Below are 113552 nucleotides of genomic sequence, written 5' to 3'. Positions count from 1 at the left end.
TCTCCACCTCCGAAGCCAACCTGAAGCGCGATGCCGAGGCCACGGCCTATTTCTTCAACGCCGACGGTACGCCCAAGGCGCTGGGCACGAAGCTCAAGAACCCGGCCTACGCCCAGACGCTGGCCACCCTCGCCACTCAGGGTGCCAATGCTTTCTACACCGGGCCGATCGCGCAGGCCATCGTCGACAAGATCGCAGTCACGGCGGCTGTCGACGGCTCCGTCATTACGCCCGGCAAGACGACCATGGCCGACATGGCCAACTACGTGGCCAAGCGCCGCGACCCGGTCTGCGGCACCTACCGCGACTATTACGTGTGCAGCATGGCGCCACCGTCCTCGGGCGGCATCGCGGTGGTGCAGGCGCTGGGCATTCTGGAAACGTTCAACATGGGCCTGTACAAGCCCACAGCCATCGACATCGAAGGCGGCAAGCCGACGGTGATGGGCGTGCACCTGGTGAGCGAGGCGGAGCGCTTGGCCTACGCCGACCGCGACAAATACGTGGCCGACACCGACTTCATCCCCCTGCCGGGCGGCTCCGTTGACACGATGCTCCACAAGCCCTACCTGCAGCAGCGCGCGAGCCTCATCAGCCTGTCCAAGAGCATGGGCACGGCAACGGCTGGCAACCTGGGCAATGTGCCGCTGGGCATCGACAAGACCGAGGAGCACGGCACCACGCACTTCACCGTGGTCGACAAACAAGGCAACGTGGTGACGATGACGACCACGGTCGAAAGCACGCTCGGCTCGTTTCACATGACGCAGGGCCTCATGCTGAACAACCAGCTGACCGACTTCTCAGCCGACCCGAACGACACCAAGGACCCGAGCATCAAGGTCGCCAACCGCGTCGCACCGGGCAAGCGTCCGCGCAGCACGATGGCGCCGACATTGGTGTTCAAGAAGAACGCCGACGGCAGCATGGGCGAGTTCGTAATGGGCACCGGTTCGCCGGGCGGCGGCACGATCATCCAGTACGTGGTGAAGACCGTGGTCGGCGCACTCGACTGGGGCCTCGATGCGCAGCAGGCCACCTCGCTGGTGGACTTCGGCGCGACCAACAGCCCCAACACCAACGTGGGCGGCGAACACCCGGCCATCGACACCTCGAACTCAGGCAACAACGATCCGCTGATCACAGGCCTGCGCGCGCTCGGCCACACGGTGAACTTCGGGCCGCAATCCAGCGGCATCAGCACCATCATCCGCACGAACGTGGGCGGCAAATCGGTGCTCACCGGCGGCGCGGACCCGCGGCGCGAAGGCATCGTGCTGGGCGATACCTTCACGCCCTGACCGAACCAGGGGCGCTGTGACCGCAGCGCCCTTTTTTCTGCTTACTTCGCGACCTCCGAAACGAGCCGGTACAGGAACTCGCGCCCGTCGTACAGCCGCTGAATCTCGATGCGTTCGTCCAGCCCGTGCGCCCGCGCATCAGCTGGCTCCAGGAACATGCCGGTCACGCCGTACATCGGGATGCCGGCATTGCGCAGGAAGCGGCTGTCGGTGGCGCCGGTGCTCATCGCGGGCACCACGGGCACGCCGGGCCACATCTGCTGCGTGAGCGATTCCACTGTCTTCACGAGGTCGCCGTTCAGCGGCGAAGCCGGGCTGCGCAGCGGCTTGCCCATGTTGCGCACCACGATCTTGTCGTTGCCCACGGCCTGGGTCAGCAAGCGCTCGATTTCCTCGGGATCGTCGTGCGGCAGGATGCGGCAGTTGACCGTCGCCTTGGCCGACTGCGGCAGCGCGTTCTCGGCGTGGCCGGCCTGCACCATCGTCGCCACGCAGGTGGTGCGCAGTTGCGCGTTGTAGGCGGGGTTGGCAGTCATGCGTTCGAGCACGCCGGCATCGGGATTGCCGGTGCCGATGGCGCGCATGTCGTCGGCGAGTTGGCCGGTGGCGAACGGGGCGCTGCGCGCGAAGTAGGTCTTGGTGACGTCCGCGAGCTTGATCGGGAAGGCGTAGTTGCCCAGCCGCTCCAGCCCGGCGGAGAGCGCGTAGATCGGATTGGTCTTCGTCGGCACCGAGCTGTGGCCGCCCACGTCGCGCGCCTCCAGCATGTAGGTCGTGTACATCTTCTCGGCCACCTGCATGCGGTGCAGGTTCGGCTTGCCGCCGCGCAGCTCGCCGCCGCCCCCTTCGTTGATACCAAACTCCGCTTGCAGCAGCTCGGGCTTGTTGCTGATGAGCCAGAAGGCGCCGTTGCTGAGCGCATCGCCGCGCTCTTCGTCGGCAGTCAGCGCCAGGATGATGTCGCGGCTGGGCTTGAAACCTTCCTGCTTGAGTTGCCCCAGCACCGACACCAGCGCCGAGGCCATGGCTTTGTCGTCGATGGAGCCGCGCGCGGTGAAGTAGCCGCCGGTTTCCTGCAGCTTGAACGGATCGGTCTTCCAGTCTTCGCGCCGCGCCTCGACCACGTCGATGTGGGCCAGCAGGAGCAGCGGCTTCTTGCTGCCGTTGCCCTTGAAGCGCAGCACCAGGTTGCCCTTCTTCGGGAAGGGTTCGAAGATCTGGATGTCGCCGGGCGCGAAGCCCGATTCGATCAGGCCCTTTTCCATGGCGCGCGCGGCCAGCGTGTTGTCACCCGTCGAGTGGGTGGTGTTGATCTCGATCAGCTCTTTATATATGTCGTGAAAGCGCTGCTGCTGCGGCGTGAGCGATGCCGGCGCGGTGCTCGTCTGGGCCGACGCACCGGTCATGCCGGCGACGCCGCACAAGGCCAGCGACAGGGCGAGCACGGTCCTGGCGGAACGAAGGGAAAACTGCGAACGGGTCTGCATCCTCATGGTCTTTCTCTCTCCGGGGTTGTTGTGGCGGCCAGCATAGCAAGCCGAGCCCCGAATGGCCTCCCGGCACAGGCACACTCGCGACCATGGGCACGCACATGCAATGGGACATCTTCTGCAAGGTCATCGACAACCACGGCGATCTCGGCGTCTGCTGGCGGCTGGCCAGGCAACTGGCTTCGCTGGGCGAACAGGTGCGGCTCTGGATCGACGACGGGACGGCGCTGAACTGGATGGCGCCCGCGGGTTGCGATGGCGTGAAAGTGATCGACTGGAGCGACCCCGTCGCGGTGCGAGCGGCCGTGGCCGGGCCGGTGCCGGATGTGCTCATCGAGGCCTTCGGCTGCGAGCCGGCGCCGGAACTCGTCGCACGCTTTGCCGCAGCGGCCGCTGCTGAAGGCGCGCATCGGGCGTGGATCAATCTCGAATACCTGTCGGCCGAGCCGTATGTCGAGCGTCTGCACGGCCTGCCCTCGCCGGTGTTCAAGGGGCCGGGCGCGGGGTTGACCAAGCGCTTTTTCTATCCCGGCTTCACGCCCGCAACAGGCGGACTGCTGCGCGAGCCCGATCTCGCGGAACGCCAGGCCGGTTTCGATCGCGCCTCCTGGCTCGCGGCGCAGCAGATTCCCTGGAAAGAAAACGAGCGCCTCGTCTCCCTGTTCTGCTACGAGCCGCCTGCGCTGTCGGCGCTGCTCGCGCATTTGGCGGAAGGCCCCGAGCCCACCCGGCTGCTGGTGACGGCGGGCCGCGCCGCCAACGCCGTGAAGGCGCACTTTTCGAATATTTCGCCTGAGAACCCCACGCTCCATGGGCATGGCGCGCTATCGATTTCATACCTCCCCTATCTCACGCAGCCGGACTTCGACCACCTGCTCTGGTCCTGCGACCTGAACTTCGTGCGGGGCGAGGACTCGCTCGTGCGCGCGCTCTGGGCCGGCGCACCGCTGGTCTGGCAGATCTATCCGCAAGACGATGACGCCCACCACGCCAAGCTGAACGCCTGGCTCGACTGGCTCGGCGCCCCGCCCTCGCTGAGGCGTTTTCACCACGTCTGGAACGGCTTCGACGACAAGCCCCTGCCGCCCCTGGAAACGCAGGATCCGTGGCGGGAAACGGCTCGGGCGGCGCGCGACAGGCTGTACGCACAGGACGATCTGGTCGTCCAACTGCGGCATCTGATCGCCCAAAAAAGCTAAAATAGCGGGCTTTGCGGATTTCGGCCCGGGCCCTCAGGACCCGAGATGCTCTCCGCCAAACCTGCAAAACCGCCGCAAGACCTGTACCTCGGGGCCCGCCACACCGGCAAGAACGTTTCGAACGTCGCCGGATGTCGCAGAAGGCCCCGTGCACCGAGCGGCCAACATCCAGAGAACCTGTTATGAAAATCGCTCAAGAAATCCGCGCCGGCAACGTCATCATGCACGGCAAGGACCCGATGGTCGTCCTCAAGACCGAATACAGCCGCGGCGGCCGCAACTCCGCCACCGTGCGCATGAAGATGAAGAGCCTGGTGGCCAACTTCAACACCGAAGTGGTCTTCAAGGCCGACGACAAGATCGACCAGATCGTGCTCGAGAAGAAGGACTGCACCTACTCCTACTTCGCCGATCCACTCTACGTCTGCATGGACGCCGAGTACAACCAGTACGAAGTCGAAGCCGAGAACATGGGCGACGCACTGAACTACCTGGAAGACGGCATGGCCGTCGAAGTGGTGTTCTACGACGGCAAGGCCATCTCGGTCGAACTGCCCACCAGCGTCGAGCGCGAAATCACCTGGACCGAGCCGGCCGTCAAGGGCGACACCTCGGGCAAGGTCATGAAGCCTGCCAAGATCGCGACCGGCTTCGAAGTCGGCGTTCCGCTTTTCGTGGCGCAAGGCGACAAGATCGAAATCGACACGCGCACCGGCGAATACCGCAAGCGCGTCTGAGCGTTCCCGGCCTTACGGCCGGTCACCGTCTCTCCGAAAAAAGGCTCCGCAAGGGGCCTTTTTCGTTGGTCGGGCACGGCGGTTGCAACGCTGCACAATCCCTCAGGTTCTTCTGTCCGAGTCCTTTCATGAACAACACGCACGATCTTCACGACAAACGCCTCGCCGATGCCTGGGCCACGCTCCAGTCCCATTCCGAAAAAGGCCTTCCGCTCGATCCCGATCCCTCGCGCATCGCCTTCGCCGATCCCGAGTTCCTGCTGCGCCGAGAAACCCGCGGCATCCGCATGCAGCTCGAATTGATGAAGCCAGATCTCGAGCAGCGCGCGCACGGCATCGAGAACACCGTGGTGGTTTTCGGCAGCGCCCGCTTTCGCAGCGAGGAAGACGCCGCCGCGCTGATCGCCCAGGCCGATGCCGCCGGCGACACGGTGGCCGCCGAGCGCTGGCGCCGCCTCGCACGCAGCTCGCACTACTACGAGAAGGCACGCACCTTCGGCAAGCTGGTTGCGCAGTACAGCAACGGCAAGGAGCCCCAGGACAAGCTCTTCGTCTGCACCGGCGGCGGCCCCGGCATCATGCAGGCAGCCAATCGCGGCGCGCACGAAGGCGGCGGCATCTCGGTCGGCCTCGCGATCGCGCTGCCGATGGAGGAAGAAGCCAACCCGTATGTCACGCCGGCGCTGAGCTTCAAGTTCCACTACTTCGCGATCCGCAAGATGCATTTCATGATGCGTGCGAAGGCGCTGGTGGCGTTCCCGGGCGGCTTCGGCACGCTGGACGAGCTGTTCGAAGTCATCACGCTGGTGCAGACGAAGAAGTCCAAGCCGGTGCCGATCGTGCTGTTCGGCTCGGACTACTGGAAGCGGATGATCGACTTCGACTTCCTGGTCGACGAGGGCGTGATCTCGCCGGGCGATGTGAAGCTCTTCGAGTACGTCGACGCGCCCGAAGACGCGTGGGACTACATCAAGCGCTTCTACAAGCTGTAGCCCGCCCCCAGGCTGCGCGCACTTCGTGTCGCTTCGCCAACCCCCTACCGGGGGCGACAACACCAGAGGCCCGGCAAAGCCGGTTCCTCGGTGTTCCACGAAGGAACACGGTCAATTCCTTCAGATGTCGGGATCAACGACGTCCGGGTGCAGCGCCTGCTCGAAGAAGCGCGTGAGCGCGCGAGCGCGGCGGCGACGGTCGGCCACCGGATCGCCGGCCGGCCCCATGGCCACCGCATCGTCGGCCACGCCGTGCAGCGCATTGAAGAGGATCACTGCCGTGAGCGTCGCGTCCTCCACCTCCCAAACACCCGCGGCATCGCCCTCCCTGAGCAAGCCGACGAGCTGCGTGATGACCGCGTTGTCGTTGCGCATGCGCCGGTCTTCGGGCCGGTATTCATGGAACACCACGTCGTGGAGGGCGACGTTGTCCAGGTAGGTTTCCAGACCCGTCCCCCTCCACCCAGGCCTTCAGGCGCGCATGGTGGTTGCCTGGGCGATGACGGTCCATGGCGTTCTGCAGGCGCTCGCAGAAGGTATCGACAAAGCGCTGCTGCAGCGCGCCGAGCATGGCTTCCTTCGACGGAAAGTAAAGGTAGAACGTGCCCTTGGCCACCTGCGCGCCGGCCGCGATGTCGTCGATGCTGGTGGCGGCAATGCCTTTCTCGATGAAGAGGCGCTCGGCGGCGTCCATCAGCGCGACGGCGCGGATCTCGGGCGCCTTGGTGCGCCGGCGCGGCGCGACTTCGGCCTCGCCTGCAGGGACGGAATCGGCGATCGGGTCACTTCGTGTCATGGCAAATCTCGGTGAACGGAGGGGGCGCGGTGTCGATGACCGTGTCGAGCTGCAGACCGCGTGGCACTGGCGCCTGCTCGCCGAGACCGGCGAACGCGTTGTCGGTGGCGGCGAAGGCGCCGAACGGCGGGCCGGAGCGCTTCTCGATTGTCAACTTGCGGAGTTTCTCGTATTGCTCGACGGACGACGTGCGCGCAGGGGGCACTGGAAGCACGTGATCGGTTGCCGATCGAATTTGTGTGCGCAAGCGCACGGGCACGAGGGCAGCGGGCATGGCGTTGTGCGGCCTAGGCCCGAACCGGCAACGCGGCGGCGCGTGGCCTGACGCGCACCAGCAATCCCGCAGCCAGCAAGCCCGCCACTCCGGCGCAGGCCATGGCGGCGTGGAACCCACCGGCGAGTGCGCCGGCCAACAGCGTCCGCGCCGTGTCCACGTCGAGCGAGGCCAGCGCGCTCAGGTCATGCCGCGAAACGGCCGCGACAGCCGCCTGTTGCGCATCGCGCAACCCGGCCTGTTCGAGCGCGGCGGCCAGCAGCGTGGTCGCCCGCGTGCTCATCAGCGTACCGAGCAGCGCGATGCCGATCAGCATGCCGGCTTGGCGCAGCGCGTTCATCGTGGCCGACGCCATGCCGGAGCGTTGCGCGGGTACGGACGCCATCACGGCCATGCTCGTGGACGGAACCGCGAGACCCGTGCCTGCGCCGAGGAACACGAACAGGAGCGCCAGCAGCACATAGGGCGTGTCGGCCGAGAACAGCGTCAGCAGCAGCATCGAACCGCCGATGAGCGCGTAGCCCGCGACCATGAGCGTGTGCACGTCGTAGCGCCGCGCCAGCCGGCCGAACTGCGAGGCGATGAGTCCGGTTGCGACGAACTGCGGCACGAGCCGCCAGCCGGTCTCGCTGGGCGACCAGCCCTGCACCTGCTGCAGGAAGAGCGAGAAGAAGAACAGGCTCGCGTACGACGAGAAGCCGAGCACGAACGAGGCGAAGTTGGTGGCCGAGAAGCGCGCATCGCGGAACAGCGCGAGCGGCAGCAGCGGCCGTGCCACGCGTGCTTCCACCATCAGAAACAGCGCGAGGCCGATGGTTGCCGCCACCAGCGCGGTCGCGGCGCGGCTGGAGCCCCAGCCGCATTCGCCGGCCGCGATCAACCCATAGGTCAGCGCGCCGAGCCACAGCACGCTGAGCACCTGCCCGAGCGGATCGAGCGCCGCATGCTCGGGGTGCGAACTCTCGCGAATACCCCAGAGCCCAAGCCCCACAGTCAGCACGCCGATCGGCAGGTTGATGAGGAAGATGCTCTGCCAGCCCGCGTGATCCACCAGCACCCCGCCCAGCATCGGCCCGAGGATCAGCGACAGCGCCGTGAACGACGACCAGCCGCCGATCACCCGCGCGCGGCTGGCCGGTTCGGGGAACGCGTGCGCCAGCAGCGAGAGCGCGCCGGGAATCATCAGCGCGCCGGCGACGCCCTGCACCGCCCGTCCGGCGAGCAGCATCAAGAGGTCGCCGGCCATCGCGCACATCGCCGAGCCCAGCGTGAACACGACCACACCGGCGAGCCAGGCGCGCTTGCGGCCGTAGCGGTCACCGACCGGTCCGGCCGAGAGGATGAAGGCCGAGAGGCACAGCGCATAGATGTCGATCACCCACTGCAGCCCGGCCAGGTCGGTGGACAACGCGCGCTGCAGCGTGGGCAGCGCGACATTGACGATGCTCACGTCGAGCGTGGCGATGAAGCTGCCGAGGTACACCGCCGCCACGAGCGCGATGCGGCGGCGCGGATCGGTTTGGGCGGGATTCGGGGAGTCCATGAACGCCTTCAAGTCGTTGAAGAAGGCGCCGATACTGACCATGAGTCAGTTAAATGTCAATTCAGATGAGAATTGATCTTATTTGGAGCGTGGATTTCGCACCTGCCGCTAGAGCTTCAACCCCCAGGTCGCCCGCGCCCCCAGCGCCAGCACGCCACCCACGACCCAGAACACGCCCGCAATCCCGATCAGCGCTCCGAGCGAGCCGAACAGCATCGGCATCGCCACGCTCGACGCATTGATGGTCATCAGCCGCAGCCCCAGCGCCTCGCCGTGCCGCGCGTGCGGGGTGATCTGGTGCAGCATGCTCATGACCATCGGCTGCACCGCGCCGAGCGCGAAACCGAGGATCACCGAGCACATGCCCATGGTCAAGGCCGAGTCGAGCAGCGGGTAGACCGCGAACATCGCCGCCGTGACGATGGTGGAGCTCAGGATCACGCTGCGCTCCGAGGCGCGCGAGGCGATGAGCGGCAGCACCACGCGAATCGCGGCCGCCGCGATGGCGAAGGCGCCGAGGATCGACCCGATCACCGACGCGCTGATGCCGCGGTCGTGCCCCAGCACGGGCAGCACGAAGGCGTGCACATCCCAACTCGACGACTGCAGCCAGTTCACGAAGAGCAGGCGGCGGAACATCGGCTCGCGCAGCAGGTCCCAGGCCCGCGTCGGCGCGGCGCCGGGAATGGGCGCTGCGCGCGGCGGCTCGTGCGCGCCGCGCGCCAGCAGCCAGCACAGGACCGGCAGGAAGGCCATGACCGCGAAACAGACGCGGAACGCCAGCATGTCCGCGGGCACGCGGCCGGCGTGGTCGATCAGCATGCCGGCGAGAAAAGGCCCGACGAAGTTGGCCGCCGCGGGCGCGATGGCCAGCCAGCTGAACACCCGCTTGAGCTGCGTTGCATTGGTGGCGGACCGCCCCACGTGCCGTTGCAAGGCGATGACGGTCGCACCGGTGGCGCCGCCGGTCAGCAGCGCCGCGATGCACATGGCCGGAAAGGTCGGAAAGACCAGCACCAGCGCCGCGCCGCCCGCGGCCGCGATCACCGAAAACCAGAGCGGCCGCTTGAACCCGTGCCGATCGGCAAAACGCCCGGCCGGCAAGGCCAGAAATACCTGAGTCAGGGCAAACAGCGCGATCAACACGCCGACCGCCGCTGCGCTGTAGCCCTGTTGCAGCGCCAGCAGCGGTGTGGCCAGGCGCATGCCGGCCATCGTGGCGTGCAGGCAGACCTGGGCGCCGATGACACGCAGCAGTTCGGAGCCTTTCACGGGGTGTCGTCGCCCTCGCTGTCGGCTGTCGGAGGCAGCAGCACCTGCGATTGCGCTTCGGGCAGCGCCTCTACCTTGCGCAATGCCAGACGCATCTGCTTGGCGCGCGTGTCTGCCTTGTCGAGCGTGTCAGACGCCTTGGCCACCTGCTCCTTGATGCGCGCGACCCACTCACCATAGCGCTCGAATTCGGTCTTGACCGCGCCCAGCACCTTCCACACCTCGGAGGCCTGCTGCTCCAGCGCGAGCGTGCGAAAGCCCATGTGCAGGCTGTTGAGCATCGCGAGCAAGGTGGTCGGGCCGGCGAGCGTCACGCGGTGCTGGCGCTGGATGGCGTCCATCAAGCCGGGACGGCGCAGCACCTCGGCGTAGAGGCTCTCGACCGGCAGGAAAAGAATCGCGAAATCGGTCGTGTGCGGCGCGGCGAGGTAGTTCTCGGCGATCGAGCGAGCCTCCAGGCGGATGCGCGCTTCGAGCGCCTTCGCCGCGAGTTCGGCGGCGGGTGCATCGGCGCGCTCGTGCGCGTCGATGAGGCGCTCGTAGTCGTCGCGTGGAAACTTGGCATCGATCGGCAGCCACACCGGCGCGCCGTCGTCGCCGCGGCCCGGGAAGCGGATCGCGAAATCGACGCGCTGGCCGCTGCGCGGCTTGGTCTCGATCTGCTTGGCGTACTGCTCGGGCGTGAGCACCTGCTCGAGCAGCGCTTCGAGCTGCACCTCGCCGAACACGCCGCGCGTCTTCACGTTGGTCAGCACGCGCTGCAGGCTGCCGACGCCGACGGCCAGCGTCTGCATTTCGCCGAGGCCCTTGTGTACCTGCTCGAGCCGGTCGGCCACCTGCTTGAAGCTCTCGCCCAGGCGCGCCTCGAGCGTGCTCTGCAGCTTTTCGTCGACCGTCTTGCGCATCTCGTCGAGCTTGGCGGTGTTGCTCTGCTGAAGTTGCGCGAGCTGCGTTTCCATCGTCGTGCGCACTTCGGCGAGGCGCCGCGCATTCGACTCGCTCAGGCCCTGCAGCTGGGTGTTGAGCGTGTCGGCCAGCGACTTCTGCAGTGAAGCGAGCTGCAGCGAGAAGGCGTCGAGTTGCGCGTTCTGCGTGCGCGTTGCTTCGGCGCCCTGCTGCACCAGCGACTGCTGGAAGGTCGCGAAGGCCTGCGCGGTTTCCTGCCGCGTACCGCGCGAGTTCTCGCCGATCTCGCGGCGCAACTCGCGCTCGGTGCGCTCGTTGGCCGCGCCCAGTGCGGCCAGCACGCCGAGCATTTCGCTGTGGTCCGGCCTGGGCTGCCGGCGCGCAAGCAGCCAGATCACCAGCACGAGCTGCACGACGGCGAGCGCAGCCAGCGCGAGAAGAATCAACTCAGTCAGTTCCAAGGAGAGTCGCTGCGTGTCGGTTAGTTACTTCGTGGCCGCTGGAACGGGTGTGACCGGCGTCAGCGGCCCCTTGCCGCTGAAGTACGCGATGAGGTTGTCGGCCGCGAGGTCGGCCATGGCGCGCCGCGTGGGCACGGTGGCACTCGCGATGTGCGGCGTGAGCACGACGTTCGGCACGGTCAGCAGGTCGGGGTGGACCTTGGGTTCGCCCTCGAACACGTCCAGGCCCGCCGCCGCGATGCGCTTCTCGCGCAGCGCCACGGCCAGCGCCGCGTCGTCGACGATGCCGCCGCGCGCGATGTTCACCAGCGTGGCCGTCGGCTTCATCAGCGCGATCTCGGCGGCGCCGATGGTGTGGTGCGAAGCGGGCGAGTAAGGCACGACCAGCACGACGTGGTCGGCGGTCTTGAGCAGATCTTCCTTGCTCACGTAGCTGGCCTTGCAGTCGGCTTCGAGCGTCGCATCGAGGCGCGAACGGTTGTGATAGATCACCTTCATGCCGAAGCCGTACGCGCCGCGCTTGGCAATGCCCTGCCCGATGCGGCCCATGCCGATGATGCCGAGCGTGGCGCCGTGGATGTCGGAGCCCGCGAACATGTCGTAGCTCCACTTCTCCCACTTGCCGGCGCGCAGGAAATGCTCGCTCTCGGTGATGCGGCGCGCGGTCGCCATGAGCAGCGCGAAGCCGAAGTCGGCGGTGGTCTCGGTCAGCACGTCGGGTGCGTTGGTGCCGAGCACGCCGTGCGCGGCCATCGCATCGACGTCGAAGTTGTTGTAGCCGACAGCCATGTTGGCGCAGATCTTCAGGTCGGGATTCGCGTCGAGCACGGCGGCATCGATGCGCTCGCTGCCGGTGGTGAAGGCGCCCTGCTTGCCCTTGAGCTTCGCAATCAGCTGGTCTTTGCTCCAGCTCTCGTCGGACTGGTTCGACTCGACCTCGAAATGCTGCGACAGGCGCTCGATGGTCTCGGGAAAGATCGCGCGGGCGACCAGGATCTTGGGCTTGCTCATGGTGTGTGCACTCAGCGAAAGAAGAGGAAGGTGGTGATGACGAACAGCGGAATCAGGATGGCCACGGACCAAGCCATGTAGCCGAAGAAGCTCGGCATGGGCACGCCGCGGCTCTCGGCGATGGCCTTGACCATCAGGTTGGGCGCGTTGCCGATGTAGGTGTTGGCGCCCATGAAGACGGCGCCGGCCGAAATGGCGGCCAGCGTGCTCGCGTAGGTGGTCATGAGCGCCGCCGGGTCGCCGCCGGCGGTGTTGAAGAACACGAGGTACGTCGGCGCGTTGTCCAGGAAGGAACTCAGCACGCCGGTGGCCCAGAAGTACATCGCGGGATCGGGCTGGCCGTCGGGGCGCGTCACAGCCGAGACGACGGCGCCGAACGGCCCTTGCGTGCCGGCCTTGAGCATCGCGATCACCGGGATGATCGTGAGGAAGATCCCCGCGAAGAGCTTGGCCACCTCGGCCATCGGGCCCCATTCGAACTGGTTGTCGGCGTGCACCTTCGGCGAGGTGAGCTTGAAGGACACCAGTGCGATCAGCAGCAGCCCGACATCGCGCACAAGCCCCGGCAGCCCGACCGGGGTGCCGAACACGTCGAAGCTGACCGGCGATTTCCAGAAGCCGCTGAGCAGCACGAGCGCGACCACGCCGCCCAGCAGCCAGAAGTTGGCGGCGCCGTCGAAGCCCAGGCGCGGCGTGTCGGGCGTCGGGTCGACCGGCAGCACGCCCTCCTTGCGGTAGTAATGGCGGTCGATGGCATAGAAGAGCGCCAGCAGCACGCCCACGATGAAGAGCGTGTCGGGCAGGATGTTCTGCATCGTCCAGAAGAAGCTCACCCCCTTCAGGAAGCCGAGGAACAAGGGCGGATCGCCCAGCGGCGTGAGCGAACCGCCCGCGTTCGAGACGATGAAGATGAAGAAGATGACCACGTGCGCCCGGTGCACGCGGTTGTCGTTGGCGCGGATCAGCGGACGGATCAGCAGCATCGATGCGCCGGTGGTTCCCATGAAGCTCGCGAGCACCGCGCCGATGGCGAGGATCGCCGTATTGAGCCCCGGCGCCCCGTGCAGGTTGCCCCGGATGTGGATGCCGCCCGCCACGGTGAAGAGCGCCGTCAGCAGGATGATGAACGGGATGTACTCGGCCACCAGCGCATGCACGAGTTGCGTGCCCGCCAGCCCCGCGCCATAGGTGGCGGCAAAAGGCAGCAGGAATGCCAGCGCCCAGGCGGCGGAAATCTTGCCGTAGTGGTGGTGCCAGAAAGAAGGCGCGAGCAGCGGCAGCAACGCGATCGACAGCAGGATCCCGGCGAACGGCACGCCCCACAGCGGCGAGAGCGCGGCGCCGTCGAAATCGGCGGCGCGGGCCAGGGCCGGAAAGAGCATGGGCAGCGCTGCGGCTGCGGTCAGTCGGAGTGTCTTTTTCATGGGTGCCGTACCGTACCAGACCGGGGTCGGGCAAAGGCCGGGCCGAGGTCAGGCGGCCGGCTGCTCGATCTCGAAAACCTGGCGCAGGTAGGCCAGGTATTTTTCGTCCTCGCACATGTTCTTGGACGGCGTGTCCGACAGCTTGGCCACCGGCTGGCCGTTGCAGTTGATCATCTTGATGACGATCTGCAGCGGCTCGTAGCCCAGGTCGTTGGTGAGGTTGGTGCCGATGCCGAAGGCCAGCTGGCAGCGGCCGCGGAACTGCTGGTAGAGCTCGATGGTGCGCGGCACCGTGAGGCCGTCGCTGAAGATGAGCGTCTTGGTGAGCGGATCGACCCGGTTCGCCACGTAGTGGGCCAGCATGCGCTCGCCCCACTGGAACGGGTCGCCGCTGTCGTGGCGGGCGCCGTCGAAGAGCTTGCAGAAGTACAGGTCGAAGTCGCGCAGGAACGCGCTCATGCCGTACACGTCGGACAGCGCGATACCCAGGTCGCCTCGGTATTCACGCGCCCAGCTCTCGAAGCCGAAGATCTGGCTGTCGCGCAGCCGCGGGCCGAGTGCCTGGCAGGCCTGCAGGTATTCGTGCGCCATGGTGCCCAGCGGGATGAGGCCGAGCTTCATCGCGTACAGCACGTTGCTCGTGCCCGCGAGCTGCGGCAGGCGGGCGCCGGGCTTGGCCTGCATCGGCGGCGGCGTGACGGCACCCAGGCGCGAGTTCAGGGTGCGCAGCACCTCTTCATGCCAGTCCTTCGAGAAGCGGCGGCGCGTGCCGTAGTCGGCGATCTTGAGGTCGGCGAGGCCCGCATCCTGCAGCTGGGTGATCTTGGTCTCGAGTCGGCGACGGCCCTCGTCGATGTCGGGCTTCTTCTGCGTGTTGCGGAAGTAGACCTCGTTGACGATGGCCAGCACCGGGATCTCGAACAGGATGGTGTGCAGCCACGGCCCCTGGATGCGGATCTCGAGCTCGCCCGAGGGCTGGGGAATGATGTTGATGTACTTCTCGTTGAGCCGGAAGAGCCCGAGGAAGTCGACGAAGTCGCTCTTGATGAAGCGCATGGACCGCAGATAGGCGAGCTCGGCGTCGCGGAACTGCAGCGAACAGAGGCTTCGCACCTCGTCGCGGATCTGGCCCGCGAACTGCGCCAGGTCGACCCCGGGGTTGCGGCACTTGAAGCGGTACTCGACCCGGGCGCCCGGGAAGTGATGCAGAACGACCTGCATCATCGTGAACTTGTAGAGGTCGGTGTCGAGCAGGCTGTGAATGATCATGGTCGTCGTCGGTGCGCGGTGTCTCAAACTTTTCGGCGTCCGTTCGATTATCACGGGCAGCGTCGGCCTCTGCCTACTTGGCCTGCACAGCACGTCCTACCGTCAGGGTGAATGGGCCACGAGACATTGATTTCACGGCGGCGACACAGCCCGCCGAATCAACCTCTCAAAGGAGATTCGCAATGAACAAGGACACCATCGAAGGCAACTGGAAGCAGCTCAAGGGCAAGGTCAAGGAGCAATGGGGCAAGCTGACCGACGACGACTTCGACGTCATCGCCGGCAAGCGCGACCAGTTGCTCGGCCGCATCCAGGAACGCCACGGCATCAGCCGCGATGAAGCCGAGAAACAGGTGAAGGACTGGGAGTCGCGCGATGGCCGCACCCCCGATGCCCTCTGGTACGAAAAGTACTGACCGGCACCCCCACCCACAAACACAAACGATTTCAACAACCTCGAAGGAAAACTCCAATGAAAAAACACCTGCTCATGCTCGCCCTCGCCTCCACCTGCTTCGTCGCCACGCAAGCCAGCGCGATGACCGGTGACGAACACAAGGTCGCGAAAGAAAAGATCGAGGCCGACTACAAGGTCGCCAAGGCGCAGTGCGACGCGATGAAGGACAACGCCAAGGACGTCTGCCAGAAGGAAGCCAAGGGCAAGGAAGACGTTGCGAAGGCTGAACTGGAACAGCAATACAAGCCGAGCGACAGCAATGCACGCAAGGTGGCCGAAGAGAAGGTGAAGGCCACCTACGAAGTCGCGAAGGAAAAGTGCGACGACCAGAGCGGCGACGCCAAGTCGGCTTGCGTGAAGCAGGCCAAGGCGGACGAGGAAAAGGGCAAGGCCGACATCAAGGCCATGAAGAAGGCGATGTAAGCCCTTGCGGCCAGAAGGCCGCATGACAAAAGACGACGGCGCCCTCGGGCGCCGTTCTTCATGGTGCGGCGGTCAGGCTTTCAGCGCATCGACCACGCGTTGCAGCGCTTCGGGCAACGGCATTGGCCGCTGCGTGGCCCGGTCGACGTACACATGAACGAAGTGGCCCTGCGCGGCGGCGATGTCGGCGCCCTCGGCGAACAGCGCGATCTCGTAGCGCACGCTCGATCGGCCGGCCTGCGCCACGCGGATGCCCGCCTCCACCGTCTGGGGGAACGCGATCGGCGCGAAGTAGTTGCATTGGGTCTCCACCACGAAGCCGATGGTCTGGCCGTGGTGGATGTCGAGCGCGCCGCGCTCGATGAGCAGCGCATTCACCGCCGTGTCGAACCAGCTGTAGTAGACGACGTTGTTGACGTGGCCGTACATGTCGTTGTCGGCCCAGCGCGTCGGGATGCTGCGGAACGCGCGGTAGCTGCTGCGGGAATTCGGCGTGGGTTTGGCGGCGGAGGAGGAGCTCATCGCGGGGCATTTTGCCAGCGCCGCCAGTAGTCGAAGGCCACCCGGAAGGTGCCCAGTTGCACCTGCACGGTCTCGGCGATGTCGCTGGCGTAGCCGCCGGCCATGGCGAAGGCCACGGGAATCCGGCGCTGCCAGGTCCAGTCGAAGACGCGACGGTCTCGCGCCTCCAGGCCGTCGAAACTGAGTTTCAGGCGGCCGAGGCGGTCGCGCTCGAAGGGGTCGGCGCCTGCGAGATAGATGACGAGGCCGGGAGAGAAGCGGCGGTCGAGTTCGTCCAGCGCGTGCTCCAGCGCGGTGAGGTAGTCGGCGTCGCCGCAGCCGTCGGGCAATTCGACGTCCAGATCGCTGGCTTCTTTCCGGAATGGGAAGTTCTTCTGGCCGTGCATCGACAGCGTGAAGACGCTCGGGTCGTTGCGGAAGATGCTGGCGGTGCCGTTGCCCTGGTGAACGTCGAGATCGATCACCGCCACCTTGAGCAGCCGGCCGCTGCGGCCGTGCTCCGCCTGCATCAGCCGGGCCGCGACGGCCGCGTCGTTGAAGACGCAGAAGCCGCCACCCTTGTCGGCATAGGCGTGGTGCGTGCCGCCCGCCATGTTGGCCGCAATGCCGTCGGCGAATGCGGCCCGACAGGCCGCGATGGTGGCGCCGGTGGAGCGGCGCGAGCGCTCGACCATCGCCTCGCTCCAGGGAAAGCCGATTTCGCGCATCGCCTGCGGGCTCACGCTGCCGTCGCTGATGGCGGCGATCCACTGGGGGGTGTGGGCCAGCGCCAGCTCGCCGTCGCTGGCGCGGGGCGCCTGGTCCATTTCGACGGCGGGCAGGTGCTGCTCCAGTCGATCGCGCAGCAAGGCGTAGCGCGACATGGGGAAACGATGCCCGGGCGGCAGGGGCAAAACGAACTGGCCGGAATAGAAGGCGCGCATGCCCGGCATTCTGCGATGCGGCCGATTTAGAAGGCGACCTCTAGATTGCTGCACAGCAGCAAAAACCCCTTGATCGCAGAACCCAGCTGCCTATACTTGAGGCCATGCTGCACCGCAACAAAGACGACGAGGCGCAGCGCAACGTGAATCGACCACCATCCCTTCTGGAGATCTCAAATGGCCCTGACCGCTGACCAAATCCTCGCCGCCCAAAAAGCAAACCTCGAAACCCTGTTCGGCCTGACCACCAAGGCTTTCGAAGGCGTGGAGAAGCTCGTCGAACTGAACGTGACCGCTTCGAAAGCTGCCCTGGCCGAAGCACAGAGCACCGCCCAGGCTGCCCTGAGCGTGAAGGACGCGCAAGAACTGCTGACGCTGCAAGCCAGCCTGTTCCAGCCCCTGGCCGAAAAGACCGCCGCCTACAGCCGTCACCTGTACGACATCGCCCAAGGCACCGGCTCGGAATTCTCCAAGGCTTTCGAAGCCAAGGCCTCTGAAGCCCAGCAAGCCTTCGTCGGCCTCGTCGACAGCGCTTCCAAGAACGCACCCGCCGGTTCGGAAACCGCCGTTGCCGTCCTGAAGAGCGCCGTGGCTGCCGCCAACAACGCATTCGAATCGGTCCAGAAGGCTGTCAAGCAAGCCTCCGACGTCGCCGAAGCCAACTTCAACGCCGTGTCGACGCAAGCCGTCGCCGCCGCCAAGACGGCCACCGCTTCGCGCAAGCGCTAAGCACCAGCCACACCAGTTGTCTCCTTGGGTCCTCACGGATCCAATTCAGGGCCTCATCTTCGGATGAGGCCTTTTTTTTGGAGCTTTGTTGCTCGCCCCCAGGCTTCGCGCACTTCGTGTCGCTCCTCCCTCCCCCTACCGGGGGCAACACCAGCGGCCCGGCAAAGCCGGTTCCGCGGTGTTTCTCGCCGTTCGGGTGTCTTCGATAATGCATGCCTCAATTCAGGAGACTCTTCATGCAGATCGACGGCAAGGTTTTTATCGTGACCGGGGGCGCTTCGGGCCTCGGCGAAGGTGCGGCGCGCATGCTGGCCGCGAACGGCGGCAAGGTGGTGATCGCCGACATGCAGGCTGACAAAGGCGAAGCCGTCGCCAAGGACATCGGCGGGGTTTTCGTCAAATGCGACGTGAGCCAGGAAGCCGATGGCCAAGCCGCCGTTGCGGCCGCCACGAAGCTCGGCAAGCTGGTCGGCCTCGTCAATTGCGCGGGCATCGCGCCGGCCGAGAAGACCGTTGGCAAGAACGGTCCGCACGCCTTGGCCGTCTTCAGCAAGACCGTCACGGTCAACCTGATCGGCAGCTTCAACATGATCCGCCTCGCGGCCGACGCGATGAGCAAGAACGAGCCCGAAGCGACCGGCGAACGCGGCGTGCTGATCTCGACCGCCTCGGTCGCGGCCTACGACGGCCAGATCGGCCAGGCCGCGTACAGCGCCTCCAAGGGCGGCGTGGTCGGCATGACGCTACCGATCGCCCGCGACCTTGCGCGCAATGGCATCCGCAACATGACCATCGCCCCCGGCATCTTCGGCACGCCCATGCTCTTCGGCATGCCGCAGGAAGTGCAGGACGCGCTGGCCGCCAGCGTGCCGTTTCCGTCGCGCCTCGGTACGCCCGAGGACTACGCCAAGCTCGCCAAGCACATCATCGAGAACGACATGCTCAACGGCGAGGTGATTCGTCTGGACGGAGCGATTCGACTCCCTCCCCGCTGACCGACGGTGGCTGGGCCGTGCTGCCGGTGCGGTCCAGCCGCTCGTACTGAGCGATCACCTGGGCGCCCAGCAGCACGAGCGTGGCGGCGATCTCCAGGCTCAGCAGCACCACGATCGCCGTGGTGAGCGAACCGTAGACCACGTTCACTTGCGAGAGCGTCGAGAAGTACCAGATCAGCACCCGCCGCGTCGCCTCCCAGAGCAGCGCGGCGGTCACGCCGCCCAGCAGCGCGTGGCGCAGCGACATCCGGCCGGCCGGCATCACGAGGTAGAGCGAGGTCAGCATGAAGATCTCGCCGCCCAGTCCCAGCAGGTACAGCAGCAGCCCCGACACGCCCGAGAGCGACCATTCGCGCCCGAACAGGTCCACGCTCTCCTGCCCCACCAGTTGCAGCGCGCCCGACACCAGCGTGACCAGGAGCAGCCCTACGCAGAGGCACAGGATGTAGATATATGGCATGGCCACCGAGACCAGGAAGTGGCGCTTGTGGTCGGCCTTGCGGTGGTGAAAGATCACCGCCATCGCGCTTTCGAGGATGCTGAAGGCGAGCGAGCTGAAGAAGATCATCGTCACCAGCAGCACCGGGCCCATCACGTCGCGGTGGTCGAGAAAGCTCGACAGCTCCGTCACGATCGCCTTCGACTGCCCCGGCAACAACCATTCGAGATACCGGCCGATGGTGCGCAGCAGTTCGGCCTGCTCGATCACGTGCGACATCACGATCACGCTCACGATCAGGAGCGGCACGATGGACAAGAGGGCGTAATACGCCACCGCCCCCGCGAGCAGCAACCCCTGGTTGGCGCGGAAGGCCTTCAGGGCGTCCCAGAAGAATCGGAGCGGGTGGCGCAGCAGCGGCGCGACGTGTTGCAATGGGTTGGGCGTCGTCATGCGTTGGAAATCAAGAGCGCATTCAGTATGCAGCCCGACCGCAGGAGGCCGGCCGCTTGCGTATGATTTGCCGCTCTTCGCCTACATGACCATCCCCGCTTCATTCATCCAGGAACTCATCGCGCGCGCCGATGTGGTCGAGATCGTCGGCCGCTATGTGCCGCTCAAGAAGGCCGGCGCCAACTTCATGGGGCTGTGCCCCTTTCACGGCGAGAAATCCCCCTCTTTTTCCGTCAGCCCGACCAAGCAGTTCTATCACTGCTTCGGCTGCGGGGTGCATGGCAACGCCATCGGTTTTCTCATGGAGCACGCGGGCATGGGCTTCGTCGAGGCGGTGCACGATCTGGCTGGCCAGTACGGCCTGCAGGTGCCCGAGGACGACGCCTCCCCCGCCGAGCGCGCCCGCGCCGCCAGCCAGCGCCAGAAGCAGGCCACGCTGACCGACGTGCTCGAAAAGGCTGGCGACGCGTACCGCAAGTCGCTGCGACAGGCGCCCGGCGCCATCGAATACCTCAAGGGCCGGGGCGTCTCCGGCGAAGTGGCCAAGCAGTTCGGCATCGGCTATGCGCCCGCGGGCTGGCGGGCGCTGGCCAGCGTTTTCCCCGACTACGACGATCCGCTGCTCGCCGAGAGCGGCTTGGTGATCGTCAACACCGAAGACGGCCAGCTCGAGGCGAGCGAGGCCAAGCGCTACGACCGCTTCCGTGACCGCGTGATGTTCCCCATCCGCAACGTCAAGGGCGAGTGCATCGGTTTCGGCGGACGTGTGCTCGGCGACGAAAAGCCAAAGTACCTGAATTCGCCCGAGACGCCCGTGTTCAGCAAGGGCCGGGAGCTCTATGGCCTCTACGAAGCGCGCGCCGCCTTCCGCGACCGCGGCTATGCGCTGGTCACCGAGGGCTACATGGACGTGGTTGCCCTCGCCCAGCTCGGATTTCCGAACGCGGTGGCCACGCTCGGCACCGCCTGCACGACCGAGCATGTGCAGAAGCTCTTCCGCTTCACCGAATCGGTGGTGTTCAGCTTCGACGGCGACGCCGCCGGCCGCCGCGCCGCGCGCAAGGCACTCGACGGCGCCCTGCCCTATGCCACCGACGTGCGCAGCATCAAGTTCCTGTTCCTTCCGGCCGAGCACGATCCCGACAGCTTCATCCGCGAACACGGTGCCGAGGTCTTCGCCCGCTTCGTCGCCGAGGCCACGCCGCTGTCGCGCTTCATGCTCGAAGCCGCCCGAGAAGGCTGCGACCTGACCACTGCCGAAGGCCGCGCCCACATGACCAGCAACGTGCGCCCGCTCTGGAGTGCGATGCCGGACGGCGCGCTCAAGCGGCAGTTGCTGAGCGAGATCGCCACGCTGGTGCAACTCGATGCGGCAGCGCTTTCGGACCTATGGGCCTCCACGCCCGGCCCGCGCAAGGTGGCGGCCCCGCCTTCACCTCGCTACAGCGAATCCAGCGGCGATGGCGGGGACTATCCGGACATGCCGCCGCCGATGGAATTTGAGGCGCCGCGCTATGAAACCGATAGCAAGCCACGCAAGTTCGTCAAGGGCAAGCGCTGGGGTGGCAAGTTCGAAGAACCCATCGAGCCCCTGCGCGGACGCGGCAAGCCGCCGAGCCGGCCCGACGTGGCGGTGCGGCTCCTGCTCTCGAACATGGCGCAGTGGGATGCGCTCTCGCACGAACTCCATCTGATGCTGTGCGACCTGCCCGGCGCGCATGGGGCGCTCTTCACCTGGCTCGACAGCCAGTTGCACGAGCACGGCGTGCAACCCTGGGCGGCGCTGCGCGAAGGCATGCGCGGGCTGGATTTCGAGGCGCTGGCCGAACGGCTCATGAACGTCGCCGATGCGGTGCCGGTGCCCGAGGGCGAGGAAGAACAGCACCTAGCCGACGCGGCGAAGGAGCTTTCCAGCGTGCTCGATTTCATGCTGGACGATCGGCTCAAGGCCCAGCAGAGCGAAGCCATCGCCGCAGTCGGAAAAGACCCGAAAGCGCTGGAGCGCTACAAGGCGCTCGAAGCACGGCGGTTGGAATTGCGCAACCGCCTGAGTCCGCGCGGTTCAGAAACTGCTTGAAATTTGTGCAATACGCTATAATGTAGGGCTTCGCAACTGGCGAAATCAGACAAGAGCGACAGCAGCACCTCCGGGCCGACCCCTAGCGCAACGCACTCCAACGGTAAATTCCGGCGGAAAGGGTCAATAACCGCAAGGACTGCACACCAAATGTTCGCCCGACATCTTGTCTGCTGAGGAATTAATTTCCTCTTTCCCAATTGTTTTATGTCCGTGCCTGTGCGCGGGCTCGGTGGCGCTGCCTGAATGGCGGTGCGCCTGTGATTTCCGCTTGTCCATTCTTGTCGTAACGAGGTCGTATGCCCAGTTCAAAGAAGCCTGCTATTTCACTCGCCAAAAGCGTCGCCAAAAAGCCTGTAGCAGAGAAACCGTTGAAAGCCGGCACGACGCCGGCATCTAAGACGGGTGCCGCCGCGTCCAAATCGGCATCCGCAACGAAAGTGAAAACCGTGCCCACGAAAACGACCACCCTCGACGATCCCAAGAAAGTCGCCGCTCCCGCCGCCAAAAAAGTCGGCCGTCCCCCCAAAGCTGCCGGTGCCGCCGCACCCGCCACCGGCGCCAAGCGCGGCCGCAAGCCCAAGGCCGGCAATGACGCGCCCGAGAGCGACGTCGACCTGTCGGACATCGAGGAAGACCTGGCCGGCGACGAGCCGGCGGTCGCCACGACCACCGAAGAAAAGGTCAAGCCGCTGCGCATGAAGATCAGCAAGGCGAAGGAACGCGCCTTGATGAAGGAGTTCGGCCTCGACGAGACCGTGCTCTCCGAAGAAGACCTCGCCAAGCGCCGCTCGCGCCTGAAGACCCTGATCACGCTGGGCAAGACCCGCGGCTACCTCACGCACGGCGAAATCTCCGATCACCTGCCCGACAAGCTGGTCGACGCCGAGACCATGGAAGTCGTGGTCACCATGCTCAACGACATGGGCGTGGCGGTGTACGAGCAGACGCCCGACGCCGAAACCCTGCTGCTGAACAACACCGCGCCCACCGCCACCACGGTGGAAGAAGCCGAGGAAGAAGCCGAAGCGGCCCTGTCCACGGTGGACAGCGAATTCGGCCGCACCACCGACCCGGTCCGCATGTACATGCGCGAAATGGGCACGGTCGAGCTGCTGACCCGCGAAGGCGAAATCGAAATCGCCAAGCGCATCGAAGGCGGCTTGATGGCCATGATGGAAGCCATCTCGGCCTCCCCCGCCACCATCGCCGAGATCCTGCGCCTGGCCAATGAAATCCGCGAAGGCAAGGTCGTCATCTCGACCATCGTGGACGGCTTCTCGAACCCCAACGAGGCCGACGACTACGTGGCCGAGGAAGACTTCGACGAATTCGACGAAGAAGACGACGACGACGGCAAGGGCGGCTCCAAGGCCCTCACCAAGAAGCTCGAAGAACTCAAGCGCGACGCGCTCGAGCGCTTCGACCGCATCGCCGGCATGTTCGAGAAGGTCCACAAGATCTACGACAAGGAAGGCTACGGCACGCCCGCGTACGTCAAGGCCCAGGAGGCCCTGTCCGAAGAGCTGATGACCATCCGCTTCACGGCCAAGACCATCGAGAAGCTGTGCGACCTGGTGCGCACGCAGGTGGACGACGTGCGCAAGAAGGAACGCGAACTGCGCCGCATCATCGTGGACAAGTGCGGCTTCCCGCAGGACGAGTTCATCCGCGACTTCAGCGGCTACGACAAGAACGGCAATCGCATCGCGTCGAACCTCCTGAACCTGAAGTGGGTCGAGAAGCAGGCCGCCGCCGGCAAGCCCTGGAGCGCCGTGCTCGCGCGCAACATTCCGCCGGTGCAGGAACTGCAGCAGCGCCTGGCCGACATCCAGTCGCGCGTGGTGGTGCCGCTCACGCAGCTCAAGGACATCAACAAGCGCATGAACGAAGGCGAATCGTCTTCGCGCGATGCCAAGAAGGAAATGATCGAGGCCAACCTGCGCCTCGTGATCTCCATCGCCAAGAAGTACACCAACCGCGGCCTGCAGTTCCTCGACTTGATCCAGGAAGGCAACATCGGCCTCATGAAGGCGGTCGACAAGTTCGAATACCGTCGCGGCTACAAATTCTCGACGTACGCGACGTGGTGGATCCGCCAGGCGATCACCCGCTCGATCGCCGACCAGGCGCGCACCATCCGCATCCCGGTGCACATGATCGAGACGATCAACAAAATGAACCGCATCTCGCGCCAGCACTTGCAGGAGTTCGGCTTCGAGCCCGACGCCGGCATCCTGGCCGCCAAGATGGAGATCCCGGAAGACAAGATCCGCAAGATCATGAAGATCGCGAAAGAGCCGATCTCGATGGAAACCCCCATCGGCGACGACGACGATTCGCATCTGGGCGACTTCATCGAGGACAGCAGCAACACGGCGCCCATCGAAGCCGCAATGCAGGCGGGCCTGCGCGATGTGGTCAAGGACATCCTCGACTCGCTGACGCCGCGCGAAGCCAAGGTGCTGCGCATGCGCTTCGGCATCGAGATGTCGACCGACCACACGCTGGAAGAAGTCGGCAAGCAGTTCGACGTGACCCGCGAGCGCATCCGCCAGATCGAAGCCAAGGCGCTGCGCAAGCTCAAGCACCCGTCGCGTTCGGACAAGCTGCGCAGCTTCATCGATACGCTCTGATGAGCCAACGGCTTTGTCCGGCAGCAATGCCGGACAGGCCCCGAAAAAGGCCCGGAACCGCACACGCGGTCCCGGGCCTTTTTCTTTGGCCGATGCGCCGTTCGTTCTCAGAGCGCCGCGAGCCCCTCCACCAGCGCTTCCCGGTTCAGCTTGCGCTGCTCGTCGCGCGACCAAGAGAAGATGTCGTAGCCGTTGCTGTAGAGCACCGTGCCGTCCGGCGCGAGATCGAAGTGCGCCACGTGCGAGGCGACCACGCGCGGGTTCGCGCGGCGGCCTTCCTGCGCGATCAACTGCCACGAGCCCGGCACGAGGTTGCCCGCGTACTGCGGGTCGTTGCGCACCTTCGACAGCTCGATCATCCGGCCGTGCAGCCAGAGCTGGCCCAGGTCCTGGTCGAGCTCTGGGGTGCGCGGCCCGCCTGCGGAACGCAGCGGCTCCTTGCCGTAGATCATCGAGAAGAAGTTGAGATACCCGAAGACCGCCTTGCCCAGGCGCAGCGGCATCATCAGCGTGTCTTTCACCGCGCCGCCAGCGCGCTCGTGGGCCGGCTTTTCGACCGGACGACGAATGGCGTAGAGCGTTCCGTCGGCCGCGATGCGCGGGGCGATGAAATCCCATTCGGGGTCGTCCAGCAGGCTGTCCATCTGCGCGCTTTTGTAGTCGAGCCAGTTCACGGTCGAATGCGCCATCGCGACGACGCCGCCGTGGGCTGGATGCCGCGCCACGCCGCACGACTGATAAACCAGCGTCGAGGCCGAGCCCGGCATCACGGCCGGCGCAGCGTCCAGGCTGTCGCCGCCGGTGATCGCGCCCTTGGCGTTGCCCTCTTCGTCGAACACCTCCAGTTGCGCGGTGCCGTCGGGCAGACCGACGGCCAGCACGAGGTGGCGGGTCTCGGGCACGTAGGTCAGGCCGAGCACCGGCGCTTGTTGCCGGTGGAAGAGCCGGATCTCGCGCTTGTCGTCGAGTTCGTAGCGGAAAAGACCGATGCTGCGTCCCACCGTCAGCACGTAATAGATGGTGCGCGGTCCGCCGCGGCAGACGTGCAGGAAGCGCGCTGGCGCCATCGCCCCGCCCGGTCCGCCGCGGCCCCAGAGCGATGCGCCCGAGAGCATGCCGGTGGACTCCTCGCGTTCCGCGTGCTTCCATGACGTGGTGCGGCGGCTGTCGGCCTCGCGCTGGAGCAATTCGCGCGCAAACGGCGATTCGATCTGCTCCGGCGGGGCATCGCCGCTGCGCAGCCAGAGTTCGCCGCGGGTGATCGACAGGAATTCCGAAATCATCTTTTCCCTCCTTCTTCTTCAACGCATGCAGGCGCGCAGTTTAGTGGCCGGCCGGCGCCAGCAGCCCTTCGGCACGTCTGCTACGCTCGCACTCTTTCGGTGCGCACCTCACGCGCCATTCTTCTTCTCTCCCATCACGACATGAATCCCGACGCCGACAAACTCTGGCAGGCCCCGCGTTGGGCGCTGGCCGTCCTGCTCGCGGTGCTCGGCATGCTCGGGCCGTTCTCCATCGACACCTACATCCCGGCCTTCTCGGGCATTGCGCGCTCCATCGGCGCGACGCCTGCCGAGATGCAGCAGACGCTCTCTGCCTACCTGTTCGGCTTCGCATTCATGAACCTGTTCCACGGCGCGCTGTCGGACAGTTTCGGCCGCCGGCCCGTGGTGCTGTGGGGCCTTGCGGTCTTCACCATCGCCTCGCTGGGCTGCGCGCTGTCGCAGACCATCACGCAGCTCGTGCTGTTCCGCGGGCTGCAGGGGTTGTCGACCGGCGCGGGCATCGTGGTCTCGCGCGCGGTGATCCGCGACATGTTCCCGCCCGCCGAGGCGCAGCGGGTGATGAGCCAGGTGACGATCTATTTCGGCGTGGCGCCGGCCATCGCGCCGATCATCGGCGGCTTCCTGTTCGTGCATGCGGGCTGGCACGCGGTGTTCTGGTTCCTGGTGGCTGTGGGCGTGGTGCTGTTCGTCGCCAACTACAAGCTGCTGCCCGAGACGCTGCACGCCTCGCACCGCCAGTCGTTCCATGTGCGCCACCTGATGCGCGGCTACTGGGACCTGTGCTCCGATCCGCGCTTCCTGCTGCTCGCGCTCGCGAGCGGCGTGCCTTTCAACGGCATGTTCCTCTACGTGCTGGCCGCGCCCGCCTTCCTCGGCGACCACCTCGCGCTGCAGCCGCAGCAGTTCTTCTGGTTCTTCCTTCTGACCATCGGCGGCATCATGCTCGGCGCGCGCGCGAGCGGCCGCATGGCCGGCAAGGTCACGCCCAAGCGGCAGATCCGCGACGGCTTCCTCATCATGCTGGTCACCTCGATGGTCAACGTGGTGGCCAACTTCTTCTTCGATGCGCACGTGGCCTGGGCACTGTGGCCGCTCGCGGTGTTCGCCTTCGGCTGGGCGCTGATGGTGCCGGTGGTCACGCTGCTCGTGCTCGACCTGCACCCCGAGCGCCGCGGCATGGCCTCGTCGCTGCAGGCGGTGATCGGCTCGACCGCCAACGGCCTCGTCGCCGGCGCGATCGCGCCGCTGGTGATGCACTCCACGCTGGCGCTTGCGGTCACCTCCACGCTGATGCTCGCCATCGGCCTCGTCGCCTGGGTCTGGCTGCACGGGCGTTGGCCCGAGATCGGGCGCAGCCTCGCCAACGAAACCTGAAAGGAACGTCTCGATGCGGCTTTCCGCAATCCTGACCTATGCGCGCGCCTGGCTGCCGGGCCGCACCAACGTCGACATGCGCGAACGGCTGCGCGCCGTGTGCGGCGCGGCCATCGGCCTCTTCGTCACCGCGGTGCTGTGCCGCTGGCTGGCCGGGCCGCTGGGCAGCGCGGTCTGGCTGATCGCGCCGCTGGGCGCGAGCGCCGTGCTGGTGTTCGCGGTGCCTGCGAGCCCGCTCGCGCAACCCTGGTCGGTGATCGGCGGCAACACGCTGTCGGCGGTGGTCGGCATCGCGAGCGTGAGCTTCATTCCCGACCCGGCCCTCGCCGCCGCCATCGCGGTGGCCGGCGCCATCGGCGTGATGTTCTTCGCGCGCTGCCTGCACCCACCGGGCGGCGCCGCGGCGCTGCTCGCGGTGCTCACGCACACCACGCATTTCTCGTCGGCGCTCTTTCCGTTCTTCACCAACTCGCTGCTGCTGGTGCTGGCCGGCGTGGCCTACAACTCGCTCACCGGCCGGCGCTATCCGCATGTGCAGGTGGCACAGCCGCCGCGCGCCGACGCCCGCTTCAGCCAGGCCGACATCGACGCGGTGCTGGCCCGCTACAACCAGGTGCTGGACATCAGCCGCGACGACCTCGAATCGCTGATCCAGCAGACCGAGCTCGAGTCGTACAAGCGGCGCCTGGGCACGCTCGATTGCGGCGACATCATGTCGCCCAACCCGATCTCGGTGGAGTTCGGCACGCCGCTGCAGGAGGCCTGGGCGCTGATGCACGAGAAGCGCATCAAGGCGCTGCCGGTGACCGACCGCACGCGCCGCGTGGTGGGCATCGTCACGCAGGCCGACTTCTTCCGGCAACTCGACCTGCAGCACCACGAGGGCATCGCGGGCCGCTTGCGCGACCTCATCCGCGCGACGCGCACGGTGGTCTCGAACAAGCCCGAGGTGGTCGGCCAGATCATGACGCGGCAGGTGCGCGTGGCCAGCGCCGAGCGGCCGGTGGTCGACCTCGTGCCGCTTTTTTCCGAAGGCGGCCACCACCATATCCCCATCATCGACGGTGAAAAGCGTCTCACCGGCATGATCACGCAGTCCGATTTCGTGCGCGCCCTCTACCGTGCCGTGCGGCCGGAGAACTGAACCCCTTTTTGTTTTCACCAAGGAGCGCGCATGGCCTGGGTCGTATTGCTGGTGGCTGGTCTGCTTGAAATGGGATGGGCCATCGGCCTCAAGTACACCGAAGGATTCACGAAGTTCTGGCCCTCGGTCGGTACTGCGATCTCGATGATTCTCAGCGTGGTGCTGCTGGGCTGGGCGATGCGCTCGCTGCCCGTGGGTACGGCCTATGCGGTGTGGACCGGCATCGGCGCCGTGGGCACGGTGATTCTGGGCATCGTGCTGTTCCACGAGCCGGCCAATGCGGCGCGGCTCGCGTGCGTGGGGTTGATCGTCGCGGGCATCCTCGGGCTCAAGCTCACGAGCCCCGCGTGAATCCGCTGGCTTATTCCAGTACCACGTTCGCCTTCTTCACGAGCGCCGCATAGCGCGCGGCCTCGCTGCGGAAGTAGCTCGCAGCCTCTTCGGCCGAGGTGGGCTTGATGACATTGCCCTGCTTGTCCATCGCCTCGCGCACCTCGGCGCTGGTGTAGGCCGCCACCACTGCGTCGTGCACGCGCTTGATGTCGGCCGCCTGCATCTTCGGCGGGCCGATCACCGCGAACCAGCCTTCGACCGCGTAGTTCGGCAGGCCCTGCTCCGCGATCGTCGGAATGTCCGGCGCGGCCGGCGAGCGCGACGGCCCGCACACGCCGATGGCACGCAGCGCGCCGCTCTTGATGTGCTGCTGCACCGCGGGCAGCGCGACCACGCCGATCTCGACCTGCCCCGCCATCATGTCGGTCACCATCGGGCCGGTGCCCTTGTACGGAATGTGCCGCGCCTTCACGCCGGCCTCGTCCATGAACATCTCGCCGGCCAGATGAATGATGGTGCCGTTGCCCGACGAGGCGTAGTTGTAGCCCTCGGGCTTGGCGCGCAGCAGCGCCACGAGCTCCTTCACGTTCTTGGCTGGCAGCTTCGGATTCACCATCAGCACCAGCGGCGTTGCGCCCACCACGCTGATCGGCGTGATGTCGTTGATCGCGTCGAACGGCATCTTCTTGAACACGCTCGGGTTGATCACATGGTTGTTCGACACCATGCCCAGCGTGAGCCCGTCGGGCGCCGCCTTGACGATGGCAGCGGTGCCGGTGATGCCGCCCGCGCCCGGCATGTTCTCGATCACCACCGGCTGACCGAAGGCCTTGCCGAGTGACACCGAGGCGGCGCGCACGATGTTGTCCACGCCCGAGCCCGCGCTGATCGGCAGGATGAAGCGGATCGGTTTGTCGGAGCCCTGCGCGAGCGCGGGGAATGCGGCCAGCGCCGCGGCGCCAGCGCCCAAGCCCAGCATCGCGCGGCGGTTCATCGGAAAAAGGTTCGGGGTCATGGTCTTGTCTCTCGTCTTGTTTTTGATGAAGCTCTCAGGCGATGGCCGCGTCGGCCTGCATCGCCGCGATCTGCGCGCCTTCGTAGCCCAGCTCGGCCAGCAGCTCGCGCGTGTGTTCACCCAGCGTCGGCGGATGCAGCCGCACGCCCAGGCGCTCGCCGCCGAGCGTGATCGGGAACAGCGTGGTCTGCGCCATTTCGCCGGCGCGCTCGCCGTCGGGCAGGCGGATGTCCGCAAGGCCGCCGGTGGCCTTCAGGTGCGGATCGGCATACAGGTCTTCGGGCCGCGTGATCGGCGCGAAGGGCAAACCCCGCGCCTCGAAGATCGCCGACAGCTCGGCCGCGGAACGGTCGGCGAGCCGGGCGCGCAGGTCGGCCAGCAGCGTGGGCCGCAGGCGCACGCGGTCGTTGTTCGTGCGCAGGGCCGGGTCGGCCTTCAGGTCGCCGAAGCCCAGCGCGTCGCAGAACACCGTCCACTGCGCGTCGCTCACCGCGGCCAGGAAGATCTGCTCGCCGTCCTTCACGGTGAACACGTCGTACAGCGCCCAGGCCGAGATGCGCTCGGGCATCGGCGCGGCGGCCTGCCCAGTGATCGCGTACTGCAGCATGTGCTGGCCGACCAGGAACACGTTGTTCTCGAAGAGCGCGGACTGCACCTCCTGCCCCTTGCCGGTCTCGGCGCGCTGCATCAGCGCGGCGATGGCACCGATGGCACCGAACATGCCGCCCATGATGTCGTTCACACTGGTGCCCGCGCGCAGCGGATCGCCGGGGCGCCCCGTCATGTAGGCAAGACCGCCCATCATCTGCACCACCTCGTCGAGCGCGGTGCGGTGCTCGTAGGGTCCGGGCAGGAAGCCCGTGTGGTTCACGTAAACGAGGCGTGGATTGAGCTTGCCGAGCGCGGCGTAGCCCAGGCCGTACTTGTCCATCGTGCCGGGCCGGAAGTTCTGCGCCACCACGTCGGCCGTGGCGCACAGCCGCAGCGCCGCCTCGAGCCCCTGCGGGTTGCGCAGGTCGAGCGCGATGCTCTTCTTGTTGCGGTTGAACATCGGAAAGAAGCCCGCGCCCGCGCCCAGCAGATGCCGCGTGCGGTCGCCGTCGATCGGCTCGACCTTGATCACTTCCGCGCCCAGGTCCGCGAGGACCATGCCGCAGGTCGGCCCCATCACCATGTGCGTGAACTCGACCACGCGGATGCCGGCGAGCGGCAGGCGTTTTTCTTCCGTGCTCATGCCGCGACGCCTTCCACCGGTGCAAAGGTCTTCGGGAAACCCGCGCGCCAGACGGTGCCCTGCAGCGTCTCGCCGTCGAGCCAGCCGGCCACGCGTTTCCTCAGGTCGAGCAGCTTCGGCAGATCGACGCCGGTGGCAACCCCCATGCTCTCCAGCATGAAGACGAGGTCTTCGGTATCGACGTTGCCGCTCGCGCCCGGCGCATGCGGGCAGCCGCCGATGCCGGCCAGGCAGGCATCGAAGCGCGTGATGCCGACCTCCAGCGCCGCGTAGACATTCGCGAGCCCGAGGCCGCGCGTGTCGTGGAAATGGCCGCACCAGAGGCGGTCGCCCGCGATGCGCAAAGCGCGCTCGAACAGGCTGCGGACCATCGCCGGATCGGCGTAGCCCACCGTGTCGGCGAGGCTCACGCGATCGGCGCCGGCGTCGAGCAGCGCCTGCATCAAACGCAGCACTTCGTCGGGGTCGACGTGGCCCTGGATCGTGCAGCCGAACGCGGTGCCCACGCCGCCATCGATCAGCGTCTTCGAGCCCGCTGCATCGCGCGCGGCGCGCATGCGGCCGACCTCGGCCACCACTTCGTCGGGCGTCTTGCGCAGGTTGGCGAGGCTGTGCGCGTGGCTCGCCGAGAGCGGCACCATCATCAGGTCGGCCTCGCCCGCGATGGCGCGCTCCGCGCCCTTGAGGTTGGGCACGAGCACCGAGGCGAAAAGGCCCGGCAGCGTCTTGGCATACGCCAGCAGCTCGGCCGTGTCCGCCAGTTGCGGCAGCAGGTGCGCGGGCACGAAGGAGCCCACTTCGATCTCGCGCTGGCCGGCCGCGTGCGCGTCGCGGATCCATTCGAGCTTGCGTGCGGTGGGCAGCACGCGGGCGATGCTCTGGAGCCCGTCGCGCAGGCCCGCTTCGCGGACGACCGCGCGAGGCGGCAGGAAGGCGTGAATCAAGTTTTGTCTCCGTCGTGAGGGGTACGGCGTGGATGTTAGAAGTTCCGATTCAGTCCAGAAGGTATATTTTGGAAGCCGACTGCTTCCAAAACGGAATACCAAAAACACCATGAGAGACCTCGACCTGACCACCCTGCGGCTCTTCGTCGCCGTCTGCGAAACCCGCAGCATCGCGCGCGCCGGCGAGCAGGCCAGCATCGTCGGCTCGGCGATCAGCAAGCGCCTCGCGCAACTGGAAGACACGGTCGGCACGCCCTTGCTGCTGCGCAAGCGACGCGGCGTGGTGCCCACGCCAGCCGGCGAAACCCTGCTCGAACACGCGCGCGCCATGCTCGGCAGCGCCCACCGCATCGAACGCGACATGGCCGCCTACGCCGGCGGCGCGCGCGGGCATGTGCGCATCCTGGCCTCGGCCTCGGTGATGGCCGAATCGTTGGCCGAGGACGTGGCCGGCTTCCTGCAGGACCCCGCGCACCGCAACATCCGGGTCGACATGGAAGAGCGCGTGAGCCCCGAGATCGTCCGCGGCATCCGCGAGGGCATCGCGTCCATTGGCCTCTGCTGGGACGCGGCCGATCTGGAGGGACTGGAGCGACGCGACTACCGCTCGGACCACCTGGCGATCGTTGCCCACCCGTCGCACCCCGTCGCCCGCCACGACGCGGTGCGCTTCGAGCAGGTGCTCGACCACGAATTCGTCGGCATGCCCGCGCTGAGCGCCGTGCAGCTGATGCTCGCGCGCGAGGCGGCCGTGGCCGGCAAGCCGCTCGTGTACCGGGTGCTCGTGTCCAACTTCGACGCGGCGCTGCGCGTGGTGCGCGCCGGGCTGGCCATCAGCGTGGTGCCGGCGGAAGTGGCGCGGCCTTTCGCCGATGCGTTCGGCCTGCGCCTGATGCCGCTCACCGACGACTGGGCGCGACGGCGCTTTGCGATCTGTTTCCGGGGCGAGGCGGCGCTGTCGCCTTCGGCGCAATTGCTGGTCGCGCACCTCGAACGGTGCGCGACGGACCGCAAGGCAGACGCCTGATCTGACCGATAACAGAAACGATCCATTGCGGCAGCGGTGGTTTTTGTTTCGTTTTCCGCAACCTAACATCCGGTCTGTTCGCTGTCACCCTCATTCCACCCGACCGAAGGACCTACATGTTCCGCAGAGCCCTGATTTCCGCCGCCGCCCTTTCCGCCACCTTGGCGCTCGCGCCGCTGGCGGCCAACGCCGCCGGGCCGCTCAAGCTCGATGTCTACAACCCCGGCGCCAAGTCGATGTTCCCGGTGTCGTCCGAGCTCGTCACCGGCCAGACCGATGCCGTGTTGATCGACGCCCAGTTCCAGCGCAACGACGCCGAGGCGCTGGTGCAGAAGATCAAGGCCAGCGGCAAGAAGCTGACCACGGTCTACATCAGCCACAGCGACCCCGACTACTACTTCGGCCTCGACGTGATCCAGGCCGCTTTTCCCGACGCGAAGATCGTCGCGACGCCGCAGACCGTGGCCGCGATCCAGGCCTCCAAGGACGGCAAGCTCGCGTACTGGAGCCCGATCCTGAAGGAGAACGCGCCCAAGGCGGTGGTCGTGCCCCAGCCGCTGGCAGGCGACAGCATCGAACTCGAAGGCCAGAAGATCCAGATCGTCGGCCTCGACGGTCCCACACCCGCGCGCACCTTCGCCTGGATTCCTTCGCTCAAGGCGGTGGCCGGCGGCATTCCGGTATCGGCCAACATCCACGTGTGGATCGCCGACACGCAGACGCCAGCTTCCCGCAGCGAGTGGCTCAAGACGCTCGGCCGCATCGAAGCCCTGCACCCCAAGACCGTGGTGCCCGGCCACTACCTGCTGAATGCGGATGGCAGCACGCCCTACTCGCTCGCTTCGGTGAAGTTCACCCGCGGCTACCTGCAGGCCTTCGAGACCGAAGCGAAGAAAGCCAAGGACTCGGCCGCGCTCATCGCCGCGATGAAGAAGCGCTACCCGAAGCTGGAAGACACCTCGTCGCTCGAACTGAGCGCCAAGGTCATCAAGGGAGAAATGAAATGGCCGCAGTGAACGACGCCCCGAACACGGCAGCCACGCTGCACTACATCTTCGATCCGATGTGCGGCTGGTGCTACGCGGTCGCGCCGCTGGTCGAGGCGGCGCGCGACGTGCCGGGCCTCCAGGTCGAAATCCACGGCGGCGGCATGATGACCGGCGCCAACCGGCGCCCGATCACCGCGCAGTGGCGGGAGTACGTCAAGCCGCACGACCTGCGCATTGCTCAACTCACCGGCCAGCCTTTTGGCGAGCGCTACCTCGAAGGGCTGCTGCGCGACACCGGCGCGACGATGGACTCCGAACCGCCGACCACGGCGATCCTCGCGGCCGAAGCGCTGCGTGCGGGCGGCGGGCTGGACATGGCGCACCGCGTGCAGCAGGCGCACTACGTGGAAGGCCGCCGCATCGCGGATGTCGATGTGCTCAATACGCTGGCGGTCGAACTCGGTTTCGATGCCGAGGCTTTCGCATCCGCGTTCGCGCGCTTGTCCGGCGAGGCGACTTCGCAGCACATCGCAGCGAGCCGCCAATTGCTCCAACGCTCGGGCGGTCAGGGATTTCCAACTTTCGTGCTGGCGCAGGCCGATGGCAGCGCGAGCCGTATCGACATCAGCCCGTGGTTCGGGCGCGCGGACGAATGGAAGGCGCAACTCGCCACCTTCGTCGCCCCGCCGCAGGCCGCAGGCGCAGCGCCCACCGTCTGCGGCCCAGACGGTTGCGCGATCTAGGCCTTCGCTACTTGGCGCACTGGAAGCTCGCCGCCTGCGACGCATCGCCGCTGACGTAACGCGGCCACAACGGCCATTCGCACAGCGGCCGCGCCCGAATGGTCTTGAACGGCGGCTGCACTTCCTGCTCGACGAGCTGCAGCCCGCCCGGCGCACGGCCGCGCTCGACCCAGTCGGCCAGCGCGCCGAGCATGTCGACATTGGCCGGCGCGCCGCTGCCCACGTGGTCCACACCGGGCGCGGTGTACAGGCGCATGAAGCGGTCCACGTTGTCGCGGCCCATGCGCGCCACCACCGACTCGTAGTAGCGGATGCCGGCGAACGGGCTCTGCGCGTAGTCGGCCATGTGCTCCAGCATCAGCAGCTTGCCGCCGCGTGCGTTGAAGGCGGCGAGGTCGGGGTTGGTCGAGTCCATCAGCTGCGACACGGTGGCGATGCGCGCGGCGAAGTCTTCGGCGCGGTAGTTGCGCACGTCGAGCGACGGATTGCGCGCATAGAAATGCTGCAACGCCCCGCTGCCGTAGAACCACGCGATGCCATTGCTCGGCTGCGGTGGCACGGTCGGAGCGGCAGTGCCGGTCCACCACGCGTTCCAGCCGCCCATCGAGGCGAAGGCCGGCGTGCCTTCGCCGCCGATGCCCCAGCCGGGATATTCGGTCACGCCGTTGGCCAGCGGCACGGGCGAGCGCCACGGCGAACGCAGCGTGCGCACGGCTTGCACCTGCGCATCGTTGAGGCAGTTGTCGCCGCTCGTGCCGGCCGCGCAACGCAGGCTGGCTGGGTCGAAGCGCTGCAGGCACGCGACCGGGTTCGACACGATGCGGTCGGCCACGCCGTCCGCCGCATCGCACGCTGCGAGCACCGCGTTGTGCACCAGCTGCACCTGCGCGGGCCGCAGCCACCCTTCGCCGAAGGTCGCGATGCCGTTGCGCGTGCCCGCATGCTGCAGCCCGGTCCAGTTGATGACGGGCACGCGGCTGAAGATGCCGTCGAAATCATTCGGATAGCGCTGCGCCATCGTGAGCGCCTCGCGCCCGCCTTCGGAGCTGCCCATGAAGTACAGCTTCTGCGGCGCCTGCCCGTAGGCGCGCTGCATCAGCGCCACCGCCACGTCGCGCACCTTCTTGTACGAGGCGTGCGCGAAGTTGGTGAGCGCCTCGTCGTTGAGCGCGAAGGCTTGCGGCGGCTGGCCCTGCACGTTCTGGTGGCCCGAGTCGGTGCCGTAGGTCACGTAGCCCTGTGCGAGCGGGGTGGGCTGGTCGAAGCGGCCCGCCGGCACCAGCGAGAGGCCGGTGATCAGCACGCCGTTGAAGCCACCGCCGCCGTACTGCACGCTGCGCCCGTTCCACGCGAGCGGCAGGTTGACCTGGAACAGGATCGGCGGCGCGCTCGCATCGAGCGGCGCGATGCGGCCGAGCACCTTGCAGTGCGCGGGCGTTACCGGCGTGATGCGCGACGCGGGGCTGGGCCCGCGCTCGGCGACCGCCAGCGGGGACGCGGCAACGAGCGTCGCCGAGTCGATGGTCGCGGCGCCGCTCGGCAGGCCGATCGCAGCAGGCGCGATCGGCGAAGCGAGGGCGGCGCAGGACGCCGCCGGCTCACCGCCGAGCGTGAGCGCCCTAGGCCCGGTGGGAGTGCCGCATGCGGCGAGCAACGCGGCGGCCGCCAGCATGGCGCCCCCGCAAAACACTGTCTTCGGGATCGCCATCTGTTGTCTCCTTCGTTGTTCGTTAAAGGCTGCTACCGTGCCACACCCAGCAGCCGTTCGAGCACCTGCGGCTGGCTGCGCAATGCGGCCGCGCTGTCGGTGTGAACGATGGTGCCGTGGTCGAGCACCACCGCATGATCGGAAATCGCGAGGATCGCCTGCGGGTGCTGCTCCACGATGATCGCGGCCAGCCCCTCGTCCTGCGTGATGCGGCGAATGGCGCGCAGCAGCTCTTCCACGATGATCGGCGCGAGGCCTTCGAGCGGTTCGTCGAGCAGCAGCAGCTTGGGGTTGAGCACCAGCGCGCGGCCGACGGCCAGCATCTGCTGTTCGCCGCCCGACAACTGCGTGCCTAGATTGGTCTTGCGTTCTGCAAGGCGCGGGAACATCTCGTACACGCGCTGCGGGTTCCACTTGCCGGGCCGCTCCACCGCCGTGAGGTTCTCGTGCACCGTGAGCGACTTGAAGATGTTGCGCTCCTGCGGCACCCAGCCGATGCCCGCTGCCGCGCGTTGATGCGGCGCGAGCTTGTGCAGCGCCTGCCCACCGAGCGCGATGGTGCCGCCGTGCTGTCGCGTGGCGCCGGCCAGCGTGTTGATGAGCGTCGTCTTGCCCGTGCCGTTGCGGCCCAGCAGCGCGAGGGTCTGCCCCTCGCCGAGCGCGAACGCCACGTCGTGCAGCACCACGGCCTCGCCGTAGCCCGCGCTCAGGTTCTCGATGCGCAGCAGCTCAGACATGGGCGCCCTCCGTTCCCGTTCCATGGCCCAGGTAGACCTCTTTCACCTTCGGATCGTTGGCGATGGTCTCGGGGTCGCCCTCGGTCAGGAGCGTGCCGTTGACCAGCACCGTCATGCGGTCGGCGAAGCTGAACACCAGGTCCATGTCGTGCTCGATCAGCAGCACCGACACGTCGGCCGGCAGCGCGGCCACGGTCTCGAGCAGCTCTTCGCGTTCACCGGCGGGCACGCCCGCCACGGGTTCGTCGAGCAGCAGCACGCGCGGCTCGCAGGCGAGTGCAATGGCGATCTCCAGCAGGCGGCGCTTGCCGTAGGCCATGAATTTCGTCTGCTGCTTGGCGACGTCCGCAAGGTGGAACTGTTCGAGCAGTTGCCCTGCCCGCTCCGCAATCCCCTTGGTGCCGCCGAGCGGCCGCCACCATTGCGCGGCGATGCCCTTCTGCTGCGACACCACGAGCGCCAACGTCTCCAGCGGCGTCATCGAGTCGAACAGCTGGTTGATCTGGAAGGTGCGCACCAGCCCGCGCGCCACGCGCTTGTGCGGCGCGAGCGTGGTGATGTCTTCGCCGAGCAGCGTGATGCGGCCTTCGGTCGGCACGAGCACGCCGGTCAGCAGGTTGATCAGCGTGGTCTTGCCGGCGCCGTTCGGGCCGATCAGCGCATGGCGTGCGCCGCGCTTCAATTCCATCGTGACGTTGTTGGTGGCCGTGATGCCGCCGAAGCGCATCACCAGCCCTTGCGTCGAGAGCACGGTATCGGTGGTGGTCATGCCACACCGCCCTTCTTCTTGCCCCTGCCAAACCACGTCCACGGCTTGAGCAACCGGTCGCGCCCCACGAGCACCAGCAGCACGAGGATGAGGCCGATCCAGAACATCCAGTACTGCGGCGTCACGGCCGAGAGCCAGTTCTGCAGCAGCTTGAAGACGATCGCGCCCGCCACGCCGCCATAGAGCCAGCCCACGCCGCCGATCACCAGCATCAGCAGCACATCGGCCGAGCGGTCGAAGGCCAGCACGTCGAGCGAGGCGAAGCCGGTGGTCTGCGCGAGCAGCGCACCCGCCGCGCCGGCAATGCCGGCTGCCACGGTGTAGATGACCGCGAGCCGCGAGACCACCGGAATGCCGATCGCCATCGCACGCAGCCGGTTGTCGCGGATCGCCTTCAACGTTGCGCCGAAGGGCGAATGCACCAGCCGGCGCATCACGAGGAACAGCACCAGCATCACCGCGAGCGAATACCAGGCGGCGGTGCGGCCGTACAGGTCGAACTCGAAGAGGCCGAGCACCGGTCCCATCACCACGCCCTGGAGGCCGTCGGCACCGCCGGTGAGCCAGTCGAGCTTGTTGGCCAGTTCGAGAAGAAGCAGCGCGGTGCCGAGCGTGACCATCAGCCGCGTGAGGTCGCTGCCGCGCAGGATCGTCACGCTGGCCACGAGGCCGAGCAGCGCCGAGAGCACGGTCGCGAACACCAGCCCGACGGTCGGGTCGGGCATCACGAGCTTGGCGAACAGCGCCGCCGCATACGCGCCGAAGCCGAAGAACGCGGCGTGGCCGAGCGACACGATGCCGGTGTAGCCGAGGATCAGGTCGAGCGACATCGCGAACAGCGCGACGATGGCGATCTCGTTGACCAGCAGCGAGTGCGAGGGCATGACGAGCGGCAGCGCGAAGGCGACCGCCCAGACCACGAACTCCCAAGGCCGCCAGCGCGCGGTGCGCAGCAAGGCCGACTCGTAGGTTGCGGTGTTGGTGGAAGAAGATGAAAAAGGCGCACTCATCTCAACGCCCTCCCTTGCGCGTGAACAGCCCTTGGGGTCGCCACATCAGGATCAGGATCATCAGCAGGTAGACGGTGAACGCGCCCATCTTCGGAATGAAGTACTTGCCCGCCACGTCGGCGATGCCGAGCAGCAGCGCGGCAGCGAGGGGCCCGGTGATCGACGAGGTGCCGCCCACCGACACCACGATCAGGAAATAGATCATGTACTTGAGCGGAAAGGTCGGATCGAGCCCCAGGATTTCCGCCCCCAGCGCGCCGCCCAGCCCCGCGAGGCCCGAACCCACGGCGAAGGTCATGAGGAACACGATGTTCACATTGATGCCCAGGCCCGCGGCCACGCGCGGATCGTCGACCGCGGCGCGCAGCCGGCTGCCGAAGCGCGTCTTCGAGAGGATGAGTTGCAGCACGACGGTGAGCACCGCGCACACGGCAATGATGAAGATGCGGTAGTGGCCCATGCCCAGAAGGAACGCACCGTCGCCGAACTCGCTGCGGCCGCGCAGCCATTCGGGCAGTTGCAGGTTCTGCTGCGACGAGCCGACGAAATAGTCGACCGCCGACACGGCCATGAAGGCAAGGCCGATGGAAAAGAGCACCTGGTCCAGGTGCGGCTTGCCGTACATCGGCCGGTAGAGCGTGCGCTCGAGCAGCGCGCCGGCCAGCGCGACGACGATGAATGCGAACGGCAGGCAGGCCAGGAACGGCATGCCGAGCTTCTGCATCGCGAACACAGTGAGGTAGCCGCCCGCCATGGCGAAGGCGCCGTGCGCGAGGTTGATGAAGTTCATCAGCCCGAGCGTCACGGCCAGGCCGACGGCGAGGACGAAGAGCAGCATGCCGTAGGCGATGCCGTCGAAAAGAATGGTCAGCATGTCTGTTGTCTGCGTCTGAGGTGCGTTCGTTCTGGATGCTGTTGTTCAGGGCGGGTGCGCAGGCCACCGGGTACTCCCCTCCGCGAATGTCCCCCGGGGCTTCGCCCCTCCTCCTTGATTTCGCTGCGGGGAGCACCCGATGCCCTGCGCACTTGGGCACTCTGCTGGCATATCGCTGATCAACGACTGCACTGAAAACCGAGCACGCCGATGGGGTGCCTTGCGCAGCGAAATCAAGGAGGAGCCGAAGGCGGGGGACATTCGCGGAGCAAGGTACCCCGTCGGCGTGATCGCAGCCCCGAACAGCAGCGCATCACATGACCCCGCCACGAAAACTTACTTGGCCTTGCCCGGGTCCTTCACACCCTTGATCACATCGAACTCGACGTTGTAGAGCTGCCCGTCCTTCTTCTCGACCTTGCGCAGGTACACGTCCTGCACGATGTCGCGGGTCTGCGCATCGATCAGCACCTGGCCGCGCGGGCTCTCGAAGACCTGGCCCTTCATGGCTGCCAGCAGCGCTTCGCCGCCGCCCTGGCCCTTGGTGGTCTTGAGCGCTTCGTAGATCACGCGCATGCCGTCATAGCCGCCCACGGCCATGAAGTTCGGGCGCATCTTGGGGTTGGCCTTCTGGAAAGCCTCGACAAACTTCTTGTTCATCGCGGAGGGGTGGGCGGCCGAGTAGTGGTGCGAGGTGACAACGCCCAGCGCGCCGTCGCCCATGTCGTTGAGCTGGTCGTCGTCGGTCACGTCACCGGTGGCGATCAGCTTGATGCCGGCCTTGTCCATGCCGCGTTCCAGGAACTGCTTCATCACCGCCGCGCCCGCGCCCGAGGGCACGAAGACGAACAACGCATCGGGCTTGGCATCGCGCACCTTCTGCAGGAACGGCGCGAAGTCGGGGTTGCGCAGCGGCACGCGGAGTTTCTCGATCACCTTGCCGCCGTTGAGCTGGAAGCGCTCGCTGAAGAACTTCTCGGCATCGTTGCCGGGGCCGTAGTCGGCCACCAGCGTCACCACCGTCTTCACGCCGTTCTTCGGCGCCCAGTCGCCCATGACGACTGACACCTGCGGCAGCGTGAAGCTGGAGCGCACGATGTAGGGCGAGGCCTCGGTGATGCTCGACGTGGCCGCGGCCATCACGACCTGCGGCGTCTTCGATTGCGTGGCCAGCGGCGCGGCGGCCAGCGCGGCCGGCGTGACGCCGAAGCCGGCGATCACGTTCACCTTGTCGTTGACGATGAGTTCCTGCGCGAGGCGCTTGGTGACATCGGGCGTGGCCACGTCGTCCTTGACGATCAGCTCGATCTTCTTGCCGGCCACGGTGTCGCCGTTCTGCGCCATGTACAGGCGCGCCGCGGCTTCGATCTGCCGGCCGGTGGAGGCCTGCTGTCCGGTCATCGGCAGGATGAGGCCGATCTTGAAGGTGTTGCTCTGCGCGCTGGCCAGCGGCAGGGCGAAGGCGGTGGCGAGCGCGATCGCCGAGAGGCCCGCGGTCTGGATGAGGTGGCGTCTTTGCATGAGGTTTTCCTAGGAGGGACGGAATGCGAAACCGGGGCTATTTTCAACACTTTGCAACATTCGGCGGAGCAGGCAATCACCTAGCCGGCCCCTCTCGCGGGCCTTTGTTGCGCGATCAATAAATGAACTGCGCGATGATCGCGCAGCGCTCCTGCCACCACCGTTGGGGCTGCTGTCGCCACCGTTCGGGCTGAGCCTGTCGAAGCCTTGCGCACGGCTTCGACAGGCTCAGCCCGAACGGTTGGGGGCGAACAGCCCGAACGGCCGGGGAACTCAACTGTCGGCGCGGTAGGCGGAATCGAGCGTGAGCGTACCCACGGCGCGTGACACGCAGGCGCAGATGCGGGTGGTGGCTGCTTTCTCGTGGGCGCTCAGGAACACGTCGCGGTGGTCGACTTCGCCTTCGACTGCGAGCACGTCCATGGCGCAGAGGCCGCATTCGCCGCGCTTGCAATCCGACAAGGTCTGCACGCCGGCGGCGTCGAGCGCGTCGAGCAGGGTGCAGTCGGCGGGCACGGTGATCGACAGGTCGTGCCGGGGGATGCGCACCGTGAAGGCCTGCGTGGCGAGGCGGCCGCTGCTGCCGAAGGTTTCGAAGCGCAGGTCCGCCGGGGCGCGGCCGGCCGCCTCCCAGGCGCGCTTGACGGCTTCGAGCATCGGCACCGGGCCGCAGGTGTAGAGCTGGCCGCCGGGCGGCAGCTCGGCGATGGCGGCGGCGAAGTCGATGGGGGCCGAGCCCTCGTGCGCGGCGACGTTCTCGCCCAATGCCTCCTGCAGACGCGAGAGGTAGCCAAACTCGCCGGCATGGCGGGCGCCGTAGAGCATCTTCACCGGCACGCCGCTGCGCTTCGCATGGGCGCCGAGGCGCTGCGCCATCAGCACCAGCGGCGTGATGCCGATACCGCCCGCCACCAGCAGGTAGCCGGGCGCGGAAAGGTCGAGCGCAAAGTGGTTCTGCGGCGCGCTCACCTGCAGCCGGTCGCCGGGCGCCAGTTGCCACATCGCGAGCGAGCCGCCGCGGCCATCGTCCAGGCGCTTGACCGCAATGCGCCAGCACTGGCCGTCGCCCTCGCCGACGAGCGAGTACGAGCGCGTCTGCAGCCTGCCCTGCGCCGTCATCACCTGCACCTGCAGGTGGGCGCCGGGTTCATACGACGCGGCAAAGCCCGACTCGGGCCGGAGCTCGAACTCGCGCACCGTGGGCGTGACGTCGCGCAGCGCAACCACCTGCGCCTGCATCCATTGAAGATCGCTTTTCATCGGGAACACCAAACGGGAAAAAGATGGAAGGTCAGCCGCGGCGGCGGATCAACTGCACGCCGGGCAGCGGGCGCTGCTCGGCGGTCGGCGTGCCGTGCAGCGCCTCGCGCAGGTTGCGCCGCGCGATGCGGCTGTGCTCGCGCATCAGCGCCTCGGCGCGCGAGCCCTCGCCGGATTCGATGGCGTCGAGCACCTGCAGGTGCTGGTCCTGCGCGATCACGAGCATGTCGCGCGCGGCCGGCGAATTGGCCTGCACGATGACGAAGCCCGAGGGCGAGGCGAACGGCAGGTTGACCACGCGCTCCAGTTGCTGCGCGATGACCGGGCTGCCGGCCATCTCGCACAGCAGCGCATGGAATTTCTCGTTGTGCGTCACGTAGCGGGAGAACGCCGCATCGTCGAGCGCGGGCTCGCGCAGCAGTTCGTCGATGCGGGTCAGACAGGCGCGTGCTTCGCGCAGCACCACCGGCGCCGCGCCGCGCTCGGCCGCAAGGCGGGCGACCAGCCCTTCGAGCGTGCCGCGCAGCTCGATGGCATCGGCCACGTCGCGCTCGGAAAACGTGCGCACCGCGTAGCCGCCGTTGGGCAGCGCTTCGAGCAGGCCTTCCTGTTCGAGCCGCATCAGCGCGCTGCGCACCGGGGTGCGCGAGACGCCGAGCTGCTCGGAGATGGCGACCTCGGCGATGCGCGCACCGCCAGGCAGTTCGCCCGCGAGGATCATTTCGCGCAGCCGCAACTGCGCCTTCACGGCCTGCGAACTGCCGGTGTCGCCGGGCTCGATGGGAGAAACCACGGCGGCCTTCATGCGGCCTGCTTCTGGTCGACGGGCCGGATCGGGATCGCGGCGCGCGCGGGCTTTTCCTTCTCGACCATGCGGTCGATCAGCCGGCGCGCCCACATCGAGCCGGCGTCGATGTTGAGGTTGTAGAACTGGTGGTCGGGGTGGTCGTCCATTGCCTTCTGCTGGGCTTCGAGCACGAGTTCGTCTTCGCGGAAGATGCCGGCCACGCCTTCGCGCAACTCGTGCGTGAGGCGTTGCTCGCCGAGGCAGTAGTTGCGCGCGAACGCCCAGAAGTAGAGGCAGGTCTTGTCGGTCTCGGGCGTGATGGTGTTGAGCACGTAGCCGTTGACGCCCTTGCTGCGGTCGCCGGGGTTGCCGTCCTTGGGTACCGCGCCGCTGCCGGCCTCGGCCACGCCCACGTCGATGTTCACCGTGCACGGGCCTTCGAAACGGATGATCTGCCAGCGGTCGACCTTGCCCGTGTAGCCGCGTGCATGGCGGATCTGGCCGCCCCAGAACGGCGGCGCGTCGATGCTTTCCATCCAGCGTGTGACGGTGGCCGAGCGGTCGCCATGCGTGGCGACGAAGGGCGCCTCGGCGACTTCGCGGTTGCCGATGGAGGAGCCGTGCACGAAGGTCTCGTGCGTGAGGTCCATGAGGTTGTCGACCACGAGCCGGTAGTCGCAGTTGACGCGGATCATCTTGCCGTCGCCGGCCCAGGCGGGGTCGTCGTTCCAGTGCATGTCGGGCACCAGCGCCGGGTCGGCCTTGGCCGGATCGCCGGGCCAGATCCAGACGAAGCGGTGCTTCTCGACCACCGGAAAGCTGCGCACGCAGGCCGAGGGATTGAGCGTCTCCTGGCTCGGCATGTGGGTGCAGCGGCCCTGGCTGTTGTAGACGAGGCCGTGATAACCGCAGACCAGTTCGTCGCCTTCGAGGCGGCCGAGCGAGAGCGGCATCAGGCGGTGCCAGCAGGCGTCTTCGAGCACGGCCACCTGGCCATCGGTGCGGCGGAACAGCACCACTTTCTGGTTGCAGATCGTGCGGGGCAGGAGCGCGTGGCGCACTTCGACGTCGTAGGCGGCGGCGTACCAGGCGTTCAGTGGAAAGGCGGTCGTGGGCGTTTTCATGAATACCCAATGTATACAGAAATCAGGAAACTTCTACCTCCAGACGCCTAAATCAAGGGTAAATACCAACATCAACGTATACAAACAAGCCGCTTTCCAAGGCGCTAGGATGCTCCGTTCGTTATCAGCCACGACGGAGTTCACCCCATGTCCCAGCACGCCGCCCTGCCCGCCCGCTACGACCACGTCGGCAGTTTCCTGCGCCCCAAATACCTGCTCGAAGCGCGCGAGCAGAAGGCCAAGGGCGAGATCACGCCCGAGCAACTGCGCACGGTCGAAGACAAGGCCATCACCGAGATCGTCCGCTTCCAGGAAGACATCGGCCTGAAAAGCATCACCGACGGCGAGTTCCGCCGCACGTATTTCCACATCGACTTTCTCGACCAGCTCGGCGGCGTGAAGACCGACATTCCGGTCACCATCCGCAAGCCCGACGGCACCGAGGAACTGGCGCCGCCCGCGATGCGCGTGATCGACAAGGTGCGCCACATCAAGAACATCCAGCTTGCCGATTTCCAGTACTTGAAAAGCCAGGTTTCCGCGGGCCGCACGCCCAAGGTGACGATCCCCTCGCCGACCATGCTGCACTTCCGCGGCGGCCGCGCCGGCATCAGCAAGGACGCCTACCCCGAGCTCGACCCGGTGTTCTACGACGACGTGGCCAAGGCCTACGGCGACGAACTGCGCTCGCTGGCGGCCGCCGGCTGCACCTACGTGCAGATGGACGACACCAACCTCGCCTATCTCTGCGACGAGCACATGCGCGAAGCCGCCCGCAAGCGTGGCGACGACCCGAACGAACTGCCGCATCGCTACGCGGCCTTCATCAACAAGGTGGTCGCGCAGAAGCCGCCAGGCATGCTGCTCGCGATGCACCTGTGCCGCGGCAACTTCAAGAGCACGCACGCCGCGGCCGGCAACTACGAGCCGGTGGCCGAGGCGCTGCTCAAGGAGATGGACCTGGACGCCTACTTCATGGAATACGACGACGCCCGCTCGGGCGACTTCAAGCCGCTGCGCTACCTGCCCAAGGGCAAGACGGTGGTACTGGGCCTCGTGACCACCAAGTTCGGCGAGATGGAAGACAAGGACGAGCTCAAGCGCCGCATCGAGGACGCCGCCAAGTACGCGCCGCTCGAGCAGCTCGCGCTGTCGCCGCAGTGCGGCTTCTCCAGCACGGTGCACGGCAACAACATCGCGGTGGAAGCGCAGCGCAACAAGCTGCGCCTGGTGGTCGAGACGGCGCAGGAGGTCTGGGGCTCGACCTGACGCGCCGTTTCTGGTGAAGTCGGGGGCATGACGACTCACATCTATTCCGGCCCCCTCAGCATGTTCGGCGCCAAGGTCGAGATCGCGGCACGCGAAAAAGGCATCGCCTTCGAACTGACCATGGTGCCGTTCACCAAGGACGACGCCTACGAGCCGAAACACCCCGAGGTGCTTCGGGTCAACGCCGTCAAGCAGCAGGTGCCCGTGCTGGTCGACGACGCGGTGGCGCTGTTCGACTCGACCCAGATCTTCGAATACCTCGAAGACCGCTACCCCACTCCCGCCCTGTGGCCCGAAGGCATCGCCGACCGGGCACGGGCGCGGCAGCTGGAGCAGAAGTCCGACGAGGTGTTCTTCCCGAACGTCATCAAGCTCTTCGGCCTGCAGAACGACATGCAGAGCGCGCCGGCCGTCGCCGCGTGCGCAGCCTGCGCGCGCTACTACGCCGAGATGGAAGGTCTGCTCGCCGGACGCGAATACCTCGCGGGCCCCTACTCCTTCGCGGACATCGCCTTCTACATGGCCTGCATCTTTGCCGACCGCAAGGGCGCCGGCATGACCGATGCGACGCCGCGCCTCATCGCCTGGCGCAACCGCGTGCGCGACCGGCCCGCGGTGCACGCGGTGGTCGATCCGATGATGAAGTTCCTCGCCTCCGAGGGCCGCGAGGTGCCCGCCTTCCTGCAGCGCTGATCCCGGGTGCGGGTGCACTGAGGCATCATCGGCCCCATGCCGAATACAGGGTTCGACTGGCTGCCCTCTCCCTCGCAGCACTTCCTCGTCGTCACTTTTGCGCTGCTCGTCTACGTACTGACCACGCGCGCGCGCCGCGAGCAGCGCGCCCCCACCACCGCCATCGCGTGGGTGATGGGGCTGGTGCTGATGCCCTACCTGATTCTCCCGATGTACCTGCTGTTCGGCCAGCGCAAGCTGCGCCCAGCCGGCTCGCCGCGACCGCCGCGCTCGGTGCCGCCGGGGCACTGGGCGGCCGACCTGATCGAGAGCTTCGGCCTTGCGCCGCCGGGGCGTTGCGCGGTGCGCCTGCATGCCGACGGCGAGCAGGCGCGGCTCGCGCTGTTCGAGGTGATCGACGGCGCGCGCGAGCGCATCGACGTGTGCACCTTCATCATCGGCGACGACCCGCTGGGCCATGCGGTACTGGCGCGGCTCGCGCAGCGGGCGCGCGACGGCATCAAGGTGCGGGTGCTGCTCGACGGCTTCGGCGCGCTGTCGCTGCCGCGCCATCACTTCGACCTGCTGCGCGCGGCGGGCGGCGAGGTGGCGGTGTTCCGCCCCTTCTTCAGCCTGCGCCGCACCGGGCCACGCAACCTGCGCAACCACCGCAAGTTCACCATCGCCGACGACGGCTGGCTCTGGTCGGGCGGGCGCAATCTTGCGGGCGAATATTTCACGGGCAACAACAAGCATCCCGAGGCCTGGCGCGATCTCTCGTTCGACCTGCGCGGCAGCGTGGCGGCAGCCGCGGCACGCCAGTTCGATCACGACTGGCGCTCGGTGCGCGTGCGCAAGGCGCGCGCCATCACCTGCGACAACCTGCCCGAAGCCCCCGGCACCGCAATGGCCCAGTTCCTGCCGAGCGGCCCCGACCAGACCGAGGACACGGCGCATGCGCTGCTGATCGACGCGTGCTTTCGCGCCGAGCACCGCATCCTCGCGATCACGCCGTACTTCGTGCCCGGCGACGGCCTGCGCGATGCGCTGCGGCTCGCGGCCCGGCGCGGCGTGCAGGTGACGATCGCGATGCCCGCGCAGTCGAACCATCGCCTGGCCGACTTCGTGCGCGCCCGCGCCATGCGCGACCTGGCGCGCGCGGGCGTGAGCTTTCGCATGCTGCCCTTCATGGCGCACGCCAAGGCGGTGGTGGTCGACAACGAGCTGGCGATGTGCGGCTCGATCAACCTCGACCTGCGCAGCCTGCTGCTGAACCACGAGGCGGCGGTCGTGTTCTACGGCGCGAACGAGATCGACTGGCTGGCCGAGTGGATCGACACCACCGCTTCGGCCGGCGAGCCTTACCGCGCGCGGCGCCCGGGCCTCGTGCGCGACGTGGCCGAGGGGCTGCTGCTTACCGTCGCTTTCCAGCTTTAGCCGGCGCTGCCACGGACTCGGCGGGCTCAGCGGCCTTGGCTTCCTTCGCCACCGCATCGAGACCGGCAAGCACATAGCGCATCAGGTCGTCGGCCAGGGCCTGGGTGTCCTTCAGCGCCGGCAGCACCTTGCTGCTCAGGTCCTTGGGCGCCACCATCATCACGATGCAGGGCAGCACGGTGAACAGCAGTGCGCGCTGCACCGCAGGATGGTCGTCGGGCAATCCCACGATGGCGCCGAGCAGGCCGCGCAGCAGCTTGGCCTTGGGCAGCACCGCGCGCTTGATCATCATCGGCAGCGCCGGCGACGGCGACAGGGCTTCCCGCAGCACCACGCGGAAACCCCAGGGGGCCTTGGGCTGGCTGCCCATCTCGATCAGGTGCGTGAGAAGCGCACGCAGCTTGAGCCGCGGATCGCTCGACGCGCTGGCGAGGCTGGCCAGCTCGTCGATGCTCACCACCTGCCGGTGCGCCTCGATCAGCACGGCCTCGTAGAGCCCGTCGCGGCCGTTGAAGTGGTAGTTGATCGCGGCCATGTTGGTGCCGGCGCGGGTGCAGATTTCCTTGCTCGTGGCATCGGCGAAACCGCGCTCGGCGAACAGCTGACCGGCGGTCTCCAGGATGTGCAGGCGCGTGGTGTTGCCGTCGGTGCGCTGCGTGCGCGCGGAAGTACTGGAAGAGCTGGTGGCCATGGCCAAGGTTAATCGAATTGAAAAATAACTTCAAATTCAAATTTGAATTTGATAACATCCGCCGCATCCGGGTCCGCAAACCGGCAGGAAACACGCCATGAACAAGAAACCTCTCATCGCCGTCGCGGTCGTCGCGCTGCTGCTCGCCGCGGCCGGCGGCTGGTGGTACGCCCATCGCTCGGCTGCGCCCTCCGACCGGCTCGTGCTCTACGGCAACGTCGATGTGCGCCAAGTCTCGCTCGCCTTCAACGCCAACGACCGCGTGGCCGAGCTCGCGGTGCGCGAAGGCGACCACGTCCGGGCCGGCCAGGTGCTCGGCAAGCTCGACACCCGCACGTTGGCGTTGCGCGTGGCGCAGTCGCAGGCGCGCATCGGCGTGCAGGAGCAGGCCCTGCTGCGCCTGAAGACCGGCAGCCGCCCCGAAGAAGTGGCGCAAGCCGGCGCGCAGGTGGCGGCCGCGCAGGCCGATGCCGACCTCGCGCAGCAACAGCTCGCGCGCCTGCAGGGAATCAGCCAGACCACCGCCGGCCGTGCGGTGAGCCAGCAGGACCTCGACAGCGCGCAGGCCAAGCGCAAGGTCGCGCTCGCGCAGCTGGACAACGCGCGCAAGGCGCAGCAGCTCGTCGTCACCGGCCCGCGCAAGGAAGACATCGCGCAGGCACAGGCCCAGCTCGAATCCGCGCGCGCCGACCTCGCGCTCATGAACCACCAGCTCGCCGAAGCCGAGCTGAAGACGCCCATCGACGCCGTGGTGCGCGCCCGCCTGCTCGAACCCGGCGACATGGCCTCGCCGCAGCGCCCGGCCTTCACGCTCGCGATCACCGATCCCAAGTGGGTGCGCGCCTATGTGGCCGAGTCTGATCTGGGCCGCGTGAAGCCGGGCCAGGCCGCCAACGTGAGCACCGACAGCCACCCCGGCGAAGCCATCGCCGGCAAGGTCGGCTACATCGCCTCGGTGGCGGAGTTCACGCCCAAGACCGTGCAGACCGAGGAGCTGCGCAGCAGCCTCGTCTACGAGATCCGCGTGATGGTCGAGGACAAGCAGGACCGCCTGCGCCTGGGCATGCCGGCCACCGTGCGGCTGCAGATTGCGCCGACTGCGAACGGCAAGCCCTGAATGACCACGCTCCATACAGCCGGCGTTCGTCGCGTCTTGCTCCCTCCCCCGCTGGGGGAGGGCTGGGGTGGGGGCAAGCGGCGGTCGATCAAGCACCAAAGCACAACCAGTGCCGTCGTGCCCCCATCCCCACCTTCCCCCAGAGGGGGAAGGAGCAAAACCCACGGGAGGCTGCCGAATGCCTGACGGCCGACCGGCGGTTGCCGGACGCTCCCTGCACAAGCGCTTCACGCTCAAGTCGTCGAAGCAGCCGGTGCACGCGCTCGACGGTGTGTCGCTGGAAATACCCACGGGCACGCTCACGGCGCTGGTCGGGCCGGACGGCGCGGGCAAGACCACGCTGCTGCGCCTGATGGCCGGCCTCATGCGCGCCGACGAGGGCGAACTGCGCGTGCTCGGCATCGATGTTTCGGCCGACCCGCAGGCAGTGCAGGACCGCATCAGCTACATGCCGCAGCGCTTCGGCCTCTACGACGACCTGAGCGTGCAGGAGAACCTCGACCTCTACGCCGACCTGCACGGCGTTTCTAAAGACAAGCGCCGCGAGCGCTACGCCCGGCTGATGGAAATGACCGACCTCGGCCGCTTCACCGATCGCCCTGCGGGCAAGCTCTCGGGCGGCATGAAGCAGAAGCTCGGCCTCGCCTGCACGCTGGTGCGCTCGCCCGACCTGCTGCTGCTGGACGAGCCGACCGTCGGCGTCGATCCGCTCTCGCGGCGCGAACTCTGGCAGATCGTGCAGCAATTGGTGGACGGCGAAAAACTGTCGGTGATCGTGAGCACCGCCTACCTCGACGAGGCCGAGCGCTGCAGCCATGTGTTCGTGCTGCGCGAGGGCAAGCTGCTGGCGCAAGGCGCGCCGGCCGAGATTCGCGACCATGCGGAGGGCCTGTGCTTCATCGCAGCGCCGCCAGAGGGCGAACCGCCGCGCCTGATGCAGGCCCGCCTGCTTGATGCAGAGCAGGACATCGTCGATGCCGTGCCGCAAGGCGGCGAAGTGCACTTCATCCGTCGCAAGGACACGGACGATGCGGCGCTCGCCATGCTGCTGGCCGGCGCGCACGCGGAGCCGGTGCCGCCGCGGCTCGAGGACGGTTTCATGACGCTGCTGCGCACGCAGCAAGCATCCGCGCCAATCACCACCGCAGCAGCAACGGCGAACCGCGCCAAGGGCAACTCCGACGAAGTCGTCGAAGTGAAAGACCTCGTGCGCCGCTTCGGCGATTTCGTCGCCGTCGCGAGCACCAGCTTCTCGGTGCGGCGCGGCGAGATCTTCGGCCTGCTCGGCCCCAATGGCGCGGGCAAGACCACCACCTTCCGCATGCTCTGCGGCCTCTTGCCCGCGAGCGGCGGCCAGTTGCGCGTGGCCGGCGTGGACCTGCGCCATGCGCGCGCAGAGGCGCGCCAGCGCATCGGCTACGTCTCGCAGAAGTTCGCGCTCTACGGCAACCTCACGGTGCGCGAAAATCTCTCGTTCTTCGGCGGCGCCTACGGCCTGCGTGGGCAGCGGCTGAAAGCGCGCATGGACACGGTGCTGCGCCAGTTCGACCTCGAACGCGAACTCGACACACCCAGCGGCCAACTCCCCGGCGGCTACCGGCAGCGCCTCGCGATGGCCACCGGCCTCCTGCACGAGCCCGAGATACTGTTCCTCGACGAACCCACGAGCGGCGCCGATCCGCTCGCGCGCCGCGAGTTCTGGCGCCGCATCACCGCGCTGGCCGAAGGCGGCACCACCGTCGTCATCACCACGCACTTCATGGAAGAGGCCGAGTACTGCGATCGCATCGTCATCCAGGACGCCGGCAAGGTGCTTGCCATCGGCACGCCGCAAGAGGTGCGCACGCAGGCGCTGGACGGCGACGACAGCGACAAGCGCATCGACATGGAGCAGGCCTTCATCGGCATCGTCGAGAAGGCACGGCGCAAGGGCAAGGAAGCCCCAGCGAAGGAACCTGAAGGAGCCACGGCATGAGCGGCTTCTGGTCACGCCTCATCTCACTCACGCGCAAGGAATTTCGGCAACTGCTGCGCGACCGCAGCAATCTTGCGATCGGCATCCTGCTGCCGATGGTGCTGATCCTGATCTTCGGCTACGGCATGTCGCTCGACGTGAAGAACGCGCCGGTGGCCGTGGTGATGGAAGACGCCTCGCCGACCGCGCACGAAGCCATCACCGGCCTGCAGCTCTCGCCCACCATCGCGCCGGTGCTGCTCGGTTCGATGCACGACGCCGAGGAACTGATGCGCGAGCGCAAGGTCGACGGCATCGTGCGCGTCCCGAGCGACTTCTCGCGCGCGCTGGCCGCGGGCAACGCGCGCGTGCAACTGATCGTGCATGGCGCGGACGCAGGCCGCGCGACCATCATCCAGGCCTACGTGAGCGGCGCCCTCGCCCAGACGGCCGTGCGGCGGGCCGACCGCCTCGGCAGCACCTCGGGGGCCGACGCGCCGCCCGTGGGCAGCGTCACCGTCGAGCAGCGCATGTGGTTCAACGCCGCGAACACCAGCACCTGGTACCTGGTGCCGGGACTCATCGTTCTCATCATGACGCTGGTCGGCGCCTTCCTCACCGCGCTGGTGATGGCGCGCGAATGGGAGCGCGGCACGCTCGAGGCGCTGTTCGTCACGCCGGTGCGGCCGGTCGAGATCTTGCTGGCCAAGATCATTCCCTACTTCGGCGTCGGCATGCTGGGCCTGGCGCTGTGCCTGCTGGCCGCGCGATTCCTGTTCGCGGTGCCGATGTACGGCTCGCTGTTCGTGGTGGTGTTCAGCTCGATGCTCTACCTGATCGTGGCCGTGACCCTGGGCCTCGTCATCTCGTCGGTCACGCGCAACCAGTTCCTTGCGAGCCAGATCGCGCTGATCGCGACCTTCATGCCCTCGATGATGCTGTCGGGCTTTCTCTTCGACCTGCGCAACGTGCCCACGGCCGTGCGCGTCATCGGCCATGCACTGCCGGCCACCTACTTTATGGACCTGATCAAGACGCTTTTCCTCGCGGGCGACGTCTGGCCGCTCATATGGCGCAACTGCGCGATCCTGCTTTGCTATGCGATCGGGCTGTTGCTGATCGCACGCGCCGTCACGCGCAAGAGCCTCGACTGAGGCGCGAAGGAAAAGAACAATGATCGACTTCCTGCTGCGCATCGCCAATCTCTGCAAGAAGGAGCTGCTCGCGATCCTGAAAGACCCAGCGACGCGCACCATCCTCTTCGCGCCCGCGCTGCTGCAGAGCCTGATCTTCGGCTACGGCGCCACCTACGACCTGGCGAACGTGCCCTATGCGCTGCTCGACCAGAGCCGCACCGGCGCGGCAACAGAACTCATTGCGCGCCTGGACAGCACCGGCGTCTTCCAACGCGTGGCCACGCTGCGCACGCAGGCCGACATCCGCGAGGTGATCGACACCGAGAAGGCGCTGCTGGTGATCCAGATCGCGCCCGACTTCGAGCGGCAACTGAGCGCGGGGCAGCCCGCCGCCATCCAGCTGATCCTCGACGCGCGCAACTCCAACACCGCGGGTTCTGCGGCCGGCTACGTGAGCGCGGTGGTCGAGCGCTACAACGCCGAGCTGCGCACGCGCGCGGGCGCACCGCCCGCGCCGCTGGTCATCGAATCGCGCGCCTGGTTCAACCCGAACCTGGAGACGCGCTGGAACCTCCTGCCCGGCATGATCGCCGCGCTCAGCATGCTGCAGACGCTGCTGCTCACCGCGCTCTCGGTGGCACGCGAGCGCGAGCAAGGCACCTTCGACCAGTTGCTGGTGACGCCGATGTCGCCGCTCGAAATCATGATCGGCAAGGCGCTGCCGCCGGTGCTGGTCGGCCTTGCGCAGTCGTCGCTGATCCTTGTGGTGGCGCTCTTCTGGTTCGGCATTCCGATGGCGGGCTCGCTGGTCACGCTCTACACCGGACTCATCTTCTTCACCGTGGCGAGCGTGGGCATCGGCCTGTCGATCTCGGCCGTGTCGGCCAACATGCAGCAAGCCATGCTCTACACCTTCGTGCTGCTGATGCCGATGATGCTGCTGTCGGGCCTGACCACGCCGGTGCGCAACATGCCGCATGTGCTGCAGGTGATCACGATGGCCAATCCGCTGCGCTTCGCCATCGAGCTGATGCAGCGCGTGTACCTGGAAGGCGTCGGGTTGGGCACGGTCTGGCACAACCTGATTCCGCTTTCCATCATCGCGGTCGTCACGCTGCCGCTGGCGGCGTGGCTCTTTCGCAATCGTCTCGTCTGATAACGGGAGCACTTCATGCCTCTCACTTTTGATTTCACATGCAATGCGGTGGCCGCTGCCGCGCTTGCGCTTCTCATCGGCGGTTGCGCGGTGGGCCCCGACCACAAGCCCTTCGAACCGCGCACGCCTGCGGACTGGTCGAGCTGGCACGGCGGCTCGCCCGCGCTGCTCGGCAAGGAGCGCGGCGGTGCGCCTGTGACGGCCTCCATCGCGCCCGGCGACTGGAAGGCGTTCAACGACCCGGTGCTCGACCGGCTGCAGGCGATGGTGCTCGCCGCCAACCCCGACCTGCAGACCGCCGCGCTGCGCTTCGCGCAGAGCCGCGTGCAGCGCGCCACCACAGCCGCCCAGCGCGGCCCGCAGGTCAATGCCACTGCGGGCGTCACGCGGCAACGGCAAAGCGAGAGCGGCGCGGCCACGCGGATGATCGATGCGCTGGGCTCGTCGGTCACCAACAAGGACCAGCTGATCCGCACGCTCAGCGAGCCCTACAACCTCTACCAGGCCGGCTTCGATGCCTCGTGGGAAATCGACCTCTGGGGCCGCGTGCGGCGCGCCGTGGAGGCTGCCGACGCGGATGCGGCCGCGTCAGCCGCGATGCTGGAGCAAGCCAAGCTCAGCGTGCAGGCCGAGCTCGCGCGCACCTACTTCGAACTGCGCGGCACGCAGCGCGAACTGCGCATCGCGCGCGCCGACATTGCGGCCGCCGCCGAGTCGCTCGAACTCGTGCAGGCGCGCGCCGATGGCGGGCTCGTCACCGACCTCGACCCGGTGCGCCAGCGCACCCTGCTGGCCGAACTGCGCGCGCGCATTCCATCGCTGCTGCAGCAGGAGGCCGATGCGATGAACCGCATCACGCTGCTGATCGGCGCGCCACCCGGCAGATTGAACACGGAACTTGCGGACGCCGCCACCGACAGCGTGGGCGATGCGCCACCTTTGCCCGACCTCGCGCTCGGCCTCCCCGCCGACCTCGCGCGTCGCCGCCCCGACATCGCAGCCGCCGAAGCGCAACTGCACGCCGCCACCGCGCGCGTCGGCATGGCGGTGGCCGATCTCTATCCGCGCGTCACGCTGGGCGCGGGCTTTGGTTACGAGTCGGTCGGCAGCGAACGCTTCGGCGACTGGGGCAGCCGGCAATGGCATGTCGGCCCGTCGCTCAGCCTGCCGATCTTCGACAATGGCCGCCGCCGCAGCACTGTCGACCTGCGCGAGTTGCAGCAGCAGGAGGCGGCCGTCGCCTTCCAGCAGACGGTGCTCAAGGCCTGGCACGAGATCGATACCGCGCTCAACGCCTACAGCGCCGAGCGCCAGCGCCATGCCGAACTCGTCGAACGCGAACACCAGAGCCGCGATGCGCTCACGCTCGCGCATGCGCGCTACGCCAATGGCCTCACTGATTTCAGCGTCGAGCTCGACGCTCGGCGCGCCCTGCTGCAGGCGCGCCGCGACCAGGCGCAGAGCACGAGCCGGCTGTCGGTGAACCTGGTGGGCGTTTACAAGGCGCTCGCGGGCGGCGTGCCGCCGATGAAGGAACTCAGCGCCGGTTCGTGAAGCTCGCGTTGCCGAGCCCGGTGCCGATGGTCAGCACGCCCCAGTGCTGCACGTCACGCATGAAGGGCAGCTCGCTCAGGCCCTGCACCACCGCGTCGTTGTGCATCAGCACGAGCGTGGGGCCCGAGCCGATCATCGGCATGCGGCGCCACAGTGCGCTCGGCAGATGGAAGGCGTGGCTTTCCCAGTCGCCCGGCAAGTTCTGCGCGCCGCGCGCGATCGAGCCGTCGGGGCGTATGAGCCCGGGGCAGCCGATGCCGATGAAGGGCGCCAGCCGGATCTTCTTGCGCTCGCTGTAGCGCACCATGTCCTCCAGCATGTCGGCGATGTGCTCGACCATGTTGCTGCGGTTCGGCTCGTCGTCCGCATGGCGCCATTTCTCTCGCCGCACCACCTTCGCCAGCGAGAAGTCGCGCGCCTTGCGGTGGCGTGTCTTGACGATGCCGCAGCGCACGTTGGTGCCGCCGATGTCCACCGCGAGGATGGCGTCGTGCCCCTTGAGCATCTCGCGCGGCGCCAGGTGCACCCAGCCGATCAGGCCGCCGTCGTCCACGTTGTGCGAGAGGCGCCCGAGTTGCACATGGACGCCCAGGTCTTCGAGGATGGCCCCGGTCTGCAGAACCGCCCGCTCGCCCACATGGCTCTCCGGAAAGCCGCCGCCGACGACGATCCGCTGCACGTTGTGCCACGAGGGCTGGCGCAGGAAGCGCTGGATCACCGAGGCGAGTTCTTCCGAAAATTCCGAGACGGCCGCGTGCATCACGTAGCCGGCATCGAACTCCTTTTTCTCCTGCAGCGCGAGGTCGAGTTCGCGCTTGCTGAGATCGCGCGAGTGCTGCCCGCCGAGCGGGTCCTTGCCCTTCTTGCGGCTGCGCTTGCGCCAGCGTTCGAGCAGTTCCCTGAAGGCCGTCTGGCTGGCCTGGTCGCCGACGAAGCCGTCCTTGTCGCGCAGCTGGAGGCTGTAGCCCTCGACCGTCAAACCGGGCAACTCGCGCAGTCCGTGAACGTCGGGGCCGGGCAGGTTCTCTTTCGAGGTGCGGGTCGATTTCTTCTTGGCGGTCTTGGGCTTCATGGCATTCACTATGGCCCGCGCGCGCCCTGGCATGCATCGGCTCCGCACACCACGGCGTGTAGGAGAGCGGCGGGTACGCCGAACGAGGTGTTCTCTATACACTGCCCCGATGCTGCACCTGCCCCGCCGCCTCTGGCGCGCCGCCCTGTTGTTCTCGATGGCCTGGATGGCCGCGGTCTCCGGCCCCGCACAGGCCGCGGACGAGGCGCTGCGCGTCGGCTCCAAGCGCTTCACCGAGTCGTACATCCTCGCCGAGCTGCTCGCGCAGATGGCCGCGCCGCACACCACGTCGCCGCCCATCGTGCGGCAGGGGCTGGGCAACACGGCCATCGTCTACGAAGCGCTGCGCTCGGGCGCCATCGATCTCTATGCCGAGTACACCGGCACCATCGCGCTCGAAATCCTCAAGGGCTCGCCCGCGGACACGCGCGAGGCGATGAACGCGGCGCTCGCGCCGATGGGCTTGGGCGTGGCGATTCCGCTGGGCTTCAACGACGGCTATGCGCTGGCCGTGCGTGCCGCCGATGCGGAGCGGCTCGGACTGCGCACGCTGAGCGATCTTGCGAAGCACACCGAACTCAAGCTCGGCCTCTCGAACGAATTCCTCGGCCGCGCCGACGGCTGGAAGGGCCTGGCCGCGCGCTACGGCTTCACGCAGACGCCGACCGGCCTCGACCATGGCTTGGCGTATGAAGCGGTGGCGGCCAAGCAGATCGATGCAATCGACATCTACACCACCGACGCGAAGATCGACCACCTGGGCCTTCGCGTGCTGGAGGACGACCGGAAGTACTTCCCACGCTACGACGCGGTGGTGCTTTACAAGCTCGATCTGCCCACGAGGCTGCCGAAAGCATGGGCCGCGCTGCAGACGCTCGAAGGCAAGGTCGACGAGCACGCGATGATCGCGATGAACGCGCGCGCCGAACTGCAGAGCGTGCCCTTCGACGTGATCGCGCGCGACTTCATCGCCAGCACCGGCAAGACAGGTGTGGCGCCCGCACAGGACACCCGCCGCGGTTTCACCGCCAAGCTCTTCGGCCCCGACCTCTGGAAACTCGCGCGCCAGCATCTGCTGCTGGTTGCGGTGTCGGTGGGCATCGCGATCCTGATCGGCGTGCCGATTGCGATCCTCGTGTTCTCGCATGTGCGGTTGCGCGCCGTGGTGCTCGGCATCGCGAGCCTGATGCAGACGGTGCCGTCGCTGGCGCTGCTGGCGGTGCTGATCTCGATGCTCGGCGCGATCGGTGCGCTGCCGGCTTTGATCGCGCTCACGCTCTACTCGCTGCTGCCGATCATGCGCAACACGGTGACGGGTCTGGCCGAAGTGCCGAACGGGCTGCGGCTCGCGGGCACCGCGCTCGGCATGACGCCGCCGCAGAGCCTTCAGCTTGTGCTGCTGCCGCTGGCGTTGCCCACGCTCCTGGCGGGGGTGCGGACGGCCACTGCGATCGCCATCGGTACGGCGACGATTGCGGCATTCATCGGCGCAGGTGGATTCGGCGAGCGCATCGTGACCGGCCTCGCACTGAATGACCGCGAACTGCTGCTGGCTGGCGCGCTGCCGGCCGCGGCGATGGCGCTGATCAGCGAAGGGATCTTCGAACTGATCGAGTGGACGATGCGCCGTCGCCGACGCGCACCGCCATCTTCGCTTCCGCCATGAGGCAGTCGCGCCGCCCCTAGCCGTTCACGCTGAGCCTGCCGAAGCGCCGCGCGAGGCTTCGACAGGCTCAGCCCGAACGGTTTTGCGGATCAGGCCAGCGTGTACGCCGTCTTCACCGTGGTGAAGAACTCCTGCGCGTACTTGCCCTGCTCGCGCGGGCCGTAGCTCGAACCCTTGCGGCCGCCGAACGGCACGTGATAGTCCACACCAGCCGTCGGCAGGTTGACCATCACCATGCCGGCCTGGCTGTGGCGCTTGAAGTGTGTCGCGTACTTGAGCGACGTGGTCGCGATGCCTGCCGAGAGGCCGAACTCGGTGTCGTTGGCCGTGGCCAGCGCTTCTTCGTAGTTCTTCACGCGGATCACGCTTGCGACCGGGCCGAAGATTTCTTCCTTGTTGATGCGCATCGTCGCGGCCGATTCGCTGAAGAGCGCGGGCGACATGTAGTAGCCGTCGGTCTCCAGCTTCAAGAGTTCGCCGCCGGCTGCCAGCGTGGCGCCTTCGCCCTTGCCGATGGCGATGTATTCCATGTCCTGGTTGAGCTGCGACTTCGAGGAGACCGGGCCCACGTCGGTGCCCTGCGCGAGCGCGTCGCCGACCTTGATCTTGGCCATGCGCGCCTTCATCGCCTCGATGAACTTCGGGTAGATGCCTTCGGTCACGATGAGGCGGCTCGATGCGGTGCAGCGCTGGCCGGTCGAGTAGAACGCGCTCTGCACGCTGAGCTCCACCGCCTGTGCGAGGTCGGCGTCGTCGAGGACGATTTGCGGGTTCTTGCCGCCCATCTCGAGCTGCACCTTCTTGTGGTTGGTGACGCACTGGATCGCGATGTTGCGGCCCACGCCCACCGAGCCGGTGAAGCTGATCGCATGGATTCCGGGGTGGCTGACGAGCGCCTCGCCGATCACGCTGCCGCGGCCCATCACGAGGTTGAACACGCCCGCCGGAATGCCCGAGCGGCTGATGATTTCAGACAGGGCCCAGGCGCTGCCCGGCACGAGGTCCGCGGGCTTCAGCACCACGCAGTTGCCGAAGGCCAGCGCGGGCGCGATCTTCCAGGCGGGAATGGCAATGGGAAAGTTCCACGGCGTGATGAGGCCGACCACGCCGACCGGCTCGCGGGTGATTTCCACGCCGATGTTCGGGCGCACCGAAGGCAGCAGCTCGCCCGAGAGGCGCAGGCACTCGCCCGCGAAGAACTTGAAGATCTGGCCCGCGCGCGTGGCCTCGCCGATGCCTTCGGCCTTGGTCTTGCCCTCTTCGCGCGCGAGCAGCGTGCCGAGCTCTTCCTTGCGCGCGAGGATTTCGGTGCCGATCTTGTCGAGCGCGTCCGAGCGTGCCTGGATGCTGCCCGTGGCCCATGCGGGGAAGGCGGCGGTGGCGGCTGCCACGGCGGCATCGACATGCGCCGCATCGCCCTGCGTGTACTGGCCCAGCACGTCGGCCAGGTTGCTGGGGTTGACGTTGGGGCTGTAGCTCTTGCCAGCCAGCCATTCGCCATTGATGAGGTTGTTGAATTCAGTCATCGTCGATGTCCTTTGTTTGTCTGTTGCGGTGATGGTTTTTCTGAAGTCCGGCGGCTAGGTGGCGCCTTCGGACTCCACGTAGAGGGCGTACAGCGAATGGCTGGCCGCCATGTAGAGGCGATTGTTCTTCGGGCCACCGAACGTGAGGTTAGCGCAGCGTTCGGGCAGGCGGATGAAACCGATGGGCAAGCCTCGCGAATTGAAGATCTTGACGCCATCGAGGTCTTCGGACTTCGCAAGCGGCTGATAGACCTTCATGCCGTTGCCGGCATCGGTGGGCTCGGACGCCAACGCGCCGTTCCAGCCCCAGCCCATCCAGATATTGCCGTCGCGGTCGACACGAAAACCGTCGAGCGCGGCCGCGCCCACGCCGTCGATCAGCTTGGCCTTGTTCGACACGCTGCCGTCGGCCGCCACGTCGTAGCTCCAGAGGCTGCGGTTGGGCGTGCCCTTCCATTCGATGACGTAGAGCTTTTTCTCGTCCGGCGAGAAGGCCAGGCCGTTCGGGTTCACCAGGTCGGTGATCACCGCCGAGAGCTGGCCGTCGGGCGTGAGCCGGTACACGTTGGTCGTCGCCTGCTCGGGCGTGGCCCGGTCGCCTTCCCAGGTGCCCGAGATGCCGAAGAGCGGATCGGTGAACCACACGGTGTCGTCCGACTTCACCACCACGTCGTTCGGCGCATTCAGCCGCTTGCCCTGGAAGCGGTCGGCCAGCACGGTCATGCGTCCGTCGTGCTCGGTGCGCACCACGCGCCGCGTCAGCGAATGCTCGCAACTGATCAGGCGTCCCTGGCGGTCGCGCGTATTGCCGTTGCAGTGATTGACGTTCGACTTGTGGACCTTGAACTCGCCGGTCTTTTCCTCGTAGCGCATCAGCCGGTTGTTCGGGATGTCGCTGCAGATCAGCCAGCCTTCGCGCGGCATGTACACAGGACCTTCGGCCCAGCGCATGCCCGTGCCGACCTGCTCGAGCGTGCTGCTGTAGAGGCGGTACTTGGCGAAGCTCGGGTCGAGGATCAGCACTGCCGGGTCGGGGTAGCGCTGCTGCGGCTTGTAGGGAAACGATTGGGCGCCCGCGGCGGCAGCCACCGCGCCGAGTGCCGAGCCGGCGGCCGCCTGGAGCAGGCGGCGGCGATCCATGTGGTTGTTCATGCAGTCTCCTTGACGATGTCTGTGCTTGCGGCGCGGGGTCGCATCCGTTCACGCTGGGCCACATCCGTTCACGCTGGGCCACATCCGTTCACGCTGAGCTTGTCGAAGCGCCGCGCGAGGCTTCGACAGGCTCAGCCCGAACGGTTGTCGTGAATCCGTTTCAGCGGACCATGCAGGGCCGCTTGTTGTCGAAGGTCCAGCCGGGAATCAGGTACTGCATCGCCTGCGCGTCGTTGCGCGCGCCCAGGCCGTGCTTCAGGTAGAGCTGGTGCGCCTTCTCGACTTCGGCCATGTCGAGTTCGATGCCGAGGCCACCGCGCGTCGGCACCTTCACGAAGCCCTCTTCGATCTGCAGCGGCGCCTTCGTCAGGCGCTGGCCGTCCTGCCAGATCCAGTGCGTGTCGATGGCCGTCACCTTGCCGGGTGCGGCAGCGGCCACGTGCGTGAACATCGCGAGCGACACGTCGAAGTGGTTGTTCGAATGCGAGCCCCATGTGAGGCCCCAGGCCTGGCACAGCTGCGCCACGCGCACCGAGCCCTGCATGGTCCAGAAGTGCGGATCGGCCAGCGGAATGTCGACCGACTGCAGCGAGAGGCTGTGCACCATCTCGCGCCAGTCGGTGGCGACCATGTTGGTCGCCGTCGGCAAGCCGGTGGCGCGGCGGAACTCGGCCATCACTTCGCGGCCCGAGAACACGCCTTCGGCGCCGCACGGGTCTTCGGCATAGGCCATCACGCCGTGCAGGTCACGGCACAGGCGGATCGCGTCGGCCAGCAGCCAGCCACCGTTCGGGTCGAGCGTGACGCGCGCCTTCGGAAAGCGCTCGTGCAGCGCGCGGATCGCTTCGACTTCTTCCTCGCCGCGCAGCACGCCGCCCTTCAGCTTGAAGTCGGTGAAGCCGTAGCGCGCGTGCGTGGCTTCGGCCAGGCGCACGATGGATTCGGGCGTCATCGCCTCTTCATGGCGAAGACGGAACCAGTCGTTGTCCGCGCCCGGATCGGTCTCGTACGCCAGGTCGGTCTTCGTGCGGTCGCCCACGTAGAAGAGATAGCCGAGCATCTGCACCGCGTCACGCTGCTGGCCTTCGCCGAGCAGGGCCGCAACGGGCACTTCGAGGAACTGGCCGAGCAGGTCGAGCAGCGCGGCCTCGACGGCGGTGACCGCATGGATGGTCACGCGCAGGTCGAAGGTCTGCTGGCCGCGGCCGCCGCTGTCGCGACCGGCGAAGGCGCTGCGCAAGCTGTTGAGCACCGCGTTGTGGCGGCCGATGGGCTGGCCGACGATGAGATCGCGCGCGTCTTCGAGCGTCTGGCGGATCTTCTCGCCGCCCGGCACTTCGCCCACGCCGGTGTGCCCGGCGCTGTCGGTGAGGATCAGCAGGTTGCGCGTGAAGAACGGGCCGTGCGCGCCGCTCAGGTTCATCAGCATGCTGTCGTGGCCCGCGACGGGCACCACGCGCATGCCGGTGACGACGGGCGCGCCCGACACGACTTTGGAAACGGATTCAGGACTTGTCATCTTCGGGCTGGAGCCTCAGTCGGCGGTGATGTGGCGGGTATCGATGAGCGTCTTCCATCGCGCCCATTCGCGCAACTGGAAGGCGGTGAAGTCTTCGGGCGTGCTCGCGACGATTTCGAGGCCCTGGTCGAGCATGCGCTTCTTCGTCTCGGGGTCCTGCATCGCGGCGATGACCGCATCGCTCAGCTTTTTCTTGAGCGCAGGCGGCAGGCCCTTCGGCGCGGCCATGCCCTGCCACGAATAGACCTCCGCGCCCTTCACGCCGGCCTCGGCCAGCGTGGGCACGTCAGGCAGAACGGGCGAGCGCTTGTCGCCGGTGACGGCAATCGCGCGCAGCTTGCCCGCGCGGATGTGAGGCAGCACGGCATTCACGTTCTGGAACGAGAAGTCGACCTGGTTGCCCAAGAGGTCGTTCACCGCCGGCGCGCCGCCCTTGTAGGGCACGTGCACGCCTTCGGTCTTGGTCTGCTGCCAGAAGAGTTCGGCCGACAGGTGATCGGACGAGCCGTTGCCCGAGCTCGCGAACGAGACCTTGCCCGGCGTCTTGCGCAGGAGCGCGAGCACGTCGGCCACAGTGTGCTCGGGCCGCGCGACATTCGCGACGAGCACGTTGGGCGCCTGGACCGGCACGCTGATGTAGTCGAAGTCTTTGGTCGCGTCGTAGGGAACGCTCTTCTGCAGGTGCGGCGTGACGACGAAGGCGCCGAGCGACGACACCAGCAGCGTGTAGCCGTCAGGCAGTGCGCGCTTGACGAAGCCCGTGCCGATGGTGCCCGTGGCGCCCGGGCGGTTGTCGACGACGAAGCTGCCGCCGAGCCTGGTCTGCAGTTGCAGCGCCAGTGCACGCGCCACCATGTCGGTGGAGCCGCCGGCGGGGAACGGCACGATGATGGTCACGGGTTTCTGCTGCGGCCATGCGTCGGCTTGCGCCGAGGCATGCAGGGGCAGCATCGCGGTGGCGGCGAGCACGAGGCCCGCCACAAGAAGCGCTCGTCTCTGCATCCGTGCTTCCGATCAGGAAGGAAGGCGAACAGCCTGGCGCGCGAGCAGCTTCCAGTTGCCGCCCTGCTTCTGCCAGACACCGAGGATCTTCAGCGCGACCTTGCCGGGCTTGCCCGAATCGTTGGTGTCGGCCGCGAGCGAGTGGCGCACGATGGCCGTGTTGGCATCGACCACCTTGATGGTCTGCTCGGTGATCGTGATGGTCACGAAGTCCGATTTGCCGTCGAGGAGGTCGCTGATGAAGCTGGCCTTGGTGTCGACCTTGCCGCCCGAGTGGCCGTAGCTCAGGTCGTCGGCCACCAGCGCGCCGAGCGCGGCGGCGGTCGGGTCGACCATGGCGATGCGCAGGCGCTCGGCGGCCGCGGCCACCGACGCCTGGTCCGACGCGCTACCGCCCGCGGGCATCATGGCGCAGCCGGTGAACACGACGGCCGAAGCGGCGATGAGGAAGAGTTTCTTGATGAGCATGTCGTTATCTCCTGTTGTTGTGAATTGGTGTCGTCGACGGCAAAGCGAAACTTCCGAGGCTTCTTACTGCGGGCCGAGCGTGGCGATCAGCGCCTTCAGCTCTTCCATCTCGCCCGGCTTCAGGTCGGTGAGCGGCGCGCGCACCGGGCCCGCGTCGTGGCCGACGATCTTGGCGCCGGCCTTGACGATGCTCACTGCGTAGCCCGGCGTGCGGTTGCGCAGCTCGAGGTAGGGCATGAAGAAGTTCTTCAGCAGGCGGTGCTGCGTGGGAAGGTCGTCGTTGGCGACCGCGTGATAGAAGTCCATCGCCGTCTTGGGGATGAAGTTGAAGACGGCCGACGAGTACACCGGCGTGCCCATGGCCTTGTAGGCCGCGGCATAGACCTCGGCGGTCGGCAGGCCGCCGAGGTACGCGAAGCGGTCGCCCATCTTCTGGTAGATCGCGACCATCGCCTCGATGTCCCCCACGCCGTCCTTGAAGCCGACGAGGTTCGGGTTGCGTTCGGCCAGGCCCGCGAGCGTGTCGGGCTTCAGGCGGCTCGACGCGCGGTTGTAGACGATCACGCCGAACTTCACGCTCTTGCACACGGCCTCGACGTGCGCGGCCAGGCCTTCCTGGCCGGCTTCGGTGAGATAGTGCGGCAGCAGCAGGATGCCGTGCGCGCCGGCCTTCTCGGCGGCTTGCGCGCACTGGATGGCAAAGCGCGTCGGGCCGCCGGCGCCGGCAATGATCGGCACCACGCCGCGGCAGGTGTCGACGGCCGTCTGGATGATGCCGGGGTACTCGTCGCCGGTCAGCGAGAAGAACTCGCCCGTGCCGCCCGCAGCGAACAGCGCGCTGGCACCGTACGGCGCCAGCCATTCGAGGCGCTCGACGTAGCCCTTCTTGTTGAAGTCGCCGTTGCTGTCGAAGTCGGTCAACGGGAACGAGAGCAGGCCGGAGCCCATGATGGTCTTGAGTTCTTGCGGGTTCATCGGGAAGAGTCCAGTGAAGATTGGGATGAGGAAAAGAGAGAGTGGATGGCCGGTCAGTCGAGCTTGACGTTGGCTTCCTTGATGACTTGCGCCCAGCGCGCGCGCTCCTTGGCGAAGAACTGGTCCTGCTCGGCGGCGGTCATGGTGACCACCTCGGCGCCCTGCCCTGCCAGGCGGGCACGGATGTCGGGGGTGCGGATGATGCGGACCAGTTCCTTGTTGAACCGGGCGACCACCGCATCGGGCGTGCCGCGCGCGGCGACCACACCCTGCCAGGTGCCCGACTCGTAGCCGGGCACGCCCTGCTCCGAGATGGTCGGCACGTTGCCGATCAACGGCATGCGGGTGGGCTTGGACACCGCGATCAGCTTGAGCTTGCCGCTCTGCACATGCGGGTAGGTGGCGAGCATGCCGTTCATCAGCACCTGCGTCTGGCCGGCGACGGTGTCGAGCACGGCCTGCACGCCACCCTTGTAGGGCACGTATTCCCACTTGGCGCCGCTCTTGCGCTGCAGCTCGACGCCTGCCAGGTGCGCGGTGCTGCCGCTGGCGGTCACGGCGAAGTTGAAATCGCTCTTCTTCGACAGTTCGACCAGTTCCTTCAGCGTATTGGCCTGCACCGAGGGATGCACCACCAAAAGGTGCGGCGAGTAGGCCAGCATGGCCACGCTGCGCAGGTCCTTGGTCGGGTCGAACGGAAGCTTGGGGTACAGCGACGGGCTGATGGCCAGCGCGCCGAGGTCGCACAACATGAGCGTGTGGCCGTCGGCCGGGGCCTTGGCGAGCATGTCGGCACCCAGGTTGCCGTTGGCGCCCGCGCGGTTCTCGATCACCACGGGCTGGCCCAGCGCGTCCGAGAGCGGCTGGCTGATCGAGCGCGCAATGATGTCGGACGAGCCGCCCGGCGGATACGGAACGATGAGCCGGATCGGCTTGGAAGGCCAGTTGCCGCCGCCGCTCTGCGCAAAGGTGCGCGCCGGCAGGCTGGCGGCCAGGGTCGTGGCGAGGGCGGCGCCCAGTGCGCCGCGTCGATTGATGGTCATGCGGATGCCTCCAGTTGTTCGATGTGTGCCATGGCTTCGCCCGAGATCAGAGCGTGAGATCAGTCATCGTACAACTACAAAAACAAGTTGTCCAGACTCGGACCCAAAAAATTCAGCGAAGGGGTTAGTTGTCGGACGAAGCGGCGTCGCCGACGCCCTTGCCTGCCGCGCCCGCACCTTCGGCTTTCGCCTTCTGCTGCTGCGCGGCCTCTTGCGCCATGCGCAGGCGCTCGCGGCTGTTGGTCAAATGAATGCGCATGGCGGCGCGGGCCGACTCGGGATCGCGGCGCGCGATGGCCGCATAGATTTCTTCGTGCTCGCGATTGACGCGGCTCAGGTACGCGCCGCCATCCTGGATGCGGATGGCGCTGATGCGCGTGCGCGGGATGATCGTGGTGCCCAGGTGCCGCATGATGTCGGCGAAATACGGGTTGCCGGTCGACTGCGCGATCTGCAGGTGAAAGCGGAAATCGGGCGCGACGGTGTCGCCGGCGATCGTCACGTTGTGTTCGAAATCGTCGAGCGCCTGGCGCATGGCGACCAGTTGCTCCTCGGTGCGCCGGCTCGCGGCGAGCCCGGCGGATTCCGTCTCGAGGCTGATGCGCAGCTCCAGCACGGCCAGCACGTCGACCGAAGCGGCAATTTCGCCCGGATCGAGACGAAACACCCCACCCGGCCGCGGCTGCAGAACGAAAGTGCCGACGCCGTGCAGCGTTTCGACCAGCCCGCCCGCCTGCAATTTGGAGAGCGCCTCGCGCACCACGGTGCGGCTGACACCGTAGGCCTGCATGATGGCCGACTCGGTCGGGAGCTTGTCGCCCGGGCGCAGCGACTGGCTGCGGATTTTCTCGCCCAGGTCTTCCACCAGCCCGTGCGCCAGACCGCGGGCACGCTGGCGCGGCCGCCCCACGAAGGGGGCGCCACCGGCGACTTCCGTCGCCGCATCGGTTACCAAGGGATTACCCGCAGTCGTCTGGACCATGGCCACGATAATAATCTCCAATTAGTTGTACGACAACAGATAACTCATCACCTGGACTGCTCTGACGGCCGTTTCGTGACGTATTGCGACCTGACTGCCCCGGCATCGTAACGGCGGCTCCGGCGAAAGCATTCCACCGCTTCACCCCTTCATCACACCCGAAAAAACGTCGATGTCCCAACAAGCTTCCAACAACAAGCTCGATCGGCTGCTGCTGACGGGCGCCGCCGGCGGCCTCGGCAAGGTGCTGCGCGAGCGGCTCAAGCCTTACGCGAAGGTGCTTCGCCTCTCGGACATCGCATCGCTGGCCGCTGCTGCCGATGCGAGCGAAGAAGTCGTGCCCTGCGATCTCTCGGACAAGGCCGCGGTGCATGCGCTGCTGGAAGGCTGCGACGCGATCGTGCACCTGGGCGGCGTGTCGGTCGAGCGGCCGTTCGAGGAAATCCTCGAAGCCAACATCAAGGGCATCTTCAACGTCTACGAAGCCGCGCGCCGCCACGGCGTCAAGCGCGTGGTGTTCGCGAGCTCCAATCACGTGATCGGCTTCTACAAGCAGAGCGAGCACATCGATGCGCATGCGGCGCGCCGCCCCGACGGCTACTACGGCCTGTCGAAATCCTTCGGCGAGGACATGGCGCAGTTCTACTTCGACCGCTGGGGCATCGAGACGGTGAGCATCCGCATCGGCTCGTCGTTCCCCGAGCCGCTCAACCGCCGGATGATGAGCACCTGGCTCAGCTACCGCGACCTGACGACGCTGATCGAGAAGTCGCTCTTCACGCCCGATGTGAAGCACACAGTCGTCTACGGCATGTCTGCCAACCGCGACGTGTGGTGGGACAACAGCGCCGCCGCGCACCTGGGCTTCGTGCCGCAAGACAGCTCCGAGGTCTTCCGCGACAAGGTCGAGGCGCAACCGCCGGTCGCGCCGACCGATCCGAACTCCATCTACCAGGGCGGCGCCTTCACCGCGCAAGGCCCGTTCGGCGATGAAGGCTGAGCTCGTTCTCGATGCGCGCAACGGCACCGGTGAAAGCCCGGTGTGGCATGCCGCGGAGCAGGCGCTCTACTGGGTGGACATCCCCGCGCGCGCACTGAACCGCTGGCATGCGAGCGAGGGCCACGCGCAGTGGCATGCGAATGAAATGATCGCCTGCATCGCGCCACGCGCCGATGCGCCCGGTGCGTGGATCGCCGGCATGGAAAGCGGCCTGTTCTCGCTGCAGCCGCAGGCCGACGGGACACTCGCCACGACATCGCTCGCGCCTGTCGCGCACGCCGCACCGGCCATGCGCTTCAACGACGGCCGCTGCGACCGCCAGGGCCGCTTCTGGGCCGGCACGATGCTGTTGGACATGGCCGCTGGCGCACGCGTCGGCCGCCTGTACAACTATGGCAAAGGCATCGACACCGCCACCCTGCAGCTGGACGACCTCATCGTGCCCAACGGCCTCGCCTTCAGCCCCGATGGCCGCACGATGTACCTCTCGGACTCGCACCCGAGCGTGCAGGCGATCTGGGTCTTCGACTACGACACCGACACAGGCACGCCGAGCAACCGCCGCCTCTTCGTCGACATGAAGCCCCTGCCCGGCCGCCCCGATGGCGCAGCCATCGACGTGGACGGCTGCTACTGGATCTGCGGCAACGACGCCGGCCTCGTGCACCGCTTCACGCCCGATGGCCGGCTCGACCGTTCGCTCGAAGTGCCGGTGAAGAAGCCCGCGATGTGCGCCTTCGGCGGCCCGGCGCTCGACACGCTCTTCGTCACCTCGATCCGCCCCGGTGGCATCGACTTGGCCGACCAGCCATTGGCCGGCGGCGTGTTTGCCCTCCGGCCCGGCGTGCAAGGCGTTCCCGAGCCGGCCTTCGGCGCTTGACCTTTTTTTGACAACCACCAAGCAAGAGGATGAGACAAATGAAATTCACCAAGACCCTGATCGCAATTTCCGCGTGCGCCGCAGCCGCGCTGACCACACTGGCTGCACACGCCACCGAATTCCGCTCGGCCGACATCCATCCCGACGACTACCCCACCGTGACCGCGGTGAAGTTCATGAGCGAGCGCCTGAAGGCGCTGTCGGGCGGCAAGCACACCATCAAGGTGTTCAACAACAGCTCGCTCGGCAGCGAGAAGGACACCATCGAGCAGACCAAGATCGGCGCGCTGCAGATGGTGCGCGTGAACATCGCCCCGATGAACAACATCTGCGCCGAGACGCAGGTGCCGACCATGCCCTTCCTGTTCCGCTCGGTCGATCACCTGCACAAGGTGCTGGACGGCCCCATCGGCGAGGAAATCCTGAAGTCGTGCGAGAAGCAGGGCTTCGTTGGCCTCGCCTACTACGACAGCGGCGCGCGCTCGATGTTCACCGCCAAGAAGCCGGTGCGCAGCTTTGCCGACATGAAGGGCCTGAAGGTCCGCGTGCAGCAGTCGGACCTGTGGGTGTCGATGCTCGAAGCCATGGGCGCCAACGCCACCCCGATGCCCATGGGCGAGGTCTACACGGGCCTGAAGACCGGCCTGATCGACGCCGCCGAGAACAACTACCCCACCTATGAAAGCGCCCGCGCCTTCGAAGTGGCCAAGTACTACAGCAAGACCGAGCACTCGATGGCGCCCGAGATGCTGCTGTTCTCCAAGCGCGTGTGGGACAAGCTCTCCGCCGAAGAGCAAGGCTGGATCCGCCAGGCCGCCAAGGAGTCGGTGCCCTATATGCGGAAGCAATGGGAAGAGCGCGAGATCAAGTCGCTCGCCACGGTGAAGGCCGGCGGCGCCGAGATCATCGAAGTCGACAAGGCCCCGTTCCAGGCCGCGATGAAGCCGGTGTACGACAAGTTCATCACCGACGCGAAGCTGAAGGACCTGGTCAAGCGCGTGCAGGACACGAAGTAAGCAAGTCAGTCGGTTGAATTGGCTCCTTCCCCCGCTGGGGGAAGGCCGGGATGGGGGCATGACAGCGCTGGCATCGAGACGCCGCTTGCCCCCACCCCCGCCCCCCCCCGGAAGGGGAGGGAGAAAGACAAAGAAGAACTCACATGTACACCAAACTTTGCCGCACCCTCGCCCGTGCCTGCATGTGGTTGGGCATCCTCGGTCTCGTCGCGGTGATCTGCGCGGTGAGCTGGCAGGTGTTCGGCCGCTATGTGCTCAACAACACCCCGACCTGGGCTGAAAGTCTCGCGCTGCTGCTGGTGATCTACGTCACGATGTTCGGCGTGGCCGTCGGCGTGCGCGACGCGGGCCACATCGGCCTCGAATCGTTCCTGGTGCTCGCGCCCGACTGGCTGCGCCTGAAGATGGAATACCTGATCCACGCGCTCATCCTCGTCTTCGGACTGGCCATGGCCTGGAATTGCGCCTCGCTCGCCGAATCGGTGTGGGACTACCGACTGCCCACGTTGTGGATTTCGGAAGGCTGGAAATACGTGCCCGCGTCAATTGCCGGCGTGCTCATCGTGATGTTCTCCATCGAACACATCATCGCTTTGGCCCAGGGCCGCGAAGTAGAACCCGCCTGGGGCTGAACCGAATCATGACGATCCCTCTCCTCATTCTTTGCCTCTCGTTCACGGTCTTCCTGCTGCTGGGCGTGCCGGTTGCTTTCTCCATCGGCCTCTCGGCCCTGGCCACGCTGCTGTATGAAGGCCTGCCGCTCGCGGTGGGCTTCCAGCAGATGACCTCGGGCATGGGCATCTTCTCGTTCCTTGCGATTCCGTTCTTCATCTTTGCCGGCGAGCTGATGCTCTATGGCGGCATCGCGGACCGCATCGTCAACTTCGCGCGCAACCTCGTGGGCCACGTGCGCGGCGGCCTCGGCATGTCGAACGTGGTGGCCTGCACGCTGTTCGGCGGCGTCTCGGGTTCGCCCGTGGCGGACGTCTCGGCCATGGGCGCCGTGATGATCCCGATGATGAAGAAGGAGGGCTATCACGCCGACTACGCGGTCAACGTGACGACCCACGCGGCGCTCGTCGGCGCGCTGATGCCGACCAGCCACAACCTGATCATCTATTCGCTCGCGGCGGGCGGCAAGGTGTCGATCGCGGCGCTGATCCTGGCGGCGCTGCTGCCGGCGGCCGTGCTCACCATCAGCAACCTCGCGGCCGCCTACCTGGTGGCGGTCAAGCGCGGCTATCCCGCCGGCAGCTTCCCGGGCTGGGCCATCGTGGCGCGTTCGTTCGCAGCGGCGCTGCCGGGCCTCTTCATCGTGGTGCTGATCCTCGGCGGCATCTTGTCGGGCATCTTCACGGCGACCGAATCGGCGGCGGTCGCGGTGCTCTATGCGCTGGGCCTCACGATCTTCGTGTACCGCACGCTGAAGTGGGAGCACTTCATCAAGGCGGCATCGAAAGCGGTGCGCACCACCGGCGTGATCCTGCTGCTGATCGGCATCTCGAGCACCTTCGGCTACCTCATCAGCCTGTACGGCGTGGCCGAGCTCACGGGCCAGATGCTCTCGCAGATCACGACCACGCCGTGGATGATCTTCCTGCTCATCAACATCATTCTGTTCGTGCTGGGCACCTTCCTGGACATGGCCGCGACGATCCTGCTGTGCACGCCGATCTTCCTGCCGATCGCCCAGCACTACGGCATGACGTCGGTGCAGTTCGGCGTCGTGATGCTGATCAACTGCGCGCTCGGCCTGAACACGCCGCCGGTGGGCACGACGCAGTTCGTCGGTTGCGCGATCGGCGGTGTGTCGGTGGGGACGGTGATGAAGACCATCTGGCCGTTCTACGGCGCGCTGATCTTCGCCCTCGGCGTGGTCACTTTTGTCCCCGCGTTCTCCACCTGGCTGCCCGGCCTCTTCATGGTGGTGAAGTAAGAAAAGAAAGGGCCCCACGATGGCCGAGACGAACACCCGCCCCCCGCTCTACATCCGCATCCACGCGGCCGACAACGTCGCCATCGTCGCGAACGACGGTGGCCTGAAGGCCGGCGCGACGTTCGCCGATGGCCTCGTGCTGGTGGACAACGTGCCGCAAGGCCACAAGGTGGCACTCGCCGACCTGGCCGAAGGCGATGCCATCGTTCGCTACAACGTGGTGATCGGCTACGCCCAGAAGGCGCTGCCGCGCGGCAGTTGGGTGCACGAACGCGTGATGCGCATGCCGACGGCGCCCGAGCTCGACGGCCTGCCCATCGCGACGGTCAAGCCCCCTGCCCTGCCGCCGCTGGAGGGCTACACCTTCGAGGGCTACCGCAACGCCGACGGCTCGGTGGGCTCGCGCAACATCCTGGCCATCACGCAGACCGTGCAGTGCGTGGCCGGCGTCACCGAGTTCGCGGTGCAGCGCATCAAGGCCGAGCTGCTGCCGAAGTTTCCGAACGTCGACGACGTGGTGGCGCTGGAACACAGCTACGGCTGCGGCGTCGCCATCGATGCGCCCGACGCGATCATTCCGATCCGCACGCTGCGCAACATCAGCCTCAACCCGAATTTCGGCGGCGAGGTGATGGTGGTGAGCCTGGGCTGCGAGAAGCTGCAGCCGGAGCGCCTGCTGCCGCCGGGCACCATTCCGATCGCCGACCAGCGCGGCGAGAACGTGGCTACCGCCGATGCGCCGCTCGATGTGGTGTGCCTGCAGGACGACGCGCACGTCGGCTTCATGTCGATGATCGATTCGGTGATGCGCCAGGCCGAGGTGCATCTCGCGCGCCTGAATGCACGCCGCCGCGAGACCGTGCCCGCGAGCGAACTCGTGGTGGGCGTGCAGTGCGGCGGCAGCGATGCCTTCTCGGGCGTGACCGCGAACCCGGCCGTGGGCTTTGCGACCGACCTCCTGGTGCGCGCGGGCGCCACCGTGATGTTCTCTGAAACCACCGAGGTGCGCGACGGCATCGACCAGCTCACCTCGCGCGCCTCGTCGCCCGAAGTGGCCGAGGCCATGATCCGCGAGATGGCCTGGTACGACGCCTACCTGCAGAAGGGGCGCGTCGACCGCAGCGCCAACACCACGCCGGGCAACAAGAAGGGTGGGCTCTCCAACATCGTCGAGAAGGCGATGGGCTCGATCGTGAAGTCGGGCTCCGCGCCGATCACCGGCGTGCTCTCGCCCGGCGAGAAGGCCAGGCAGAAGGGCCTGATCTACGCGGCGACGCCCGCCAGCGACTTCATCTGCGGCACGCTGCAACTGGCCGCGGGCATCAACCTGCACATCTTCACCACCGGCCGCGGCACGCCCTATGGCCTCGCCGAAGTGCCGGTCATCAAGGTCGCCACGCGCAGCGACCTCGCGCGCCGCTGGCACGACCTGATGGACGTGAACGCGGGCCGCATTGCCGACGGCGACGCCACCATCGAGGACGTGGGCTGGGAGCTGTTCCGGCTGATGCTCGACGTGGCCAGCGGCAAGAAGAAAACCTGGGCGGAGCACTGGAAGCTGCACAACGCGCTCGTGCTGTTCAACCCCGCACCCGTGACCTGACACATCGAAAGGAAGCATCCATGGAAGACCTCAAGGACAAGACCGCGCTCGTCACCGGCGCCAGCACCGGCATCGGTGCCGCGGTGGCCATCGCCTTCGCCGCGCGCGGCATGCGCGTGGCGGTGCACTACAACAGCTCGGCCGATGCCGCGAACCAGGTGGTGGAAACCATCCGCGCCGCCGGCGGCACCGCATTCACGGTGAAGGCCGACGTGCGCGACACCGCTGCGATCCGCGCCTGCGTGAAGGAAAGCGCGGCGCAGCTCGGCCGCATCGACGTGCTGGTGAACAACGCCGGCAGCCTGGTCAAGCGCGTGCCCATCGCCGAATTCGACGATGCGCTGTTCGACGAGGTGATGCACATCAACGCGCGCTCGGTGCTCGCGTTCTGCCGCGAGGTGGTGCCGCTGATGCGCACGCAGGGCGGCGGCAACATCATCAACGTGACCTCGGTCGCGGCGCGCACCGGCGGCGGGCCGGCCGCGTATCTGTATGCGGGATCGAAGGGCTTCGTGAGCACCGCGACGCACGGCCTCGCGAAGGAACTGGTGGGCGACCGCATCCGCGTGAACGCGGTCGCGCCGGGCGTGATCCAGACGCCCTTTCAAGACCGCTTCTCGACGCCTGCGATGCTGGAGAACTTCAGGGCGAGCATTCCGATGGGCCGCATCGGCGAGCCCGAGGAATGCGTGGGTGCCTTTCTCTATCTCGCCTCGGAGCAGCTCTCGGGCTATGTGACGGGCCAGGTCATCGAGGTGAATGGCGGGCAGTACATGCCCTGACATTGTTTGGAGAGACGGCCCTCGCCACGGGGCCGTTCGTGGATCAGATCAACAACGGAGACAAGAGACATCATGAAAAGAAGCACCCTCGTTCGCGGCCTTGCAGCCTTCTCGGCCACCGCCGCGCTCTCGCTCGGCCTGGCCCCGGCGGCCTTCGCGCAGGCCGCCAACGACTTCCCGAACCGCACCATCGAACTGCTCGTGCCCTATCAGCCGGGCGGCGGCACCGACGGCCTTGCGCGCGCTTTCTCGGAAGCGAGCCGCAAGCACATCTCGCAGAGCATCGTGATCGTCAACCGCCCAGGTGCGGGCGGCGCCATCGGCTGGACCGAGGTGATCAACGCCAAGCCCGACGGCTACAAGCTCGCGGTGCTCACGGTCGAGCTGCTCACGCTGCCGCATCTGGGCCTGGCCAAGTTCAATTACGACGACTTCCAGCCTATTGCGCAGCTCAATGCCGATCCGGCAGCGATCACCGTGAAGGCCGATGCGCCGTGGAACACCATCGAAGAATTCCTCGCCGCCGCGAAGAAGTCGCCCGAGAGCATCCGCGTGGGCAATTCGGGCAATGGCTCGATCTGGCACCTGGCGGCCGCGGCGCTCGAAGACAAGACCGGCACCAAGTTCGGCCACATCCCGTTCCAGGGTGCGGCGCCCGCGGTGCTCGCGCTGCTGGGCGGCCACATCGAAGCCGTGGCCGTGAGCCCGGCCGAAGTGACGACGCATGTGCAGGGCGGCAAGCTCAAGGTGCTGATGGTGATGGCCGACAAACGCGTGAAGGGCTTCGAGAAGGTGCCGACCGCCAAGGAGCGCGGCATCGATTTGTCGATCGGTACCTGGCGCGGCATCGGCGCGCCGAAGAACACACCGCCCGAAGTAATGGCCAAGCTGCGCGAGATCACCGCCAAGACGGCCGCCGAGCCGCTGATGCACGAGGTGATGGACAAGCAGAACCTGGGCTACGTCTACACCGACGGCGCCGTCTTCAAGGAGACGCTGGCCAAGGACAACGTGTATTTCAAGCAGCTGATCACCAAGCTCAACATCAAGCCCTGAGCACGCGGTCATGAAAAAAACCATCGCATCGCTGCTGTGGCTGGTCATGGCCGGCCAAGCTTCTGCCGCCACCTGGGTCTACGTGTCGAACGCCGACAGCCAGGAGATCTCGGTGCTCGCGCTCGACCGCGACAAGGGCACGCTCACGCCGGTGCAGACGCTCGCGGTCGGCGGCACGGTGATGCCGATGGTGGTGAGCCACGACAAGCGCGTGCTGTATGCCGCGCTGCGCTCGCAGCCGTTCCGCGTGGCGTCGATGTCGATCGACGCCGCCACCGGCAAGCTGCAGAAGCTCGGCGAGGCGCCGCTCGCCGACAGCATGGCCAACATCGACCTCGACGCGAGCGGCAAGTGGCTCTTCGCGGCCTCCTACCAGGGCGGCAAGATCTCGGTGAACGCCATCGGCAAGGACGGCACCGTCGGCGCCATCCAGCAACTGGTGCAGACTGGACCGAACGCGCACGCGATCCATGCGGATGCCGCCAATCGCTACGTGCTCGCGACCAGCCTGGGCGGCGACAACATTTCCAGCTGGCGCTTCGATGCCGAGAAGGGCCTGCTGTCGCCGAACGACCCGGCGCTGACGACGACCGCGGCAAAAGCCGGACCGCGCCACTTCGTCTGGGACAAGGCGCAGCGCCATGTCTACCTGCTCGATGAACTCGATGCGGCACTGCACGTGTTCGCGTGGGATGCCGCACGCGGCACGCTGAAGCTCGCGCAGAGCACGACCACGCTGCCCGCCGGATTCAGCGGCAAGCCCTGGGCGGCCGACCTGCACCTGACGCCGGACGGCCGCTACCTGTATGCGTCGGAACGCACGTCGAGCACGCTGTCGGCGTTCAAGGTCGACGCGGCCACCGGACAACTGCAGCCGCTGGGCCAGACGCCGACCGAGAAAGGTCCGCGCGGTTTCGCGATCGATCCAAGCGGCCGCTACCTGATCGCGGCGGGCCAGGAGTCGCACAGCATTTCGCTCTACGCCATCGATGCCGCGACCGGCGCACTCGGCAAGCCCGAGCGCCTGGCCGTGGGCAAGAACCCGAACTGGATCGAGATCGTGGACCTGCCCTGAACGGCTGAAGTCCGCCCATCGCCCCAACGCCGATCGCCCATCAACACACTGGAGACAAAGACATGCAACGCCGCACACTGATTCGAACCGCCCTCGCCTCTTCGCTCGCCACGGCACTGCCCGCGTTCGCGCAGAGCAGCAACACCTGGCCGACGGGCAAGGCCATCACCTACCTCGTGCCCTTTCCCGCGGGCGGCACCACCGACGTGCTGGGCCGGCTGATCGGGCAGAAGCTGGGCACCGTGCTGGGCACGAGCGTGATCATCGACAACAAGGGCGGCGCCGGCGGCAGCGTGGGCTCGGAGATCGGCGCGCGCGCGGCGCCCGATGGCTTCACGCTGGTGGGCGGCACGATCAGCTCGCACGCGATCAACGTGAGCCTGTATCCCAAGATCGGCTACGACCCGCAGAAGTCGTTCGCGCCGGTGACGCTGATCGGCACCAACCCGGTGGTGCTGGTGGTGAACCAGGCGAGCCCCTACAAGACGCTGAAGGACGTGCTGGACGCGAGCAAGGCGAAGTCGGGCGGGCTCTCGTCGGCCTCGGCGGGCACGGGCACGTCTCAGCACCTGTCGCTGGAACTGCTGGCCTTCAAGTCGGGCGTGAAGTTCACGCACATTCCCTACAAGGGCAGCGGCCCGGCCATCCAGGACGTCATAGGCGGCCAGGTCGACATGATGTTCGACACGACGGTGGTGGCGGGCCCGCACATCCAGAGCGGCAAGCTGCGCGCCATTGCGGTCACCTCCGCCAAGCGACTGGCCTCGATGCCCGACGTGCCGACGGTGGCCGAATCGGGCATCGCTGGGCTGAAGGATTTCGAAGTGGTGTCGTGGCAGGCGATCTTCGTGCCCGCAGGCACGCCGGCACCGGTCGTCGAGCGGCTGCACACGGAGATCCGCAAGATCCTCGCAACCCCCGAAATGCAGGACAAGCTCAAGGGCTTCGGCATGGAGCCGGCAGATCTCTCGACGGCGCAGATCGCGGCGTTCCAGAAGGCCGAGGTCGAGAAGTGGGCCGGGGTGATCAAGGCTGCCGGCATCAAGGCGGAGTAAGTCGTTCGCCGCCGGCCGGCACCCACGCACAACCGAGGGAAGCTTCCTACGCTTCTTGGGGAGGGCGCTTTATAGAATGCCCCTCCGATCCGCATTCGAGGCTTCCCACAACGTGTCCGACCGCTCCGCAGTTCTGCCCCAATACCTGTTCCCCAAGCAGGCCCTGACCAATTTCGCCGGCTGGGTCGCGGGGAAGGAACGCGGTGCCGTCACGACGTGGATCATTCGCCGCTTCGTCGCCAAGTACGGCGTCGACATGGGCGAGGCGCTCGAGTCCGACATCGAGCACTACAAAAGCTTTAACCAGTTCTTCACGCGCGCGCTCAAGCCCGGCATGCGCCCGCTCGCGCAGGCCGACCTCGTCAGCCCTGTGGACGGCGCCATCAGCCAGTTCGGCGCGATCGAAGGCGACCAGATCTTCCAGGCCAAGGGCCACAACTACACGACCACCGCGCTGGTCGGCGGCGACGCGGCGCTGGCAGCGAAGTTCGCGCACGGCAGCTTCGCCACGCTCTACCTGAGCCCCAAGGACTACCACCGCATCCACATGCCGTGCGACGGGCGCCTCGTGCGCATGATCCACGTGCCCGGCGACCTGTTCTCGGTGAACCCGACCACCGCGCGCGGCGTGCCCGGCCTCTTTGCGCGCAACGAGCGCGTGGTGTGCGTCTTCGAATCGGCGCGCGGCCCCTTCGTGCTGGTGCTCGTGGGCGCCACCATCGTCGGCAGCATGGCCACCGTGTGGCACGGCGTGGTCAATCCGCCGCGCGTGGGCGAGCTGCGCGAGTGGAGCTACAACGACCAGCAGATCGACATCAGGAAGGGCGACGAGATGGGCCGTTTCTTGCTCGGCTCGACCGTTGTCATGCTGTTCCCGGCGCCCGCGCTGGCGTTCAACCCCGACTGGTCGCCCACCCGCGCGATCCGTCTGGGCGAAGCCATGGCCAACTACACGAATTTGTGAGGCTTTGTCTCACAGCCCGCATGCAGCATGCCCTTACAGCTATAAAACTAGTAGCATCCACATCGTTTGCGCTATAGTCGCCGGCCAGCAGGACGGTCCATAACCAATCACAAACAAGAGCGCGCGGCATCGGCCAGCCAGAGGCCCGCAGCCCGCCCAGCTTCGAGGAGATGATGTCGATGAGTACCAAGGAAAACGCAGCCGTCAGCCAGTTGCTCGCACTGCTCGAAGCCCGCTATGCGCTGCGTGTGCTCTGGGCCCTGCGCGACGGCCATGCCCAGACCTTCCGCCTGCTGCAGGACAGCGTGGGCGGCATCACTCCCAACACCCTGAACACCCGCATCAAGGAACTGCGCGAGGCCGGCCTCGTGAGCCACGGCAGCGACGGCTATTGCCTCACCTTGAGCGGGCAGGACCTGCTCAAGCGGCTGTCCGACCTGCAGGCCTTTGCCGGCAAATGGCAGTTGGGGCAACTCAAGAAGGCGGCCGCACCGGCTGCTCCCACGGCCACTGCTGCGCCGGCGGTGCCCGTCACATCTCCGGCTCCTTCTTCCTCCTCGCCTTCTTCTGCTCCCCCTTCGCCGCCCGCCGACACGACGAGCTGAAGAGGCCGTCAGCCGGCATCGGTAAACTCCGCGCCTTCGATCCAATTCACCATTCATCGACGCAAGGAGCGTTTTCCCATGCCTACCACTCCCTCCGGCCTCCAGTACGAAGACACCGAAGTCGGCACCGGCGCCGAAGCCAAGGCTGGCCAGCACGTGCATGTGCACTACACCGGCTGGCTCTACAACGACGGCGTGCAAGGCGCCAAGTTCGATTCGAGCCGCGACCGCAACGACCCCTTCGCGTTCTCGCTCGGCGCCGGCCAGGTCATCAAGGGCTGGGACGAAGGCGTCGCCGGCATGAAGATCGGCGGCAAGCGCACGCTGATCATTCCCGCATCGCTGGGCTATGGCGCCCGCGGCGCCGGTGGCGTGATCCCGCCGAACGCCACCCTGAAGTTCGACGTCGAACTGCTCGACGCGCACTGATCGCTCCCTGCCACGGTTGGCGCACAGGCCCGATTTCGGGCCTTTTTCATGCCTCCACGGCCCCTTTTTCCGCATTTTTTCGCTTGAAATGCCTCTGGCCAGCCCCAAGTGGCTGGCTATCGTTTGTTTTCCCGGCGCACGCCGTTCTTTGAAAAATGTCTGACCCGCAACAATCCGCACAGAATTCGCAAATGCTGCAAGGCGAGCCCAGTCCCGAAGAACTGGAGGCCGCGCAGGCCGCCAATGAAGCCGACGCCTTGGCCGCGGCGCAAGGCGAGCTGGCTGCGCTGCAAGCCAAGAACGCCGAATTGGCCGATCAATACCTGCGCGCCCAGGCCGACGTTCAAAACGCCCGCCGCCGTGCCGACGACGAAATCACCAAGGCCCGCAAATTCGCGGTCGAGGCCTTTGCCGAAAGCCTGCTGCCGGTGACCGACAGCCTGGAAGCCGGCTTGGCCATCAAGGACGCCACCCCCGAGCAGATCCGCGAAGGCGCCGAAGCCACGCTGCGCCAGTTGAAGAGCGCGCTCGAGCGCAACAAGGTGATCGAAGTGGCGCCCGCCGCCGGCACCAGGTTCGATCCGCACCAGCACCAGGCCATCTCGGTGGTGCCCGCTCCCGAGCAGGAACCCAACACCGTGGTGAGCGTGCTCCAGAAGGGCTACACGATCAACGAGCGCGTGCTGCGCCCGGCGCTGGTCACGGTCAGCGCGCCGAAGTAAGTCATCCGCACACACGATTCCCACAGGAAATCCCCGCTCCATCCCCTTGAATCGAGCCGGGTTATCCACAAGTTCATAACAACATTTTTTTCAGGCTTTCAGGAGTAAAGAACATGGCAAAGATCATCGGCATCGACCTCGGCACCACCAACTCGTGCGTGTCGATCATGGAAGGCAACACCACGCGTGTGATCGAGAACTCGGAAGGTGCGCGCACCACGCCGTCGATCGTCGCGTACCAGGAAGACGGTGAAGTGCTGGTCGGTGCCTCGGCCAAGCGCCAGGCGGTCACCAACCCCAAGAACACGCTGTACGCGATCAAGCGTTTGATCGGCCGCAAGTTCGAGGAAAAGGAAGTGCAGAAGGACATCGACCTGATGCCCTACACCATCGCCAAGGCCGACAACGGCGACGCATGGGTCGAAGTGCGCGGCAAGAAGATGGCGCCGCAGCAGGTCAGCGCCGACATCCTGCGCAAGATGAAGAAGACCGCCGAAGACTATCTCGGCGAAACCATCACCGAAGCCGTGATCACGGTGCCGGCGTACTTCAACGACGCACAGCGCCAAGCCACGAAAGACGCTGGCCGCATCGCGGGCCTGGACGTCAAGCGCATCATCAACGAGCCCACCGCTGCGGCCCTGGCCTTTGGCCTGGACAAGCAGGACAAGGCCGATCGCAAGATCGCCGTGTATGACCTGGGCGGCGGCACCTTCGACGTGTCGATCATCGAAATTGCAGACGTGGACGGCGAGAAGCAGTTCGAAGTGCTGTCGACCAATGGCGACACCTTCCTCGGCGGCGAAGACTTCGACCAGCGCATCATCGACTACATCATTGCCGAGTTCAAAAAGGAACAGGGCGTCGACCTGAGCAAGGATGTGCTGGCACTGCAGCGCCTGAAGGAAGCCGCTGAAAAGGCCAAGATCGAACTGTCGAACAGCGCGCAGACCGACATCAACCTGCCCTACATCACGGCCGATGCCTCGGGTCCGAAGCACCTGAACATCAAGCTCACCCGCGCCAAGCTGGAGAGCCTGGTCGACGAGCTGGTCGAGCGCACCATCGCGCCGTGCCGCCTGGCCATCAAGGATGCAGGCATCAGCGTGAGCGACATCAACGACGTGATCCTGGTCGGCGGCATGACCCGCATGCCCAAGGTGCAGGAAAAGGTGAAGGCCTTCTTCGGCAAGGAACCGCGCAAGGACGTGAACCCCGACGAAGCCGTGGCCGTTGGCGCCGCCATCCAGGGCCAGGTGCTCTCGGGCGACCGCAAGGACGTGCTGCTGCTGGACGTGACCCCTCTGTCGCTCGGTATCGAGACCATGGGCGGCGTGATGACCAAGATGATCACGAAGAACACCACGATCCCGACGAAGTTCGCGCAGACCTTCTCGACCGCGGAAGACAACCAGCCGGCCGTGACGATCAAGGTGTTCCAGGGCGAACGCGAGATCGCCTCGGGCAACAAGGCACTGGGCGAGTTCAACCTCGAAGGCATTCCGCCGGCAGCGCGCGGCACGCCGCAGATCGAAGTGAGCTTCGACATCGACGCCAACGGCATCCTGCACGTCGGCGCGAAGGACAAGGGCACGGGCAAGGAAAACAAGATCACCATCAAGGCGAACTCGGGCTTGAGCGAAGACGAGATCCAGAAGATGGTGAAGGACGCCGAGCTCAACGCCGAAGACGACAAGAAGAAGCTCGAGATCGTGCAGGCCCGCAACCAGGGCGAAGCCATGGTTCACAGCGTGAAGAAGTCGCTGGGCGAGCATGGTGCGAGCCTCGAGGCCGCCGAGAAGGAAGCGATCGAAGCCGCGATCAAGGACGTCGAAGAAGCCCTCAAGGGTGAAGACAAGGCCGTGATCGAGGAAAAGACCAACACGCTGATGACGGCAAGCCAGAAGCTCGGCGAGAAGATGTACGCCGAGTCGCAAGCCGCGGCGGCGGGCGCCTCGGCAGCGAGCGGACCGGCTGGCGCGGAAGCTGCTGCGCATGCGCAGGCCGACGACAACGTGGTCGACGCCGAAGTCAAGGAAGTCAAGAAGGGCTGATCGCCAGCCGCTTGACCAAGGCTGGATCACCCCACGGGGTGCTCCAGCCTTTCTCGCTTCAAGCCACCCGAGTTCCCGCTGCCTCCCGAGCCCCCTGATCGACCTGCCATGGCCACCAAACGCGACTACTACGAAACCCTCGGCGTCCCCAAGAACGCGAACGACGACGAAATCAAGAAGGCTTATCGCAAGCTAGCGATGAAGCACCACCCCGACCGCAACCACGGCGACACCAGCAAGGACGCCGAGGCCAAGTTCAAGGAGGTGAAGGAAGCGTACGAAATGCTGTCCGACGGCCAGAAGCGCGCGGCCTACGACCAGTACGGCCACGCCGGCGTCGACCCCAACATGCGCGGCGGCCCCGGCGCGGAAGGCTTCGGCGGCTTCGCGGAAGCCTTCGGCGACATCTTCGGCGACGTGTTCGGCGGTGCGCGCGGCGGCCGCCAGAGCGGTGGGCGCCAGGTGTTCCGCGGCAGCGACCTGAGCTACGCGATGGAAGTCACGCTCGAGGAAGCGGCCGAGGGCAAGGAAGCACAGATCCGCATTCCCAGCTGGGACAACTGCGACACCTGCAAAGGCTCGGGCGCCAAGCCCGGCACCAAGCCGATCACCTGCACCACCTGCCACGGCGCGGGCGCGGTGCAGATGCGCCAGGGCTTCTTCAGCGTGCAGCAGACCTGCCCGACCTGCCACGGCAGCGGCAAGATCATTCCCGAGCCCTGCACCGTGTGCCATGGCCAGGGCAAGATCAAGAACAACAAGACGCTCGAGGTGAAGATCCCCGCCGGCATCGACGACGGCATGCGCATCCGCAGCACCGGCAACGGCGAACCGGGCACCAACGGCGGGCCTCCGGGCGACCTGTACATCGAAATTCGCCTGAAGAAGCACGAGCTCTTCGAGCGCGACGGCGACGATCTGCACTGCGTGGTGCCGGTCAGCGTGACCACCGCGGCGCTCGGGGGCGAGATCAGCGTGCCTACGCTCAAGGGCGCGGCGGCCATCGACATCCCCGACGGCACGCAGAGCGGCAAGCAGTTCCGCCTGCGCGGCAAGGGCATCAAGGGCGTGCGCTCGAGCTATCCGGGCGACCTGTACTGCCATGTGCGCGTCGAGACGCCGGTGAAGCTCACCGAGCACCAGCGCAAGCTGCTGAAGGAACTGGACGAGTCGCTCAAGAAGGGCGGCGACAAGCACAGCCCGACCGACAAGGGCTGGTTCGACAAGGCCAAGGAATTCTTCAGCTGACCTGAGAGAGAAAGACCCGTTACGCCGCCCGGCACCAAGGGTGTGCGGGAACGATCAGGCCTCGAGCCTCTGCGAGCACCGGTTGCTTCAGGGCCTCGGGGCTTTTCTTCGTCTGCGGGCTCTGCTTTGTCGTCTTTCCTTGCGACGTCCAGCCCCACTTCGTCAAGCCGGTGCATCCAAGCCCTTGCAAGCGCCGTAGAGCACAGAGCCGGTGCCCTCCGCACCGTGACGGTACGCACCGACCGGGCGCTGCGCTGCTTTCCCACGCCGGCATGCGCCAGCCGCTCATGAAAAAGTGGCGCGAGGATTGCTTTTAGATAATTTTCGGATGTGCAATAAACCAAACGACAGATCGCGCGTTATTGCAGGAGAGGATCTTTTTTATTGAGCTACTGCGCTCAATAGGAGTTGTGTTCTCGGGAAAACACCAATGTCGTTCGATATAGGCATTTCACCCGGAGAGAATTGCGCAAGCGAGCCTTTTAATTTATCTGAAATTTTGAAAACTAGTTTGTATTTTTTTGGAACTTTACTCAGGAGTGGGGTCCCCAATAAATAAAACATTTGCCGCTTTGAATGTTTGCTTTATCCTGATTGTTAGCAGAATGTTGTAGGGAGTTTTTTCACCGCATGCAGCGGGGGCGGGCACCTTTAAATGCGCGCATTGCCTTTGCTGCAGGCTCCGGGGCCAAAAGCCCCACTGACCTGATGGAGGCGTGACCATGGATGTGATCAGCAACTTTGCCGCCCGCTACGAGCGCACCCGCGAGGAGGTGATCTCCCTGCAGGAATATCTCGATATCTGCAAGCGCGATCCCACCGCTTACGCCACCGCCTCCGAGCGAATGCTCAAGGCCATCGGCGAGCCCGAGCTGGTCGATACCCGCAACGACCCCCGGCTTTCGCGGATCTTCGCCAACAAGGTCATCAAGATCTATCCGGCGTTCAAGGAGTTCTATGGCATGGAGGACGCCATCGAACAGGTGGTGTCCTATTTCCGCCACGCCGCGCAGGGGCTGGAGGAAAAGAAGCAAATCCTTTACCTGCTCGGGCCGGTCGGCGGCGGCAAGAGCTCCATCGCGGAGCGCCTGAAGCAGCTCATGGAGCATGTGCCCTTCTATGCGATCCATGGTTCGCCGGTGAACGAATCGCCGCTCGGCCTCTTCGATGCGCTCGAAGACGGCGAGATCCTTGAAAAGGAATACGGCATCCCGCGCCGTTACCTGAATCGAATTCTTTCTCCCTGGGCCGTCAAGCGCCTGGAGGAATACGGTGGCGACATCCGCCAGTTCAAGGTGGTCAAGCGCTTCCCCTCGGTGCTCCGGCAGATCGCGGTCGCCAAGACCGAGCCCGGCGACGAGAACAACCAGGACATCTCCTCGCTGGTCGGCAAGGTCGACATCCGCAAGCTGGAGACCTACGCCCAGGACGACCCCGACGCCTACGCCTACTCCGGCGGCCTGTGCCTGGCCAACCAGGGCCTCTTGGAGTTCGTGGAAATGTTCAAGGCGCCCATCAAGGTGCTGCACCCGCTGCTGACAGCCACGCAGGAGAGCAACTTCAAGGGCACCGAGGGTTTCGGCGCCATCCCGTTCGACGGCATCGTGCTCGCGCACAGCAATGAGAGCGAGTGGAAGGCCTTCCGCAACAACAAGAACAACGAGGCTTTCCTCGACCGGATCTACATCGTCAAGGTGCCCTACTGCCTGCGCGCCTCGGAAGAAATCAAGATCTACGAGAAGCTGGTGCGCAACTCGTCGCTGGCGCAGGCGCCCTGCGCCCCCGGCACCCTGCGCATGATGGCGCAGCTCTCGGTGCTCACGCGCCTGAAGGAACCCGAGAACTCCAGCACCTTCAGCAAGATGCAGGTGTACGACGGCGAGAACCTCAAGGACACCGACCCGAAGGCCAAGTCGATCCAGGAGTACCGCGACTACGCGGGCGTCGACGAGGGCATGAGCGGCGTCTCCACGCGCTTCGCCTTCAAGATCATCTCCAAGGTCTTCAACTTCGACAGTTCCGAGGTGGCCGCCAACCCGGTGCACCTGATGTACGTGCTCGAGCAGCAGATCGAGCGCGAGCAGTTCCCGCCGGAGGTCGAGCAGAAGTACATCAGCTACATCAAGGAGCTGCTGGCGCCGCGCTATGCCGAGTTCATCGGCAAGGAAATCCAGACCGCGTACCTGGAGAGCTACAGCGAGTACGGCCAGAACATCTTCGACCGCTACGTGACCTACGCCGACTACTGGATCCAGGACCAGGAGTTCCGCGACGTGGACACCGGCGAAGTGTTCGACCGCGCCTCGCTCAACGCCGAGCTCGAGAAGATCGAGCGGCCCGCCGGCATCGGCAACCCGAAGGACTTCCGCAACGAGATCGTCAACTTCGTGCTGCGCGCACGGGCGGGCAACGCGGGGCGCAACCCGGCGTGGACCAGCTACGAGAAGCTTCGCGCGGTGATCGAGAAGAAGATGTTCTCCAACACCGAAGAGTTGCTGCCGGTGATCAGCTTCAACACCAAGAGCAGCGCCGACGAGCAGAAGAAGCACGAGGACTTCGTCACGCGCATGGTCGAGAAGGGCTACACCGCCAAGCAGGTCCGCCTGCTCTGCGAGTGGTACCTGCGCGTTCGCAAGAGTTCATAACGACGCACCTGAATCGTTCTCTTCTTTGCAAGGAGCTTTGACACCATCGTGGCCATCCTGCAGCAGATCATCGACCGCCGGCTATCGGGCAAGAACAAGTCCATTGGCAACCGCGAGCGCTTCCTTCGGCGCTACAAGGGGCAGATCCAGGAGGCGGTGCGGCGCGCCGTGAGCGGCCGCAACATCCGCGAACTGGAGCAAGGCGAAGACGTGACCCTGCCGCGCCACGATGTGTCCGAACCGGTATTCGGGCACGCCCGCGGCGGCGATCGCGAGTACGTGCATCCGGGCAACCAGGAGTACCTGAAGGGCGACCGCATCGCACGCCCCGACGGCCAGGGCGGCGGCGGTTCCGGGAGCGGCGAGGCGGGCGACAGCGGCGAAGGCGAGGACGACTTCGTCTTCCGCCTCACGCGCGAGGAGTTCATGCGCGTGTTCTTCGACGACCTCGCGCTGCCGCACCTCATCCGCACGCAGATCGCCGACGTGCCCGAGTGGAAGAGCCACCGCGCCGGCTTCACGAGCGACGGTTCGCCCAACAACCTGCACGTGGTGCGCTCGATGCGCGGGGCGCTCGCGCGCCGCATCGCGCTCGGCGGCGAACCACGCAAGGAGCTCAAGCGGCTGGAGCTGCATCTCGAACACCTGAAGGCGCATCCGCAGGCCGCCTCGGCGCTGATCCAGACGGAGATCCGCGAAACCGAAGAGCGCATCGCCGAGCTGCGCCGCACGATGCGGCACGTGCCCTACATCGATCCGATCGACCTGCGCTACCGCAACCGCGTGAAGACGCCGGTGCCCAGCGCGAAGGCGGTGATGTTCTGCCTCATGGACGTCTCGGGCTCGATGGACGAGGCGCGCAAGGACATGGCCAAGCGCTTCTTCATGCTGCTCTACATGTTTCTCACGCGGCACTACGAGAAGATCGACCTCGTCTTCCTGCGGCACCACACGCAGGCGCAGGAAGTGACCGAGGAAGAGTTCTTCCACGCGACCGAAACCGGCGGCACCGTGGTCTCGAGCGCGCTGGTGCTGATGGACGAGATCATCAAGGCGCGCTACCCCAGCGGCGAATGGAACGTCTATGGCGCGCAGGCCAGCGACGGCGACAACTGGCACCAGGACAGCGGCCGCTGCCGCGAGCTGCTGGTCAACGACATCCTGCCGGTGGTGCGCTACTACGCCTACGTGCAGGTGGCAGAGACCGAGCAGAACCTGTGGCAGGAGTACGCGCAGCTCGAAGGCGTGCAGCCCAACTTCGCGATGCGCAAGGTCGCTGACGCGCAGGACATCTACCCTGTGTTCCGCGACCTGTTCAAGAAGGAAGGGGTCACCTCATGAACGCCGCGCCGGGCCGCCCCAAGCAACCTCGCACCGCAGTGCGAAGCACGGAGGTACTCCAATGAACACCACCGCCACCGACCGCCCGCCCTCGGACCTGAGGCTGGAGCGCCTGCCCAGCCCCTCGGACTGGACCTTCGAGCTGATCGAGACCTACCACACCGAAATCGCGAAGACGGCCAAGGGCTTCGGCCTGGACACCTATCCCAATCAGCTCGAGGTGATCACCGCCGAGCAGATGATGGATGCCTACGCCAGCGTGGGCATGCCGATGATCTACCGGCACTGGTCGTACGGCAAACAGTTCATCGCGACCGAGAAGAACTACAAGCGCGGCCACATGGGCCTGGCGTACGAGATCGTCATCAACTCCGATCCGTGCATCGCCTACCTCATGGAAGAAAACACCATGGCCATGCAGGCCCTGGTGATCGCGCATGCGGCCTACGGCCACAACAGCTTCTTCAAGGGCAACTACCTGTTCCGGATGTGGACCGATGCGTCGTCGATCATCGATTACCTCGTCTACGCGCGCCACTACATCGCCGAATGCGAAGAGCGCCACGGCCTCGATGCGGTCGAGGAACTGCTCGACTCCTGCCATGCGCTGATGAACTATGGCGTCGACCGCTATCGCCGGCCCCAGAAGCGTTCGCTCGCGCAAGAGAGCGCGCAGCGCGCCGACCGCGAACGCCACATGCAGCAGCAGGTGAACGACCTCTGGCGCACGCTGCCCAAGCGCGCCGAGCAGGCGGCCGAGTCCGACGCCACGCGCCGCTTTCCCTCGGAGCCGCAAGAGAATCTGCTGTACTTCATCGAGAAGAACGCGGCGCTGCTTGAACCCTGGCAGCGCGAGGTCGTGCGCATCGTGCGCAAGATCGCGCAGTACTTCTATCCGCAGCGCCAGACGCAGGTGATGAACGAAGGCTGGGCCACCTTCTGGCACTACACGCTGCTCAACACCATGTACGAGCGCGGCCAACTGGCAGACGGCTTCATGATGGAGTGGCTCAGCTCGCACACGGGCGTGATCTTCCAGCCGCCGGTGGGCCACCGCGCCTACAGCGGCATCAATCCCTATGCGCTGGGCTTCAAGATGTTCACCGACCTGCGGCGCATCTGCGAAAAACCCACCGAGGAAGACCGCCGCTGGTTCCCCGACTTCGCGGGCACCGACTGGGTCAAGACGCTCGACTACGCGATGCGCAACTTCAAGGACGAGAGCTTCGTCGGCCAGTTCCTGAGCCCGAAGACGATGCGCGACTTCCGGCTGTTCGCGATCCGCGACTACCAGAGCGAGGCCGAACTCGAGGTGTCCGCCATCCACGACGACAGCGGCTACCAGTCGCTGCGCGAATCGCTCTCACGCCAGTACGACATCAGCAGCCGCGAGCCCGACATCCAGGTGTGGAGCGTCGCCACGCGCGGCGACCGGTCGCTGACGCTGCGGCACACGCAGCGCAACAATCTGCCGTTGCACGACGGGGCGGAAGAGGTGCTCAAGCACGTCGCGCGGCTCTGGGGTTTCGATGTGCACCTCGAAAGCATCGACAGTGCGGGGCGCATCAGCCGCAGCTGGAAGGCCACGGCGCCCAAGCAGATGTACTAACGGGTCAGGGTCAGGGCACCAGCGCGGCAATCGCCAGCGGGTAACCCTTCACCCCCAGCCCCACGATGATCCCGCGCGCCGCGGGCGAGATGTACGACTTGTGGCGAAACTCTTCCCGCGCATGCACATTGGAGATGTGCAGTTCGATCAGCGGCACGCTCGCGCCCTTGATCGCGTCGTGCAGCGCGATCGAGGTGTGGGTGTAGGCACCGGGGTTCATCACCACGCCGAGCATGTTGCCCGCAGCCACTTCGCGGCCCGCTTCCTGGATCCAGTCGATCAGCACGCCTTCGTGGTTCGACTGGCGGCATTCGATCTCGACGCCGAGCTTCGCGCCCGTGTCCTTGCACAGTTGCTCCACATCGGCCAGCGTGTCGCGTCCGTATTGCTCGGGCTCGCGCGTGCCGAGCAGGTTGAGATTGGGGCCGTTGAGAACGAGGATTTTCTTCATGGTGAATCGGGGTCTGGTCGAGGCGGAGACGACAATTATGGTCGCCCCACGGCCCTGTGAAATCCACACCCCATGAACACTGACCCTGCTTCCCACGACATGCCTCGCTGGCATCCCGTGGCCCCTTCGGCCGACCTGCGCCCCGGCGCCAACATCGTCGCCGGCTTCGCGGAAGGCCAGGAACTCGCGCTCTGGCGCTCAGCCGACGGCGCCGCCCAGACCTGGGACAACCGGTGCCCGCACCGCAGCGTGCGCTTCACGCTCGGCCAGGTGATCGAAGACCGCCTCGCCTGCGCGTACCACGGCTGGCAGTACGCCGCGGGCAACGGGCAGTGCGTGAGCATTCCGGCGCACCCGGCGATGCAGGCACCGCGCAACGTCTGCGCCAAGGTGTTCGGCGCGGTCGATGCGGCCGGCATGTTGTGGGTCAATCTTGCGCAGGACGCTTCTGCTGCGCCGCCATCGCTGGCCGATGCCGTGCCGACCGGCTGGCACTTCTGCCGCACGCTGACGCTGCGTGCCGACGCGCAAGCGGTACGCGACGCCCTCGCACAGCGCGGCTTTGCGGCCGACGCGGCAGCGGACGCAGTTCGCGGTGCGCTCGAAGAGGTGCGAACCATCGCGCTCGTGCTCGACGCGCAGCCGCAACTCACTTTCGTCCACCTGTGGACCGAGGCATCGCCCGGTTCCGGCGCGATGAAGACCCTGCACGCGGCCGCGCGCAACCTGCGCAGCGCCATCGAAGTACAAGGCTGAAGGAACCGCGATGCCCTTCGTCACCGATGACTCCAACATGCTCGACGACTGGCTCGTCGTTGGACCTGTAAATGCGCTCGCCTGCACCTCGGAGCAGCAACCGCATGCCACCCGCCTGCTCGGCGAAACGCTGGCGCTCTGGACCGATGCCCACGGCACGCCGCAATGCCGCCTCGCCGCACAGCCGCTGGCCGTGCAATCCCGCTACGGCTACCTCTGGGTCTGCCCGAGCGGCCGCCCCGCACGCCCGCTCTTCGCGTTCCCCGAGTACACCGAGCCCGGCCGCCGTACCGTCGATTGCGGCGGCATCGGCGTCGCGGTCTCGGGCCTGCGCGTCATCGAGAACTTCCTCGACATGGCGCACTTCCCCTTCGTGCACGCCGACTACCTCGGCAAGGTGCCGCACACCGAGGTCGCGCCGTACCGGGTGGACATCGATCCCGCCACCAACGAGATCTGGGCGACCGACTGCCGCTTCTGGCAGCCGCGCGCCTCGGCCGCGCACGACAGCGGCGCCGACGTGCGCTACACCTACCGCGTGATGCAGCCCTTGTCGGCCATGCTCTACAAGTCGAGCGCACGCCCGGACGCGCAGGACGCCATCGCCCTCTTCCTGCAGCCGATCGACGACGAGCACGTGATCGCGCACACGATGCTCGCCTGCTTCGACGAGGTATCGACCGACGCCGAGCTCATCGCCTTCCAGCAGACGATCTTCGGACAGGACAAGCCGATTTTGGAGAACCACGCCTTCAAGCGCATGCCGCTCGAAGGCCGCGCCGAGTCGCCGACGCGCGGCGACTCCTCTTCGGTCAACTACCGGCGTTGGCTGCGCGAGCGCGGCATGCGCTTCGGCACGAGGGCCGCCGCATGACGACGATGCTGAAGCTGTACGACTACCCGCTCTCGGGCAACTGCTTCAAGGTCCGCCAGATGCTCGCGTGGCTTGGCGTGGCCTACGAAACCGTGCCGGTCGATTTCCATCCGGGCCGCGCGCACAAGTCGGCAGCATTCCTCGCGAACGTCAACCCGCTCGGGCAGCTCCCGGTGATCGACGACGACGGCTTCGTGCTGCGCGACGCACAGGCCATCCTGGTCTACCTCGCGAGCCGCCACGACGCGCAGCACCGCTGGTATCCGGACGACGCCAGGCTGCGCGGCCAGGTCGCGATGTGGCTCGCCACGGCCGACGAGATCACCCGCACCGCCTCGGCCGCCCGGCTGCACGACGCGCTCGGCTACCGCCACCTGGACATCGACGCCTGCCGCAGCGGTGCGCGCGCCGTGTTCCGCGTGCTGGACGACCACCTCGCCGAACAGGCCAGCGCGGGCCGGCGCTGGCTGGCTGCGGCGCCCGAGCCGACGATTGCCGACCTCGCCTGCTTCCCGTATGTCGCGCTGGCCGGCGAAGGCGGCATCTCGCTCGACGAGTTTCCGGCCCTGCGCCACTGGGTCTGGGATTTCCGACACCTCCCAGGGTTCATCGGGATGTCGGGTATCTTCCCTGCTGGCCCCGCCTGAGTATTCTTGGGCCCTCGCCTCCCTCCCCCCTCTTTCTCCCTCTTTCCCCCGAACCCGCCATGAAAACCAAAGCCGCCGTCGCCTGGAAATCCGGAGCCCCGCTCACCATCGAAACCGTGGACCTCGAAGGCCCCAAGTTCGGCGAAGTGCTGGTCGAGATCAAGGCCACCGGCATCTGCCACACCGACTACTACACGCTCTCGGGCGCCGACCCCGAAGGCATCTTCCCCGCGATCCTGGGCCATGAAGGCGCGGGCATCGTGGTCGACGTGGGCCCCGGCGTCACGACGCTGAAAAAGGGCGACCACGTCATTCCGCTCTACACGCCCGAGTGCCGCCACTGCAAGTTCTGCCTCTCGCGCAAGACCAACCTGTGCCAGCTGATTCGCGGCACGCAAGGCAAGGGCCTGATGCCCGACGGCACCTCGCGCTTCAGCCTGGACGGCAAGCCGATCGCGCACTACATGGGCACCTCGACCTTCAGCAACTACACGGTTGCCCCTGAAATCTCGCTCGCCAAGATCCGCGAGGACGCGCCCTTCGACAAGGTCTGCTACATCGGCTGCGGCGTGACCACCGGCATCGGCGCGGTGATCTTCACGGCGAAGGTGGAAGCCGGCGCCAACGTGGTGGTGTTCGGCCTCGGCGGCATCGGCCTCAACGTGATCCAGGGCGCCAAGATGGTGGGCGCCGACAAGATCATCGGCGTCGACCTGAACCCCGAGCGCGAGGCCATGGCCCGCAAGTTCGGCATGACGCACTTCATCAACCCGAAGGACACCGAGAACGTCGTCGATGCCATCGTGCAGCTGACCGACGGCGGTGCCGACTACAGCTTCGAGTGCATCGGCAACACCAAGGTGATGCGCCAGGCGCTCGAATGCACGCACAAGGGCTGGGGCCGCAGCATCATCATCGGCGTGGCCGAAGCGGGCGCGGAGATCAGCACGCGGCCGTTCCAGCTGGTCACCGGCCGCAAGTGGGAAGGCTCGGCCTTCGGCGGCGCACGCGGCCGCACCGACGTGCCGAAGATCGTGGACTGGTACATGGAAGGCAAGATCAACATCGACGACCTGATCACGCACACCATGCCGCTGGAAGACATCAACAAGGGCTTCGATTTGATGAAGCGCGGCGAGTCGATTCGCGGCGTGGTTCTTTACTGATCGACAGGAGGCGTTCGCCATGAACCGCATGGAACCCCTCCGCAAGATCGAGGCGGGCGTCCTCGAAGTCGCGTACCACGAAGCCGGCCCCGCGGACGGGCCGCCCGTGCTGCTGATGCACGGCTTTCCGTACGACATCCACACCTACGCCGAAGTTGCGCCGATGCTCGCCGACCAGGGCTGCCGCGTCATCGTGCCGTACATGCGCGGCTACGGCGGCACGCGCTTCCTGAGCGACGCCACGCCGCGTTCGGGCGAACAGGCGGCGTTCGGCGCCGACCTGCTCGAGATGCTCGACGCGCTGAACATCGACCGCGCGGTGCTCGCCGGCTACGACTGGGGCGGCCGCGCCGCCTGCGTGGTCGCGGCGCTGTGGCCCGAGCGCTGCGCGGGGCTGGTCTCGCTCAACAGCTACAACATCCAGAACATCGCGAAGGCGATGGAGCCGGACACGCCCGAGAACGAATACAGCCTCTGGTACCAGTACTACTTCCACAGCGAACGCGGCCGCGCCGGGCTCACGAAGGACCGCAAGGCGATCGCGAAGCTGCTGTGGAAACTGTGGTCGCCGACCTGGCAGTTCGACGACGCCACCTTCCAGCGCAGCGCCGCCGCCTTCGACCATCCGGATTTCGTCGACGTGGTGATCCACTCATACCGCCACCGCTTCGGCCTCGTGCCCGGCGACCCGGCCTATGCGGACATCGAACATCGCCTCGCCGCGCAGCCCGCAATCACCGTGCCGGCGATCACCTTCGACGGCATCGACGACGGCGTGCGGCCGCCGGCCGATGCGTCGGCCCACGCGAACCGCTTCAGCGGTCCGCGCTCGCACCGTCTCGTGCCCGGCGCCGGCCACAACCTTCCGCAGGAAGCGCCGCGCACCTTTGCCGATGCGGTGCTCGAACTGGTGCCCGCACTGCGCAACGAAAAGACATGACCGATCACACCCCCAAGACCCTTTCGGAACACCCCTGCTTCGGCGGCGTTCAGAGCTTTCACGAACACGCCTCGCAAGAGATCGGGCTGCCGATGCGCTTCTCGGTCTACCTGCCGCCGCAGGCTGCGAACGGGCCGGTGCCGGCGCTGCTGTACCTCGCGGGCCTCACCTGCAGCGAGGAGACCTTCGCCATCAAGGCCGGCGCGCAGCGCATGGCCGCGAGCCTGGGCCTTGCGCTGATCGCGCCCGACACCAGCCCGCGCGGCCCCGCCGCCGAGTGCGTGCCCGGCGCGAAGGACGACTGGGATTTCGGCATCGGCGCCGGCTTCTACCTCGACGCCACGCGCGAGCCCTGGGCCACGCACTGGCGCATGGAGAGCTGGATCGTCCAGGAGCTGCTGCCGCTGGTGGCGCAGCACTTCGCGATCGACGGGCAGCGCATCGGCATCTTCGGCCACTCGATGGGCGGCCATGGCGCGCTCACGCTGGCGCTGCGGCATCCGGGGCGTTTCAAGTCGCTGTCGGCCTTCGCGCCGATCTGCGCGCCCACGCAGTGCCCGTGGGGCGAGAAGGCGTTCAGCGGCTACCTCGGCGCGCCGGGCGTGGACCGCGCGCAGTGGCTCGCGCACGACGCCAGCGCGCTCATGCAGTCGCAGACCGTCGCGCCGTATCCGCAAGGCATCCTCATCGACCAGGGGCTGGCCGACAAATTCCTCGCGGAGCAACTGCATCCGGAGACGTTCGAGGCGGCCTGCTTCGCCGCGGGCCAGCCACTCACGCTGCGCCGCCATGCGGACTACGACCACGGCTACTACTTCGTGCAAAGCTTCATGGCCGACCACATCGCGCACCACGCGCAATCGCTGCACGCCTGATCGACTGCGGCGTGACTGCGGGATGCACGCGCCGTATCATGAATCGCATGTCAGCCGCCCAAATCCCCGCCTTCCACCTGCGGTCGCGCGATGGCACCGCCGAAGAGAGCATCGTGCTGGCCGGCATCTGGCGGCGCGCATGGATTTCGGCCAATCGCAACGCCGCCTTCACCGAACCGATCTCGCATTGGCTCAAACGCGTGCAGACCGAATTCGTGCCGCCGGCCGAAGTGGTGCTCGCGGAGCGCGATGGCCAGGTGCTCGCGTTCATGGTGCTGCTGGAGCGGCGCGAGTACGTGGCGCAGCTCTTCGTCGAGCCGCACCTGCGCAACCAGGGCCTCGGGCAGGCGCTGCTCGACGAAGCATGCGTGCGCATACCGACGGGGTGGCGGCTCCACGTGGCCACCACCAACACTGCCGCGCAGCGCTTCTACGAACGCTACGGCCTCGTGCGCGGCACGGTCGACCGGCATCCGACCAGCGGACGCGAACGCATCGCCTACCATTGGTCGCCCTCCCGCCCGCCATGGCGGATTGGCTGAGCGGCCCTCACCTTCTTCTCGTGTCATGCGCATCGATCACATCGCACTCTGGACCACCGATCTCGAACGCTGCAAGCGCTTCTATGTCGACTACTTCGGCGCGACGGCCGGCGCGGGTTATGTCAATCCGTCCAAGGGTTTCGCCTCCTGCTTCCTGAGCCTCGGAGATGGCGCCCGCATCGAGGCGATGACGACCAGCACGCTTGCGCCCGTCGCGGCCGAAGCCGGCGCGCAGCGCATGGGCTGGACGCACCTGGCGATCAGCGTGGGCTCCGACGCCGCGGTCGATGCGCTCACGCAGCGCCTAAAGGCGGACGGCTATCCGCTGCTCGACGGCCCGCGCCGCACCGGCGACGGCTACTACGAGAGCGTGGTGCTCGACCCGGACGGCAACCGCATCGAGATCACCGCATGAGCGATTTCGTCCAGAGCCTGCACGAGGTCTTCGAGCGCCTCGGCCGCATCCAGACGCGCCGCATGTTCGGCGGCCATGGCGTGTGGCACGAGGGCCGCATGATCGCGCTCGTTTTCAAGGACACGCTGTACCTCAAGTCCGATGCCGGCAGCGCCGAGCATTTCGACCGGCTGAACCTGCCGCCCTTCACCTATGTGCGGCAGGGCAAGGAGATGCCGATGTCGTACCGGCAAGCCCCGGCCGACTTCTTCGAAGACCGTGAAGAAGCCGCGCGCTGGGGCCGCCTCGCCTATGAATCCGCCCTGCGTTCGGGCCAGCCTCCGAAGCAGCCCAAGCCAAAGCCCAAAGCCGCAGCGAAGAAAGCCGCTGCAAAAAAGACACCCGCAAAGAAAGCCCCAGTGAAGACCAAGAAAGCAACTCCTCGGTGAGCGAGAACACACCCTCCTCGCTGCAACCCCTCCCCGAACGCGAGCAGATCCTCCTGCTCGAGCCCTTCGAGGGCCTGGACCTGAAGGACATCGTCGTCGTCACCACGCTGCAAGAGGCCGAGCACGCAGCCGCCACCTTGCTGGCCGCCGGCGTCGCCGGCTTCGACACCGAATCCAAGCCCACCTTCGCGAAGAACGAGGTCTCGGGCGGGCCGCACGTGGTGCAGTTCTCCACGCGCGACGGGGCCTGGCTCTTCCAGCTGCACCGCACCGAATGCAACCCGGTGGTCGCCGCGCTGATCGCATCGACCGAATTGAAGAAGGTCGGCTTCGGCCTCTCGACCGACCTCACGCTGATCCGCAACCGTCTGAACATCGAGCCGGGCGCGGTGTACGACATCGACAACGAATTCCGCCGCCGCGGCTACCGCAAGTCGGTGGGCGTGAAGACGGCGGTGGCGCTGGTGTTCGACCGACGCTTCATGAAGTCGCGCAAGGCGACCACCTCGAACTGGGCCAACAAGCAGCTGACGGAATCGCAGATCCGCTACGCGGCGAACGATGCCTATGCGTCGATCCGCGTGTACGACGCGCTCTTCGCCGGCGCTTGAATCCCGGAGCCCTCAGTCCCGCCCCGCCTCCAGGATCGCCTGCGCGAGCCGCGCGGGATTCGAGAAGAACATCTCGTGGCTGCCGGGGCACTCCACCAGCCTGAAAAGCCCCAGCCGCTCCGACAGGCGCGGATGCCACGGCAGGCTGTGCGGCAGCGCGATGTCCTGCTGGCAATTGACGTACGACTTGCCGAGCGCAAGAGCGGCCAGCGGCTGCTTCAGGCTGATCTTGTCGGTGAAGGTGCGGTACGCGTGCGGGTTCAGCTTGTCGTAGGCGGCCTGCGCGAGTGCGAGGTCGGCGTCGTTGATGAACGCCTCGCGCCAGACCTCGAACGGCAAGGTCACGGCATTGCCGTTCGCGCCGGCGATGGCGTCGAACATCGCGACGTAGTGCGGCGGCACCATGCCGTTGAGCGATTCGCCATCGAGCGGCACGAAGGCGTTGATGTAGACGAGGCGCTTCAACCGGTGCGCGATGCGGTCGGCCACGCCCGAGATCACCATGCCGCCGTAGCTGTGGCCCGCGAGGCGGACTTCGCTCAAGTCTTTTTCCTCGATGTAGCGGACGGCCGAGGCGATCGCGTCTTCGAGGCCGGTGGTCGCGCGGTCGTCTCCCGGCCGGTTGCCTGCCAGCGTCGGGCAATGCACCGAGTGCCCGGCTTTGCGCATGTGATCGGCCACGGCTTCGATTTCGGCGCCGGTGTGCCAGGCGCCGTGGACGAGAACGTAGGTGTCGGGCATGGGTGTCTCCTTCTTGGTTGGGGGGTTGTGAGGCAACGCGACTGTAGGAATGCGCACGCGCCGCGGATGGCCGATTCGCGCCAGCGCGATGGCCGATTCGTGCCACAGGTGAGTTGCCGTCATTCAATAATTCAAAGATACTTGAATCATGGAAGAAAACGACGTCGTCCGATCGCTGGCTGCCCTCGCCCAGCCCATTCGCCTGCGGGTATTCCGCGCCCTCGTGGTGGCCGGCCCCTCGGGCCTGACTCCCAGCGCACTGACCGAGGCGCTGGAGGTTTCGGCGACGGGCCTTTCCTTCCACCTCAAGGAGCTGGTACACGCCAGCCTGATCTCGCAGGAGCGACAGGGCCGCAACCTCATCTACCGCGCGTCGTTCGACCGGATGAATGCACTGCTGGGCTACCTCAGCGAGAACTGCTGCGAAGGCGAAGCCTGCGCGGTCGACGGCGGCAAGGCCGCGGCCTGCAACTGCTGAGACAAGAGCCTTCCCCCGAATGCTGCCGGCCGTCCTGATCTTTGTCTTCACGCTCGTGCTCGTCATCTGGCAGCCGCGGGGCCTCGGCATCGGCTGGGGCGCATCGCTCGGCGCGGCGATCGCCCTGCTCTCCGGCGTGGTCCAGCTCGCCGACATCGCGGTCGTCTGGGGCATCGTGTGGAACGCGACCGCGACCTTCGTTGCCGTCATCCTCATCAGCCTGCTGCTCGACGAAGCGGGCTTCTTCGAATGGGCCGCGCTGCACGTGGCGCGATGGGGCGGCGGACGCGGCCGGTTGCTCTTCGCATTCATCGTGCTGCTGGGCGCCGCGGTCTCGGCGCTCTTCGCCAACGACGGCGCGGCACTCATCCTCACGCCCATCGTGATGGCCATGCTCGTCGCACTCGGCTTCACGCCCGCAGCCACGCTCGCGTTCGTGATGGCGGCCGGCTTCATTGCCGACACGGCCAGCCTGCCGCTGGTCGTGTCGAACCTGGTGAACATCGTCTCGGCCGACTTCTTCGGGATCGGCTTCAACGCCTACGCGTCGGTGATGGTCCCCGTGAACATCGCGGCCGTAGTTGCCAGCCTGGCAATGCTGATGCTGTACTTCCGCCGCGGCATTCCCGCGCGCTACGACGTGGCGCAGCTCAAGGCGCCGGCCGACGCGATCCGCGACCCTGCAACATTCCGCGCGGGCTGGGTCGTGCTGGTGCTGCTGCTCGTGGGCTTCTTCGGACTCGAACCGCTCGGCGTGCCGGTCAGCGCCGTCGCCGCCGCCGGTGCGGCGCTGCTGCTTGCGGTGGCTGCGCGCGGCCATGTCATCAGCACGCGCAAGGTGCTGCATGGCGCGCCGTGGCAGATCGTCGTGTTCTCGCTCGGCATGTACCTCGTGGTCTACGGGCTGCGCAACGCGGGGCTGACGGCCCAGACCGCCTCGCTGCTGAACGCCTTTGCGCAAGGCGGCGTCTGGGGCGCGGCCTTTGGCACCGGCTTTCTTGCAGCCGCGCTGTCGTCGGTGATGAACAACATGCCGACGGTGCTGGTCGGCGCACTCTCCATCGACGCCTCGAGCGCGAGCGGCCTCGTGAAGGATGCGATGGTCTACGCCAACGTGATCGGCTGCGATCTCGGTCCGAAGATCACGCCCATCGGCAGCCTTGCCACGCTGCTCTGGCTGCATGTGCTCGAGAAGAAGGGCACGCGCATCGCCTGGGGCTACTACTTCAAGGTCGGCATCGTGCTGACCGTGCCGGTGCTGTTCGCGACGCTCGCGGCACTGGCGCTCCGGTTGAACCTCTCCCTCCCATGAACGACATCACCATCTATCACAACCCCGCCTGCGGCACGTCGCGCAACGTGCTCGCATTGATCCGCAACACGGGCGACGAGCCCACCGTCGTCGAGTACCTGAAGACCCCGCCCGACCGCGCCACGCTGACAAGGCTGCTCGCGGCGATGGGCGTGCCGGTGCGCGAGGTGCTGCGCCAGAAGGGAACGCCGTATGACGAACTCGGCCTCGGGGATGCGAAGTGGAGCGACGAGCAGTTGATCGATTTCATGCTGCAGCACCCGATCCTCATCAACCGGCCGATCGTGGTGACGCCGCTTGCCACGCGCCTGTGCCGGCCTTCCGAAGCGGTGCTCGACATCCTGCCGCGACCGCAGCACGGTGCGTTCACCAAGGAAGACGGCGAAGCCGTCATCGACGCGAAAGGCCAGCGTGTCGCCAAGCCTTGACGATCTCCCCCAGCTCGACGCTGGCGCCTTTCGCCAACCCGGGTTGCAGCAACTGCTGCCGGCAACGCGCGCAACGCATGCGCCGCGCATCCTGCTGCTCTACGGATCGCTGCGCGACCGCTCGTACAGCCGCCTCCTGACCGAGGAAGCCGCACGCCTGCTGCGCGCGATGGGTGCCGAGCCGCGCATCTACGATCCGCGCGGCCTGCCCCTGCCCGACAGCGAACCCGAAGACCACCCGAAGGTGCAGGAGCTGCGCGAGCTTGCGCAATGGTCCGAAGGCATGGTGTGGACATCGCCCGAACGCCACGGTGCGATGGCCGGCATCATGAAAGCGCAGATCGACTGGATTCCGCTCGCTGTCGGCTCGGTGCGTCCCACGCAGGGCAAGACGCTCGCGGTGATGCAGGTGTCGGGCGGCTCGCAGTCGTTCAACGCAGTGAACCAGTTGCGTGTGCTCGGCCGCTGGATGCGCATGGTGACGATCCCCAACCAGTCGTCGGTGGCGAAGGCCTTTCTCGAATTCGACGACGACGGGCGCATGAAGCCTTCGCCGTACTACGAGCGCGTGGTCGATGTGATGGAAGAACTGGTGAAGTTCACGCTGCTCACGCGCGACTGCGCGGATTACCTGGTTGATCGCTACAGCGAGCGGCGAGAGAACGCCGAGGCGCTGTCCAGGCGCGTGAATCTGCGCAGCATCTGATAGGGAATTGCGTTCGATCTACCAAAACCGTTCGGGCTGAGCTTGTCGAAGCCTCGCGCGGCGCTTCGACAAGCTCAGCGTGAACGGATCTGCCGTTTCGAGCGCCACCCGGTACAAGGCGGCTCAGCGCAAGCGTCGCAACTCCCCCGGCGTGCGCCCCAGGTGCCTTCGGCACTGCCGCACGAAATGCGAGGCATCGCGGAGCCCGACGCGAAACCCGATCTCCGCGATGCTCAACCGGTCGAAGCGCGCATCGGCCAGCATGCGCTGCGCCACCTGCATGCGAAAGCCCGTGAGCGCGGTCGCGAAGGTGGTGACGCCATCGGTCAGGCAGCGGTGCAGGCTGCGCTCCGAAATGCCCAGCTCGCGCGCCACGCCCGCGGCCGTGAGGCCCGGCTCGGCATGGCGCTCGCGGATGGCGTCGAGCACGCGGCGGCGGAGGGCCGCGCGGCCGCTCTGGTCGGACGCCACTGTCGCCCCGGGCACCTGCTGCCCGAACGCCAGCGAGAGCAGGCCGCCCAACTGGTCGGTCAGCAGCGCCGGCATCAGCGGCGGCTTCGTGGCCACCTCGGGCGTCAGTTGCTGCGCGAAGGCACTGAGCACGCTGCCCCAACCGCTGCGCCCGTCGATGCGGCGCGCCACGAGGTCGCCGGCATCGGGCAGCCACGACTCGACCCAGGCGGTCGGCAACTCCAACGAAAGGGTGTCGGCCGATTGCAGGAAATGAAACGCATAGCAACGCCGCGAGTCCACCAGCACCACGTCGCCCGGCAGCATGCGCGCGGAGCGTTCTTCCTGCACGGCCACCCACGGCGAATCGGTCTTGCAGAGCAGGTAGTAATAGTTGCTGCGGCTCTGGGCGATGGCGCGGCGCGTGCGGTAGACGTCCTGCGCGGTGCCGCGCACCCGGTTCACGCCGATCGAGCCGAACGGCACGGATTCGAGCGTGGCACCGAACGCGCCGGCACCGGTGCTGGTCACGTCCATTTCGAGAAAGCCCTCGCAGACGGCGCCGATCCAATAGTCCAGCCGCTGCGACGGCGGCACGGCGTCGGTCGACCAGGCGTGGATGGCGACGGGCGCGGAAGCAGCAGCAACGGTGGCGGCGGGGGTCATCCCGCCGAACATAGCCAGCCCGGGCCCGTTTGCCAAGCGGGTATAGACGCGCTCGGACGCCGGCCTCCGGTGGCCCCGGCACAATGACCGCCACATCCAACCGTCATCAACCGCATACCAAGGAAGGGCTCCGGGAAAACATGAGCAAGAAAAGCGATTTCGGACTGATCGGCCTGGCCGTCATGGGCCAGAACCTGGTGCTGAACGTGGAAAGCCGCGGCTTCCAGGTCAGCGTCTACAACCGCACCGAGGCCACGACCGAAGCCTTCATCGCCGAAAACCCGGGCAAGAAGCTGGTCGGCGCGAAGACGCTCGAAGAGTTCGTCCAGAGCCTCGCCAAGCCCCGCAAGATCCAGATCATGGTCAAGGCCGGCGCGCCGGTGGACCAGGTGATCGAACAACTCATTCCGCTGCTGGAGAAGGACGACATCGTCATCGACGGCGGCAACAGCCTCTACACCGACACCGAGCGCCGCGATGCCTACCTGAGCAGCAAGGGCCTGCGCTTCATCGGCGCGGGCGTCTCGGGCGGCGAGGAAGGCGCGCGCAAGGGGCCGTCGATCATGCCGGGCGGCCCGCTTTCCACCTGGGAGGTGATGAAGCCGATCTTCGAGAGCATCGCGGCCAAGGTGGACGGCGAGCCTTGCGTCATTCACATCGGCCCCGGCGGCGCGGGCCACTACGTGAAGATGGTGCACAACGGCATCGAGTACGGTGACATGCAGCTCATCTGCGAGGCCTACAGCCTGTTCAAGGCGGCCGGCTTCACGACCGACGAGATGGCCACGATCTTCAACGAATGGAACGACGGCGAACTGCAGAGCTACCTCATCCAGATCACCGCCAAGGCGCTCGAGCAGAAGGACCCGGAAACGGGCAAGCCCATCGTCGACCTGATCCTCGACAAGGCCGGCCAGAAGGGCACGGGCCAGTGGACGCTGATCAACGCGGCAGAGAACGCGGTGGTCATCAGCACCATCAACGCCGCCGTCGAGGCGCGCGTGCTCTCGTCGCAGAAGAAGGCGCGCGTGGCGGCCAGCAAGGTGCTGCAGGGACCGAAGGTCGAACTCTCTCTGGAGAAGAAGGCGCTGGTGGCCAAGGTGCACGACGCGCTTTATGCCTCCAAGGTCATCAGCTACACGCAGGGCTTCGACCTCATCAAGACGATGGGCGACAAGAAGGAATGGAAGCTCGACCTGGGCGGCATCGCGTCGATCTGGCGCGGCGGCTGCATCATCCGCGCGCGCTTCCTGAACCGCATCACCGACGCCTTCCGCACCGATGCGGCGCTCGCCAACCTGATGCTCGATCCGTTCTTCAAGGACTTGCTGAACCGCACGCAGCAGAACTGGCGCGAAGTGGTGGCGCTGGCGGTGAGCAACGGCATTCCGGTGCCGGCGTTCAGCGCCTCGCTCGCCTATTACGACAGCTACCGCACCGAGCGGCTGCCGGCGAACCTGCTGCAGGCGCAGCGCGACTTCTTCGGCGCGCACACGTATGAGCGCACCGACAAGCCCGAAGGCCAGTTCTTCCACACGGACTGGCCCGAAGTCATCGGCTGATGCCATGCCCGCCGTCGGCTACCCCAGTCATCTCATCGAGGACTGGCACCTCGCCGACGGCACGCCGGTGCGCATCCGCCCGATCCACGCCGACGACCTGCCGATGCACACGGCGTTCGTCGCGGGCTTGTCGAACGAAACCGGCTATCACCGCCTCCTCTCGCCACGCAAGCCCCAGCCTGACGAGCTCTGGCGCATGACCCACATCGACTACGACCGCGAGCTCGCGCTCATCGCGACCACCGTGGTCGATGGCGCGGAGCAGCAGATGGGCGTGGTGCGCTATGTGCGCGGCGACACGCCGGAGACAGCGCACGTCGCCGAATTCGCCGTCGTGATCGGCGATGCGTGGCAGCACCGCGGCGTTGCGATGAAGCTCATGCGCAAGCTGATCGAGGCGGCCGCCGAAGCCGGCGTGAAGCAGCTGGCGGACATCACGCTCTACGACAACGTCGGCATGCTGGCGCTCGCGCGCAAGCTGGGGTTCAAGGTACAGCGTGATCCGGGCAATCCGAACGTCACGCGGCTGCGGCTGGCGCTCGATGCGCCCGCGCGCTCCTAGCCAAGTAATCCGAGCTTCGACACCACCTTGCCCAGCGGCTTGCGCTCGCCGACGAGCGCCACCGCAACGTAGCGGAGCGCCTCCCCCGGCACCGCAGCCACGGCGTCGCCAAAGGCCGCGTAGTTGGTGGTCTGTTGGCCCTGCACCGGAAAGTCGACCACGTCGCATTCGGTGGTCGCCATGGCCTTGTGACGCACCGCGGCCAGTTCCTCCTGACTCGCGCCGAGCACGGCGATGCCGATGGGAATGAGGCCGGGATGCACGCCGCCCGACGCATCGACCAGCGGTGCGCCGACCAGCCCCGGATGGCGCTGGCCGACGGTGAGCGCCACCACGGCCGCGGCGTTGGCGGCGAGCCCGGCGGGCAGTGCGTTGTCGACGACGATCACGCAGCGTTCGGGCACGGCCGGCGAAGCAGAAGGTACAGAGTCGTTCATGAAGAAGCCTTGCGAGGCGTGAGAGACGATGAAGGCGATGAAGGCGATGGCGGCGACGAAGGGACAGCCGCGTCGAGCCGCCGCAGCGCATGGCCGACCTCGGCGCGGAACTGCGAGAGCGCATGCAGCGACGCATCGGCGGGCACGAAGGCGCTCCACAGCAGGTCGGTGAGCTGCGACGCGGTCTCCTCGATGTCGGGCTTCTTGCCGGAGACGACGTAGTCCCAGAGCACATGCTCCATCGAGCCGAAGACCATGTCGCGCAGCAGCCGCAGCGGCACGCCTTCGCGCAGCTCGCCGGCGTCGCGCGCAGCAGCCAGCGCGTGCATGAACGGTGCGGTGTAGCGGCGCTTGAGGTCGGCGATGACGCTGCCGAAGGCTGCATCGGCCGTGCGCCCTTCGCTCAGCACCAGCGCGCAGATACCGGCGCCCTCGCCCATCAGGTTGACCAGGTGCTTGCGCACGACAAAGGCCAGTTGTGCGCGCAGGCCGTTGATCTGCGGCAGCTCGCGTTCGACCTCGCCGGAGATCTGGTCGTACCAGCGGCGGATGACCTCCAGGCACAGCTCGCGCTTGCTGCCGAAGTAGGTGAACACGGTGGCCTCGGAGACGCCCAGGCGCTGGGCGATCTCCAGCGTGGTGGCGCGCTCGAAACCCTTCTCGGCGAAGACTTCCCTGGCTACCGCGAGCAGGCTCTCGATGCGGCGGCCGGATTTCTCGGTGCGTGCGAAACGCGGCGCACTGGCGGTGTCGTCTCGGGGCATGGCGGATGAGTTTTTGAGTGTTGCTTAATCATATTTCACTCTCAGCATCATTGCACACCAGAATAAATTGAGCCACGCTTAGATATCCTCGGCTCGCCGCCGAAGATGAGCAACGCACCGAAAACCGCGGCCGGCGCTGCGCCCCTTGCACCTCGCAGCCACCAGCCGAAGTCCGTCCACATGCGACCTTTTGGTAAAGCGCCACACCAAAGAAATGGCGGGAGCAAACTTAAATCTACTTCCTTATGATGCGAAACCTTTTTCCGCCGGAAGCAGAGAGCCCTGTCCATGGTCCAGCTCGCGTTGCGTCGCCCTTACACCTTCATCGTCATGGCGATGCTGATCGTGCTGGCCACGCCTTTTGTCCTGGCGCGCATGGCCACCGACATCTTTCCGGAGATCAACATCCCGGTGGTCAGCGTCATCTGGAACTACACCGGCCTGCCGGCCCAGGAGATGGGCCAGCGCATCTCGGGCCAGGTCGAGCGGGGGCTCACCACCACGGTGAGCGACATCGAGCACATCGAGTCGCAGTCGCTCGCGGGCGTGTCGATCATCAAGGTGTTCTTCCAGCCCACGGCCAACATCGAGATGGCGATCTCGCAGGTGGTGGCCTCCATGCAGGCGCAGGTGCGGCAGCTGCCGCCGGGCATCACGCCGCCGCTGGTCATCAAGTACTCGGCCTCCAGCGTGCCGGTGATCCAGCTGGCGCTCTCCAGCCCCACGCGCTCTGAAAACTCGCTCTTCGACGCCACCGTCAACCAGCTGCGCCCGCAGCTCATCACCGTGCCGGGCGCTGCGATTCCCTTTCCCTACGGCGGCAAGAACCGGCTGATCTCGGTCGACCTGGACACCCAGGCGATGCAGGCGCGCGGCCTCACGCCGGCCGACGTGGTGAACGCGGTCAACACGCAGAACCTGATCCTGCCCTCGGGCACCGCCAAGTTCGGCGCTACCGAATACAGCGTGCGCATGAACGGCTCGCCCGACGCCATCGCCGGCCTGAACGACCTGCCGGTGCGCACCGTGAACGGCGCCACCACCTACCTGCGCGACGTGGCCTACGTGCGCGACGGCTTCTCGCCCCAGACCAACATCGTGCGCCAGGACGGCGTGCGCGGCGTGCTGCTGTCGGTGCTCAAGAACGGCGGCGCCTCCACGCTGGACATCGTGGCGAACATCCGCGCCATGCTGCCGATCGCCACGCAGTCGATGCCGCAGGACATCAAGGTCACGCCGCTCTTCGACCAGTCGGTGTTCGTGAAGGCGGCGGTGAAGGGCGTGGTGTTCGAAGCCATCCTGGCGGCCGCGCTCACGGCGGCGATGGTGCTGCTGTTCCTTGGCAACTGGCGCAGCACGCTCATCATCGGCCTCACGATTCCGCTGTCGATCCTGGCCTCGATCCTGGTGCTGTATTCGCTTGGCGAAACGCTCAACCTCATGACGCTGGGCGGCCTCGCGCTCTCGGTGGGCATCCTGGTGGACCAGGCGATCGTGACCATCGAGAACATCGAGCGCCACCTGCACATGGGCACGCCGCTCCGGGAAGCCATCGAGGTCGGCGCCGGTGAGATCGGCAGCGCCGCCTTCGTCTCCACGCTGTGCATCTGCATCGTGTTCGTGCCGATGTTCTTTCTCTCGGGCGTGGCGCGCTTCCTGTTCGTGCCGCTGGCCGAGGCGGTGGTGTTCGCGATGCTGGCTTCGTACCTGCTCTCGCGCACGCTGGTGCCAACGCTGGTGATGCTGCTGATGGGCGGCGTGCATGCGCAGCCGGTCGAGGGCAAAAAGCCCAGCGCACTGCAACGTGTCTATCAAAGCTTCGACCGCCGCTTCGAACGCGTGCGCCGCGCCTACACATTGCTGCTGTCAGTGGTGCTCTCGAAGCGCGGCGGCTTCATCGGCCTCTTCCTCGGCTTCTGTCTTCTCTCCTGCCTGCTGTACCCGGTGCTGGGCCGCGACTTCTTCCCGACCGTGGACGCCGGCCAGATCCGCCTGCACGTGCGCGCACCCACCGGCACCCGCATCGAGGAAACCGCGCGCCTCACCGATCGCGTCGAAGTCGCCATCCGCGAGCTGGTGCCGGCCGACCAGCTCGAGACCATCCTGGACAACCTGGGCATTCCCAACAGCGGCATCAACCTCTCGTACAGCAACGCCGGGACCATCGGCACCTTCGATGCCGAACTGCTGCTCTCGCTGAAGGACGGCCACCGGCCCACCGAGGAGTTCGTCACGCTGCTGCGCGCGGAGCTGCCCAAGCGCTTTCCGGGTATCGAGTTTTTCTTCCAGCCCGCGGACATCGTCACGCAGATCCTGAACTTCGGCCTGCCCGCGGCCATCGACGTGCAGTTCAGCGGCGCCGACATTGCGGGCAACGCAGCGCGCGCGGCCGAGCTCACGAAAGCGATCAAGCAGATTCCCGGCGCGGTCGATGCACATGTGCACCAGCGGCTCGACGGCCCCAGCCTCAACCTGCAGATGGACCGCACGCGGCTGCAGCAGTACGGGCTCACGGCGGCCAACGTCGGGCAGAACGTGCTGATCGCGCTTTCGGGCAGTTCGCAGACGGCACCGGCCTTCTGGCTCAATCCGGTGAACGGCGTGGTCTACAGCATCGCGGTGCAGACGCCGCAGTACAACATCGACTCGCTCGATTCGCTGCTCAACATTCCGGTGGGTGCGGGCGGTACAGCGGCCGCGAGCGGCGCCTCGCAACAACTCCTAGGCAACCTGGTCGATGCGCAGGCGGCGCGCCAACCGGCCGTGATGTCGCGCTACAACATCGCGCCAGTCATCGACGTCTACGTGAGCGTGCAGGGCACCGACCTCGCGAGCGTCGCCTCCAAGGTGCAGGTGCTGGTCGACGAGATGCGGCCCAAGCTCTCGCGCGGCAGCCAGGTCACCATCCGCGGGCAGGTGCAGACGATGCAGTCGTCGTTCATCGGCCTGGGCGTGGGGCTCGCGATGGCGATCGTGCTGGTGTACCTGCTGATCGTGGTCACCTTCCAGTCGTGGCTCGATGCGGCCATCATCATCACCGCCCTGCCCGCGGCGCTCGCCGGCATCGCGTGGATGCTCTTCATCACCGGCACCACGCTGAGCGTGCCCGCGCTCACGGGCGCGATCATGACGATGGGGGTGGCCACGGCCAACTCCATCCTGCTGGTGTCGTTCGCGCGCGAACGGCTGCAGGCCGGCATTCCGCCGCTCTCGGCCGCGCTCGAAGGCGGCGCCACCCGCATCCGCCCGGTGCTGATGACGGCGCTGGCGATGATCATCGGCATGATCCCGATGGCGCTGGGCCTCGGCGAAGGTGCAGAGCAGAACGCGCCGCTCGGCCGCGCGGTCATCGGTGGCCTGCTTTTTGCCACGGTGTCGACATTGTTTTTCGTGCCCGCCGTGTTCGCGGGGGTGCACAGTCGGCTTGCGCATCGCAAGGCGGCGCGTGAAGAAGCTGCACAACCGCCAGCGGGCATCACGCCCCAGGAGAATTGATTTCATGACAGAGCAACGCCACTCGGCATTGGCCATCCACCCCATCGCTGTCGAAGAAGGCGAAGGCGAACTGCTGCGCCGCCGGCAGATCGTGAAGCGCACGCGCTGGCTCGTCGTGATCGTGCTGGTGCTGCTGGCGCTGGGTGCGGCGCGCACGGTCATCGTGCGCATTGCCAACGCGCGTGCGCTCGAAGCGGGCACCTCGGAGCGCGCCAAGCTCCATGTGCAGACCGCCCTGCCGCGCACGCCCACCGCCGGTCAGACACTGGCGCTGCCCGGCACGCTGCAGGGCTTCGTGCAGTCGCCGATATCGGCGCGCGCGAGCGGATACCTCAAGCGCTGGACCAAGGACATCGGCAGCCGTGTCGAAAAGGGCGAGCTGCTCGCGGAAATCGAAACGCCGGAAATCGACCAGCAGCTCTCGCAAGCCGTCGCCGCGCGCGCGCAGGCCGCCTCGGGTCTCGCGCTCGCGCAGAGCACGGCCGAGCGCTGGGAAAACCTGCGCAAGAAGGACGTGGTCTCGCAGCAGGACCTGGACGAGCGCCGTAGCGCCGTCGCGCAGGCCACCTCGAACGTGGCGGCCGCCGATGCCAACGTGCAGCGCCTGAAGCAGACCGAGGGCTTCAAGCGCATCGTGGCGCCGTTCGCCGGCGTCATCACGCGCCGCAACGTCGACGTGGGCGACCTCATCGATGCAGGCGCGGGCGGCGGCGTCGGGCGCGCGCTCTTCATGCTGGCGCAGACCGATCCGCTGCGCGTGTACATCAACGTGCCGCAGGCCTATGCGCAACTCGTGAAGGCCGGCCAGCCGGTGGTGGTGACGCAGTCCGAGCTGCGCGGCCAGAGCTTCAAGGGCGAGGTGGCGCGCACCTCCGGCGCCATCGATGCGACCACGCGGATGATGCAGGTCGAGGTGTCGCTGCCCAACCGCGATGGCGCGCTGCTGCCGGGCGCCTATGTGCAGGTGTTGCTGCCGCTGGCCGCGGCCCGCACGATCACGGTGCCGGCGAATGCGCTCTTGTTCCGCGCCGAGGGCACGCGCATCGCGGTGGTCGATGCACAGGGCCGGATCGGCCTGCGCCCGGTGACGCTGGGCCGCAACTACGGCGAGAACGTCGAAGTGGTCGACGGCCTCGGCAGCAACGACCGCATGGTGCTCAACCCCTCCGACTCGCTGGCCGAAGGCGATGTGGTGACGGTGGCGCCCGACGTCCCCCCCGCGGACCCGAAGGCGCCCGCCAAGAAGGAACCGGCGTGAGACTGCTGGTCATTGCCGCCGCGGCGCTGATGGCCGCGGGCTGCGCGGTCGGCCCCGACTACAAGGCACCCGAGACACCGCTGCCTGTCAGCTGGAAGCTCGAAGCCCCCTGGCGCAAGGCCACGCCCAACGACGTGGCCGACAAGGGCGCGTGGTGGAAGCGCTTCAACGATGCGCAGCTCGATGCGCTGCAGGACAAGGCCCTCGCCGGCAGCCCGACGCTGTTCATCGCCAATGCCCGCCTCGCCCAGGCGCGCGCCAATCTCGATGTGAGCTCGGCCAGCCGCTTCCCGCAACTGGGCCTCGGCGCCCGCGCCTCGCGCCTGAAGATCTCCGCCAATCGGCCGCTCACGAACTACGCGACCACCAACGCATCGACGGTGCAGAACGACTTCGCGCTGTCGCTCAACGCCAGCTACGAGCTCGACCTCGCCGGCCGCGTGCAGCGCACCGTCGAAGGCGCGACGGCGTCGGCCGAGCAATCGGCTGCCGACCTCGCGAACACGCGCCTCGTGCTCACCGCCGACGTGGCGAACAACTATTTCAACCTGCGCTCGACCGACATCGAACTCGATGTGCTCGCGCGCTCCATCGGCCTGCAGCGCCGCGCGCTCGAGCTGGTCACCGCGCGGCATGACCTGGGCGCCGTGTCGGGCCTGGACGTCGCGCAACAGCAGGCGCTGCTGGAGACCACGCTGACGCAGGTCGATGTGCTGAGGAAGCAGCGTTCGCAGTACGAGCACGCGCTTGCCACCCTCACCGGCACGGCGGCGCCCAGCTTCGCGCTGCCGGTGGACCTGCGCGAGATCCGCCCGCCCGCGGTGCCGTTGGGCGTGCCGTCCGAAATCCTCCAGCGCCGGCCCGACGTGGCTTCGGCCGAGCGTTCGATGGCCGCCGCCAATGCACAGATCGGTGTGGCGACCGCGGCCTTCTACCCGAGCTTCATCATCTCGCCGACCGTGGGTGTGGACAGCCGGTTGATCGAGTCGCTGTTCAACGGGCCGAGCCTGTTGTGGTCGGTGGGCGTGTCGGCCACGCAGGTGCTGTTCGACGGAGGCCGCGTGCGCGCGAACGTCGATTTCGCCAAGGCCGGCTACGACGCGACGGTGGGCAACTACCGCCGCACGGTGCTCGTCGCGATGCAGGAAGTGGAAGACGGCATCACCGGCCTCTCCGCGCTCGACAGCGCCACCACGCAGGCGCGGGCCGCCGTTGCCGCCGCGCGCCGGGTGCTCGACATGGCGACCAGCCGCTACGAAGGCGGCGCATCGACGTACCTCGATGTGATCACCGCGCAGCAGTCGCTGCTGACGGTCGAGCGGCAGGCTGCGCAGTTGCAGGGACAGCGGCTGCTGACCTCGGTGTTTCTCGTGAAGGCGCTCGGCGGCGACTGGGACGCACCGGCCTGAGCGGTCGCGGCGCGCGGGCGCCAGCGAGCGGGCGTGCAGAATCTCATTCGCCGCGCCCGCCGGCCCCGCCTCCCATGCCGCCTCTCACGCCTGAACCGCCGACTTCCCACGCCCGCTCCGGCCGCCGCGCGCTGTTTGCCTGGGTGACGGCCATCGCGCTGACCGTGGCATTGATCGCCGCCGCGGGCCAGTGGGCCGCGAACCGCGAAACGGCCTTCCAGACGGATTCGATCCGCCGCGCGATGGAGGTCCATGTGCTGGGCCTGCGCGACACCGCCGGCAAGTACGGCTACCTGCCGCTCACCGCGGGCATGCATCCCGATGTGCTCGCCGCCCTCGCGCATCCGCAGGATGCGGCCGTGCGCCAGCGCGCGAACCGCTACATCGAGGAAGTGAACCGCGATGCAGGCTCCGACGTGCTGTACCTGATCGATCCGCAGGGCTTCACGCTGGCAGCGAGCAACTGGGCCACGCCGCAGAGCTTCGTCGGCCAGTCTTATGCCAACCGGCCCTACTTCATCGATGCGCTCGCGGGGCGCCAGGGCCTCTTCTACGGCGTTGGCCAGACCACCGGCGAGCCCGGGCTTTTCGTGTCCGCGCCCGTGCGCTCGGAGAGCGGCGCGGTGCTGGGCGTGATGGCGGCGAAGGTCGTGCTGCGCCAGGCGGCATGGGCGTTCCTGCGCGATCCGATCCTCCTGACCGACGCCCACGGCATCGTGTTCCTGAGCTCGGTGCCTGCGTGGATGTACCGCGCCACAAGGGCGCTGAGCGATGCGGACCTGGGCGAGGTGCAGCGCCACCAGCAATACGGCGATCGCAACCGCTTCCCGGCGGTGCCTTGGACCGTGGAGCGCGGCGACACCGACAAGCCCGCCTACCTCGTGCGCACGGACATCGAGGGCCGGTCGCGCCGCTTCCTCGCGGTGGACGAGGCGCTGCCCGATCTCGGCTGGACCCTGACGGTGATGGCCGACCACGCCGAGGTGACCGCCGCGCGCGAGCGCACCTGGATGCTCGGGCTGCTGGGTGCCGGCGTGCTGTTGCTGGGCGGGCTGTACTGGCAGTTGCGTGAGCGCCGCTTCGCCGAGCAGCGCGATGCGCGGCGCGACCTGGAACAGCGGGTGCGCGAGCGCACGCGCGCGCTGGACGAAGCGCACGCCTTCCGCAAGGCGATGGAAGACTCGCTGCTGGTCGGCATGCGCGCGCGCAACCTGGAAGGCCGGATCATCTACGTCAACCCGGCCTTCTGCGAGATGGTCGGCTACGGCGCCGACGAGCTGCTGGGGCGCCTGCCGCCCTACCCCTACTGGCACCCCGACGACGTGGCGCAGCACTGGCGCCACAACGACACCATGTTGAGCGGGCAGACCGATCTCTCGGGCTTCGAATCGCGCCTGCGCCACCGGGACGGCCACGAGGTGATCACCCGGGTCTACACCGCGCGCCTGATCGATGCCGGCGGCCAGCACAGCGGCTGGATGAGCTCGGTGGTGGACATCACCGCGCAGAAGCGCGCCGAACTGCGCCAGCGCGAAAACGACGAACAACTGCAGCATGCGCAGCGCCTGGCCAGCCTGGGCGAAATGGCCTCCACCCTCGCCCACGAACTGAACCAGCCGCTGATGGCGCTGAGCAATTTCGCGAGCGCCGCCAAGGCCTTCGCGGAACAGGGCAACCAGGCGTTGCTGGCCGACAGCCTCGACGAGACCGTGGCGCAGGCCCAGCGCAGCGCCGAGATCGTGCGGCGCATCCGCGGCTTCGTGCGCCAGCGCACGGCCGGTGCCGAAGACTGCGCGGTGAGCGCGCTGGTGGCGAATGCGATGGCGCTGCTGCAAGGCGAGATGCGGTTGCGGCAGGTGCGCGCCGAGGTGCGCATTCCGCCTGCGCTGCCCACGGTGCGCGGCGACCGCGTGCTGCTGGAGCAGGTGCTGCTGAACCTTTTGTCCAACAGCCTGCAGGCCATGCAGGCCACGCCGCCCGAACAACGGACATTGGAGGTCGAGGCCGAGGTGGTCGAAGGCCGCGTGCTCATCCGCGTGGCCGATCGCGGCCCGGGCATCGATGCGGCGCTGGCCGAACAGGTGTTCGCGCCCTTCTTCACCACCAAGGCGGGCGGGCTGGGACTGGGCCTGAACATCTGCCGCACGATCGTGGAGGCCCACCGCGGGCGGCTGTCTTTTGCGGACCGGCCCGGCGGCGGCACGGTCTTCACCCTGGAACTGGAGGTATCGACGTGAATGCCACCCTTGCCAACAACCTGTGCGTGGTCGACGACGACGAGGCGGTGCGCCGGTCGCTGGGCCTGTTGCTGCTGTCGCGCGGCTACGCGGTGCAAACCTTCGCCTCGGGCGAGGCGTTCCTGGCCAGCGCCGACATCCAGCGCGCGGGCTGCGTCGTGCTCGACCTGCGCATGGAGGGCATGAGCGGCCTGCAGGTGTTCGATGCGCTGCGCGCACAGGACAGCCCGCTGGTCGTGCTGTTCCTCTCCGGCCACGGCGACATTCCGATGGCGGTCGAGGCGGTGCAGAACGGCGCGTTCGGCTGGCTCGAGAAGCCCTGCAACGACGAGCGCCTGCTCGAGAGCATCGCCAAGGCCTTGCAGCAGGCGCAGGACATTGCCGTGCGCCGGCAGGCCCGGCAGGCCGCGCAGTTGCTGTGGGCCAAGCTCACGCCGCGCGAGATGCAGGTGGCCCGGCTGGTCGCCGAGGGCAAGCCCAACAAGAAGATCGCGCTGGAGCTCGCGCCGCTGGAGCTGCGCACGGTGGAAACGCACCGCGCCCATGTGTTCGCCAAGCTGGGGCTGTCGAACAGCCACGAGCTCGACCGCTTCCTGCGGGAACACGCGCTGTAGCTGGCGCAGGCATCTTCTAGGTATTTACCCTTGCGTACACGTACGTAGCAGCGCGGCGGGCGGCTACGGACGACGGCGCGGCGGCGGCGAAAGAGACTCCCGGGGACAA

At 66.8% G+C, this 113552-nt stretch carries 105 protein-coding genes and 1 pseudogene (1 of these 106 running past the window's edge); 65 read left to right on the top strand and 41 right to left on the bottom strand.

The features are described 5' to 3' along the window. Positions 1–1301: the 3' portion of a gamma-glutamyltransferase gene (gene ggt, locus QF040_RS01035; protein WP_429609360.1), read on the top strand. 748 nt of this gene lie to the left of the window's left edge; the window shows 1301 of its 2049 coding nt (coding positions 749–2049); the start codon falls outside the window, past its left edge; the stop codon is at positions 1299–1301. A gap of 41 nt (positions 1302–1342) precedes the next feature. On the opposite strand, the gene QF040_RS01030 is transcribed toward ggt, so the two are convergent. Next, a complete protein-coding gene (locus tag QF040_RS01030; protein ID WP_429609358.1) occupies positions 1343–2794 on the bottom strand; it encodes a M20/M25/M40 family metallo-hydrolase in 1452 nt (483 codons plus the stop codon). A gap of 86 nt (positions 2795–2880) precedes the next feature. Between QF040_RS01030 and earP the strand changes: the two genes are divergently transcribed. From earP to QF040_RS01015, 3 genes are all read left to right on the top strand, one after another. After that, on the top strand, positions 2881–3990 hold the full coding sequence (gene earP, locus QF040_RS01025; RefSeq protein ID WP_429609356.1) for an elongation factor P maturation arginine rhamnosyltransferase EarP: 1110 nt from the start codon (positions 2881–2883) through the stop codon (positions 3988–3990). Positions 3991–4172: 182 nt separating this feature from the next. Beyond that, positions 4173–4727 carry an elongation factor P gene (gene efp, locus QF040_RS01020; RefSeq protein WP_013540402.1) on the top strand — a complete coding sequence of 185 codons (555 nt, stop codon included), beginning with the start codon at positions 4173–4175 and terminating at the stop codon, positions 4725–4727. 128 nt (positions 4728–4855) lie between these two features. Continuing rightward, the gene (locus QF040_RS01015) at positions 4856–5719 is read left to right on the top strand and encodes a TIGR00730 family Rossman fold protein (RefSeq protein ID WP_013540401.1); all 864 of its coding nucleotides are present in this window, start codon (positions 4856–4858) and stop codon (positions 5717–5719) included. A gap of 120 nt (positions 5720–5839) precedes the next feature. On the opposite strand, the gene QF040_RS01010 is transcribed toward QF040_RS01015, so the two are convergent. From QF040_RS01010 to pncB, 9 genes are all read right to left on the bottom strand, one after another. Continuing rightward, positions 5840–6094, bottom strand: a complete 255-nt coding sequence (locus QF040_RS01010) for a hypothetical protein (RefSeq protein WP_429609354.1) — start codon at positions 6092–6094, stop codon at positions 5840–5842. A gap of 22 nt (positions 6095–6116) precedes the next feature. After that, entirely contained in the window at positions 6117–6515 is a 399-nt protein-coding gene (locus QF040_RS01005) for a TetR/AcrR family transcriptional regulator (RefSeq protein ID WP_429609352.1), read from the bottom strand. After that, entirely contained in the window at positions 6502–6789 is a 288-nt protein-coding gene (locus tag QF040_RS01000; RefSeq protein WP_429609350.1) for a hypothetical protein, read from the bottom strand. Before QF040_RS01000 ends, QF040_RS01005 begins: the two co-directional genes overlap by 14 nt. A gap of 13 nt (positions 6790–6802) precedes the next feature. Next, on the bottom strand, positions 6803–8332 hold the full coding sequence (locus QF040_RS00995) for an MFS transporter (RefSeq protein WP_429609349.1): 1530 nt from the start codon (positions 8330–8332) through the stop codon (positions 6803–6805). Positions 8333–8440: 108 nt separating this feature from the next. After that, a complete protein-coding gene (locus QF040_RS00990) occupies positions 8441–9604 on the bottom strand; it encodes an MFS transporter (RefSeq protein WP_429609347.1) in 1164 nt (387 codons plus the stop codon). Continuing rightward, positions 9601–10965 (bottom strand): DNA recombination protein RmuC, encoded by a 1365-nt coding sequence (locus tag QF040_RS00985; protein WP_429614591.1) that lies wholly within the window; start codon positions 10963–10965, stop codon positions 9601–9603. The genes QF040_RS00990 and QF040_RS00985 overlap by 4 nt, the downstream gene beginning before the upstream one ends. 30 nt (positions 10966–10995) lie before the next feature. Beyond that, on the bottom strand, positions 10996–11982 hold the full coding sequence (locus tag QF040_RS00980; RefSeq protein WP_429609345.1) for a 2-hydroxyacid dehydrogenase: 987 nt from the start codon (positions 11980–11982) through the stop codon (positions 10996–10998). Between the two features lie 11 nt (positions 11983–11993). Continuing rightward, on the bottom strand, positions 11994–13406 hold the full coding sequence (locus QF040_RS00975) for a sodium:proton antiporter (RefSeq protein ID WP_307605948.1): 1413 nt from the start codon (positions 13404–13406) through the stop codon (positions 11994–11996). Between the two features lie 48 nt (positions 13407–13454). After that, the gene (gene pncB / locus QF040_RS00970; protein ID WP_307508963.1) at positions 13455–14675 is read right to left on the bottom strand and encodes a nicotinate phosphoribosyltransferase; all 1221 of its coding nucleotides are present in this window, start codon (positions 14673–14675) and stop codon (positions 13455–13457) included. Between the two features lie 182 nt (positions 14676–14857). Here pncB and QF040_RS00965 point away from each other — a divergent pair, with 182 nt between their 5' ends. Both QF040_RS00965 and QF040_RS00960 read left to right on the top strand, forming a co-directional pair. Further along, on the top strand, positions 14858–15091 hold the full coding sequence (locus QF040_RS00965; protein WP_124961423.1) for a CsbD family protein: 234 nt from the start codon (positions 14858–14860) through the stop codon (positions 15089–15091). Positions 15092–15147: 56 nt separating this feature from the next. Continuing rightward, complete coding sequence (locus QF040_RS00960; protein ID WP_307605945.1) at positions 15148–15555, top strand: hypothetical protein; 408 nt, start codon at positions 15148–15150, stop codon at positions 15553–15555. A gap of 72 nt (positions 15556–15627) precedes the next feature. On the opposite strand, the gene QF040_RS00955 is transcribed toward QF040_RS00960, so the two are convergent. Continuing rightward, on the bottom strand, positions 15628–16077 hold the full coding sequence (locus QF040_RS00955) for an acyl-CoA thioesterase (RefSeq protein ID WP_429609342.1): 450 nt from the start codon (positions 16075–16077) through the stop codon (positions 15628–15630). Beyond that, positions 16074–17000 (bottom strand): histone deacetylase family protein, encoded by a 927-nt coding sequence (locus tag QF040_RS00950; RefSeq protein ID WP_429609340.1) that lies wholly within the window; start codon positions 16998–17000, stop codon positions 16074–16076. The genes QF040_RS00955 and QF040_RS00950 overlap by 4 nt, the downstream gene beginning before the upstream one ends. Before the next feature lie 177 nt (positions 17001–17177). On the opposite strand from QF040_RS00950, the gene QF040_RS00945 reads away from it, so the two are divergent. Both QF040_RS00945 and QF040_RS00940 read left to right on the top strand, forming a co-directional pair. Then, positions 17178–17729 (top strand): phasin family protein, encoded by a 552-nt coding sequence (locus QF040_RS00945; RefSeq protein WP_307605940.1) that lies wholly within the window; start codon positions 17178–17180, stop codon positions 17727–17729. A 236-nt stretch (positions 17730–17965) separates the two neighbouring features. Beyond that, a complete protein-coding gene (locus QF040_RS00940; protein WP_429609338.1) occupies positions 17966–18724 on the top strand; it encodes a 3-hydroxyacyl-CoA dehydrogenase in 759 nt (252 codons plus the stop codon). On the opposite strand, the gene QF040_RS00935 is transcribed toward QF040_RS00940, so the two are convergent. After that, entirely contained in the window at positions 18672–19616 is a 945-nt protein-coding gene (locus QF040_RS00935; RefSeq protein ID WP_429609336.1) for a YihY/virulence factor BrkB family protein, read from the bottom strand. The genes QF040_RS00940 and QF040_RS00935 overlap by 53 nt on opposite strands. Before the next feature lie 85 nt (positions 19617–19701). Between QF040_RS00935 and dnaG the strand changes: the two genes are divergently transcribed. Then, positions 19702–21693 (top strand): DNA primase, encoded by a 1992-nt coding sequence (gene dnaG, locus QF040_RS00930; protein ID WP_429609334.1) that lies wholly within the window; start codon positions 19702–19704, stop codon positions 21691–21693. Positions 21694–21992: 299 nt separating this feature from the next. Further along, the gene (gene rpoD, locus QF040_RS00925) at positions 21993–24329 is read left to right on the top strand and encodes an RNA polymerase sigma factor RpoD (RefSeq protein WP_306877610.1); all 2337 of its coding nucleotides are present in this window, start codon (positions 21993–21995) and stop codon (positions 24327–24329) included. Positions 24330–24436: 107 nt separating this feature from the next. Here the strand turns inward: rpoD and QF040_RS00920 are convergent, their stop codons facing one another. Next, positions 24437–25612, bottom strand: a complete 1176-nt coding sequence (locus QF040_RS00920) for a hypothetical protein (protein WP_429609332.1) — start codon at positions 25610–25612, stop codon at positions 24437–24439. A gap of 141 nt (positions 25613–25753) precedes the next feature. Between QF040_RS00920 and QF040_RS00915 the strand changes: the two genes are divergently transcribed. Genes QF040_RS00915 through sugE form a run of 3 tightly spaced genes read left to right on the top strand, consistent with a single transcriptional unit; the run spans position 25754 to position 28484 of the window. After that, positions 25754–26989 (top strand): multidrug effflux MFS transporter, encoded by a 1236-nt coding sequence (locus tag QF040_RS00915; RefSeq protein ID WP_429609330.1) that lies wholly within the window; start codon positions 25754–25756, stop codon positions 26987–26989. Between the two features lie 13 nt (positions 26990–27002). Then, positions 27003–28133 carry an HPP family protein gene (locus QF040_RS00910; protein ID WP_429609329.1) on the top strand — a complete coding sequence of 377 codons (1131 nt, stop codon included), beginning with the start codon at positions 27003–27005 and terminating at the stop codon, positions 28131–28133. Between the two features lie 30 nt (positions 28134–28163). Then, positions 28164–28484: a quaternary ammonium compound efflux SMR transporter SugE gene (gene sugE / locus QF040_RS00905; RefSeq protein WP_042578538.1), complete on the top strand. Its 321-nt coding sequence runs from the start codon at positions 28164–28166 to the stop codon at positions 28482–28484. 10 nt (positions 28485–28494) lie between these two features. Here the strand turns inward: sugE and QF040_RS00900 are convergent, their stop codons facing one another. Genes QF040_RS00900 through QF040_RS00890 form a run of 3 tightly spaced genes read right to left on the bottom strand, consistent with a single transcriptional unit; the run spans position 28495 to position 31659 of the window. Then, complete coding sequence (locus QF040_RS00900; RefSeq protein WP_429609327.1) at positions 28495–29481, bottom strand: tripartite tricarboxylate transporter substrate binding protein; 987 nt, start codon at positions 29479–29481, stop codon at positions 28495–28497. A gap of 34 nt (positions 29482–29515) precedes the next feature. Beyond that, positions 29516–30715: a CaiB/BaiF CoA transferase family protein gene (locus QF040_RS00895; protein WP_429609325.1), complete on the bottom strand. Its 1200-nt coding sequence runs from the start codon at positions 30713–30715 to the stop codon at positions 29516–29518. After that, a complete protein-coding gene (locus tag QF040_RS00890) occupies positions 30712–31659 on the bottom strand; it encodes a hydroxymethylglutaryl-CoA lyase (protein WP_429609323.1) in 948 nt (315 codons plus the stop codon). Before QF040_RS00890 ends, QF040_RS00895 begins: the two co-directional genes overlap by 4 nt. Positions 31660–31768: 109 nt before the next feature. Between QF040_RS00890 and QF040_RS00885 the strand changes: the two genes are divergently transcribed. The 3 genes and pseudogenes from QF040_RS00885 (at position 31769) to QF040_RS00875 (ending at position 34418) form a co-directional block, all read left to right on the top strand. Further along, positions 31769–32686, top strand: coding sequence for a LysR family transcriptional regulator (locus tag QF040_RS00885; RefSeq protein ID WP_307603673.1), 918 nt, complete (start codon positions 31769–31771; stop codon positions 32684–32686). A gap of 116 nt (positions 32687–32802) precedes the next feature. Then, positions 32803–33696: pseudogene (locus QF040_RS00880) on the top strand (MBL fold metallo-hydrolase); the annotation flags it as partial. After that, a complete protein-coding gene (locus QF040_RS00875; protein ID WP_429609321.1) occupies positions 33690–34418 on the top strand; it encodes a DsbA family protein in 729 nt (242 codons plus the stop codon). The pseudogene QF040_RS00880 and the gene QF040_RS00875, both read left to right, overlap by 7 nt. A gap of 7 nt (positions 34419–34425) precedes the next feature. On the opposite strand, the gene QF040_RS00870 is transcribed toward QF040_RS00875, so the two are convergent. From QF040_RS00870 to QF040_RS00830, 9 genes are all read right to left on the bottom strand, one after another. After that, positions 34426–36126 carry a tannase/feruloyl esterase family alpha/beta hydrolase gene (locus tag QF040_RS00870; RefSeq protein WP_429609320.1) on the bottom strand — a complete coding sequence of 567 codons (1701 nt, stop codon included), beginning with the start codon at positions 36124–36126 and terminating at the stop codon, positions 34426–34428. Between the two features lie 32 nt (positions 36127–36158). Continuing rightward, on the bottom strand, positions 36159–36863 hold the full coding sequence (locus tag QF040_RS00865) for an ABC transporter ATP-binding protein (protein ID WP_013540373.1): 705 nt from the start codon (positions 36861–36863) through the stop codon (positions 36159–36161). Further along, positions 36856–37632, bottom strand: coding sequence for an ABC transporter ATP-binding protein (locus tag QF040_RS00860; RefSeq protein ID WP_429609318.1), 777 nt, complete (start codon positions 37630–37632; stop codon positions 36856–36858). The genes QF040_RS00865 and QF040_RS00860 overlap by 8 nt, the downstream gene beginning before the upstream one ends. Then, positions 37629–38642, bottom strand: coding sequence for a branched-chain amino acid ABC transporter permease (locus tag QF040_RS00855; RefSeq protein ID WP_429609316.1), 1014 nt, complete (start codon positions 38640–38642; stop codon positions 37629–37631). The genes QF040_RS00860 and QF040_RS00855 overlap by 4 nt, the downstream gene beginning before the upstream one ends. A 1-nt stretch (position 38643) precedes the next feature. Next, complete coding sequence (locus QF040_RS00850) at positions 38644–39516, bottom strand: branched-chain amino acid ABC transporter permease (RefSeq protein WP_013540370.1); 873 nt, start codon at positions 39514–39516, stop codon at positions 38644–38646. 336 nt (positions 39517–39852) lie between these two features. Then, the gene (locus QF040_RS00845) at positions 39853–41037 is read right to left on the bottom strand and encodes an ABC transporter substrate-binding protein (protein ID WP_013540369.1); all 1185 of its coding nucleotides are present in this window, start codon (positions 41035–41037) and stop codon (positions 39853–39855) included. A gap of 273 nt (positions 41038–41310) precedes the next feature. Beyond that, on the bottom strand, positions 41311–42297 hold the full coding sequence (locus QF040_RS00840) for a PDR/VanB family oxidoreductase (protein WP_429609314.1): 987 nt from the start codon (positions 42295–42297) through the stop codon (positions 41311–41313). Positions 42298–42328: 31 nt separating this feature from the next. Next, complete coding sequence (locus QF040_RS00835) at positions 42329–43102, bottom strand: GntR family transcriptional regulator (RefSeq protein ID WP_307643095.1); 774 nt, start codon at positions 43100–43102, stop codon at positions 42329–42331. Beyond that, positions 43099–44208, bottom strand: coding sequence for a Rieske 2Fe-2S domain-containing protein (locus tag QF040_RS00830; RefSeq protein ID WP_429609313.1), 1110 nt, complete (start codon positions 44206–44208; stop codon positions 43099–43101). Before QF040_RS00830 ends, QF040_RS00835 begins: the two co-directional genes overlap by 4 nt. Positions 44209–44355: 147 nt before the next feature. On the opposite strand from QF040_RS00830, the gene QF040_RS00825 reads away from it, so the two are divergent. The 3 genes from QF040_RS00825 to QF040_RS00815 are packed head-to-tail and all read left to right on the top strand — an operon-like array spanning position 44356 to position 47586. Beyond that, positions 44356–45477: a 5-methyltetrahydropteroyltriglutamate--homocysteine S-methyltransferase gene (locus QF040_RS00825; RefSeq protein ID WP_429609312.1), complete on the top strand. Its 1122-nt coding sequence runs from the start codon at positions 44356–44358 to the stop codon at positions 45475–45477. 27 nt (positions 45478–45504) lie between these two features. Further along, entirely contained in the window at positions 45505–46170 is a 666-nt protein-coding gene (locus tag QF040_RS00820) for a glutathione S-transferase family protein (protein ID WP_429609311.1), read from the top strand. A gap of 36 nt (positions 46171–46206) precedes the next feature. Next, positions 46207–47586 (top strand): phospholipase D-like domain-containing protein, encoded by a 1380-nt coding sequence (locus tag QF040_RS00815; protein WP_429609309.1) that lies wholly within the window; start codon positions 46207–46209, stop codon positions 47584–47586. Here QF040_RS00815 and QF040_RS00810 read toward each other — a convergent pair. Then, positions 47564–48277, bottom strand: a complete 714-nt coding sequence (locus tag QF040_RS00810; RefSeq protein ID WP_429609308.1) for a TetR/AcrR family transcriptional regulator — start codon at positions 48275–48277, stop codon at positions 47564–47566. The genes QF040_RS00815 and QF040_RS00810 overlap by 23 nt on opposite strands. Before the next feature lie 97 nt (positions 48278–48374). Here QF040_RS00810 and QF040_RS00805 point away from each other — a divergent pair, with 97 nt between their 5' ends. The 5 genes from QF040_RS00805 (at position 48375) to QF040_RS00785 (ending at position 55194) form a co-directional block, all read left to right on the top strand. Further along, positions 48375–49394: an HlyD family efflux transporter periplasmic adaptor subunit gene (locus QF040_RS00805; protein ID WP_429609307.1), complete on the top strand. Its 1020-nt coding sequence runs from the start codon at positions 48375–48377 to the stop codon at positions 49392–49394. A 178-nt stretch (positions 49395–49572) separates the two neighbouring features. Further along, complete coding sequence (locus QF040_RS00800) at positions 49573–51369, top strand: ATP-binding cassette domain-containing protein (protein ID WP_429609305.1); 1797 nt, start codon at positions 49573–49575, stop codon at positions 51367–51369. Next, positions 51366–52502 (top strand): ABC transporter permease, encoded by a 1137-nt coding sequence (locus QF040_RS00795; RefSeq protein ID WP_429609303.1) that lies wholly within the window; start codon positions 51366–51368, stop codon positions 52500–52502. Before QF040_RS00800 ends, QF040_RS00795 begins: the two co-directional genes overlap by 4 nt. Positions 52503–52521: 19 nt before the next feature. Next, positions 52522–53640, top strand: coding sequence for an ABC transporter permease (locus QF040_RS00790; RefSeq protein ID WP_429609301.1), 1119 nt, complete (start codon positions 52522–52524; stop codon positions 53638–53640). 15 nt (positions 53641–53655) lie between these two features. Then, complete coding sequence (locus QF040_RS00785) at positions 53656–55194, top strand: efflux transporter outer membrane subunit (RefSeq protein ID WP_429609299.1); 1539 nt, start codon at positions 53656–53658, stop codon at positions 55192–55194. Here QF040_RS00785 and QF040_RS00780 read toward each other — a convergent pair. Then, a complete protein-coding gene (locus QF040_RS00780; protein ID WP_429609298.1) occupies positions 55178–56266 on the bottom strand; it encodes an ROK family protein in 1089 nt (362 codons plus the stop codon). The two genes, QF040_RS00785 and QF040_RS00780, sit on opposite strands and share 17 nt — an antisense overlap. 109 nt (positions 56267–56375) lie before the next feature. On the opposite strand from QF040_RS00780, the gene QF040_RS00775 reads away from it, so the two are divergent. Then, the gene (locus QF040_RS00775) at positions 56376–57932 is read left to right on the top strand and encodes a glycine betaine ABC transporter substrate-binding protein (RefSeq protein ID WP_429609296.1); all 1557 of its coding nucleotides are present in this window, start codon (positions 56376–56378) and stop codon (positions 57930–57932) included. Positions 57933–58021: 89 nt separating this feature from the next. Here the strand turns inward: QF040_RS00775 and QF040_RS00770 are convergent, their stop codons facing one another. The 8 genes from QF040_RS00770 to QF040_RS00735 all read right to left on the bottom strand — a co-directional run bounded on the left by QF040_RS00770 (position 58022) and on the right by QF040_RS00735 (position 66599). Then, positions 58022–59458, bottom strand: a complete 1437-nt coding sequence (locus tag QF040_RS00770; RefSeq protein WP_429609295.1) for an aldehyde dehydrogenase family protein — start codon at positions 59456–59458, stop codon at positions 58022–58024. A 54-nt stretch (positions 59459–59512) separates the two neighbouring features. Next, complete coding sequence (locus QF040_RS00765; RefSeq protein ID WP_429609292.1) at positions 59513–60610, bottom strand: SMP-30/gluconolactonase/LRE family protein; 1098 nt, start codon at positions 60608–60610, stop codon at positions 59513–59515. A gap of 160 nt (positions 60611–60770) precedes the next feature. Next, on the bottom strand, positions 60771–62129 hold the full coding sequence (gudD, locus tag QF040_RS00760) for a glucarate dehydratase (protein WP_429609290.1): 1359 nt from the start codon (positions 62127–62129) through the stop codon (positions 60771–60773). 15 nt (positions 62130–62144) lie between these two features. Then, entirely contained in the window at positions 62145–63131 is a 987-nt protein-coding gene (locus QF040_RS00755) for a Bug family tripartite tricarboxylate transporter substrate binding protein (RefSeq protein WP_429609288.1), read from the bottom strand. Between the two features lie 12 nt (positions 63132–63143). Further along, a complete protein-coding gene (locus QF040_RS00750) occupies positions 63144–63599 on the bottom strand; it encodes a nuclear transport factor 2 family protein (RefSeq protein WP_429609286.1) in 456 nt (151 codons plus the stop codon). Between the two features lie 63 nt (positions 63600–63662). Then, complete coding sequence (gene kdgD, locus QF040_RS00745; protein WP_429609285.1) at positions 63663–64574, bottom strand: 5-dehydro-4-deoxyglucarate dehydratase; 912 nt, start codon at positions 64572–64574, stop codon at positions 63663–63665. A 53-nt stretch (positions 64575–64627) separates the two neighbouring features. Then, positions 64628–65617, bottom strand: a complete 990-nt coding sequence (locus QF040_RS00740) for a Bug family tripartite tricarboxylate transporter substrate binding protein (RefSeq protein WP_429609284.1) — start codon at positions 65615–65617, stop codon at positions 64628–64630. Between the two features lie 124 nt (positions 65618–65741). Next, positions 65742–66599, bottom strand: coding sequence for a FadR/GntR family transcriptional regulator (locus QF040_RS00735; RefSeq protein WP_429614590.1), 858 nt, complete (start codon positions 66597–66599; stop codon positions 65742–65744). Positions 66600–66771: 172 nt separating this feature from the next. Here QF040_RS00735 and QF040_RS00730 point away from each other — a divergent pair, with 172 nt between their 5' ends. The 19 genes from QF040_RS00730 to QF040_RS00640 all read left to right on the top strand — a co-directional run bounded on the left by QF040_RS00730 (position 66772) and on the right by QF040_RS00640 (position 88619). Beyond that, a complete protein-coding gene (locus tag QF040_RS00730; protein ID WP_429609282.1) occupies positions 66772–67599 on the top strand; it encodes an NAD-dependent epimerase/dehydratase family protein in 828 nt (275 codons plus the stop codon). Next, positions 67589–68479, top strand: a complete 891-nt coding sequence (locus tag QF040_RS00725; RefSeq protein WP_429609280.1) for an SMP-30/gluconolactonase/LRE family protein — start codon at positions 67589–67591, stop codon at positions 68477–68479. Before QF040_RS00730 ends, QF040_RS00725 begins: the two co-directional genes overlap by 11 nt. Before the next feature lie 38 nt (positions 68480–68517). Further along, complete coding sequence (locus tag QF040_RS00720; RefSeq protein ID WP_429609279.1) at positions 68518–69495, top strand: TRAP transporter substrate-binding protein; 978 nt, start codon at positions 68518–68520, stop codon at positions 69493–69495. Between the two features lie 143 nt (positions 69496–69638). Further along, positions 69639–70127, top strand: coding sequence for a TRAP transporter small permease (locus QF040_RS00715; protein WP_429609278.1), 489 nt, complete (start codon positions 69639–69641; stop codon positions 70125–70127). A gap of 8 nt (positions 70128–70135) precedes the next feature. Further along, positions 70136–71431: a TRAP transporter large permease gene (locus QF040_RS00710; RefSeq protein WP_013540342.1), complete on the top strand. Its 1296-nt coding sequence runs from the start codon at positions 70136–70138 to the stop codon at positions 71429–71431. A gap of 19 nt (positions 71432–71450) precedes the next feature. Next, positions 71451–73034 (top strand): galactarate dehydratase, encoded by a 1584-nt coding sequence (gene garD, locus QF040_RS00705; protein WP_429609277.1) that lies wholly within the window; start codon positions 71451–71453, stop codon positions 73032–73034. A 20-nt stretch (positions 73035–73054) separates the two neighbouring features. Further along, on the top strand, positions 73055–73816 hold the full coding sequence (locus tag QF040_RS00700; RefSeq protein ID WP_307643114.1) for an SDR family NAD(P)-dependent oxidoreductase: 762 nt from the start codon (positions 73055–73057) through the stop codon (positions 73814–73816). A gap of 72 nt (positions 73817–73888) precedes the next feature. Continuing rightward, a complete protein-coding gene (locus tag QF040_RS00695) occupies positions 73889–74872 on the top strand; it encodes a tripartite tricarboxylate transporter substrate binding protein (RefSeq protein ID WP_307604963.1) in 984 nt (327 codons plus the stop codon). Positions 74873–74882: 10 nt separating this feature from the next. Beyond that, positions 74883–75947 (top strand): lactonase family protein, encoded by a 1065-nt coding sequence (locus tag QF040_RS00690; protein ID WP_429609276.1) that lies wholly within the window; start codon positions 74883–74885, stop codon positions 75945–75947. A gap of 62 nt (positions 75948–76009) precedes the next feature. Continuing rightward, the gene (locus tag QF040_RS00685; RefSeq protein ID WP_429609275.1) at positions 76010–77002 is read left to right on the top strand and encodes a Bug family tripartite tricarboxylate transporter substrate binding protein; all 993 of its coding nucleotides are present in this window, start codon (positions 76010–76012) and stop codon (positions 77000–77002) included. 112 nt (positions 77003–77114) lie between these two features. Continuing rightward, entirely contained in the window at positions 77115–77966 is an 852-nt protein-coding gene (asd, locus tag QF040_RS00680; protein WP_429614589.1) for an archaetidylserine decarboxylase, read from the top strand. A 179-nt stretch (positions 77967–78145) separates the two neighbouring features. After that, positions 78146–78571 (top strand): winged helix-turn-helix transcriptional regulator, encoded by a 426-nt coding sequence (locus QF040_RS00675; RefSeq protein WP_429609274.1) that lies wholly within the window; start codon positions 78146–78148, stop codon positions 78569–78571. A 78-nt stretch (positions 78572–78649) separates the two neighbouring features. Beyond that, positions 78650–79000: an FKBP-type peptidyl-prolyl cis-trans isomerase gene (locus QF040_RS00670; protein WP_013540334.1), complete on the top strand. Its 351-nt coding sequence runs from the start codon at positions 78650–78652 to the stop codon at positions 78998–79000. A gap of 155 nt (positions 79001–79155) precedes the next feature. Further along, positions 79156–79722 carry a nucleotide exchange factor GrpE gene (grpE, locus tag QF040_RS00665; RefSeq protein ID WP_080559369.1) on the top strand — a complete coding sequence of 189 codons (567 nt, stop codon included), beginning with the start codon at positions 79156–79158 and terminating at the stop codon, positions 79720–79722. Positions 79723–79835: 113 nt separating this feature from the next. Continuing rightward, positions 79836–81776, top strand: coding sequence for a molecular chaperone DnaK (dnaK, locus tag QF040_RS00660; RefSeq protein ID WP_429609273.1), 1941 nt, complete (start codon positions 79836–79838; stop codon positions 81774–81776). 108 nt (positions 81777–81884) lie between these two features. Then, positions 81885–83024: a molecular chaperone DnaJ gene (gene dnaJ / locus QF040_RS00655; RefSeq protein ID WP_013540331.1), complete on the top strand. Its 1140-nt coding sequence runs from the start codon at positions 81885–81887 to the stop codon at positions 83022–83024. 722 nt (positions 83025–83746) lie between these two features. Beyond that, positions 83747–85669, top strand: coding sequence for a PrkA family serine protein kinase (locus QF040_RS00650; RefSeq protein WP_013540330.1), 1923 nt, complete (start codon positions 83747–83749; stop codon positions 85667–85669). Positions 85670–85717: 48 nt separating this feature from the next. Beyond that, positions 85718–87010, top strand: coding sequence for a YeaH/YhbH family protein (locus QF040_RS00645; protein WP_306877676.1), 1293 nt, complete (start codon positions 85718–85720; stop codon positions 87008–87010). A gap of 61 nt (positions 87011–87071) precedes the next feature. Continuing rightward, positions 87072–88619, top strand: coding sequence for a SpoVR family protein (locus tag QF040_RS00640; protein WP_429609272.1), 1548 nt, complete (start codon positions 87072–87074; stop codon positions 88617–88619). Between the two features lie 10 nt (positions 88620–88629). On the opposite strand, the gene aroQ is transcribed toward QF040_RS00640, so the two are convergent. Next, positions 88630–89070 (bottom strand): type II 3-dehydroquinate dehydratase, encoded by a 441-nt coding sequence (gene aroQ / locus QF040_RS00635; RefSeq protein ID WP_307604949.1) that lies wholly within the window; start codon positions 89068–89070, stop codon positions 88630–88632. A gap of 72 nt (positions 89071–89142) precedes the next feature. Here aroQ and QF040_RS00630 point away from each other — a divergent pair, with 72 nt between their 5' ends. From QF040_RS00630 to QF040_RS00585, 10 genes are read left to right on the top strand one after another with little or no spacing between them, the layout of a single operon-like run. Next, on the top strand, positions 89143–89826 hold the full coding sequence (locus QF040_RS00630) for a Rieske 2Fe-2S domain-containing protein (RefSeq protein ID WP_429609271.1): 684 nt from the start codon (positions 89143–89145) through the stop codon (positions 89824–89826). A gap of 10 nt (positions 89827–89836) precedes the next feature. Next, positions 89837–90700 (top strand): aromatic ring-hydroxylating dioxygenase subunit alpha, encoded by an 864-nt coding sequence (locus tag QF040_RS00625; protein WP_429609270.1) that lies wholly within the window; start codon positions 89837–89839, stop codon positions 90698–90700. Further along, a complete protein-coding gene (locus QF040_RS00620) occupies positions 90697–91347 on the top strand; it encodes a glutathione S-transferase family protein (protein ID WP_429609269.1) in 651 nt (216 codons plus the stop codon). Before QF040_RS00625 ends, QF040_RS00620 begins: the two co-directional genes overlap by 4 nt. A 59-nt stretch (positions 91348–91406) precedes the next feature. Then, positions 91407–92513, top strand: a complete 1107-nt coding sequence (locus QF040_RS00615; RefSeq protein ID WP_013540323.1) for an S-(hydroxymethyl)glutathione dehydrogenase/class III alcohol dehydrogenase — start codon at positions 91407–91409, stop codon at positions 92511–92513. A 19-nt stretch (positions 92514–92532) separates the two neighbouring features. Beyond that, positions 92533–93453: an alpha/beta fold hydrolase gene (locus QF040_RS00610; RefSeq protein ID WP_429609268.1), complete on the top strand. Its 921-nt coding sequence runs from the start codon at positions 92533–92535 to the stop codon at positions 93451–93453. Beyond that, positions 93450–94328 (top strand): S-formylglutathione hydrolase, encoded by an 879-nt coding sequence (gene fghA, locus QF040_RS00605; RefSeq protein ID WP_429609267.1) that lies wholly within the window; start codon positions 93450–93452, stop codon positions 94326–94328. The genes QF040_RS00610 and fghA overlap by 4 nt, the downstream gene beginning before the upstream one ends. Positions 94329–94375: 47 nt before the next feature. Next, complete coding sequence (locus tag QF040_RS00600; RefSeq protein WP_234974980.1) at positions 94376–94870, top strand: GNAT family N-acetyltransferase; 495 nt, start codon at positions 94376–94378, stop codon at positions 94868–94870. Positions 94871–94895: 25 nt separating this feature from the next. Further along, positions 94896–95285, top strand: coding sequence for a VOC family protein (locus QF040_RS00595; RefSeq protein ID WP_307684916.1), 390 nt, complete (start codon positions 94896–94898; stop codon positions 95283–95285). After that, positions 95282–95713 (top strand): TfoX/Sxy family protein, encoded by a 432-nt coding sequence (locus QF040_RS00590; RefSeq protein WP_429609266.1) that lies wholly within the window; start codon positions 95282–95284, stop codon positions 95711–95713. Before QF040_RS00595 ends, QF040_RS00590 begins: the two co-directional genes overlap by 4 nt. After that, positions 95710–96324 carry a 3'-5' exonuclease gene (locus QF040_RS00585; RefSeq protein ID WP_429609265.1) on the top strand — a complete coding sequence of 205 codons (615 nt, stop codon included), beginning with the start codon at positions 95710–95712 and terminating at the stop codon, positions 96322–96324. Before QF040_RS00590 ends, QF040_RS00585 begins: the two co-directional genes overlap by 4 nt. A 12-nt stretch (positions 96325–96336) precedes the next feature. Here QF040_RS00585 and QF040_RS00580 read toward each other — a convergent pair whose 3' ends face one another. Then, entirely contained in the window at positions 96337–97065 is a 729-nt protein-coding gene (locus QF040_RS00580) for an alpha/beta fold hydrolase (protein ID WP_429609264.1), read from the bottom strand. Between the two features lie 148 nt (positions 97066–97213). On the opposite strand from QF040_RS00580, the gene QF040_RS00575 reads away from it, so the two are divergent. The 4 genes from QF040_RS00575 to arsH are packed head-to-tail and all read left to right on the top strand — an operon-like array spanning position 97214 to position 99989. Further along, a complete protein-coding gene (locus tag QF040_RS00575) occupies positions 97214–97543 on the top strand; it encodes an ArsR/SmtB family transcription factor (protein ID WP_429609263.1) in 330 nt (109 codons plus the stop codon). A gap of 19 nt (positions 97544–97562) precedes the next feature. Continuing rightward, on the top strand, positions 97563–98855 hold the full coding sequence (locus QF040_RS00570) for an arsenic transporter (protein WP_429609262.1): 1293 nt from the start codon (positions 97563–97565) through the stop codon (positions 98853–98855). Beyond that, a complete protein-coding gene (gene arsC, locus QF040_RS00565; RefSeq protein WP_429609261.1) occupies positions 98852–99283 on the top strand; it encodes an arsenate reductase (glutaredoxin) in 432 nt (143 codons plus the stop codon). Before QF040_RS00570 ends, arsC begins: the two co-directional genes overlap by 4 nt. After that, positions 99267–99989, top strand: a complete 723-nt coding sequence (arsH, locus tag QF040_RS00560; RefSeq protein ID WP_429609260.1) for an arsenical resistance protein ArsH — start codon at positions 99267–99269, stop codon at positions 99987–99989. The genes arsC and arsH overlap by 17 nt, the downstream gene beginning before the upstream one ends. A 123-nt stretch (positions 99990–100112) precedes the next feature. Here the strand turns inward: arsH and QF040_RS00555 are convergent, their stop codons facing one another. Continuing rightward, complete coding sequence (locus tag QF040_RS00555) at positions 100113–101105, bottom strand: helix-turn-helix domain-containing protein (protein WP_429609259.1); 993 nt, start codon at positions 101103–101105, stop codon at positions 100113–100115. A 140-nt stretch (positions 101106–101245) separates the two neighbouring features. Here QF040_RS00555 and gnd point away from each other — a divergent pair, with 140 nt between their 5' ends. Both gnd and QF040_RS00545 read left to right on the top strand, forming a co-directional pair. Further along, positions 101246–102667 carry a decarboxylating NADP(+)-dependent phosphogluconate dehydrogenase gene (gene gnd / locus QF040_RS00550; RefSeq protein WP_429609258.1) on the top strand — a complete coding sequence of 474 codons (1422 nt, stop codon included), beginning with the start codon at positions 101246–101248 and terminating at the stop codon, positions 102665–102667. Between the two features lie 4 nt (positions 102668–102671). Beyond that, positions 102672–103229, top strand: coding sequence for an N-acetyltransferase family protein (locus tag QF040_RS00545; protein WP_429609257.1), 558 nt, complete (start codon positions 102672–102674; stop codon positions 103227–103229). Here QF040_RS00545 and QF040_RS00540 read toward each other — a convergent pair. Both QF040_RS00540 and QF040_RS00535 read right to left on the bottom strand, forming a co-directional pair. Further along, entirely contained in the window at positions 103226–103666 is a 441-nt protein-coding gene (locus QF040_RS00540) for a DUF2000 domain-containing protein (protein ID WP_307599182.1), read from the bottom strand. The two genes, QF040_RS00545 and QF040_RS00540, sit on opposite strands and share 4 nt — an antisense overlap. Then, complete coding sequence (locus tag QF040_RS00535; RefSeq protein ID WP_429609256.1) at positions 103663–104430, bottom strand: TetR/AcrR family transcriptional regulator; 768 nt, start codon at positions 104428–104430, stop codon at positions 103663–103665. The genes QF040_RS00540 and QF040_RS00535 overlap by 4 nt, the downstream gene beginning before the upstream one ends. 282 nt (positions 104431–104712) lie before the next feature. Between QF040_RS00535 and QF040_RS00530 the strand changes: the two genes are divergently transcribed. The 5 genes from QF040_RS00530 (at position 104713) to QF040_RS00510 (ending at position 113443) form a co-directional block, all read left to right on the top strand. Next, a complete protein-coding gene (locus tag QF040_RS00530; RefSeq protein WP_429614588.1) occupies positions 104713–107925 on the top strand; it encodes an efflux RND transporter permease subunit in 3213 nt (1070 codons plus the stop codon). A gap of 4 nt (positions 107926–107929) precedes the next feature. Then, on the top strand, positions 107930–109183 hold the full coding sequence (locus QF040_RS00525) for an efflux RND transporter periplasmic adaptor subunit (RefSeq protein ID WP_429609255.1): 1254 nt from the start codon (positions 107930–107932) through the stop codon (positions 109181–109183). Positions 109184–109212: 29 nt separating this feature from the next. Beyond that, a complete protein-coding gene (locus QF040_RS00520) occupies positions 109213–110592 on the top strand; it encodes an efflux transporter outer membrane subunit (RefSeq protein WP_429614587.1) in 1380 nt (459 codons plus the stop codon). A gap of 74 nt (positions 110593–110666) precedes the next feature. After that, positions 110667–112829: an ATP-binding protein gene (locus QF040_RS00515; RefSeq protein WP_429609254.1), complete on the top strand. Its 2163-nt coding sequence runs from the start codon at positions 110667–110669 to the stop codon at positions 112827–112829. Next, positions 112826–113443 (top strand): response regulator transcription factor, encoded by a 618-nt coding sequence (locus QF040_RS00510; protein WP_306877708.1) that lies wholly within the window; start codon positions 112826–112828, stop codon positions 113441–113443. The genes QF040_RS00515 and QF040_RS00510 overlap by 4 nt, the downstream gene beginning before the upstream one ends. Positions 113444–113552 lie beyond the last annotated feature (109 nt).

The organism is Variovorax sp. W2I14, assembly GCF_050435205.1.
Lineage (GTDB): Bacteria > Pseudomonadota > Gammaproteobacteria > Burkholderiales > Burkholderiaceae_C > Variovorax > Variovorax paradoxus_C.
Note: the sequence above shows the minus strand (reverse complement) of the source record. Positions and strands in the feature narration are given on the sequence as shown.

Coding starts and splice junctions, on each gene's coding strand:
- QF040_RS01030 (WP_429609358.1), bottom strand. CDS start 2,794: ATGAGGATGCAGACCCGTTCGCAGTTTTCCCTTCGTTCCGCCAGGACC.
- earP (WP_429609356.1), top strand. CDS start 2,881: ATGGGCACGCACATGCAATGGGACATCTTCTGCAAGGTCATCGACAAC.
- efp (WP_013540402.1), top strand. CDS start 4,173: ATGAAAATCGCTCAAGAAATCCGCGCCGGCAACGTCATCATGCACGGC.
- QF040_RS01015 (WP_013540401.1), top strand. CDS start 4,856: ATGAACAACACGCACGATCTTCACGACAAACGCCTCGCCGATGCCTGG.
- QF040_RS01010 (WP_429609354.1), bottom strand. CDS start 6,094: ATGCGCAACGACAACGCGGTCATCACGCAGCTCGTCGGCTTGCTCAGG.
- QF040_RS01005 (WP_429609352.1), bottom strand. CDS start 6,515: ATGACACGAAGTGACCCGATCGCCGATTCCGTCCCTGCAGGCGAGGCC.
- QF040_RS01000 (WP_429609350.1), bottom strand. CDS start 6,789: ATGCCCGCTGCCCTCGTGCCCGTGCGCTTGCGCACACAAATTCGATCG.
- QF040_RS00995 (WP_429609349.1), bottom strand. CDS start 8,332: ATGGACTCCCCGAATCCCGCCCAAACCGATCCGCGCCGCCGCATCGCG.
- QF040_RS00980 (WP_429609345.1), bottom strand. CDS start 11,982: ATGAGCAAGCCCAAGATCCTGGTCGCCCGCGCGATCTTTCCCGAGACC.
- QF040_RS00975 (WP_307605948.1), bottom strand. CDS start 13,406: ATGAAAAAGACACTCCGACTGACCGCAGCCGCAGCGCTGCCCATGCTC.
- pncB (WP_307508963.1), bottom strand. CDS start 14,675: ATGATCATTCACAGCCTGCTCGACACCGACCTCTACAAGTTCACGATG.
- QF040_RS00965 (WP_124961423.1), top strand. CDS start 14,858: ATGAACAAGGACACCATCGAAGGCAACTGGAAGCAGCTCAAGGGCAAG.
- QF040_RS00960 (WP_307605945.1), top strand. CDS start 15,148: ATGAAAAAACACCTGCTCATGCTCGCCCTCGCCTCCACCTGCTTCGTC.
- QF040_RS00955 (WP_429609342.1), bottom strand. CDS start 16,077: ATGAGCTCCTCCTCCGCCGCCAAACCCACGCCGAATTCCCGCAGCAGC.
- QF040_RS00950 (WP_429609340.1), bottom strand. CDS start 17,000: ATGCGCGCCTTCTATTCCGGCCAGTTCGTTTTGCCCCTGCCGCCCGGG.
- QF040_RS00945 (WP_307605940.1), top strand. CDS start 17,178: ATGGCCCTGACCGCTGACCAAATCCTCGCCGCCCAAAAAGCAAACCTC.
- QF040_RS00940 (WP_429609338.1), top strand. CDS start 17,966: ATGCAGATCGACGGCAAGGTTTTTATCGTGACCGGGGGCGCTTCGGGC.
- QF040_RS00935 (WP_429609336.1), bottom strand. CDS start 19,616: ATGACGACGCCCAACCCATTGCAACACGTCGCGCCGCTGCTGCGCCAC.
- dnaG (WP_429609334.1), top strand. CDS start 19,702: ATGACCATCCCCGCTTCATTCATCCAGGAACTCATCGCGCGCGCCGAT.
- rpoD (WP_306877610.1), top strand. CDS start 21,993: ATGCCCAGTTCAAAGAAGCCTGCTATTTCACTCGCCAAAAGCGTCGCC.
- QF040_RS00920 (WP_429609332.1), bottom strand. CDS start 25,612: ATGATTTCGGAATTCCTGTCGATCACCCGCGGCGAACTCTGGCTGCGC.
- QF040_RS00915 (WP_429609330.1), top strand. CDS start 25,754: ATGAATCCCGACGCCGACAAACTCTGGCAGGCCCCGCGTTGGGCGCTG.
- QF040_RS00910 (WP_429609329.1), top strand. CDS start 27,003: ATGCGGCTTTCCGCAATCCTGACCTATGCGCGCGCCTGGCTGCCGGGC.
- sugE (WP_042578538.1), top strand. CDS start 28,164: ATGGCCTGGGTCGTATTGCTGGTGGCTGGTCTGCTTGAAATGGGATGG.
- QF040_RS00900 (WP_429609327.1), bottom strand. CDS start 29,481: ATGACCCCGAACCTTTTTCCGATGAACCGCCGCGCGATGCTGGGCTTG.
- QF040_RS00895 (WP_429609325.1), bottom strand. CDS start 30,715: ATGAGCACGGAAGAAAAACGCCTGCCGCTCGCCGGCATCCGCGTGGTC.
- QF040_RS00885 (WP_307603673.1), top strand. CDS start 31,769: ATGAGAGACCTCGACCTGACCACCCTGCGGCTCTTCGTCGCCGTCTGC.
- QF040_RS00875 (WP_429609321.1), top strand. CDS start 33,690: ATGGCCGCAGTGAACGACGCCCCGAACACGGCAGCCACGCTGCACTAC.
- QF040_RS00870 (WP_429609320.1), bottom strand. CDS start 36,126: ATGGCGATCCCGAAGACAGTGTTTTGCGGGGGCGCCATGCTGGCGGCC.
- QF040_RS00865 (WP_013540373.1), bottom strand. CDS start 36,863: ATGTCTGAGCTGCTGCGCATCGAGAACCTGAGCGCGGGCTACGGCGAG.
- QF040_RS00860 (WP_429609318.1), bottom strand. CDS start 37,632: ATGACCACCACCGATACCGTGCTCTCGACGCAAGGGCTGGTGATGCGC.
- QF040_RS00855 (WP_429609316.1), bottom strand. CDS start 38,642: ATGAGTGCGCCTTTTTCATCTTCTTCCACCAACACCGCAACCTACGAG.
- QF040_RS00850 (WP_013540370.1), bottom strand. CDS start 39,516: ATGCTGACCATTCTTTTCGACGGCATCGCCTACGGCATGCTGCTCTTC.
- QF040_RS00845 (WP_013540369.1), bottom strand. CDS start 41,037: ATGCAAAGACGCCACCTCATCCAGACCGCGGGCCTCTCGGCGATCGCG.
- QF040_RS00840 (WP_429609314.1), bottom strand. CDS start 42,297: ATGAAAAGCGATCTTCAATGGATGCAGGCGCAGGTGGTTGCGCTGCGC.
- QF040_RS00835 (WP_307643095.1), bottom strand. CDS start 43,102: ATGAAGGCCGCCGTGGTTTCTCCCATCGAGCCCGGCGACACCGGCAGT.
- QF040_RS00830 (WP_429609313.1), bottom strand. CDS start 44,208: ATGAAAACGCCCACGACCGCCTTTCCACTGAACGCCTGGTACGCCGCC.
- QF040_RS00825 (WP_429609312.1), top strand. CDS start 44,356: ATGTCCCAGCACGCCGCCCTGCCCGCCCGCTACGACCACGTCGGCAGT.
- QF040_RS00820 (WP_429609311.1), top strand. CDS start 45,505: ATGACGACTCACATCTATTCCGGCCCCCTCAGCATGTTCGGCGCCAAG.
- QF040_RS00815 (WP_429609309.1), top strand. CDS start 46,207: ATGCCGAATACAGGGTTCGACTGGCTGCCCTCTCCCTCGCAGCACTTC.
- QF040_RS00810 (WP_429609308.1), bottom strand. CDS start 48,277: ATGGCCACCAGCTCTTCCAGTACTTCCGCGCGCACGCAGCGCACCGAC.
- QF040_RS00805 (WP_429609307.1), top strand. CDS start 48,375: ATGAACAAGAAACCTCTCATCGCCGTCGCGGTCGTCGCGCTGCTGCTC.
- QF040_RS00800 (WP_429609305.1), top strand. CDS start 49,573: ATGCCTGACGGCCGACCGGCGGTTGCCGGACGCTCCCTGCACAAGCGC.
- QF040_RS00795 (WP_429609303.1), top strand. CDS start 51,366: ATGAGCGGCTTCTGGTCACGCCTCATCTCACTCACGCGCAAGGAATTT.
- QF040_RS00790 (WP_429609301.1), top strand. CDS start 52,522: ATGATCGACTTCCTGCTGCGCATCGCCAATCTCTGCAAGAAGGAGCTG.
- QF040_RS00785 (WP_429609299.1), top strand. CDS start 53,656: ATGCCTCTCACTTTTGATTTCACATGCAATGCGGTGGCCGCTGCCGCG.
- QF040_RS00780 (WP_429609298.1), bottom strand. CDS start 56,266: ATGAAGCCCAAGACCGCCAAGAAGAAATCGACCCGCACCTCGAAAGAG.
- QF040_RS00775 (WP_429609296.1), top strand. CDS start 56,376: ATGCTGCACCTGCCCCGCCGCCTCTGGCGCGCCGCCCTGTTGTTCTCG.
- QF040_RS00770 (WP_429609295.1), bottom strand. CDS start 59,458: ATGACTGAATTCAACAACCTCATCAATGGCGAATGGCTGGCTGGCAAG.
- QF040_RS00765 (WP_429609292.1), bottom strand. CDS start 60,610: ATGAACAACCACATGGATCGCCGCCGCCTGCTCCAGGCGGCCGCCGGC.
- gudD (WP_429609290.1), bottom strand. CDS start 62,129: ATGACAAGTCCTGAATCCGTTTCCAAAGTCGTGTCGGGCGCGCCCGTC.
- QF040_RS00755 (WP_429609288.1), bottom strand. CDS start 63,131: ATGCAGAGACGAGCGCTTCTTGTGGCGGGCCTCGTGCTCGCCGCCACC.
- QF040_RS00750 (WP_429609286.1), bottom strand. CDS start 63,599: ATGCTCATCAAGAAACTCTTCCTCATCGCCGCTTCGGCCGTCGTGTTC.
- kdgD (WP_429609285.1), bottom strand. CDS start 64,574: ATGAACCCGCAAGAACTCAAGACCATCATGGGCTCCGGCCTGCTCTCG.
- QF040_RS00740 (WP_429609284.1), bottom strand. CDS start 65,617: ATGACCATCAATCGACGCGGCGCACTGGGCGCCGCCCTCGCCACGACC.
- QF040_RS00735 (WP_429614590.1), bottom strand. CDS start 66,599: ATGGTCCAGACGACTGCGGGTAATCCCTTGGTAACCGATGCGGCGACG.
- QF040_RS00730 (WP_429609282.1), top strand. CDS start 66,772: ATGTCCCAACAAGCTTCCAACAACAAGCTCGATCGGCTGCTGCTGACG.
- QF040_RS00725 (WP_429609280.1), top strand. CDS start 67,589: ATGAAGGCTGAGCTCGTTCTCGATGCGCGCAACGGCACCGGTGAAAGC.
- QF040_RS00720 (WP_429609279.1), top strand. CDS start 68,518: ATGAAATTCACCAAGACCCTGATCGCAATTTCCGCGTGCGCCGCAGCC.
- QF040_RS00715 (WP_429609278.1), top strand. CDS start 69,639: ATGTACACCAAACTTTGCCGCACCCTCGCCCGTGCCTGCATGTGGTTG.
- QF040_RS00710 (WP_013540342.1), top strand. CDS start 70,136: ATGACGATCCCTCTCCTCATTCTTTGCCTCTCGTTCACGGTCTTCCTG.
- garD (WP_429609277.1), top strand. CDS start 71,451: ATGGCCGAGACGAACACCCGCCCCCCGCTCTACATCCGCATCCACGCG.
- QF040_RS00700 (WP_307643114.1), top strand. CDS start 73,055: ATGGAAGACCTCAAGGACAAGACCGCGCTCGTCACCGGCGCCAGCACC.
- QF040_RS00695 (WP_307604963.1), top strand. CDS start 73,889: ATGAAAAGAAGCACCCTCGTTCGCGGCCTTGCAGCCTTCTCGGCCACC.
- QF040_RS00690 (WP_429609276.1), top strand. CDS start 74,883: ATGAAAAAAACCATCGCATCGCTGCTGTGGCTGGTCATGGCCGGCCAA.
- QF040_RS00685 (WP_429609275.1), top strand. CDS start 76,010: ATGCAACGCCGCACACTGATTCGAACCGCCCTCGCCTCTTCGCTCGCC.
- QF040_RS00675 (WP_429609274.1), top strand. CDS start 78,146: ATGAGTACCAAGGAAAACGCAGCCGTCAGCCAGTTGCTCGCACTGCTC.
- QF040_RS00670 (WP_013540334.1), top strand. CDS start 78,650: ATGCCTACCACTCCCTCCGGCCTCCAGTACGAAGACACCGAAGTCGGC.
- grpE (WP_080559369.1), top strand. CDS start 79,156: ATGTCTGACCCGCAACAATCCGCACAGAATTCGCAAATGCTGCAAGGC.
- dnaK (WP_429609273.1), top strand. CDS start 79,836: ATGGCAAAGATCATCGGCATCGACCTCGGCACCACCAACTCGTGCGTG.
- dnaJ (WP_013540331.1), top strand. CDS start 81,885: ATGGCCACCAAACGCGACTACTACGAAACCCTCGGCGTCCCCAAGAAC.
- QF040_RS00650 (WP_013540330.1), top strand. CDS start 83,747: ATGGATGTGATCAGCAACTTTGCCGCCCGCTACGAGCGCACCCGCGAG.
- QF040_RS00640 (WP_429609272.1), top strand. CDS start 87,072: ATGAACACCACCGCCACCGACCGCCCGCCCTCGGACCTGAGGCTGGAG.
- aroQ (WP_307604949.1), bottom strand. CDS start 89,070: ATGAAGAAAATCCTCGTTCTCAACGGCCCCAATCTCAACCTGCTCGGC.
- QF040_RS00630 (WP_429609271.1), top strand. CDS start 89,143: ATGAACACTGACCCTGCTTCCCACGACATGCCTCGCTGGCATCCCGTG.
- QF040_RS00625 (WP_429609270.1), top strand. CDS start 89,837: ATGCCCTTCGTCACCGATGACTCCAACATGCTCGACGACTGGCTCGTC.
- QF040_RS00620 (WP_429609269.1), top strand. CDS start 90,697: ATGACGACGATGCTGAAGCTGTACGACTACCCGCTCTCGGGCAACTGC.
- QF040_RS00615 (WP_013540323.1), top strand. CDS start 91,407: ATGAAAACCAAAGCCGCCGTCGCCTGGAAATCCGGAGCCCCGCTCACC.
- QF040_RS00610 (WP_429609268.1), top strand. CDS start 92,533: ATGAACCGCATGGAACCCCTCCGCAAGATCGAGGCGGGCGTCCTCGAA.
- fghA (WP_429609267.1), top strand. CDS start 93,450: ATGACCGATCACACCCCCAAGACCCTTTCGGAACACCCCTGCTTCGGC.
- QF040_RS00600 (WP_234974980.1), top strand. CDS start 94,376: ATGTCAGCCGCCCAAATCCCCGCCTTCCACCTGCGGTCGCGCGATGGC.
- QF040_RS00595 (WP_307684916.1), top strand. CDS start 94,896: ATGCGCATCGATCACATCGCACTCTGGACCACCGATCTCGAACGCTGC.
- QF040_RS00590 (WP_429609266.1), top strand. CDS start 95,282: ATGAGCGATTTCGTCCAGAGCCTGCACGAGGTCTTCGAGCGCCTCGGC.
- QF040_RS00580 (WP_429609264.1), bottom strand. CDS start 97,065: ATGCCCGACACCTACGTTCTCGTCCACGGCGCCTGGCACACCGGCGCC.
- QF040_RS00575 (WP_429609263.1), top strand. CDS start 97,214: ATGGAAGAAAACGACGTCGTCCGATCGCTGGCTGCCCTCGCCCAGCCC.
- QF040_RS00570 (WP_429609262.1), top strand. CDS start 97,563: ATGCTGCCGGCCGTCCTGATCTTTGTCTTCACGCTCGTGCTCGTCATC.
- arsC (WP_429609261.1), top strand. CDS start 98,852: ATGAACGACATCACCATCTATCACAACCCCGCCTGCGGCACGTCGCGC.
- QF040_RS00555 (WP_429609259.1), bottom strand. CDS start 101,105: ATGACCCCCGCCGCCACCGTTGCTGCTGCTTCCGCGCCCGTCGCCATC.
- gnd (WP_429609258.1), top strand. CDS start 101,246: ATGAGCAAGAAAAGCGATTTCGGACTGATCGGCCTGGCCGTCATGGGC.
- QF040_RS00545 (WP_429609257.1), top strand. CDS start 102,672: ATGCCCGCCGTCGGCTACCCCAGTCATCTCATCGAGGACTGGCACCTC.
- QF040_RS00540 (WP_307599182.1), bottom strand. CDS start 103,666: ATGAACGACTCTGTACCTTCTGCTTCGCCGGCCGTGCCCGAACGCTGC.
- QF040_RS00535 (WP_429609256.1), bottom strand. CDS start 104,430: ATGCCCCGAGACGACACCGCCAGTGCGCCGCGTTTCGCACGCACCGAG.
- QF040_RS00525 (WP_429609255.1), top strand. CDS start 107,930: ATGACAGAGCAACGCCACTCGGCATTGGCCATCCACCCCATCGCTGTC.
- QF040_RS00520 (WP_429614587.1), top strand. CDS start 109,213: ATGGCCGCGGGCTGCGCGGTCGGCCCCGACTACAAGGCACCCGAGACA.
- QF040_RS00515 (WP_429609254.1), top strand. CDS start 110,667: ATGCCGCCTCTCACGCCTGAACCGCCGACTTCCCACGCCCGCTCCGGC.